The organism is Microbulbifer sp. CnH-101-G (assembly GCF_052466775.1).
Genome location: NZ_CP174292.1, coordinates 1,206,032 through 1,321,374, shown reverse-complemented (window position 1 = coordinate 1,321,374; position 115,343 = coordinate 1,206,032). Strand labels below are relative to the sequence as shown.

Genomic DNA, 115,343 nt, shown 5'->3' with positions numbered 1-115,343 from the left:
AATTTTTTAAATTATTTTTGACTTTCTCTGCCGCGCACATACTTCAAAATCAAGTGTACAGCCTCTTCAACGGTGTCCACGATATGGAATAAATCGAGATCACCTGAATCAATACAACCTTTTTCCAGCACTGTATCCACTAACCAATTGTACAACCCACCCCAATAGCGCTCCCCAACCAGCACTATAGGAAATCGCCTTACTTTTTGTGTTTGCACAAGCGTTAAGGCCTCAAACAATTCATCCAGAGTGCCGTAGCCTCCAGCTAGGCCAACAAAACCGGCGGCATGCTTAACAAACATAAATTTCCGCACAAAGAAATAACGAAAGTTCAAACTAATATCCTGATACGGATTGGCTGCCTGCTCAAAAGGGAGTTCAATATTTAATCCAATTGAGGGGCCAGACTGCCCAAAAGCCCCTCGATTACACGCCTCCATAAGGCCTGGGCCACCACCGGTGATTACCGGTATCCCCTCGGCAGCCAAAAGCCCTCCAAGCTTTACTCCCTGCTGGTATTCCAAACTATCCTCTGTGAAACGCGCGCCACCAAAAACCGTTACAGCCCCTTTTAGTGCAATTAGACGCTCAATCCCATCAACTAATTCCGACTGTATACGCAGAACCCTCCAAGCCTCGGGCATCTTTGCATCAAGCATTATTGTTCTCCCTTGTTCTCTCGTGCTGTCAGCTCTTTCAACTACTCTTTTTTTCACTCACTGTTTTCTTAATCAATGTAGCAGCTTGAATCGAGGCAAGGAGCGGGTTTGCGCAAACCTAAAATCTGTATATAATCCCAGCAACTGTATAAAAATACAGAAACTCTAGGTAAATCTATGACCAATCTCACCGCACGTCAGACTCAAGTATTAGAGCTGATCAAAACCTACCTGGATGACACAGGCTACCCCCCCACCCGCGCAGAAATTGCCCAGGAACTGGGCTTTCGCTCACCCAATGCCGCAGAGGAACACCTCAAAGCATTGGCGAGAAAAGGGGCCATTGAGATGGTCGCCGGCGCCTCCAGGGGCATTCGAATTCCAGATCACCAATCCGGTCTTCCCATCATAGGACGTGTCGCTGCAGGCAACCCTATTCTGGCCACAGAGCATATAGAGGATTATTGCGACCTGCCCGCCAGCTTCTTTCACCCGCCGGCAGATTATTTGCTCAGGGTGCATGGCATGAGTATGCGCAACGCAGGTATTCTCGATGGGGACCTGCTGGCCGTGCAGAAAACCGAGCAAGTCAGAAATGGGCAGATTGTGGTTGCCCGGATTGATGATGAAGTAACTGTTAAACGCTTCCGCCGCAAAGGCAATCAGGCAACTGTGCAACTACTACCCGAAAACGAAGACTTTGAGACTATCCAGGTGGATATGCGGGATAAGAACTTTGTAATTGAAGGACTCGCGGTGGGCGTGATTCGCCAAACCCCTTAAGAATAAACAGTTTACCAATGTCCATATACAACAACAGCGGCTTTAAGCCGCTGTTGAAACACTTTTACCTGCTCACCTTACCATAGATTAGATCAATGAATCGTATGGTTAACCGGCATTGATTCTTCCTCTTCGAAGTAACCAGGCTCCAGGTCGTCAAGATTCTGCACGGCTTCTATGCCCGCTTCCAGCATTGCCCGAGCCACTGCTACTTTGTGCTTTCGTAAAAATTGGAGACTCTCGGCTGAGAAACGAATACTCACCAGAGGGTCCTCCTCGTGACCGGCGCGGCGCAGAGCCACATCGCCATTGGCCAACTCGATAATTTCAAAAGTTTCGGAGGACATTAGCTTTCCCTTCACTGCACATCAGTTTGCGCCCAGTGTACCACAGGCAATTTAGAAGTTTCAGTGGGTGCAAACAGATAGACAGAAAGGGAGCGAGGAGTCTCAGCACTCCTCAAGATTGGTACGCTGCCTGCGTACCAACTCACTTAATGCAGCGTGCCATTTGAGCAGCACTTCGAAGGAAAGATCAACAGCCACAGGGCCCGCGACATTGTGCGCTGGTATCAGATTGCCGCCCTGCCCCTTATCTTCCGCAAGCGGAGGTAGCCGCAAGAGTTGATGCCATGCGCGTAAAAACTCGCTCAGCCAACTCCCCGGCTCTGAGACCAACAACTGCAATTCCCTTACTTCAAGGCTGGCTTTCCCCTGGCTGTGCAGGCTATCCACAATAACCTGCAGGGACTCAGGCTCAAACCCCAGTTGCAATTGATGGGAAAGCTCAGCTAGGAAGGCCCGGTAAGCTTTCCACAATTGCAACAGGGCGCCTTCCTCAAGAGCCATTCGCTGAATAGCAGAGTCAAAACTACTGGTGGCAAGCAGTTGGCTCTTGCGTAGCGCGGATGTAACCAGGCCAGTGTAGGGATTGCTCATTTATTTTTTTGCCGCCACTTTCTTCGCTGCAGGCTTTTTCTTCGCTGCAGTAGACTTACTTGCCGCCTCAACCTTCCAGGCGCCATCCCTATAGAAAGCCTTCCAACCCGTCGCCTTTCCATCCTCCTCGGACTGGACATATTGCTCTTGGGTCTTGCGACTAAAGCGAACCACGGTATCCCGTCCCTGATCATCCTGTGCAGGTGCAGAGAACAAGAAACTGTACTTGGGATCGATCTCACTTTGGTGAGGTAGCAACTCTTTGACCAGCGGTGCGCGGGTCTCACGGTTTTTTGGGAACTGACTGGCAGCCAGGAATAACCCGGAGGCACCATCACGGAGAATGTAATGGTCTTCAACCTTCTGGCATGCCAACTCAGGCATGGGCACCGGATCCATCTTCGGTGGTGCCGGCTGGCCATTTTTCAGCAACTTACGGGTGTTCTTGCAAGCTTCATTAGTACAGCCAAAATATTTACCAAAGCGGCCAGACTTCAGCTGCATATCGCTCCCGCATTTATCACACTCAATAATCGGGCCGTCATAACCCTTGATTTTGAACGTGCCCTGCTCCACCTCGTATCCATTACAGTCCGGATTGTTACCACAGATATGCAGTTTGCGATGCTCATCGAGCAGATAGCTATCCATCGCCGTGCCGCACTTGGGACAACGGCGCTTCTCCCGCAGCTGACGGGTTTCTGCATCCTCATCCTTATCTGCGTCTATCGCCTCATCACCGGAAACCAGATTCATTGTATTGGTGCAACGCTCCTTAGGAGGCAGCGCATAACCGGAGCAACCCAGGAAAACACCGGTAGAACCCGTACGAATCTGCATATGGCGACCGCACTTACTGCATTCAATATCGGTATCCGTCGGCGTGTTGCGACGCATACCCGCATCGCTGGACTGAGCCTTTTCCAGTCGCGAAGAGAAGTCCTGATAAAACTCATCAAGCAGCTGCTTCCAACCTTTATCGCCGTCGGCGACCGCATCCAGGGATTCCTCCAGGTTTGCGGTAAAACCGTAGTCCATCAGGTTTTTAAAACTTTCACTGAGACGGTCGGTGACAATATCACCCATTTTTTCCGCATAAAAACGGCGGTTCTCTAGCCGCACATAGCCACGATCCTGAATGGTAGAAATGATCGAGGCATAGGTCGAGGGTCGGCCAATACCGCGCTTCTCCAGCTCTTTTACCAGGGCAGCCTCACTAAAGCGAGCTGGCGGTTTCGTGAAGTGCTGTTTCGGGTCTAGCTGCTCTAGTGAGAGCTTTTCACCCACCTTCACATCAGGCAGTACTAGATCCTCATCTTTTTTACCTGCCGGAGGCGCGACCTTGAGAAAGCCATCAAAGCGAATCACCCGGCCGCGAGCACGCAACTCAAATTCACCAGCGCTCACCACAATAGAGGTTGAAGTGTATTTCGCCGGGGTCATTTGACAGGCAACAAACTGCTGCCAAATCAAGTTGTAAAGCCGCTCTGCATCGCGCTCCATACCGGAAAGCATATTAGGGGCGACACGGACATCGGAGGGGCGTATTGCCTCGTGCGCTTCTTGCGCCCCCTCTTTGCTGCTATAGCTATTGGGATTTTCCGGTAAATACTTATCGCCGAAATTCTCACCGATATATTGCCGGGCCGACTCAACCGCCTCTTTGCTCAAATTGGTCGAATCGGTACGCATGTATGTGATATGACCAGCTTCGTAGAGGCGCTGTGCAAGGGTCATGGTTTTCTTAACACTAAAGCCAAGGCGATTGCTTGCCGCCTGCTGTAGCGTCGAAGTAATAAAAGGGGCACCTGGCTTGGAGCTCGTAGGCTTGTCATCACGAGCACTGACAACAAAATCACTGCCCTGCAACAATTTAACCGCGCTTTTCGCGTCGACTTCATTGGTGGGGCGGAAAGCTTCTCCAGCCTGCTTTTTAACTTCAAGGCGGAGCTTGTTCGCTTTGTTTGTGGCGGTATCGGCGAAGAGCGTCCAGTACTCTTCCGGGATAAAGGCGCGAATTTCACGCTCGCGCTCAACCACCAATCGCACGGCCACCGATTGCACCCGACCGGCGGAAAGGCCGCGGGCAACCTTTTCCCACAACAGCGGGGACACCATATAGCCCACAATGCGATCGAGAAAACGGCGGGCCTGCTGAGCATGAACCCGATTAATATTCAGGCGGCCGGGGTCCTTGAAAGCCTCCTGAATTGCGGACTTGGTAATCTCATTAAAAACTACCCGGCGATAACGCTCATCATTACCACCGATCGCTTCGCGCAAATGCCAGGCGATGGCCTCTCCCTCGCGGTCCAAGTCCGTTGCCAGGTAAATGTGATCGGCATTCTCGGCAAGCTTCTGCAGCTCGCTGACCACCTTCTCTTTACCCGGTAGAATTTCATAGTGAGCCTGCCAGCCATTATCTGGGTCAATCCCCATGCGCTTGATCAGTTGCTCACGATTTTTCTTACGCTTGTAGACCTCTTTCGCCTCAGGGGAAAGTTTACGGGTCTCAGCCGCACGTCTTGCCCGCTCTTTTGCATCAACGGGCTGTTTGTTGCCGCCACCAGTTGGCAAATCGCGAATATGACCGACGCTGGACTTAACCACAAAGTCCTTGCCGAGATATTTATTGATAGTTTTCGCTTTGGCCGGCGATTCGACGATGACCAGTGATTTACCCATAAGCCTTTGATTTCAAATGAAAAATTTACTGCTATCCGAAGCATTTCAGACCCGTAGTTCGGGCCCGCGCTGCGCGAATATATAAGCTCCACTAGGGGCGGGGTCAAGGGAAGCTGACAATTTTTGCTGTCGATTCGCCAAATTTCACCACCCAAAAGGAGCAAAATTGTGACATTTTTCCCTATTTGGGCAGCCCTCTAAAACGCCTGCCACCCTAGTCCTCAGGGAGCTTGATCGGATTGGTCCTGCGCACTGCTTCCTCTATTAATGGTGCGTACTCCGCCAAACTGTCAGACAGCTGTGAAAAAGCCTTTACCCCACCGTTCTCTTGCCATTGCACCCCCAATCCGACATCGGTCGCGATAATCGCACAGCAATCTGACGGCAAACTATCCACTAACTGATGTAAGTACTGCCATGCCGCCTGGGGCGCCTTATCGCTATTACTCCAATCCCAATTGCCGGCAAAGTTCATCTCATGATTGATGCGCTGGCGCTGCAGCGCCCAGCCAACCTGCAGGCGCTTTCGATCATTCCATCGGTAGCAATATACCGCTGCGGTCCCCTCTCCCAGTGCCGCAGGTAAGGTCTGGATTTGCACGGTAATACCCGCCTTAGCTGCACGCCCTCGCAAATCCGCCAAGCGGCTATCGCGCTGATTGGGCTTCAGCCACATCACAGGCCCTAGTACCAGGGCAATAGCAAAGCCAATAATAATTACCGGTAGCCACTCGGACATGTCGGTTCCTTACGATGATGAAAAAGCGGCCTATTCTGCGACGCCCTATATGATCCATGTCAAACAGTTTTTTTTACGGTAGACTGAAAATGGCTGTCGCAGGAGGCCCCTCAGGGCAAAAATAAAAGACAGGAGTTAATGGAATATGGCGAAATATCAACGAATTTTGGTGGGGTTGGACCTCTCGGAAGAGTCGTCACAGGTTATAGAGAAAGCAGCGACTCTCGCTGAAGCTTTCAACGCTGAAATCAGCTTAATGCATGCGATTGAACCCCTGACATTTGCCTACGGTGGAGATATCCCCATGGATTTGTCGGAGGTGCAAGACCAGCTGCAAAGACAAGCCAAGGAACAACTGCACAAAGCGGCCCTACCGCTGAATATCCCTGCTGAGCGTCAGCATGTTATTTTGGGGCAGCCATCCACCGAGATACACCGCTTAGCCAAAGATCTCGACATAGACCTTATCGTAATAGGTAGCCACGGGCGCCACGGGCTGGCGTTGCTTCTCGGCTCAACATCTAATGGCGTTCTTCACGGCGCCAAGTGCGATGTTTTAGCCGTAAGAGTTTATGTAGAGGAAGAGTGAGCACCTCTCCTTTACAGCACGAGAGGTGGTGCCAAGCACCACCTCTTCCAAATACACAAACCTTATTCATCGCCCCCTTCCAACTCCGACCAACGATCGAAAGCCGTCTCTAATTGGGCCTGCTTCTCTGCAAGTGCATTCAATCGGCTCTGCACTTCGACTTGCTCCTGCTGATAAAAAGCAGGATCGGCCACCTCGGCCTCAATAGTGCCAATTTCCTCTTCAAGCTGCTCAATCAAAGCCGGCAGGCTGTCCAGTTCACGCTGCAATTTATAGCTGAGCTTCTTTTTCTTAGTCTGCGACTTTTCCGCTTCAGCCGGCTTGGGTTTTACCTTAGCCTCAGGAACCTCTTTCTCCTTCACCTCCTGCTCGAAACGGCCTCCTTGGCGAATGAAGTCGGCATAACCACCGACATACTCACGGATGCGACCATCCCCCTCAAAAGCCAGACACGAATCCACAACATTGTCGAGAAAAGCGCGATCGTGGCTGACTAATATCACAGTGCCACTGAACTCCAACAGCAATTGTTCAAGCAGCTCCAGGGTTTCCACATCCAAGTCATTAGTCGGTTCATCGAGCACCAAAATATTGGCTGGTTGACTGAACAATTTTGCCAGGAGAGCTCTGTTGCGCTCACCTCCACTCAAGGCACCGACCTTAGTGCGCGCTTTCAAACCGCTAAAGAGAAAGTCCGACAGATAAGACATAATATGACGGCTTTTACCGCCAATAGTGACCGAATCGCGCCCCTCGGCAACATTGTCCAGCACGGTGAGCTCAGGATTAAGCTGGTCTCTACGCTGGTCAAAGTAGGCGACCTGCTGTTTGGTGCCCAAACGGACATTCCCGGACTGCGGCTGGAGATCTCCAAGCAGCACTCGGATCAGTGTGCTTTTGCCGACACCATTGGGGCCAATCAACCCCACCTTGTCACCGCGCATCAAGGTAAATGAGAGGTTGCGAATTAAGGGGGCCTCATTGGAGTAGGCAAAGGTAACATTGCTCAGCTCGGCCACCAGCTTACCGGACACTTCACCACTATCGAGGGACATCCGGGCAATACCCTGCTGCGTACGGCGCGCTTCCCGCTGGCGCCTAAGTCCTTGTAAAGCACGCACACGCCCCTCGTTACGGGTGCGTCTTGCCTTGATCCCCTGGCGAATCCAGGCCTCCTCCTGGGCTAACTTTTTATCGAATAACGCCTCATTTCTGGCCTCTTCTTCTAAAAGTTTTTCCTTTTCCTCCTGGTATCGCTCAAATTCGCAGCGAAAAACACGCAGATACCCCCGATCCAGATCCCACACTGTGCGGGACAAGCGCTGTGCCAAAGCACGGTCGTGACTGACGAATAGTAAGGCACCTCTAAAAGTATCGAGGAAACCCTCCAGCCACTCCACTGCGGCAATATCCAAGTGGTTGGTGGGCTCATCGAGAATAAGTAGGTCTGGCTCTGTAACCAATGCCCGGGCAAGGGCTGCGCGGCGCTGCCAACCACCAGAGAGATCGGCCACCAATTCATCCGGATTCAATCCGAGACGATCGAGTACACTATCGACTCTGGGCAAGAGTTCCCAGCCGTGCTCTGCTTCAATTTTGCTCTGCAGCTCAGCCGTAGGGGTTTGCCGATAGCCGGCCAACACCCTTCCTATAGGCCCCAACCCCTCAGCCACATAGCAGTAGACAGTGTCGAGACAGTCGGCAGGCAGCTCCTGCTCAAGAGTTGCCATAACCATCCCACTAGCGCGAACGATCTCCCCTGCATCGGGGTCCACCTGCCCGGCAATCAGGCGCAATAGGCTGGACTTACCCTCCCCATTGCGCCCCACAAGACAAATACGATCACCCCGCTCAATTTTTGCACTGGCATTATCAGCAAGAATTTGGGCCCCGTAACGCAGACTGACCCCATCCAATAGAAGCAACATAATTAGGCACTACAATTAACAGACCCGGTTAACATTCTCGCTAGAAAGATGAATGAAACGAAAATTGCCGCTTCGGGTCCTGTGAAAAATTCGCTATTTTACGCTTTTTTGCCAAGCCGTCTCATAAACTTGCGCGAACAGACTCAATATCGGGGTTACTGTCATGTCAGTTAGCACAAGGGGACTCCCCCAGTTATTCGCTCCCCTGCTAATCTGGGCCTGCCTCGGCGCCCAGGCAGCACCACTGGAACCCGCAAAAGAATTGACTCAACAAGAAGAGTCGTCTTCTGAGACATCCAGCCAGCGTCAGCTGTTACAACAAGCAAGGCTTGCCATCAAACACGGCAACAAGAAGCAGCTAGAGCGGTTGAAAGCCAAATTAACCTATTACCCCTTGGCCCCTTACCTGGACTACTGGGCAATTAGCAGAAAATTGCGCCAATTACCGGTTAAAGAGATTGACCTTTTTCTTGTAGAGAATCAGGGAACTGCTATCGGCGACTGGATGCGCATTAGGATACTTAGAGAGCTTGGGCAACAGCGCCAATTCAAAACCTACCTGAAATACTACCAACCTGAAAAACACCGCCGCGCGGCACTTCGCTGTTATTACGCCGACGCTCTGTTTCGCCATGGAAGCAAGGAAAAAGCCGATCAAGTTACCACCGAACTCTGGCTCGTCGGCCACTCCCAGGCTGAAGAGTGCGACCCTGTATTCGCACACTGGATGCGAAATGGTGGTCTCACTCAGGAGAAAACCTGGGCCCGCCACCTGCTCGCACTGAAGGAGGGCAATCTGGAGCTAGCTTCTTATATCGCCAGGAAAATGGACGAGCCCTATGTGCAGAGAGCTACTGTGCTGAGGGAAGTGCATAGATCCCCCAAAAGCCTTCTCAACTACTCTCGCTTTCTACAGGCGCCCAATCAAAATAGGGAAATTATCCTGCATGGACTGCATCGCCTAGCTCGAAAAGACGCCGCAATCGCCGAGGAAGCATGGCAGCGCTATAGTGCAAGCCTCCTCTTTAGCGATGATGAACAGGTGGATATGCTTCGCCACTTGGCACGTCAATTTGCTCGGCAAGACAATATCCAGGGACTATTGCAGCTAACTAAGAATCACACCATTGATGATGGCTATTCCATTGAGTGGCTGGCACGACAGTCTTTGCGCGAACTTGATTGGGAGCGGGTTGCCTTCTGGATAGACCGCCTACCTGCTGAACGACAGCAGCGTGACCGCTGGCTCTATTGGAAAGCCCGCTCACTGGAAGAAGTCTACGGTAAAGCTCAATCTGGAGCCGCCTCCCTACTGTATCGGAAAGCTGCGCGCGAGCGCAGTTATTACGGTTTTCTTGCCGCCGATGCCCTCGGGCAAAACTACAGCTTTGTGGACCGGCCCGCTCCAATCACACCAGTGCAAGTGCAGCAGATGGCCCAGCGTGCCGATTTGCAAAGAGCTCGTGAGCTTCAGGCTATTGGTGAGTTATTCCACGCCCGTCGGGAATGGAGCTACGCCACTCGGGAGATGGACCACGGGGAACTTTTAGCTGCAGGAAAAGTAGCCAGTGCTTGGGGGTGGTATCACAAATCCATACAGTCGGTTCTTGCGGCGGACTACCTGGATGACCTGGAGCTCCGCTTTCCCCTGGCCTTTGCCGATATAGTAACAAGCGTAAGTGAGCAGATCGGACGGCAGAGCGCCCCCTTAGAGCCCTATATGATTTTTGCCGTCGCCCGTCAGGAAAGCCACTTCAGCCACGATGCCAAATCACGGTCTGGCGCATTGGGCCTGATGCAATTGCTCCCCTCCACCGCCCGTGCAACAGCGAAACGCGCCGGAGTTCGCTATCGACGCAGCTGGGATCTTCTCAGCCCCAAAACCAACATTGCCCTGGGCAGTTTTTATCTGAGCACTCTGTTAAATCGCTTCGATAACAACCGCTTCCTCGCCGCAGCGGCTTACAACGCGGGGCCAACACGGGTCGCAAAGTGGTTAAAAGAGACCCGTCAACAGCTTCCACACGACGTCTGGATAGAGACCATTCCCTATAGTGAAACCAGAAATTATGTGCAAAATGTACTCGCGTATACGGTAATTTATGCCTATCGAAGTGGCACCAAGCTACAGCTACTTAGGGCAAATGAAGCAAGCAATAAGCTTTAGGAATCTTTTGTGAAGCTTGAAGATTCCTTGTGCAGCCTTTATGTGGCTCGTTTTTGCGGAAAATGAGATTCATTCTGAAGCCCTTTTAAGGGGAGGGCTTCAGAATGAAAAGAGATTTCTTAATAATTCAGAGGTCCCTATTTATAGGTGCCTATTCAGCTGATCCGTTTTGCCAGCCATGCTCGCAGTTGTGATTGCTCGAAAGGCCAGGCACAAGTGTCTTCAGGATCACCCAAGCCTACTACCGGAATCAGTAAGCTAAAGCGCTCGAACAAGCTATCATCATCGGCAATATCCACCTCCCGCAAGCGCAACCCAAACTGTTCTAGCAAGGGCCATATTTCCAACTTGGCTTTCTCGCACAGGCTACATCCAAGGGTGGTATACAACAGCAATTCACGGGGGGCGCTCATTAAAATACCCCCAAAGTATTTAACCAAAAGTAACCAGCAGCACCCGCGATTAACAAAACAGCTAGCCCCATCGCTTTCATGGAAATGCTGGGCTTGGGCTCCCCTTCCAAAGACTCCACCATATTTGGCGCTTCCTCCCGCTGTTCACCAATGGGCACCGCAAAGGAACGTTGAGTGACATCTTCAGCAGCGATTTCGCCTGAAGCAAGCCGGGAGGATTTCATTAAATGTGAAGAGATTGCCGGACGCACTGCAGTGCGATCGAGGTCATCGGCAGGGCCCACAACGGAAAAGCTCAACGAATCAAACCGCAACTCATCCCCCCGCCGCACACGACTCTCCGTAATTCGCCGACCATTGACGAAAGTACCATTGGCCGAGCCGAGATCAATCACGAACAGCAATCCCTCTCGCACTTCCATCCGCGCATGACGGCGCGAGAGATGCGAAAGTGAAAAAGTGATATCACACTCCTCAGAGCGCCCCACCACTGCCCCACCTTTAACAGGAAATACTTTTCCAGCTATAGCCTTGTGATTTGCCCGCAATGCCCAGGCTACATTTTTAGCCTTGCTTGAACTGAGCTTCGTCACCTTGGGGTCGACAATTTGCAGTGTTCGGGACCCAATTGTTATCCGATCATTCAGTTTTAAATGGCAGGCTGAAGCGACTGACTTACCGTTAACTAGTACTTGAGAACCACCGGAAACATTTCCCAGAGTCAACTGATCCCCTTTAATCGCAATCTTCAAATGCAACTTCGCTATAGAGTCATCTGGTAAACATAGGTCGCATCCTTGATCGCGCCCCACCGTCACACCAGGGGCCACCAGCCAAACACTTTGGCCCGAATCGTTTACATCACAAAGTTTGAGCATCGGTCGCGCTCCTCGCCCTAAGGAGATTGAATATGGGGCATCCTAAATAAGGTGGGAGTCCCAATTAACTGTATAACCTGAAAAAATTTGCAGATTGAAGGATCGAGCCGAGTTTAACACGGGCAATATCATTAGCGTGTGATTGGGTTTGCAGCTTACAATGGCGCAAAGGTCTAATATCCAGCTCAGGCAAGGATGACCTATTCAGCTGCCGCAGGTGTCGTTGGGTAAAGTACACTTGCAGCACGACAGGGAAAAGACGGGCTTTTGCCGAAGCGGCTATCACCGTCAGTTACGATAAGAAACCATAACAGGTAGTTGCACGCCAGTGAGTGAAGCCAAAGTACGCGAAGTATCGCGGCACAGCGAAGCAGTTCAACGCACCCCAAGTGCTACACGTAGCGCTGGCGCCACTCATCCCGGTTACCGGCGTGAGCAGAACGAAGATGCCTATTGGGCCGATGAAGCAGAGGGCATTTGGGTTGTCGCCGATGGTTTGGGCGGCCACCACGCCGGAGAGATTGCCAGCCAGACTGTTGTCGAGGAAATTCAACAGTGCGCCGCAACCGACCGCCATTATGAACGGGCCTTACAAAAAGCCCATGCCCTACTGCTCGGCGATGAACACAGCACTGCCAATATGGGATCCACCGCGGTGGTGCTTGCCGAGGAAGGGGATTACTATCACATCTATTGGGTTGGAGATAGCCGGGCTTATCTGTGGACACCTGGCGATAAAAACGGGGAGTTCAGTCAACTAACCAGTGACCACTCCTATGTTCAAATGCTGATGGATTCTGGCGCCATCAACTCCGAAGAAGCCGCAAGTCACCCCAATCGCCACGTTATTACCCGATGTATTGGCGGTAGCACCAACCCAAAGCTCGAAGTTGATCGAGTTTCCTATCGTTGGAGCGCCGGACAGAAAATTCTACTTTGCAGCGATGGCCTCAGTTCTGAAGTCCCCAATGAGAAAATAAGCCGGATCATTTCAGAAAATACCAATATTCACCAAGCAGTCGAACTTCTCATCAACGCAGCCCTCGACGCCGGCGGCAAAGACAATATCACCATTCAAATCATCGAAGCTCCAGCCATTGCCTCTCCCCCAAGCATTTCGAAGCAATCTCCCGATAGCATCACGCAAAACGGAAATATCGACACAAGCCGCAATAACAGAAGGTGGCGCCCGCTACTGATTTTGCTTGCCGCTTGCGGGGCTGTTGCCGCACTGGCAGGCGGACTGTCCCAGCTGCTTTAACAGGGCGATAGCACATCATGGAACTCGTCAAGAGTGGCAACTCCTCGCTGCAAATCCCCGGTTATCGTATTCTCCGAAAAATAAACCAGGGTGGCATGTCCACGGTATACCTGGCCATTCAGCGCAGCGTGGGTCGTCAAGTGGCCCTCAAGGTTATGTCGCCGGTTCTCAATGCCGATCCAATCTTTAGCGAGCGATTCCAGCGAGAAGCCAATATTGTCGGGCAACTCTCACACCCCAATATTGTCGGCATCCACGATATTGGACGCTACCGCAGCCTGAACTATATCGCCATGGACTATATGTCTGGCGGATCGGTTGCGGAGAGACTCGCCAAAGGACCCCTGGAGCCACTGGAAGCTCTGAACGTGGTGCGACAAATTGCCATGGCCCTGGATCACTCCCACAGCAAGGGGTATGTACACAGGGATTTGAAACCGGAAAATATACTTTTTCGGGAAGACGGTTCCGCCGTATTGAGTGATTTTGGTGTGGCTCGCGCAGTGGCACATACCACGAGAATGACCAATAGCGGCATGGTTGTGGGGACACCCCACTATATGAGCCCCGAACAGGCCAGGGGTAACGCCATTGATGGTCGCGCAGACCTCTACAGCCTTGGCGTGGTTTTTTATGAAATGCTAACCGGCGTCGTACCCTACCAGGCCGAGGAAGCAGTGGCTATTGCTATCAAACACTTGACCGATCCCATACCAAAACTGTCTGCGCGGCACGCGCTGTACCAGTCGATTATTGACCGCGCCCTAGCCAAAGATCCGTCAAAACGATTTCAACGGGGCCTGGAGGTTGCCGATGCGGCCGATCAGCTGGTTGCCACCTTGGCAGGTAAACCAAGCCAGCAAATCAGCCAGTTAAACAACACCTCTATCGGTGTATCCAGCCTGGCACGAGCACTTTTCCTTACTCTTTTCAGCAGCCTCCGCGAACGCTTTATCAAGACCTGGCAACTTAGACAGGGCAACCCCCAGCAACTTGGGCCTGCGCGTAAAGATCAGGATACCCTTATACGCCTAAGGCAATTGGTCAGTGAGCCGGTAAAACACAAACGTCCATGGGCTTTAAGTGCTATCACCGCCATTACTCTAATTTTAGGCTGGAGTGTTTTTAGTGTATTGGACAACAAGGCACCCCAGCAGGGCAGCATCACATTAACGGATGACGCTAACATCCTTATCCCCGATTCTATTACCAGCACCGATAAGCTAGGTAAACAACAAACCAATATGGCAGGTGCAGTCTCAGAAAAACTGCCAGAACATGCACAAAAACTAACCAGCCCTAAGACTATCTCTCAAGGGGGTCCTCTCAAACTGCCTCAATCAAGTCAGTCTGTTCAATTACCGGTATCAACCGATTTAACGACTCAAATCTCTGCCGACACTTCCGAGAAACCGCCAGAAGCACCAAGCACTACACCAACATTTGCCTTTACAGTAGCGCCCGAGCCTGAGGATGCGCGCATACGCATAATGAATATTGCCCCCCGCTATCAGCCTGGCATTCAACTGGAGCCAGGGCAATACGATGTGGAAGTCAGCAAGCCTGGTTATAACCATTATCGGCGCTGGATTAGCATTGGAGATCAGGATCTCCAGCTTTCAGTAAAACTGCAAAAGGCCTACTTTGCCGGGAAGAAAATACGCTCAACGCTCTCCTCTGGCGGCCGGGGGCCACAAATGATCGTGGTGGATTCGGGGGAATTTACCATGGGCAGTGATAAGCACAGCAGCAGCCGCCCGGCACACCCGGTAAATATTCCCAAACCTTTTGCCATTTCAACCCGCGAAATTACTTTTGAAGAATATGATCGCTTTGCCCTGGCCACAGATGCCAAGCAACCCAGCGATGCCGGTTGGGGCCGTGGAGAAAGGCCGGCCATCAATATCTCTTGGCAGGATGCTCAAGGCTATGTTCAGTGGCTTTCAAAGGAGACGGGTAGAAAGTATCGCCTACCCAGTGAAGCTGAGTGGGAATATGCAGCTCGCGCTGGGACAAACCACTCTTTTTGGTGGAAAAGTAGCGATGCAAGAGGAAAAGCCAATTGCAGGCGCGGATGCGATAGCCAATTTAACAGCCTTTTCTCTATTAAAACCGGGCCGGTTGCAAACTACCAAGCCAACCCATTTGGCTTGTACGATACCGCGGGCAATGTCGCTGAGTGGGTACAGGACTGCTATCAACCCGGCTACGATAAAAACCGCAACACACCCTCCCCCGTGAACATCAAAAACTGTCAGTTACGCAGTGTTCGCGGCGGCTCAATGCGGGACCCCTCAAATAGAATCGGAGCGGAATATCGCAAGGGTCTCGATGAAAATAGCCGCACCAAGGATGTGGGGATGCGCGTTGTAATGGAACTTGATTGATGCTTGATCAAGTTAAAAAACTGAGAATCTCTCCAAGACACTGCCGTCAACTTTTCACGACCAGAGTCAAAGCATTCAAGTAGTGGCAAACTGCAATGGATATTTCAATCTGGGGCAATAGAGATCAGTAGCCACGACACATCCTTGTGCCACATTATTCCACTACTCCAATAATTCCCTAGGCTAGCAACTGCTTCTAGTTACTTTTACTTTCGCTGTATTTCCCAAACATTATGGATCTTGGGATTGCGCTGAAAATCCTTATCCAGTAACTGCAATGGCTGCACAGCAAAGGCTTCAGTAACTGCCGTATCCATTTTAAAGCTGCGCAAATTATTGGAAAAAATCAAAGTGCCCTGCGGAGCCAATAGCGCCATGCACTGGCTGATCAGATTGGCGTGATCGCGCTGGATATCCAGCACCCCTCGCATTTTGGCCGAGTTGGAAAAGCTCGGGGGATCGAGGAAGATCAGGTCGTAATGCCCTTTACGATTTTGCTGGGCCGATGCCAGCCACTGCAGGCAATCCGCCTCTATCAATTGATGCTTATAGGGGTCCATACTGTTTGCACGGAAGTTTCGCGCGGCCCAGGATTGATAGGTTCTGGACATATCCACACTGGTACTCTGCACACAGCCACCCAGAGCCGCTTGCACGGTGGCAGTCGCGGTATAGCAAAATAGGTTGAGAAACTTTTTCCCCGAGGACATTTCACGCAGGTACTTTCTCACCGGGCGGTGGTCCAGGAACAGCCCAGTATCCAGGTAACGCCACAAATCCACTTCCAACTCAGCGCCGTACTCCTGTACTTGTAGGCTAGCCCCTGCATCAGCCTGCTTTTGATACTGACTGGCGCCCTTCTGCCCGCTTTTATGGCTGTGGCGACGGCGCTCCTTGATACTAATTTTCCCCCTGGGCAACTCCAAAACAAATTGCACAGCCCGCATCAAATCTCTTAATCGGTTTCGCGCCTTGTTTTCATCAATACTGGCCGGTGGCCGGTACTCTTGCAGATGTGCATACAGGTCCCCATCCTGGGTTCGATATAAGTCCACCGCAGCGGCATATTCAGGCAGGTCAGCATCGTAAAGCCTAAAACAATCAATACCATTTCTGGAGGCCCACTTACCCGTGGTGCGTAAATTCTTACGCAGGCGGTTGGCCACCATTTCGGCTTCCGGGGAAAGCTTACGCTCCTTTTGCGCGGTTTCGCTTTGCTCATTTTGTTCGCGCACTTGAAACAGCAGTAATTGGCTTGGAATTGTGCCGTTATATAGCTGGTAGTGCTTGTGGGAGCGCAGGCCAGTGGAATAGCCTAGCTCAGGATTACCGGTAAAAATTCCCACCAACCAACCGGGGAATTCTGCCTTCAGCTGCCGCCCCAACTCCGCGTAAGTTTCCCGCAGAGCCTCTTGCTCTCCAAGGCGCTCACCATAGGGTGGGTTGGTCAATACCAGGCCAACATTGACCTCTCTGTGACTCGGAACCTTGAATGTCGCAACCGGCCGACAACTCACCCTCACCTGCCGCTCCAATCCCGCCCTGGCGATATTACCTTCGGCGGCAAATAGCACCCTGGCATCAGCATCGTAACCGCGAATTTCTGGTAGAGGCTTTTCCAAACCCGCGGCGCGGCGCTGCAAAGCTTCCTCTCGCAGCTCATTCCAAATATCGCTCTGGTGGTTGAGCCAGCGCTCGAAACCAAAGCTTTCGCGGAATAGACCCGGGGCGATATCTGCAGCCATCATGGCCGCCTCAATCAAAATAGTGCCTGAGCCACACATGGGATCCAAAAGGGCCCCGTCCTCCTCCGCAATCTGCGACCAGCGGGTACGCATCAATAGGGCCGCCGCCAGGTTTTCCTTCAGCGGGGCAGCACCGATATGTGTTCTATAACCCCGCTTGTGAAGGCTTTCCCCACTCAGATCTATGGCAATATCCAGCTTATCCCGCTGCAGTCGCAGGGCAACGGTTAAGTCTGGATTGTGCTTATCGATGCTGGGCCTCGCCCCGGTTTTTTCCCGCAAGCGATCAACGATGGCATCTTTTGTCTTTTGTGCGCCAAACTGGCTGTTTCGGATCTCTCGATTGGTCCCCGAAAACTGCAACCAAAGTTTCCCCGAGGGGCCAATATGCTGCTCCCAAGGTTGTGCCGCCACAGCCCGATAGAGATCTTCAGCTCCGCTAATACGCACTTGATCAAGCTGCAGTAGGATTCGGTTGGCCAGACGGCTCCAGAGGCAACAGCGATAGGCCAGCTTCAAAGAACCGGCAAAATGCACTGCCGCGGGCTGCTCTCGAAGGACCCTGGCACCCAGGGACTCCAGCTCTCCGACAAGTAGATTCTCCAATCCTTTCGGGCAGGTCGCGGTGAACTTAAATTCTTCTATATGTGAGTCGGTCAAAACTTTTTCTCGATAACCCCACAATAAGTGGGTATATACAACGCCTGTTGGCGTGAATTAGATTTTCAAACGGCCTGAGAGGGATACCTGAAAGGCAGCAACTTCCTCGGCGAGCCAGACTTTCTGGCGCGATTATCCCACTTTGTAACGGCTGAGCCTATGGCACATGGGGATCGTTATGGTGTCTACCGGGTCACCCCCACTTCTCACTGGCATTTTGCAAATACCCAAGGCGCCACATCCAGCTTTTTCCGATTGTGGCCCCTCCACCATATTCTTGCAGTGTGGGAAGCGAATGGCGGCGCTCAACTGCCCGCGGAAAAGATTCGCTAAGCTTTAATTGTCGATGCAACAAAACCGCAATAAGCATCCAACGGGCCGCGCCGCAGTCCGTAAATCTACAAGCAGAGGTGCCGTATAGATGAAACGCCAAAAACGCAATCACGCCGACAGGGCTTTCTATAAAGGATATTTGGCAGCCCTGAACAATAAGTCTATTGATAGCTGTCCCTTTGTCGAAAATGACCCACACCAGGAATGGGTTAACGGCTGGCGTGAAGGGCGGGAAGACTACTGGAATGGCTTTGACAGGACTACCAAGGCGCAAAAATTGGAAATTTATGGCGCCGTTTCTACCGATATCCAATACCCAGACGGCTGGAGCACCATTTAGTCAGCGGGAAGGTGCAGGCAAGCCTGCACCTTTCGTCAGCTCATCAGAAACAATAAGCGCCAAGCCATTGGCAAACCATCCTGATCGGCGAGCACACTTCACAGCCATTAGGCGGGATGGTCAATATCCAGCTTACTCACCAGTTGAACGGCGTCGCTCCATCGCAATGGCTTCCACTGCCTCACGCACTAATTGGGGCCCGCGGTAGATAAAACCGGTATAGATCTGAACAGCCGTTGCCCCAGCACGAATTTTTTCTGCGGCACTGTCGCCATCGAAGATACCGCCCACGCCGATAATCGGGAGCTGATTATCCAAAGCTTTTGACAACTGCGCAATCACCTCCGTAGAGCGTTGTTGTAAGGGCTTTCCACTGAGCCCACCCTCTTCACTGCCGTGGGGTAGATTGGCCACAGATGATTTATCGATCGTGGTGTTCGTGGCGATAACCCCATCGATGCTGTATTCGCACAGCGCCTCCGCAATCTGCGCTATGGCATCCCCTTCCATATCAGGAGCAATTTTCACCGCAACTGGCACATAGCGATCACTCTTTTGAGCCAGCTCCGCTTGCTTGTCCTTGATGCTACCCAGCAGCCTGTTGAGACTCTCACCAAATTGCAGGTCCCGCAGCCCCTTGGTATTCGGCGATGAAACATTCGCGGTGATGTAATCGGCGTAGGGATACACTTTTTCCATGCAGAGACGGTAATCATCAGCCGCCTTTTCCACCGGGGTATCGAAATTCTTGCCGACATTGATACCCAAAACACCCTTGTAACGGCGGTGTTTCACTCTATCGATCAAGTAATCAACCCCAAGGTTATTGAACCCCATACGGTTGATAATGGCACCCGCTTCCTCTACACGAAACAGTCGAGGAAGTGGGTTACCTGGCTGCGGGCGAGGAGTCACAGTACCCACCTCGACAAATCCAAAGCCAAGTGCACCCAGGCCATTAAATGCCTGGGCATTCTTATCCAGCCCCGCGGCCAGACCAACCGGATTCGGTAGGGTCAGCCCCATCAGCTCTACCGGGTCATGCGCCACTGATTGCTTGAAAAAAGACATCAAACCGAGGCGCTCAGCGGCACCTATTGCATCCAGAGAGAGGTGGTGGGCCCGCTCGGGATCGAGCGCAAACAGAGCTTTACGCAGAGTTGAATACATACCTTTCCTTACGTGGGGACTGGACCCGTTCGCCCGGAGCAAACGAACGGGAGTAGAGTTTCATTACCGCCCGTGATCTCTGAAAGTTGGAGAACCTCCAGTGATTTCACGGGCTTACACCGGCCTATTCCGCCAAGGTTTCGCGATCGGCCGTTGCGTGGGCGAGGTACATCAACTCGCGCAACGCTACTGTAAACATCGCAAAATCACCGACGGCAGCAGCCTTCAGCTCGGCAATCATATTGTGCCAACGCTGAATAGCTGGCGCCATAATAGCGCCCCAGCGAGACATTGCACTATCTACATCCAAATTCTCAGCACTGGCGAGACGCAGGATATGGACGGCCAGGGTAGCGAGCTGACTGTCCAGGTCATCCATACTGGTCTCGCGAGCCTGGGCCTGCCAGAAACTATCCACTGGCAGATCCACAATTAGGTTGCCAAACCAGTGCAAATTCAGCTCATCGGAGAGGCTGAAGTAGACTTTAGCCACTTCCTCCACCGGCCGGTCACTGGCATAGGCTGATTCAGAAATACCCAGAGCCGAGTAGAGATAGGTCGGCGACGCAGACAGCAGGGCGATCTCTTCCGGCAAACCAGCCTCTAGCAGTTTCTGGTAGCGCTGCTCCCACTCCCCCAATGGATCGCCACTGAGGACTTTGGGCAGAGCCTTGATCACTCTCTGCACCTGCGATTGGAACAGGGCACAATTCTGAGCTGGCTCCAAATCACTGCGGCGATTGCGCAGGAACCAGCGGGCTGCGCGGCGAACCCGGCCGATCATAGAGTTGAGCAGTTCGGTCTGCAGCTCTGCGGGCACTTTGTAATCCAGCTCGGCCAGTTGTTGCTGGAACTCCACCATCTTGTACACATCGCGGGCACTGATATAGGCTGCAGCGACATCGTTAACATCCGCTCCGGTAGCCGTGCTGATGCGGTTGTAAAAAGTAATCCCCATACTGTTGACCATTTCGTTGGCCACCTGAGTGGAAACGATCTGGCGCAACAGAGGATGCTCGTACACCTGCTCCTTGTAGCGCTCCACTAATGCTGCCGGGAAGGCGGATTCGGCCGCTTCGCGCACACGAGGGTTATCGGTAATCTCCGCCTCCTGTAGCTCCTCTTTCAGCTTCACTTTCACGTAGGAAATCAAAACGGAAAGTTCCGGCCGGGTCAGGGTCTGCCCCTTGTGTACCCGATCAGAAATCTGCTCATTATCGGGAATAAACTCAAGGGCCCTCTTTAATCGGCCATCTTCTTCCAGGGTATTAATTGTGCGGCGGTACTCATCGAGACGCTTGGAGACTTGGTACTCCGCCACGCTCAATGCACGGGTCTGGTCGTAGTTATTATGCAGCACCAGCTCGCTCACCGAATCGGTCATACCGTGCAGCAGCTGGTTACGCTGCTTCTCGGTGAGATCGCCATTCGCCACCACTTTATCGAGGAGAATCTTGATATTCACCTCATGGTCGGAACAGTCCACACCCGCTGCGTTATCGATAAAGTCTGTGTTACAACGGCCACCGTTAAGGGCATACTCAATTCGCCCACGCTGGGTCATACCCAGGTTGCCACCCTCACCAAAAACTTTAGCGCGCAACTCCGCGCCGTTAACGCGCAGGTGGTCGTTGGATTTGTCGCCCACTTCACTGTCGGTTTCCGTCCCGGCCTTAACATAAGTACCGATACCACCATTCCAAATCAAATCCACCGGCGCACGCAACAGGGCACTGATCAACTCATTGGGCGTCAGTCGGTCTTCCTTGATATCGAAGGCTTTCTTCATCTCCGCAGTGATACTGATCGCTTTCACTCTGCGTTCGAAGACACCGCCACCCTTTGATATTAAGGTGTGATCGTAATCCCTCCAGCTGGAACGAGGCAGCCCAAACAAACGCTTGCGTTCTTCGAAACTGCTTGCCGCATCGGGACTCGGATCGATAAAAATATGCATATGGTTGAATGCAGCTTTCAGCTGGATATGTTCAGACAACAGCATACCGTTACCAAACACATCTCCGCCCATATCGCCGATACCAATTACAGAGAAGTCCTCTTTCTGAACATCCACTCCCATCTCACGGAAGTGCCTCTGTACAGAAACCCAGGCTCCACGAGCGGTAATACCCATTTTCTTGTGGTCGTAACCCTGACTACCACCTGAGGCAAAGGCATCCCCCAGCCAAAAGCCGTAATCCGCGGCAATACCATTGGCGATATCGGAAAACGTCGCCGTTCCCTTGTCCGCAGCAACCACCAGGTAGGGATCGTCCTCATCCCGACGCACTACCTGCTCGGGCGCGACAATCTCACCGTTCTTCAGGTTGTCCGTGACATCCAGCAAGCCGCGGATAAAGGTTTTGTAGCAGGCGATACCCTCTTCCAGCATGGCCTCGCGGCTGCCATCTGCAGGGGGGCGGCGTACAACAAAACCGCCCTTGGCACCACTGGGGACAATCACCGCATTTTTTACCGCCTGGGCTTTTACCAAACCCAAGACCTCTGTGCGGAAGTCCTCCCGGCGATCCGACCAGCGCAGGCCACCGCGGGCTACCTTGCTACCACGCAGGTGTACACCTTCCACCCTTGGGGAGTAGACAAAAATTTCAAATTCCGGACGCGGCTCGGGAATACCGGGAATATCCCGAGGGCTGAACTTGATGGAGATATAGTCCTTGGGCTGACCATCGGCTCCGGTTTGGAAAAAGTTGGTTCTCAAGGTGGCGAGGATCAACTCAAGATAACGGCGCAATACCAGATCTTCGTTGAGGTTCTCAACGGCATCGAGACCATCGTGAATTTTGGCAATCAACCGTTCCACGCGGGTTTGCTCTTGCTTACCACTACTCAAACGTGGATCAAACAATGCGCGGAACAGAGCCACTAAATTGCGCGTGATTTCCACTTGGCTAGCCAAGGTTGCGGCAATATAGCTCTGGCTTGCACTGGACTTTGTCTGCTTGAGATAGCGCGCATAGGCGCGCAGCATAGAGACTTCGCGCCAGTTCAAGCGCGCAGCCAATACCAGGCGGTTAAAGGCATCGCTCTCAGCGGTATGGCTCCAGATTGCAGCAAACGCATCCTGGAAAAGGCCACGGGATGCCTGCGCATCGATTTTCGTTGGCAGACCAAATTCCAGGTGGAATTCATGCATCCAGACATCGGTGCTGCCGGAAGGGCGAATGGTATAAGGGAATTCTCCGATTACCCGCAGACCGAGGTTTTCCAATACGGGAATAACATCAGAGAGGGTCAGACCACTGCCCCAGTTAAATACCTTGAAGCGCAAACTGCCCTGAGCGGCTCCAGACGGCTGGTAAAAGCTCATCGCCACCCGGTTGTTTTCGTTGAGATCCTGGATCGCGGCCACATCCTGCACGGCGATGCGCGGCTCAAAATCCTCCCGATAACCTGCAGGGAAGGCGCGGCCAAAAATTCGGAAAAGTCGGTTACCCTCTTCCTCTCCGCTACTTTCAACTAAGGATCTTTGAAAAACATCTTCCCAGGAGCGGGTAATATCCACAATCTGCGCCTCCAGCAGCGCTACGTCTATATCGACAGGCTCATCGGGCGAGATGCGGAAAACAAAGTGCACGCGCGCGAGGATGGATTCAGAAAAATAGGTGGTGAAATCAGACTCTTTGGCCTTGATCGCCTTCGAGATATGAGCACAAATCAATTCGCGTACGCTACTGCTGAACTGGTCCCTTGGAACATACACAGTGGCTGTAACAAATTTTCCAAAAAGGTCTCTGCGCATAAACAGGCGAACATGGGCGCGCTCATTCAGGCTGAGTACCCCCATCACAACATCAAAGAGCTCCCGGGTGCTGCTCTGAAACAGTTCATCGCGGGGAAAGGTATCCAGAATACGGCGCAGCGCCTTACCATCGTGCCCATAACCAGAGAGACCACTGTACTCAATAATTGAGGCCATCTTGCGTCGAATAATAGGGATCTTGGCTGGACTCTCTGTGTAAACTGGTGAGGTATAGAGCCCCATAAAAGCGGACTCACCAATCACCTCGCCCTCGGCGTTATAGCGCTTGATCATGACATAATCTGAGTAGGCGCTGCGATGTACGCGGGATTTCACCGAGGACTTGGCAAAAGTCAGATAGTTGGGCCCCTGGTAAAAGCGCTGCTTGCCTTCACTAAAAGCCGTTTCGGGCATAGGCGCTGCTGCTTCTTCCAGCTTCTTGAAAATACCCAAGCGGCGATCTTCCACCTCACTGAGAATTTTCTTGTCGCCTACCTGACTGAACTCATACTCCCGGTAGCCGAGAAAGGTAAAGTTGCCGTCCCGCATCCACTGTAAAAACGCGCAGGCCTCAAGGAGATTGGTATCGTCCTCAGATACTCCGGCTTTCAGCTGCCCTTCCATACCGCCACAAGTCTCGAGCATGGGCGCGTAATCATCAACCACCAACTCCACATCGCCGAGAACATCTTTCAGGGCCGCAGTGAGCTCTGAGGCAAACTTCGCCGAAGTGTCATGGTTGACCTCAATATAAATGAGGGCCTCACTGACTAACTTCGCCCCCTTGGCAGGCTTGTGATCTTTAGCCGTAATATGTTCAAAAGTCAGGTTAGGAATTTCATCCCTGGGTGGCAGCAGGCGTTTTAATTTCCCACCAGCACTGCGCTCGAGTTGCAACACGGTACTCTTAATGGAATGGATAACCGTATTTTTCTGGTTGACCTCCATACGCACCGAGTCCACCAGGAAGGGCATATCCCGTACCAGTAGCCCTATTACCGTATGCGAGCATTCCCAGCCATCGTCTTCCAGGCGCGGATTGAAGATGCGCACCTTGGGCAGGCCATCAGAACGTTGCTGAATAAAGTTCCACCAGGTGTAGATACAACCGTAGATATCTACCAGACGTCGGCCCTGCAGGTCTTCCAGTGGATACTGGTGCAGAAACTGCTGCGCAAAAGCCACCACCGGCTCTGCATCAGATGACAACTTATCGCGAATCAGTTCACAAATCTGTGCCACTAACTCTTCACGGCTGTCGGTAATCACCGTCGCCATATTCACGGGGAACCTCCCAATCTCATTTTTGCCACATCGAATCCTATGACTGTAGATCCGAAAAGATCGTCATCTCATCCCTGAAGTGCTGCAGGGGCGAGTCCAAAAAATTAAACTTTCAATTAACCTTGTGAGTGGCACCAACGCCACCTTAAGAATGTCGCCTAAAAAGTGGGCGGGTGTTCGGTGGTTGCCTCTTCTACTGGTGCCGCTAAAATCAACAGGCCCCATCGCTTTGGCGGCGACTATATATAAAAGATGGTAGATAGCCACCCGGACTAATTGGGCGGGCACATTTACAGAAGAAGAGACGCTATGGAAGCAAACCGGAATATCAGAGATCACATCATCGCATTGGGCGACTGGCTGGAAGAGCAAATCATCGGCCAGGAGACGCTGGTTAATCGTATTCTGATCGCTCTGCTTGCCGATGGACACCTGCTCGTTGAGGGGGCTCCAGGCCTGGCCAAAACCAAGGCGATCAAAACACTGGGCGAAGCTATTGAGGGTGACTTCCATCGAGTTCAATTCACGCCAGACCTGCTGCCGGCCGATATTACCGGTACCGACATTTACCGGCCGGAAACCGGAGAGTTCCATTTTCAACCGGGACCAGTCTTTCACAACCTGATCCTGGCGGATGAGATAAACCGCGCGCCCGCCAAAGTGCAATCGGCACTGTTGGAGGCTATGGCCGAGCGGCAAATTAGTGTGGGTCGAAAAACCTATCCGCTGCCGCAATTATTTTTAGTGATGGCCACTCAAAACCCCATTGAGCAAGAGGGGACTTATCCTCTGCCTGAGGCTCAGTTGGATAGGTTCCTCATGCAGGTGAATCTTGCCTATCCCGATGCCGAGGCGGAAGCAAAAATCCTGCGCCTGGCCAGATCCGAGGCCACCCTTGGCGAAAATCGCCCTACCGAAATTATCAGCCAGGAAACCATTTTTCAGGCCCGTAACCAGATTCTGGGAATGCAGATGGTCGAGGCCGTGGAAACCTATACTGTCCAACTTGTCATTGCTACGCGCGAGCCGGCGAAGTATGACAGCGAGCTGGCATCATGGCTAGATTTTGGTGCAAGTCCAAGGGCAACAATTGCACTCGACCGCTGTGCCCGCGCACGCGCTTGGCTAGCAGGCCGCGATTTTGTGACCCCAGATGATGTCATGGATGTGGCCCCGGATATTTTACGCCATCGCCTGCTACTCAGTTTTGAAGCCGAAGCCGCTGGCATTACTACAGACCAGGTTATTCAACGCCTGCTTCAACAGGTGCCGGCTATCTGATGCACACCGCAACACCGCCATCAGAACTGGACCTGCGCGGCGCCTATCCGGAAGTCAACTCACTGGTGCAAATGCGCTATGTTGCGCGCCAGTTACAGCTCTTTAAACCTCGCCTGGTGCGCAGCGACCAGGCTGGTAACCTCCTTACTCGCTACCGTGGGCGCGGGATGAATTTCGAAGAAGTACGGGATTACCAAGCCGGCGATGACGTGCGCTCAATCGACTGGCGTGTAACTGCGCGCACTGGTACAACCCATACCAAGTTGTATCAGGAGGAGCGGGAGAGGCCCATTGTTATTCTGCTCGATTTGCGCTCACCGATGTTTTTCGGCAGCCACCGCGCTTTCAAGTCTGTCGCAGCGAGCGGCATCGCCGCCGCACTGGGCTGGGCTGGGCTGCAACACAGCGACCGCATCGGTGCCCTGCTCTTTTCCGATAACGACATAGACACTGTGCGCCCTAAGCGCAGCCATCACGCCGTATTAGCGATGATTCACAGCGCAGTGGACAGGGCATCCAAATTACAGAGCCCTATCGCTGAGAATGGCAGTCAATCCATGCAGACTCTGCTGGAGGAGGCCCGCCGTATCGCCCGCCCCGGCAGTGCACTTTTTCTTATTAGTGATTGCCATGACCTGAATCAGCAATGCTCCCAGTCTTTGTATTTGCTGTCGAGGCACGCGGATTTACAGGTACTGCGAATAACCGATCCACTGGAACAGCATTTGCCCGATCAGTCCCTGACAATTTCGGATGGCCGACAACGCACATTTTTAAACGCAGGCAACCGCCCCCTGCGTGAGCATTTTGCAGAAAAGCAGGCCCAGGCCCGCGCCGATGTTGAACAATTATGCCGGCGACATCGACTTCCGCTGTTGGATTTTGACAATACAAAGCCCCTTGTCGGGGAATTAATGTCTTTTTACGGTTCACGCCAGCAAAACGGTTGGCATAAAAATAAAAGGCAGTAACCGTGAGCGATAGGGAACACACTGAGTTTTCACCTGGTAGGTTTTATTTAACTGGAGCGATTGGCGCCACCAACCCAATAACTTCAGTGGAGGGGCAACCATGCTGAGAAAACAGCAGCAACTGCAACCCCCCTCACCCGAGGCCCAAGATTTACTGGCCCAACTACACGACATTCAGGAACCGGCTCCTGTAAGCTGGTGGCCACCCGCGCCTGGCTGGTGGCTACTCGCTTTATTGATACTTCTCTCTTTGCTTGGAATTACCCTGTGGATCAGACATCGGCGCAAGCAGGCCGAGCGCAACCGCTACAAAATTGAGGCCGTTGCTTTATTAAATGCGGTGGATGTAAGCCGGCCTGAAGCGACTGGGGAGATCAACGAAATTCTGAAACGCGTTGCTGTAACCACTTTTAGCAGAGCGCACTGTGGCAATCTCATCGGTAGCGCATGGTTGGGCTTTTTAGAGAACAGCGCCTCCCTGAAATGTCCTGACGAGGCACGGGAGGCCTTGCTCGAACAACTTTATCGCGGCTCTTCCAAGCCCGAGAACAGTGAGGCTTTTCGCCAATATGCTATTCAGTGGGTCCTGCAGCACCAATTAACGGCGCAAGACTCCGAGCCACAAGTGAGTAAGGAGCATGCCGGTGTTTGAGTTTGCCTGGCCATGGGTTTTCCTACTGGTTCCTTTGCCACTGCTCGCGCGGTGGCTACTGCCCCGCTCAAAGCCTTTAAGCAGCGCCTTGAAAGTACCCTTCTACTCTGAACTCTCTCAGCGCGGCGGTGGAGAGCAAAGCAACTACCTCAATTTAATGTTGCTCGCCCTGATTTGGTTACTGCTGATCTGTGCCGCCGCGAGGCCTCGCTGGTATGGAGAACCAATTTCCCAAGCCAGTAGCGCAAGGGATCTATTGGTTGCGGTAGATATATCCGGCAGCATGGAGACTCCCGACATGCTTCTGGGCGGGCGCCCAGCGATGCGTATTAATGCAGTCAAACAGGTGGTAGGGGACTTTGTAGAGCGGCGCCAGGGCGATCGCCTGGGCCTGGTACTCTTCGGCACCCGGGCCTATCTTCAGGCGCCACTGACCTACGACCGGGAAACTGTAGGGACCCTATTGCGCGAAGCCCAAATCGGATTCGCCGGCCAGGGTACCGCCATAGGGGATGCTATCGGCCTATCTGTTAAGCGCCTGACCCAGCGTCCAGCCGAACAGCGCGTGCTAATTCTGCTTACCGACGGCGCCAATACTGCCGGCGAAGTGTCCCCACTAAAGGCCGCCGAGCTGGCACAGCAAGCAGGCATCACCGTCTACACCATCGGTGTGGGTGCTGAAGAGATGGTTCAACCGGGTTTATTGGGCAGCCGCTATGGCAGCCGAAGAATTAACCCCTCCAGGGATCTCGACAGCAAAACCCTGCAGGCAATTGCCGATATAACTGGCGGCCGCTATTTCCGCGCCCATAATCCCCAGGAACTGGCAGAAATCTATTCGGAATTGGATGAGCTGGAACCTGTGGAACAGGAAGCAGAAAGCTACCGCCCACTGAAGTCCCTATTTGTATGGCCACTTGGAGTAGCCCTACTCCTATCTGTCATCTGGGCAGTGGCCCCTCTCACCACTAATTTCAGATATTCCGGCAACGGCAATAAACAAGCTACTACCAACGGAGGCCAGGCACAGTGAGCACACCTGAGCTACTCCAATCGTTTCATTTTCTCCGCCCCTACTGGCTATGGCTATTAATCCCCGCAGCACTCATTTGCTGGGGCCTCGGCAAAATCGTTCTGAACAATGCCCAACTGCAAAAGGTGATTGATGCAGATTTGTTACCGCACCTGTTAATGCGCGGCGGCGCCAAGCGCCCCTGGTTATTCGGGCTAATCTTTGCATTACTCGCCACCATGATTATCGCTATGGCGGGGCCCTCTTGGAGAAAGCTGCCCACTCCGGTCTACAGCAACCAGGACGCCTTGGTGATTTTACTGGACCTGTCTCCCTCCATGATGGCGACAGATCTCTCTCCCAATCGTCTCACCCGCGCCAGGTTAAAAATTCTGGATATTCTTCGTGAGCGCAAAGACGGACTGACCGCACTGGTCGCCTATGCCGGCGAAGCCCATGTGGTCACACCACTAACAGAAGATACCGCCACCATCGCCAACTTGGTACCGGCATTATCGCCTGCGATTATGCCGGTACCCGGCAGCAACATTGAAATGGCTGTACAGACCGGTATTCGCCTGCTCAAGGATGGCTCTGCTGGGCGCGGGCAACTGCTCGCAGTCACTGACGGCATTGAGCCTGCGGCCGCAGATATCGTCGCCAAATCCCTGGCCGAGGCTGGAGTTGAGCTCAACATTCTCGCAGTCGGCAGTGGCGAGGGGAGCCCAATCCCCCGTGGCAATAGTGGCGGCTTCGTCACAGATAGTAATGGCGCAATTGTGATTTCCAATTTTGACCCACGGGAACTGCGCAAACTGGCTAGAGACAGCGGCGGCCGTTACGCCAAGATTACCGTCAACGACGCCGACATAGAGCACCTGCTTCCGCAAAGCGAAACCCCCGAGCAAGCCGAGCTGACCGAGCGAGAATTTGACCAATGGCGCGACGAAGGTCCCCTATTGATCCTCCTTCTCTTACCGTTTGCCGCCTTTCTGTTTCGTCGTGGCGCTCTCGCCTGCACCCTACCCCTCGCCCTAACCTTGGGACTGCCGAGTGAAAGCCAGGCTTTAGAGTGGAAGGATCTTTGGCAACGCAAAGATCAGCAGGGTCAGGAATTACTCAATAAAGGGGAGTCCGCCGAAGCCGCAGAGACTTTTCGCAACCCAGAATGGCGCGGCACGGCAAATTATCGCGCCGGTGATTATGCTGCTGCCCAGCAGGACTTTGCCCAGTCAAATGATGCCCAGGGCCTATACAACCTGGGTAACAGCCTAGTGCAGCAGGGCGACTATGAGCGCGCCATTAAGGCCTATGACCAGGCTCTGGCTCAAGCACCTCAATTCGCCGATGCACAACACAACCGAGAAATTGCCGAGAAACTCAAGGAACTTCAAGAGCGCCAGCAACAACAAAATCAACAGCAATCCGGTGATCAACAAGAACAACAAGACAAGCAGGATCAGCAACAGGAGCAGCAGGCCGGCAACCAACAGCAAAATCAACAGGATCAGCAGCAGGAGAACCAGCAACCCTCCTCCGGCGAACCCCAGCCCTCCGAGCAACAATCCGGCCAGGAGCAGGATCAATCAGCCCAACAGCAGCCTGCAGATGCTGAGCAACAGCAAAATGAACAGGAGCAGCAGTATCAGCAAGCCCAACAGGGCGAAAAAGAGCAAAAAGAACAGCAAGGGGAGTCCCAACCAGCTGGAGCCGAGGAGCGCCAATTGGACCCAGAAACCCAGCAAGCCCTGGACCAATGGCTTCGCCAAATTCCCGATGACCCCGCCGGCTTAATGCGGGAAAAATTCAAATACGAAAGCCTGCAGAGGCGGCGAGCCTATCGCAGTGGCGAGTGGGAACCCCCTGAAAACGGCGCTACCCAAAGGTGGTAGATAGATACCCACAATGCAAAACATGATCTCTGTTTTTAGATGTGACCAAACTTCAGGAAGGCTTATGGATAGCTTTTTTAAGGACCATAAATTATCTCGTCCACTAGATCTTTCAGGACTTCACTGCCTGCTATTTTTACTGGCTCTCTTTTGCCTGCCCGCCAGCGGCTGGGCCAGTGATCTCAATGCCAGTGTGGATCGCAATAAAATTGGTATCGATGAAACCCTGAATTTGCGCGTGCGCTACTCCGGTGATGAGAATGGCGGCCAGCCCGACTTCGAATTACTGGAGCAGGATTTTGACATCCTCTCTCGTCAACAGTCCAACCAGTACCGGGTCATCAATGGTCGTGCAGAGAGCTTTGTCGAATGGACGCTCACGCTGGCACCAAAGCGGGAAGGAGAGTTATTTATTCCTTCATTGCACTATAAAGGGCAAGTTTCAGATGCAATCCCCATAAAAGTCAGCGAGGCCGGCAGTGCCCCCAATGGCGCTGATCGCAAGGCTTTTCTGGAGATCGAATTAGATAAAGACAAGGTCTACGTACAAGAGCAGCTACTAGTTAAAGTACGCCTGTACACAACTATCGGCCTGCACGATATCGCCACCGAGCCATTACAGGTGGCCGGTGCCCATGTAGAAAAGGTTGATGAGCAACGCTATGAGCGCAAGCTCGATGGCGTAAGTCACGCCGTATACGAACTGACTTATGCCATCTTTCCCGATAGCTCTGGCCAGCTCTCTATTCCCGCATTGACTTATGTCGCCGTTGCCGGGCGAAGAGACCCCTTCTCGCTGTTCAATCGCAACAGCCAAAGGCTGCGCCTGCGCTCCCAGGCAAAAACCATCGAGGTTCTTCCCAAGCCTGATAGCTACAGCGGTGCCCACTGGCTGCCTGCCGCAAGCCTGGGAATCGTGCAAAGCTGGAGCCAAGACCCGGATACCTTTACCGTAGGCGAGCCTATTACTCGGATTCTTACCATACGGGCTGAAGGCCTGCGCGCGGCCCAACTACCACCTCTCCCCAAGTTGGACATCGAAGGCCTTAAAACCTACCCCGACCAACCACAACAGGAAGATCAGGTAGGCCCTAATGGCGTCACCGGCAGCCGCATAGAGACCACCGCAATCGTCGCCACCCAGCCCGGCAATTATCAGCTACCCGCGGTCACACTCACTTGGTGGGATACAAAAAGCCAAAAACAGCGCGCCACCCAACTTCCCGCTTTCCGCTTTAAGGTCAGCGGCACTGCTGCAGCCGCACCACAAACGCAAGAACCGGGAAATCTGCCCACCCTTGTACCCGGCACTAAAACCCTGGAGGAACAGGATCATTTCTGGCGCAACCTGGCTATCGCCGCCCTTGCCTCCCATCTACTGTGGGTTTTCTACTTCTACCGGTATCGCCAACAGCGTCCAAAGAAACCTGCAATTGAGGCAACGTCAGCAAAGAAGATGCACCAAGAGGCGAGATTAAAGAAAGCGATTGATAGTGAAGACCCCAGACACATTCAACAAGCCTTACTCGACTGGCTACAGCAACGCTGGCCCCATGTAAGCGGAAATAACTTAACTGAGATTGCACACCAGCTTGGCTTTGAGGAGCTGAAAGAAATTCAGTCGCTGCTCAGTGCCGCCATCTATCAAGAACCTGTAAAGTCGTTAAATGTAGTGAAGATAAAAGTTCTGATTGATAGGTTGATGAGCCGAGACAGAGGCATAGAAGAAGCTTCGGAGGTGGGAGAGTTACCGAAACTGTTTACCTGATGCTTACTTGATGTGCACTAGCTCAGATTTGACGAGGCAGTTACTCATTTTTTGCTACTATCCTACCTATTGGGTCAGACCTGAGCTACCAAATTTATACACCCTAACAAACTGGCATGGCCATACTCCCCATAGAAAAGCGGACCCAAAAAGTCTATTCTGCTTTCCTATATGGATATATGGCCAATTTCGTAATTGTTTCGTTAAGACAATCTCAATTAACGGCCTCAGCCCACTGCCGTTATCGGGCCCGATTCAAAGCTGACTCAATCACTGAAAGAGTCTCGGCTGCCGCTTTATCCCAAGAGAACTCCCCAGCCCTTCTCAGTGCGTAGAATTGCAATTCTGAAACTCTTTCAAGGTCTTGAGTCAAAACTGCAAGTGCATGGGCAATTTCTGCTGTCGAATCAGGGTTGACCGTAACTGCCGCATCCCCGGCAACTTCAGCCATAGCCCCTCGGTTTGCTGTCAATACCGGTGTTCCCTGGCTATAAGCTTCGACAATTGGCAGACCAAATCCCTCGTAGAGCGAAGGAATCAGTAATGCTCTCGCCTCCCGGTAGAGCTTAGGCAATTGGTCATCAGTTATATAGCCAAGAATCTCAACACTCCCCTCTAAATTCAATTCCTGGACTTTTCCCTTCAATTCCGGCATACCCCAGCCCTTACCACCACAAATTTTCAGAGGGAGTGGATCAATAACTCTTTTTCGATATAAGGAATATGCTTCGAGCAAGCGCTTGAGATTCTTACGAGGCTCAACTGTACCCACAAAAAGAAAATACTCGCCTGGAGGGCCAGGCACTTCAGAAACCTCTAAAAAAGGGGCCTCATAAATAGTGACAACCTTTTCAGCACAGGTAGGAAATGACTGCCTCAATTCATTTGCCGTTGCTTCTGAAACAGCAATAACTGAATCAGCCGACTTAACGCCCTGAGGCATCAGCAGCCTCTCAAGCTGTAGGCCCAAACGCGACATAGTCTTAGGGAAACGCTGCCATACCAAGTCGTGTATTGTTAACACCTTCGATACCGACCGCCCAATGCAAAGAGGCAGATGATGGCGTGGAGACCAAAACAGATCTACTTCATCCTTCCAGGCCCACAGGGGAAAAGCCGTCTGCGCAAAGAAAGTACTGAGACTTCCCTTTTGAATATTTGCCGATCGTACTGTCACATTAGGAAGCGACTCAAAATCAACCAGCAGAGGTTGGTGGCTGTAAAGGTACCAATGATGTTCGCTACTCAGCATTCGCTCCAAAACTGCACGGGTATAACGACCGATACCTGTAGTGGGAATCGAAAGTGGCCGAGCATCCACTGCTATTTTGGCCATTAATCTACCAGCCCCCTCTCCATGAGAACCTCTCGGTAGAGTTGATGATGAGCTTCAGCCATTTTGTCAGCAGTAAATAACCTCTCGTAACGACAACGACCAGCGCGCCCCATTTCCTCTGCCTTCACAGAATCGGACCATAAATTTTCCATTGCCTCTCGAAGTGCAATAGGGTCGGCTGGGCGCACAACATAGCCCGTTTCTCCATCTTGGTTGACAAAACTGGTTCCGGTGCCAATTTCGCAGGAAATGAGGGGTTTACTATTCATCAATCCCTCAATCAGGGTTACGCCGAAAGCCTCCGAACGTAAATGAGAGGGGAAAACTACTGCTCGGCATAATTCCATCAGCGCAACCTTCTCTTCATCGCTGACAAAACCGGCAAAATGTACGTTGGTTGCCCCCAGTTGAGCAGCCAAAGATTTCAAACGACTGGCCTCAGGCCCATTGCCAGCTATAACAACACGATAAGGTTGATTTGCAGCGGCTCGAACCAAGTACTCGAGCCCTTTATAATACCTGAGGACACCCACAAACAGCATAAAGCCCCGGCCAAATTGCATCTCGAGGCCTTCCATTGTCTTATCCGAAGGTTCAGGATACCCATGCTCGGATACCCCAAGGGGAATCACCTTCACTTTATCCCTGTAAGCGGCAAGAACAGGACTGCTTTCCAGATAGTTATGTGAAGTCGCTATAATGCGATCCGCACGGGCCAGGAACCTATGCATGAGAGGTCGATAGAGGGCACCTAACAACCTCTGCCTAACGATATCTGAATGATAAGTCACGATCAATGGGCGTGACCGACCGGCCAGAAAATATGACAAGTCACCGAATGGCCACGGAAAATGAAAATGCAATAGCTTTGCTTTAGTTTGATACAAAGCCCCCAATAAACCTGGACCTATGCAACATGAAGCGATCGAGAACCAACGCTTCTTTGCAATTACGGGCAAATGATCATTCAACTTCAGACTGCGGGGGGAATCAGCCAGAGTGAGAACACCACACTTTTCTGTTTTTCGTGCGATTTCTAAAATTACCTGCTCAACCCCTCCTTGTGACTCAGGATAAAAGGTTCGATAACAGTGGAGAACTTCAAGCTCAGAATTCAAAGGAGACTCACTTAACGGAAGGGGTACGGGCCTGCCGATAACCTATTGTTTTATAACACATTAAGGTATAATAACCGCCCCAGTAACCCCGGTGTCAATGTGAGAATATTATTCTGTACCATGCAATTCGGGCCCGGGTATAACCAGGGAACCGAAAAATACATTCGCAACCTCGCTCAAGATCTAAGTAAGCGCGGTTGTGATGTCATAGTTGCGGGCGGCGATCCTGAAGGGATACTAACCGATTCCACACTTATTGACGAAGACGGAATTCGCCTAATAAAGCTCCCAACTTTTGGTTGGGGAACCACCGAGGGTGATTCGATTGAAAATTATCAGGCTTTACTTTCTGGGCTGAAACCCGATGTCGTCCATATGGTTAATCCAGCCCATATAGGCATTAATTTACTGGAAGCAGCCCAGAACCTAAACATTCCTTACTTCATCTCAATCACTGACTTCTGGTGGCTCTGCCCCAAGCATACATTGACTCTTAGATCCGGCGATTTTTGCTCAGGATTTGCTGACTATGAAACCTGCTTCCGCTGCATTGCAGAAACACACCCTAACAAGTTAGTAAAAACCGTCTCTCAGCTTCCAGTTACCAGAAATTATATTGCTAAAATTTTACACTTAAAGAACACCACATTCGCAACAGCGCCAGAAAGCAAGAACCGTAAGCAAATCCTGGCCTCAGCTCTAAATAAAGCAAGAAAGGTAATTTGCCTCTCAAAAACAAGCCTGAGACGGATAAAAGAGTACTACTCACTCATTAATTGCCACTATATTCCTGCAGGCCTTTCAGATACTTGGTTTGAAACAGTACCTCACCGACAGACGAACACTCCCCCCTTCGTAGTTGGGTTTCTTGGCGCTATTGCACCACACAAAGGCCTCCATACCCTTACCCATGCATTAAATGACCTTGGTGATTCAAAAGTCAAACTTAAAGTCGCAGGAAGAATATCCGATCACAGATATGCCAAACAGTGCCTAAGCTCCTATAAAATTACTGAATATACCGGTGAGCTTAGCGAATCACAGAGCAAAGAATTTCTAGACTCTTTAGACTTGCTAGTAATACCCAGCAACTCACCAGAAAATCAACCCCAAGTGCTGCTTGAAGCTGCCGCGAGGAAAAAGCCTGTTCTAGCCTCTAATACTCCAGGTTGTGCCGAGCTACTTTCCCCAACCTCCGTTTTCCCTGTTAATGATGCGAACAAATTGAAAGAGTTGCTATATATAGCAAGAAAAGACATATCGAAAATAGGTTGCCCCACTTTGGGGTTATCCTCCAAAGCAGTTTCTGACAAAATTTTATCCGAATACCAAAAAGTGTTTTAACCCCGTGATTTTTCTACAAAAACATCATAGAGACATCGTCTTCTACAAGGCGCTATGTAATTTACGATCTGAAGCCTCCAAAACCTATTTGAGCTTCCTCTGGTGGATCATAGAACCCATTTTTTCGATGGCGATCTATTACTTTATATTTGCCGTTGTATTTCAAAGAGGAACAGATGACTTTGTCCCCTTTCTTCTAGTGGGACTGGTAGTTTGGCAGTGGTTTGCCCAATGCGTCAGCCACTGCTCAGCTGCTATTACCCAAAATCATGCACTAATCAGCCAAGTCAATTTCCCCAAAGTAGTACTCCCATCTATTAATATCGTCATGGACACCTTCAAGTTCAGTATTGTGTTTATACTACTGCTAATTGGGTTATGGATAATGGGGTATCCACCCACATGGAGCTACATCTACCTTCCATTAATCCTTGCAATACAGTTCCTCCTGAACTATGCCTGCGGCCTGATCGCTAGTGCGCTCATTCCATTTGTACCAGATCTCTCTAACCTGATTCCCCATTTACTACGACTCGGCATGTATGGCTCAGGCATCCTCTATACCGTCAGCTCGTTACCACAAAACGCTCAAGATATTCTCGCTTACAATCCAATGATCTGGATCATTGAGAGCTACCGCGACATATTGATGTATAACCAAATACCTAACGTATCTAGTCTGGCAATTTACACCTGTGCAGTTATATCGCTTTATGCCTTAGCTAGATTAATAATGAAAAAGCTAAATCCCGTATTCGCAAGAGCACTGATGCAACGATGAGTGAAAGCAAGAAGGCAGCCATTAGCCTGAAGAATGTACGGGTGACCTATCGCTCAGGCATCCCCTTTACCCGAGCAACCAGTGTTTACAGCCCACTGAAAGATATTAGTTTTGAGCTTTATGAGGGGGATTCGCTTGGAGTTCTTGGTCGCAACGGTGCAGGGAAAAGCACTCTACTTCGTCTGCTGAACGGTATCATCAAGCCTGATGGAGGGAAGGTGACCAACCACGGACATAGAACGGCGCTACTCTCTTTAACTGTCGGCTATGATCAAAATCTTTCTGGTCGCCAAAATGCGGTTATTAGCGGTATGATGATGGGTCTAGAAAAGGCTTATATTGTCAGCAAGCTTGATGAAATCAATGAATTTGCCGAGCTTAGAGAATTTTTTGACCAGCCGGTTAAAAACTACTCTACCGGTATGAAGCAGCGTCTCGGAATGGCCGTTGCGATTCATTTAAAAACTGACGTCTTATTAATTGATGAAATTCTAGCTGTGGGAGATTCAAAGTTTAGGAAAAAGTCAGAAGCAGTAATGAGGGAAAAAATTACCTCAGGAGACACTGTGGTTCTGGTTTCTCACTCTGCAGAAACTGTTAAGCGGCTTTGCAATAAGGCCGTATGGATTGAAAATGGTGTTGTGGCCCAATACGGGGATAGCAAAGATGTAGTAACCTGCTATGAAGAGTCACAGAAATAATGCGCGTTCTTATATACGAGCCAATGCCAGATATTCAGCGCGCAGATACAATCTGCGCAGTCGCACGTAAAGAGTCCGAACTTGGAAATGATATTTTATTATTAGTTGAAGAAGAGGTGCAGCTTCTTACCAGGAACCACATAAGTCAACCTCACAGCGTAAACTGCACAAACATAATAAAAGCAAAGATTGCAACAAGCGAATTTAACTTTACCGCCCTACCTAGAAATAAAGCTCTAGCAAAGCAATTTTCAGCAAACCCTCAAAAAGCGCTTAATGATATAAAACACTATCGATCACACTGCTTTCAAAAGGTGATAGAGAGCTTTAAACCAGAAAAGATAATAATCTGGAATGGCCTACCCCATTATCAACAAGATTTTATAGATCTTGCTCGCAGAATAAATCCAAATCAAAAATTTTCCTTCATGGAAGCTGGCTGGTTTCCGCAATCGGGAACTTACTATGAAGATCCCCTCGGAGTAAATGCACAAAGCTCGATCTCTATCACAAAGCCAAGAAGCATTAGCTCGGAAGAGCGGCAAAATATAAAACAGTGGAAACTGAAATACAGGGGGAAATTTGAGGATAATAATATATCTGATAATGGGTATGTATTTATCCCTCTCCAATTAGAGACGGACACAAACATTACAAAATTCTCTCCATTTCGCACCATGAAAAGCTTTCTTGAGTGGGCAGAATCACACGTGGACTCCAATATAGATGTTATTGCACGTCAGCACCCTCTTGATCACAGAGCCACTGCAAACCTCCTCCCTAGAAACAGTCGAATAAAACTGGACAATAAAACTCCATTACACCAGTTGATAGCAAAATCCAATTGCATTATAGGAATTAATAGTACAGTCTTATTGGAATCGTTGATATACGAGAAGCCCATTTATGCAATAGGTCACGGAGTTTTTTCGGGTAGCGATGCCATTTACAAAATGAACCTACAGGAAATAGTGCCCACCCATCATGAACACTCTATTGAAAAACAGGAAGAACTTCTGCAACTCCTCCTCAATAAACAAAATAAACTCTCCATATCTAAAAATTTTTATTTAAAAAGCTTAATATCGCTTACTAAAAATTATAGGTATTCAGGTTATTCGCTATTAGGTATTGTTTCTTCTATTTTTAAGATAATACTAAAAAGCAAACTAAACAAGATCTTACTCAAAAGGTGATTTTCACTTTCCAAGCATAAGCATAAGATTTATCCTAGATTGCCAACATAAGTGGCACACGCTTACCCACCAGAAACTCCAGTAGGCTAAAGCAATTTAACACCTTCCTTGGTCGAGCATTTATGCGAAAACCTGCATCATTAATACGGCTTTTGGGCACCTTGCCAATTTCCACGCCCTTCGGGAAGAAGCATTTCAATATTTTCGTTCAGTCCACGCCCCCAGGAGCGGTATGGCTTCGCAAAATATACTTTACACAATAACTTCTACACGATCGACGGAGGACCCACTAACTCACTGCCATTATCGAATGGTTATGATTTTACAGATGGCTTGATACGGCTTCAAAATCTGCTTGATTGCCCAGCTCACTACTTTCTTGCTCTTATTTGGGGCTCTGAGAGCGAATAAAAATTTGGGAGCCTGTTCGACCAGTGTAACTAGACAACCATCTTGACTATAAACCGTATCACTCTCCCTGTGAACGATCTCAGGGTTTTCATTAACAATCGCTGGTCTTTGATCAATATCTTTGTGCTCTGGGATAAGCTTTATGTCTGCCTCTGAACTTACCCTTTACGATAAGGTTTACCCTTACTTGGTAGACTCGGCACCCAGTTAAATCGACTGATCCAGCGATAAATCGGTGAACAGCTAACCACTTTTACACACCACCCGAGCCGTATTCACCCAGCGATTTATTCAGGGCTTGCGATTTAGCTGACGGTCAATTTATGCCTGCATGGCAAAGCCGGGCTTGGCGTGCTTAAGAGCTCCGTACAACTGCTGCAACACCTGATAGGTAACACTCTCAGTACAGCAAGGGCTGCAACAATAAAGCTCGCGTGAGATACTTGGCTTGACTCTTGGTAGTAGCTAACTAGCCTAAAGCCAGCTGGCGACCTTTGCTTTCGCAAAATATGCTGGACATTATGGGAATCCCGGAAGAGCCCTTTTTTATCAAAATAAAAAATCACTTCAAATATCTATATTAATATCCTTTAGGGGATTAATTGCTGGGCACCAAACCCACAAGAAATCAACGCTATCACTGAAAAGGCAGTCCTAGCGTATGCTTTCCATGAGCCGGCTAAGACATTAGAGTAATAACGATATGGTTTAGAAACTTCTGATAGAGCTATTTCCCGGCAACTTAGCCACCAAAATAACTTTATGGTTGCTTTCACACCCTTGCTGCAAAGATATATAAATGAATTATCACAAACTGAACTCGACCTGACAAAGCACCTTCTGAAAATTGGTTATTGTCAGGTCAAGCTAGGCCTAACTCAACCTATAACTCGAAGTTGTGAACCACAGAAGAGTTACTTTTATTCTATCTCCTTCTATTTATCAAAAAAACACTCAATTATTAACCATTCGTAACTTTTGACTCACCCTTCCACAGATGATTACTATATCTCTAAATAACTGGTAGGGATTTTCTGCCAATTTAAGAAAATTTCTTTTTAAAAAAATTGGTTCTAGCTCATATTTATAAGTTCGAATTGGGGTTTTATGAGACCTAGGTAAAGGCCTGCATCCGACAAAAATTTTATCGAGCAGCTTGAAAACATCTGCATCACTTCTAATTAAGTGCTCACATAAGCAGTAATTCATAAAAGCAATATATTTATTGAATTCAGTCAATGTCAATTCACTTTCAAAGCTACCGCTCAATAGATCGCCCAACATTGCTGGCATTTCTATATCATAAGTAAACCCCTTATTGGAATAAAAAGCCCCACCTATGGTGATAGGCTTCTTCCCTAAAAAGCAAGCCTCCAAGCCCGATTGAGAACAAAGAGTGATTGTAGTGATGGAGTTAGAAATCAGCTGTGAAAGATTGCTATTCTCTGTTAGAAATACTCTTTCCGCCTTCTTAGGATCTAGCTCTTTCAAATACTCGCTCAACGCTTCAAGCGTCGTTGCTGACCGGCTCTCCGTCTTATTTCTCTCCCATGGGTGTACCTTAACGACAAGATTAAAATCCGTTTTTTCAACCACTTCTTTAATAACTTTTTTGTACAACTCCACACTTGACACAAGCTCTCTACTTGAATCAATAAGGGAGTAGTCATTTACCACCTGACAGGTTAGCAACAAATAGCTATCAAAAGGAGGGGGAGACTTTTCTTTCGGTTGTTTTACATTTTTATTATAAACACCCACTGAGGAAAGGTAATCACAAGTCTTTGGCCACCTATCCTGATCGACCTCAGGACAAAAGGCAACAGACACAAACCTCAAATCCGAATTATTTGCAATTGGCTCGTACTTATTCTCCAGGTAAAAATGCCTCCCCGTAAAGAATCCTTCAGCCAAAAGCGGCTCAACTGAATTAAACCTACACAAATAAAGTAACGCCTTAGCTGCAATAGAAGAACCAGAAAATATTATTGCATATTTAAAAGAATTTTCTGACAGTTCTTCACTCCAGGCATCCAGCCAAAACAGTGCCGCTCGATAAGCCGCAAGCAAATCCTCCAAATGCCTGGAAGAGAAATAATCGAAGGCCTCTCTCCCACTTCTAAAATTGAAATTACTTAACCCTCTATAAATAAGACAACTCAACAGTTCAGCACGAACTATTTCAAATACCGATACTCCGCAATATTTAAATTCAAACAGTTCCTCAAAACCATTTTTTTCCTGCAAAAATCCAGCATATTTGATTAACTTTTCTGATGAAGTGTATACATCTAAAGTACAGTTACGCAATTCATCATGCCTAACATAACTCTTATATCGAATATTCTTTGATTCTAAGAATTTAAATAAACTTAAAAAATTTTTTTTGTGTATATGAACCTTATCGGAAATAAGAATTTCTGGCCTCATTTCTGTGCAATCCTCAAGTACAGTCTCTCATATTGACTAACTATATCCTGCCAATCAGGCACATCCGTAAAATTAATAGTCTTCCCCTCTTCAGTAAAGTAACTATTGATTTGGGAAGCCATCTCATCAAAATCTTCCTTTAGGAAAAAACCGTTCAACCTCTTCTCTGCATCAATAAGATCAACAGCCATCCCCACCCGGGTAGAAAAAATCGGCGTATGAGCATAGATAGCTTCTGGCAGATTTGCAGGCCCCCCCTCAAAATTAGAGAGCATTAATAGCCCGTCCAACTCAGCATAAATTTGCGGCATCAGACAATAAGGAAGATATGAATAACATAAAACCTCAAAGCCCTGAGCTTGCAAAAGCTGGGCATCTTTTAAACGACCAGCCCCTACAAGTACAAAACTATATAATTCTGGGGACAATCGTTTAGCCAGCTCATACAGTCGGTATTCTCCTTTAACCATCCTCCCATAACGCTTCGATATAACACCAAGAGTGTATTTTCTCTCCGAACCTAGTCGCTTCTCATTCCTTATGACACGATCAAATAAAGATTTATTTACACCGTGTGGAATAACTACCGCCTTGGAAATACCATATTCTTTATTCAATATATTCTTCTGCTGGGAATTTAAGCAGACCACAAATGAACATTTTCTATACGCCTGGATAAAACTATTTGCATCCAACCATGAGTCTTCATCCTTCAAATCATGATGAACAGTACATATTGAATTTTCCGGAATATTTTCTGCTAGATTTGGTCTATGGAAGTGGTATACATCAGCATTTGAGTCTGGCTCGATAGTGACAATATGTCTAAAACCATCTGACTTTAAAGTATCAAAATACCCCAATATTGCGTCAAATATAGCGCTATGCATGTCACTTGACATGACATGGTTAACTGTAATTTTTTTCTCCATTAACTTTACTCTACGCACAAAGCCCTAACCAATTATAAGTAATATTTATTTCCTGAAAAAAATTGCGTGAGTTGCAGGAGTGTAAAATACTTACTGAATACCTCGTCATACTTGGCCAATTACCTCTTTATAAAGCCCAATCGCTAGCTAAGCCATCCTAACTTAGATCTGCATGTTTCATAAAAATTATGATCAATAGGGTGAATTAGGGTAAGGCGATGGGGTTTTTTGTGTATTCGTATTACATCATTAGGTCTAGTTATTATTTGATCATACCCATCACACGTCACATGTGGATTCGCAGCATTATGCTCACCGACAATAATTTTAAACTCACTACTACCTTCAACAACAATTGGTCGGCTGCTGAGAGTATGTGGATTTAGTGGCACCACAACAATAGCATCCAATTTAGGATGCATAATCGGACCACCTCCTGAAAGTGCATAAGCGGTGGAACCTGTAGGCGTAGAAATAATTAAGCCATCAGAACGCTGGGTATAAACAAATTGCCCATCAATATAAAGATCAAATTCGATCATCCTAATAAATTCACCGGGATGAAGTACGACATCGTTCAACGCTGAACCTTTTCCTATCGGCTTACCATTACGAGCCACAGACATATCCAGCAGGAAGCGGCTCTCGGCCATATATTTACCGGCCAGCACTTCGCCTACTTTTCGCTCAACCTCATCCGGGGTGATATCAGTTAGGAAGCCTAGGCGACCACGATTAATGCCAAGCAAGGGCACGCTGAATTTGGCCAAGGCACGGGCGGCAGCGAGTAGGCTACCATCACCACCGACGACAATGACTAAATCACAGAGCTCACCTAGCTTTTCTTTTGAAGAAACCCGCGCGTTGGGGGCGGACACTGCCGCAGCGGTCTCTTTCTCCAGTACGATGGTATAACCTTCCCGCTCGAGAAATACCATAAGGCGTTTGAGCGAAAGCACAGCACTATCACTTTCAGTGCGGCCGATCAGGCCGATATTTTGAAATTCCGACACCGCTCCCTCTCAGGTGCCCGAACCAGGGCCTTGCGATTGATGCTTTGCCCGTCAGACGCCTAATTTCGTTTTCCACGTCGACGGGAAAAGCTTCCCAAAATGTGACAGGCAATTATGCCTTAGCTGGGGGCTGGAGTCGAACAAGGACCCCCGGTCAAGGAAAGCCACCGGCAAAAAAGGTTGTTTTTTAATCTAGCTATCAAGCTGCAATCCACGTCGCCCCTGCAGTCCGCCAGAATGGAGCGCCAGGATCTTAGTACCGCATTCGAAATGGCCAGCATTAGCTTTTAGGTGGATCGCAAACAACAGCTTGGCGGTATAAATAGGATCTAGAGGGATACCGGATTGACGCTCGAAAGCCTGCTGAAATGCCTCCAATTGACTAGGGTACTTACCATAGCCGCCACAATGGTACTCGCTCATTAAATCGACACCCTTCGCGACGGCTCGGTCACACCTGTAAGCTTCGCTTGCTACTAGTGCCGCGAGCCAGCGCTGTGCGTCACGGCGTATAGACCCGCCCGCCTTCAAAACCTCAACGCCGCACACAGGAAAGCTACTTACAGCTGCTCCCAGCCCCCCAAGAGTTAGGCCTGTACCGCAAGCCACCCAAAGTTGATCAAACCTAATTGGCTTAGTAGCTTCGATAATCTTCCCCAATAAGAAAACCCCTCTCGCACCAGCAAAGTTTGCCCCACCTTCTGGCAAATAGAGGCAATTATGTAGCTCAACCCCTAAATGATTGAGAAATTCCTGTTGATTACGCTGCCTATATAGTTCTCGGGTCACAAACTTGAATCCCACGCCCAGGCGCTCTGCATCTTGCAGCATGGCACTCAGCTCTGGCGGGCGCTCACCGCGGATAATGCCAATGGTACGGAAGCCAAAGCGAGCCCCCACAGCAGCAGTGGCATGTAAGTGATTTGACCAGGCCCCGCCACAGGTAATTAGAGTTTCGACCCCCTGCTCTCTCGCCTCGATTAGGTTGTAAAGGAGTTTGTAGGCTTTATTACCTGAAATAAGCGGGTCTAGCAGGTCATCGCGACGGATCCAAACCTCAACTCCAGGGAATAGATCACTGTGGACTTTCTGGTAGGGAATGTCGCAAGCGGCTTCGGTGAAGTAATTCAGATCGAGATTAGTTAAATAGTGAGGAATAGAGCTCATCTTTCTGGTTTTTGCAGTAACAATAACCCCCAGAACTGATCGTCACTTGGGTGAAGCCAGGGGTCCAAAGAGGGCTACATTGATCGAGAGGTACATCGATCACTTCGAGGCTTCCCAGCTGAAACTTGCACCCTGCTAACCTGCATTGCCTAGATTGAGGGAGTCCTTACGCTGAAGGCAAAAGCTTCACCAAGTCGGCGATCCAAATTTTGTTACAAGTGATAATTCACAAGTTGAGTCAGCTCTAGCTAGCCTCTATCCCAGTGATGATCTGCAACCTTTATTAAGAACCAAAACAATAAGCTTGTATATTTCTGGGGGCACCAGGAAGCACTCAGATCCAGCAGGCCTTCCGCCATCTGCTTTTTTCTCAATCAGACCACAACCGGGCCCCCCTCCCGTATGCCGATCTTACAGATACGAAAAAGGCCCCATCTTTCGAGGGGGCCTTTTTCGTATCTGGCGGACCGGACGGGACTCGAACCCGCGACCTCCGGCGTGACAGGCCGGCATTCTAACCAACTGAACTACCGGTCCTCGGTAGTCAACTTCCACTTAAGGAAGTTGGTGGGTGGTACAGGGGTCGAACCTGTGACCTACGGCTTGTAAGGCCGTCGCTCTCCCAACTGAGCTAACCACCCGATGCTCATCTTCTTTAAGGGCCTTGCCCCTTGAGCGAGGCGCATATTACTGGAATAAAATTTCCTGTCAACAATTTTCGCGCCAAGACCCACTATTATTCATCGGGCATGTTTTCCGTAGGTACAGACACCGGCTTCATCTCCCCTTCCCCGACACTTGCCTCCTGCAACAGCTTGCCCTGTCGATAGTCTGGGTCTATTAAATGACCTGCTATCCGTACAGGAACCTCTTTAGGAATCAACTGCTCTTTCGGGCGCGCCAAGTCCTGCTCGTTGTAATTACATACCCCGGCTGGGAAGATGCGACGTAAATCGTCGAGGCGGCCCGAAATCTCTTCCGTATGGGAGCCGTATACGCCCTTTGCCAAGGCCCGCTCAACTGGCTGAAGCGCGCACTTAAAAATGTCATCCGTCACAGGTGCCCCGGACACCTGCCTTGAAGTACTGTGTGCCGGGTACTCCCTCATACACTTACCCTTGGGTTGGCCATTCCAGTCGCCATTCCAAACATCCGCCCCCGATGCCAGCACATTACCTTCGCTGTCAAAGCAGCGGTCGTTAGCATCTTCTGGTCGGTTATCTACAACACCACTGGCAGGGTCATTGATGATGTTTTGCATCCAGCGGTCAACGAGGTCTAAAGCGTCATCCAGAGGGTTGTAGTCTTTGTGGCTCATCCAGATCAACTGATTATCCGCATGGCCCCGAGCTCTTCGAATACGCTCACGAGCAGTGAAAGAAGCGGAGCTATGATGCATATCCGGCTCTTCATCCAGATAATGGCGCATGTCTACAATTGGGATTTCCACATCCCCAAGGAAAACGTGACCCGACCTATAAATACCATTGATCGCCTCCATACTCGCGCGACTGCGCTTTGCAGGCTTTTCCAAAGTTCCCATATTGAGATTTTGCTCGCTCCAAACGGAAAGCTTCACAGGGAACAACCCACCATTTAAAAACCATAGCTTTTCTTGTGACTGATTCTGCTGGGCCTTCCAGCCACCTATGGCGGCATTGATTTTCAAGAAGGTGTCGATGCTGATTTCACTATCGACCAACGCTTTCAGCCCATACTGAACCCCCTCATTATCCCAGGTGGAATTTGCATAGCCATTTTCACCAGCTCCGTAAAACTGGCGGAGGTTTTCCCAGTGGGTCCAATGCACCCTCTCCGGTAAATCCCCAGCAAAACTTTTGAAGAAATGCACAAAATTTGGATTGTTTACTAATGGCACCAAACCACGCCAACCATCAACACACTCAGTGGCGCCACTTGGCCGCCCCCTATAGCGACTATCAAACAAACCTGCTGCCATTGTTATCAGCTTGAAGCGACTATCTGCCTCAGGGTTGGCTGCTAGCCCCTGAATGCGCTGACGTTCCTCAACATCCTTCCAGCGGGGGTTGTCGGCATCCAAAACATCAAAGAAATACTCAAGCGGCTCACAGTCAAAGGCATAAATTGTCTGGGTCACCATATCTGGATAGGAATAGAGTGGAATTGCTGCATCCAGTAACCCTGGTGCATTTTGCGCGAATAGATATTGCTGTATGGCTCCTCCAGAACCACCGATGCCCACTGTATACATTGGCTCGCCATAAAGTGCCTGGAACTGTTTCTTGAGGCGCCGTGCCGTATCTTCAGCCAACCATAAATTGTAGTGATTTCTAGTTTGATTCGCTGTCGAGTAAACGATGGCATAGCCACGGGCCAATTGATCCATGCGCCGTGTAGTCACATCCCCTTTGCTCAGATTGCCTTGGCGCCAGCCAATACCAACTCCACCGCGAAATTGATAGATCAGGCGGCGGTTCCAGTTACTGGCATTCGGTTTTTCTGCTGTTTCTCCCTCTCCACGCAAAGCAGCAATGGCGTAAAAGTGCCGGTTGATCGTGCCCGTTTCCACTCGAACGATAAAATCTACCTGGCGACCATTCACTGTCACCTTGTCAATATCGTTGCGCGCCTCATGTAGATAGTAAAAACTTCCATCGGTTGTACTGCGATAGAAGTAAGTGACCTCCGTGGCATGACTACAGTCCCGACTATAACCAATCACCTCTTTGGTTTTCTTCCCATCAGCATCTAAAGCAAAAACCGCCACTCCTTCCTTAACCTGGTTATCCACTAATGGCTGCCTATCCGTAATGGCATTGCGACCACAGAAGAATGGGTATTTTGAAGGGCCCGTAAATAGGGTTTCCACAGGCCCGACCTCACCGATTGAGATAGGGAAAGGGAAATACTCTGGTGGGCGCGACATCATTCTTGGATGAGGACCTGCATAGGCAGGCGCGGGAGAATATTCGAGGGCTCCAGCTGGCACTCCCAGCACCGGAGCATCCACCTTGCCATGCACCTTTGGTAGTTTTGCATATGCGATCCAAGCAGCTACTCCTAGCACTCCGACCAACACCAAGAAAAATACAGAGAGAAACCAAGCTCCCCTTGTCGACATAAACGCCTCCGCAGCTGCCAACTTCTATAACTGGTACAGGATGAGTATATGAAGGGATAAGGAGATCAACCGATTCTTGGCGCAGGGAAGGACTTATAGGAAGTAAGTATCAGAAGAGACGGATCGAATGATCTGACAAATCCGATAGAAAAAAGGGAGGCCGTTTAAGCCTCCCTTTCTGGTATGGACAAGCTGAGAGGACCCTTAGTCCTTGGCGATAATACCCTTTTCCTGCAGAGTGGAAATAATCACCGCCACCTCTTGCTCCAGGGTCATTTCTGCCGTATTCAGGCGCAACTCTGGGGAAACTGGTGCTTCATAGGGGTCATCAATACCAGTAAAGCCTTTAATCTCACCAGCTCGGGCCTTTTTATAGAGGCCTTTGGGATCGCGGGATTCCGCCTCTTCTAAGGGGCAGTCTACAAACACCTCCAAATAGGGCAGACTGCCATCCTCGTGCATCTTTCTGACCAAATCGCGATCCTCGCGATATGGACTGATAAAGCTGCTCAGCACTACAACCCCGGTATCCGCAAACAGCTTGGAGATCTCACCGACACGACGGATATTTTCTTGGCGATCTTCAGCGGAGAAGCCCAGATTGGAGTTGATCCCTAAGCGTATATTATCGCCATCCAAGCGGTAGCTCAGAACTCCACGTGCAGCCAAGGCTTTCTCAACAGCTACCGCCACAGTGCTCTTGCCGGAACCAGACAAACCAGTGAACCAGAGAGTCACCCCTTTATGGCCAAGAATGCTAGCCCTGTTGTCACGAGTTACATCGCCATCATGCCAATGTACATTGGTTGCCTTGCGTTCAACTGTTGTCGTCACCGATCACTCCAAGATTTCAGATTCAATTCCTATACACCCCCGCTTGGGAAGAAGCACATGAGCACCACCCACCCCTGGAAGCCTGGGCGCCAATTATCAAGCATTTGAGCCGTATGCGTAAAGGTCCTGCTTATAGCATATTTAGCAGACATGGCCATAAAGAAACATAAGAAAGATTAGAAAAACCTCCGCCCCATTAAATGAATAGGGGGTAAAAATCACGAAACCCAATCAAAAGGTAAAACTTTTCTCCCACTAGATACGGCGAACCCGCCGTCGCCCTTTACAAACTGTGTCAACGAGTATTTCCACAGTCACTCAAGGAGGAGGTAACCGGTATATGGTATTACTAGCTCTAAAGACGACCTTGCTGCGATTTGAGTATTAACCAACGTACCTTTACCGAAGGTACTCACCTACGATTCCAAAAACGCTCGCCAGGTATGAAAAGCTTTATTAGGGCATCGATTTTTTTGAGAAAAAAGAATACTGGAAGGTGTTATTATTTCCACAGCTTCACCCACAGTAAAATAATATAAACTTGAAAGAATGAGCTGAAGCAGAAATTAGCGATATTTTTCCATTAAAAACAACACGCTAAATTAAGCGATATACAAACATGTTTCTTGAATACTTTTCATCTACAGTCAACATAACCCCATGAAAAACCCTACAGGAGGATCACAACATTACGTAAAACCTTATCTCTTATTAGAATTCACCTTAACTCCCTCAGATATATCAAATTAGTAGAGCTTTTAAGTAATATCTCGCAAGCTGCAAACCAAAGGAATAAGCAAACCTTCAATTTCTTTCTGCTTTTTCAGCAACCAGCCAATTGAAAACTACGCCCCACAACACCAAGAAAATTCCTCCATGACTTTTCACTTTTACTGGTCACTTTTTGCTTTTTTTAGCGATTACCACATTATTTAGTCACTTCTAGCTAGGCATTAAAGGCAGTACCCCCAATCAATTAAGCAACTCAGTTTTGGCTTAAACAATGGGAGTCACACTTGGAGCACTAGAGCTTTTATTAGAAATAATATTCAGTATGGTTTATATCGCCTGTGCGAACGAAGTCAACTTCCCCTTGATGAAGCTTGTGAGATCCGCATTGCATACTTGCAAGCAAATATTCTACGAACCAGGGTAGCTATAAGTTGATTCTGTCCACTAACTAATAGAATACACATCTCCACAGCAAAAAGAGATCAACCCACCCATTGATCGAGTACTTGAAGTCCTCTCGTGGGGTGCACTAAAAGAATTATGAGAAATTGTCGCGCAAGCAAGCCAAGTGGCAAACCTGCTGAGGATACATCTATTGATATCACAGCTTTACAAACTGCATAATTTTTTCACAGAGAAAGAGTCGCCACGCTCGAATACCCTACACCAAATTTTCTATCTAGGCACGACTCACCTAATTGCGATATTTACCGTGGTTAGCATCGGCTTCCAGATAGGCATTAGGCGCAAAGCTTCTTGGCAAATGGCCACCTCTTTAGCGTAGTCATTTTCTACGGCAACTCTAATTATCGCGAATCTTGACTACTCAAAAGAAGGTTCACTATTTATTGACCGAAATCCAATAGCGAAGCTATACGAATGGCTATAAAATAAACAGGCCAGCCCCTTAAAGCCTCCCTAGCTTAAGGTTATAAAGTAGTCTTCTAGAGCCCCCAGGTCCCCAACCAGACCCCCAACTCCACTCATAACTAATTTACTGCAACCTTACTACAACTTCATAGCAGGCAAGGGGCTCTTATTCTGAGCTACTTAAAGTTCGCAAAGTAAACTCTAGCTAAAATACATTTCAATATAGATAACGATACATTCGCCATGCTAACCTCTGACCTCTAAAAGGCATATAGTAGCCCTACTTTTTGTAAGGCTTAGCTAGAAGAAGGAGGCAGATAGCCGATGGCAAAAAGTGTTCTGGATAGGTTCAAAATTCGCAAAGGGAAGGTTTTTGAGGCGCCACTAGAGGGGGCCTTTGGTCGCTTGGTTACACCTTTTGAAGAATTTATTCATCGCCAAAGTAGTAGTGGTATCTTATTAATGCTCTCTGCATTGGTAGCACTGATTGTTGCCAACTCCCCCTTACAGGATGCTTACAAGCACCTGCTGCACGTACCAATTAGCATCGGCTCCGGTGACTGGGAGCTTTCTCTTTCATTACACCACTGGATTAATGATGGCTTAATGGCCATTTTCTTTTTCTTAGTAGGGCTTGAACTTAAGCGTGAATTTCTAGTTGGAGAGCTTTCCGATCTACGCCAAGCGGTCTTACCATTAATGGCAGCTATTGGTGGCATGGTGGTTCCAGCTCTTATTTATAATTCTCTCAATAGCGGCAGCGCAGCGGCATCTGGGTGGGGCATTCCCATGGCTACCGATATCGCCTTCGCAGTAGGCTGCATAGCACTTCTAGGAAACCGTGTACCCAGAGCAGTTGTAACCTTCCTGGTAGCCCTGGCCATTGTTGATGACCTGGGTGCAATCCTTGTGATTGCAATCTGGTATACCGAGCAAGTGAACACTACTGCTCTGATCGCATCCGGCTTTCTAGTTGTAACCATGGGTTTACTCAATGCTGCCGGAATTCGTCGCTCTTCAGCCTATGTTTTTATAGGCATTTTACTCTGGTATGGACTTTACAAGGCAGGCATCCACGCAACGCTAGCCGGTGTCATTACCGCCATGGCATTGCCCGCTAAGCCAAAGTATGACCCAGTAGCATTCAGCACCTTTGTAAAAGATATTATCCGCAGCTTCGACCGCTATTTTCGCCCCGGGGACAAAATCATTGCTAACGATGCCCTCCATGCAAGAGTAATGGCCCTGGGTAACGGTGTAAACCTGGCTCAGTCCCCCCTGCAACGTATGGAAACTCGATTACATATCCCTGTGGGCTTTATAGTAATCCCTATCTTCGCACTCGCAAATGCGGGCATCCCTTTTGATAGCTTTAGCAGTTCAACGGCTGTGCTCAACCCAGTAACCCTTGGAGTTATTGGCGGCTTGGTTGTCGGTAAGCTAATTGGCATTGTCGGGGCCACCTGGATTGGCTGGAAACTTGGCTGGGGCAAACTCCCAAAGGCCGCAAACTTTCAGCACATCATTGGTGTAGCACTGCTCGCGGGCATCGGTTTTACAATGTCGATTTTTATTGCTGAACTGGCATTTAGTAGCCAATACGAGCTTCTGATCCAGGCTAAAGCCGGTATTTTGTTAGCCTCTGTAATCTCAGGAGTCGCAGGTTTCTTGATTCTGCGCAGCGCCCCAGCATCGGTTGACAGTGAAGATGAGCTCCAAGATGTAGCGGGAAGGGAAAGTTCAGATAACTTTCTGCCGCCTCACTCTGCCCGCTAGCACAAGTAGATTAATGGGAAACAGTCCATTACCGATCTAAATTTCGTAATAGCAGTCGAACAACTATATTCGATAGTTAATCGACTGCTAATAAATACCTGCAATAATTCCTTATGTAGACTCACTTTGTAGTGAGTCTACTAAACCCGGACACCAATTTAAGTGGTAAAGTTGCCATCAAAGATAGAAGTGTTCAATGAGTAGACGAAGTCAACCTTTCCTCCCAAATTAAACTAGATGCTGCCCGCCTAGCAGTAGTTCACACTATAGCCTCCAAGACTATTTTCAATAACTTGTCTACGTAAAACCCATCCCGATCAAATTCTCACCAGAGTGACATCACAATGAGCGTAATTTACGATACTGTTGGCTGTAGAGCCGATAAGGGAGCTTATGCCTTTTTTGGAATGCGTCCCCAGCACAATTAAATCGACATTTCTTTTTACAGCTTCCTTACAAATAACTTCATAAGGTTTACCCACCTTAAGGGCGCGATTCTTTTTAGCGATACCGAAGGATGAAGTAATCTCCTCAAACTTAGGAATAGCATCCTCTTTAAGTTCCCGTTGATAATCCTTAGGGAGAAAGCTATAAGGAAGCACATTCAATACTATTAAGTTACTTTCATGCTGCTTAGAGAGATCTACTGCCTTTGAAAGCACAAAGCGGCCCTCCTGGGAAGCCTCTATAGCGCAAAGAATTGTTTTATACATCTACTCTCCCCATGATAATGACAATTAATAATTAATAAAATCGACCAACAAACAAACCAAAAACTTTATCCGCAAGATTGATTGCTACGCAAACAACCCCTACCCTGCATCCAACCTATAACTAAAATAAATGATAATTTTTATTAACACTCATACTCTAAGTTTATGCTCACCTTAGAGAAGTATTTCACAGCTCTCGCCGTAGGTAAGTGAATTCTTAGGCATAGGTATTAGATTGCCCCATATTTTATGGATCGTTAGTAGATACTAGCGCTCCCCGGCATCTACAAGCGCCTGATAAATACGATCAGGATAATCGCCAATTATTCCATCTACCCCCAATGATATACTGCGCTCGATATGGTCCGCATCGTTCACCGTCCAAAGGTCAACATCCACACCTTTTTTCTGAAAAAAACGCACGTAAGGCTTGGTTGTTATACTATATGGCAGTTGCGCGACATCAAATTGCGGTTTGAAAGCCCAACCAAAACCCGAACTCCAGGCAAGGCTTGCCTCCACAAGCTCACCTATGGTTGCACTGGTCCTGACCTCACCCCCGCTAATTTCTCGAAAGTGTCTCATTGCTTTGCTATGCTGGCTCGCAACAGTCACTCTCTGCTCCATCCTGTAGTCTAAAATAACCTGCCAAAGCACTTCTGAGAGCCTTTTGTCGTTAGGCTTGATTTCCACATTGAAGACCCCATCAGGGTATCGCTCAAACAGTTCATTCAGCGTCAACAAAGTAAGCCCCTGATTTCTGAAAGGGTAGGTATTACCTTTATCCAGGGTAAACTCATGCCCAGCATCTAGGGTCTTAATTTCACCCAGAGTCAAATCATTAATTTTATCGGGTACTCCAACATTGTCTTTGAGATCTGCATCATGATTTATGATGATGTAATGGTCTTTCGACAAATGTACATCCAGCTCCAGAATATCCGCCCCTTGCTCTAATGCCTTATCGAAAGCCAGCGCTGTACTTTGAGGGTATTCGCCAGATGCACCCCTGTGCGCAAGAATCTCAACAGCAAATGTCTGACTGCAAAGCCCGAAACCGAGAGCAAGACAAATAATTATCCTTATAGATTCTTTCATTTAAATAATCCCCAGTAATTTTTAGATATCAATATACCCCTAACCGACTTCCATACAGCCTCTTTGGAATATTAAAAATGCACCTATAACTGCAGCCCAGCACTTCTCGCAAACATTCAAATATATTTCATTTATATTCTTGAATGAAATACACAAGCGCCATTACAAATCATGCCAACCCGGCAAAGGCTAAACTAGGCCAATTCGAGCCGAATCCGTCATAACTTATTGAAAATAGGACTTTACCAGTTTTGATAAAGATACTTAAAAAAATAAAAAGCCAAGGGCAAACCCCATATTCCATATTAATGATCGTATCATCAAACACAAGACCCAATTTCTCAATCTGGCAGCAGAACTCGGCAATATATCCAAAGCTTGCAAACTGCCTGGAGTATCGCGAGACACTTTCTACAGTTACAGGAAAGCTGTTCTAAGTGGCGATGTGTCCTTTGTTGATGGGTATTCTTCAGAGTATTGTTTACGTATGGTTTTGGTTGACTTACTTGATATTGTCATAGGACATCTCTGCTATGTAGTTTATCTCTTGAGAGAGTATCCGTCGTTAGTAGCTAGGATCACTAGCCACTCTTTCAACACTACGCCCCGCGACATAATCACCGAGGCCCTTTTTTACTATTTCCATTAGATTGAGGATCTGGCCCTCCCCCTAGGTTCGTTGCCGTCCACCCCAGCCAATGAAAGACGATCAGCCCCACGAACGTGAGCATTGTTACTGGCCGCCAGTTTCTTTGTAGCCATGACTCTCCCCCAGCTTCTACAGTGGTTACCTGGGCAGCCGCTCTCAGCTCCTCCAGGTCCATTGAGATAAACTTTGAATCTACCTGCGCCTCTAGGCGGTTGGCCTCTGTCTTATCCGGGAATGCCTTGTCTATGACCTTGCCGAGTAAGCTGGATATAGCTGAAATCACCAATAGTTCCACACCGTAGGGGGCGCACGCTCGCCAGGAATTGAATCAGGGTCATCCAAATGGATAAACCGCTTTTTGATCGGCCTCTTCTGCTTCACCCCTATACCGGTGAATCCCTCTTCTAAGGCAATTTTTATAAGCTTATGCGCCCCCCACTCAAAGCCACAGAAACATCAAGAGCCTGCCCGGTGGTATGAGTCATGGTTGCATTTAATCGAGCGTTATGAGCTGGACAGCGGTAACCGGAGTTAATAATCAGCGGTTTGTCATAGCGCTCTCTAACTTAGATTAAGCGCCTGAGCGTTTCATATTTAAAATGATTTTTGCCACAACAACGACAGGCCAATTCCAACTCTTTGAAATAATCATTCTGGAACATGGTGTTTCGGTGTTTAAATGTTTAAGAGATAAGAAAGCCAAGCGTGGGGTAAGATTTATTTTGACTAGGGGTACTTGACTATTGCATTATGCGCCTAACTTGAATTCTGACACTTTTTTTCTGCTGTTAACAGAGCAATTACTTCTTGACACTCTCCACACAATGAAGAGCACGGTTTTAGCTGTACTACCGTATAAGTTATACCAGCGTCTACTTTTTAATTAGACAACTCTTTTGCATTTATTTAAGGATATCTTTTGAACAAATTAATTCTTGCCTCTGTCATCCTCTTTTCTGCATCCAACACAATGGCGACGGAAAATAACTTTTACCTTAGATCTTCTTATGGAAAGGTAGACACGAATGTTTCTTCATATGAAGCTTCAGCAAATATAGGTGTAGACCTTTCCACCCCTAAAGGCTGGACCGTAGCTTTAGGTTACCGTCTTAACCGCTTCTTCGCTTTTGAAGCTGGGTATGCAGATCTGGGAGATGCTGATGGCAGCGACAATTTCATTGCAGACGAGTCATATGACTTAGATTCTGGTCCTTACACCTCCCACCGTGAAACAAGCAAGGATATAACCCTCAGCATCAAATCAAAAATGCTGGGTATATTATTTACCACAGATGTAACCAAAGATTTTTATGCTGGTGTACGCACAGGGTTCCACTCGTGGGATGCAGATTTGAAACATAAAAATACTTTCAACATGCAACAAACCTGGGCTGATTACAATGGAAATGTATTAGACATTAAGAATACTAACTTTAAAGGCTCCGGCAAAGACAGCACAAAAGATAGTGATTTTTACTATGGAATTTCCGCAGGATGGAACTATAACAATTGGAGCCTTAGCTTAGAGCACACTATTTTTAACATGGACAAAAAGAAACCCAGCCTTTCTTCCCTTGCCCTGACCTACAATTTTTAAAGAGATTTTTCAGCAGTCGAACCGGCTGTTGATTTTCCCTGTGGTTGCTTGCCAATCTATCGGGCGACGCCCTCGCTCACTCAGGCACAAAAAAACCGGCTCAGTGGCCGGTTTTATTCTGCAAAGCGGAAAAACCGCATGCTGGGAAATCTATACCTACTCAGGACAAAGCTGTCAACAGGCCTTTTTAAATCGACTGCGGTACTCTTGCACCAACTCAGACACCGACCCCAAAGCTCTTCCTGGCAATGGATCCAAACGCCGCTGTAGGCGCTTCCAAATTTTCACTCACTCCTCATCCCAATGCTTTTTGTCACACCCTAATATTTTACGTGCATGGCCCAGATCTATTGACCGCCCATTCACATCCCGCAACGTACTCGCACTAATACAGAATAACGCCAGCTGGCTAACCTTATCCCTCGGGTGCGGCTCCTCCCACTTGTCGAATTCAGACATCAGATACTGCAACAGCGCCGCCCGCTCTTTAAATCTTTATGCCGGTGACACATACGCAGCCATGCCCCAACAATGCCCCAGCAGATCGCTTTGTCTCAGTTTTGCAATCACGTCGAATGATTCCCTGCTCACAGGAATCCATAACTCGGTTACCGCTCACCTTACTCACAATCGTTTCAACACCACTCACCCGAGGCGCATCAATTCGGCCGAACACTTGATTTGCCTTTCCCTATACCTCATCACGAATTAAAACTTTACGGCCCCGCCGGGTGTTTGAGGTGACGGTACTCCTATTGCCCATTGCCTCATAATCAAACGCTGAAGCAGAGCCATCAAAGACATCATGCCAAGCCTGTCTCGTTGAATCGAATCTCATGCCCGCAAGACTGTAAACACTAACCTCAACAGGCCCGACTGGGCCCTATCACGCGACCAACTGAAAACTTTTGGCTTGGTGCTCGGGGCTTATCAGCTGGTATCTCTCAATATCTCACCGATTGGACGGTCTCTCGCTCGCTGGAGGGGCATTATGGGAGCAAACCTCTCCCGCCTCACCCAATTGCACCACACAGCCAGCTGGGCATACCCTGACAGCCTGATTATAAAATCCTCTGATCAGCTGCCTATCATCGGGAGGCGAGTTCCACGCCTGGATACGGGGCGGGTTACTGGCAAAAAAGTAAGTTTTTTCGAGGTTATCTTTGACTTCTACACTCCTGAGTCAGACAAAAAAGCCCATTAATATGGGCTTTGTATACCAAAAATCAGAACAATATTTTCTTTGCCATCTCAACTTCTATAACACCGCGAGAAACACAATTTAAAGTAAGATTTTTAGCCAGCTCTCCCGGTAGATACTCTCCCTGAATGTTTGAGCGAACAATCACTGCTCTATCATCGACCACCACATTAAAAGCCACCTCTGTCTTGGTGTGATTGTCATCCAAATAATCTACCCCTTTAGCCGTACCACAATGGGCCTGACTCGGCGAAAGCTTCCAATTTCTCAAGGAAGTAGAGATATAACCCGCCTCTAAATCAGCAGATAAAATTTGAAATCCGTCTCTCAATAAGGCCTGTCTCGCCTTACTCAAGACTTCCTGCTTACTAGAGAAGTGCTCTATAGCGAAATACTCGCTAATTATCACTGGCGTATCATTCTTTACAGCACAACCCTCTAAGCCAGGTAACAGTAGAACTCCTACCACCAAACCTCTTAGTTTTTTCATTCTTATCCTCCGTGATAAGTACACTTCGAGCATATCAAGGGTATTAACCTCGAAAAATTAACTTATGGATAACAACCCAAATATTACCTTTCGGAAACTGTAATCGTTAACCAAGGATAGGGCGCCCAAGTGAACACCGCTAAGCCGTTCAGACTATTGGCCCCACGCCACGCCGAAGCGCTGACACACTGAGCCTGCGGCCTCTTCAATCGTGAGACCACCCAAGCTATGCAGTTCTCTGTGATCAACGTCAATAACTTGCAGGCAGAGTGGTTTTACAAATTCCAACTCCGCCCCACAATTCTAGCCATTCACTTTCGCAACAACTGGGAGAAAATCACATGACCGGAGCATCAGTAGGGAAAGTGGAAGCTCTGAAGCAGATTCTCGACGCTAACCGAATCCCCTATATATGCCGCAAAGATGGCTCGCCCGCTCTTACCTGGGAAATCGTCAATCAAGCCACCTTAGCCCGCGGAACGTCAAAGCTAAGCCCAGCCAGCAGCAACCTGCCCGAAGGCTTTATCCTGGGAGCAGCGAAATGATGGGTAGAAGACGCAACCCTGAAAACGCATGGATGCCGCCGCATGTAGCCTGCTACAAGAATGGCTATCGATTTCGCAAGCATGGCGAACCAACCAAGCATATTATCGGCCCCGACGCGTCCCAGGCTGAAGTCTGGGTTGCCTATGAGAAATACCTAGCCGGTCTAGTGCAAAAGACCTTTACCTTCGCGGATTTAGTAGAGCTCTACTTCGCCTCCCCTCAGTACACCAAACATATAAAACCGCAGACTCAAAAAGACTACTACCGCTACAGCCAACGAGTTCTCGCTGTATTTGGGGAAATGGAACCAGACAATATCACCTCCCCACTAGTGCAAATGTTTATGGATGCGCGCGGCGCTGAGCACCCCACCTCAGCCAATAGAGAGCGAACCTTTCTAGGCATTGTGATGATATGGGGCAAAGCCAGAGCCTTTGTGAAGATCGAAGACCCCACAGCGGTAGTGAAAACAATTAAAGTAAAGCTCGGCGGGCGCTACGTGGAAGACTGGGTATACCAAGCCTTCTGGCAGTGGCTGGGTGACCACGGCCATGTGATGCACCAGTGCGCTATGGAAATTAGCTATCTGTGTGCCGCCAGGCAACAGGATGTACTCGCCCTCACCCGTTCAGATATCCAAGAAGACGGCCTACTTATTGTGCAAGCCAACACAAGCAAAGCTCAGTTAAAGCTTTGGAGCTCAGCACTCAAAGAAGCCGTTGACCTCGCAGTAGCCACTAACACCGAAGCACAAATCCAAACCATATCGTCCGCAGCCGCGTTGGCCGTGCCTACACCCGTACTGGGTTCAATGCCATCTGGCAAAGGGAACAGCGAGCAGCACTAGCTGCTGGGGTAATTAAACAGCGCTTTCATGATTCGAAGATCAAAGTAGCAAATGACTTTAAAGGGGATGCTTAATAATTTACTGAGCATAAGGCGTGATCTATGACTGAGAAGCATAACTGCATGTAGATCGGGTGATGCACCTGCGCACAGCCAAAACTACCCAGGCAGACTGTGCTAACAGGTTGCAACCCCTCTCTTAGGCTTTTTTAAGGCCTTCCAAATCAACCAAATATTACGGATAGCCTATTTAGAAGGCTCATTATTAGCTGATAGTAAACAATATATCATTATTAATATACTTGAACTAAGGAGCCTGCAAAAAACTTGGAACAATACTCTGCCCAAAATGATAATCACCCTGACCATCACTTTCTTCACCAGCACCCCAACAGCTAACACTACCGCTATCAATTACACAAGCATGAGTCATTCCAAGGGTTAGTGAAGAAATATTGTTAAGGTTTTGAGGCACTATTCCCTGCCCAAAGTGGGGCCAATTATTTGTATCACTTGAACCAGCCCCCCAGCAAATCAATTCACCATTCTCTAAGGCACAGCTATTATAAAAGTAACCAATTTCGAATAGATCTGGAAGAATCACAGTATCTGGCACTTTATTCTGTCCATAGCCATCAGCCGTTCCCCAGCATCTCAAACCCATGCTTCCAGCTGCACAGGTTATTAATCTACCAGCTCCAAAACTGGTAACTGATGATAAAACACTAGGCGTATCGCTTTGCTTCCAATGATTTGATCCCCAACATTGCAATCCTGCCTCATCAAGCGCACAGGTATGAAAGAAACCAGCTGAAATATCAGTAACTACGCCTAAACTATCGGGAACTCGACTTTGGCCAACATCTGCACCAAAACCATCAGTATTTGACCCCCAACATTTTACTTGCCCATTAGAAAGTACGCAGGAATGCTCATATCCTGCAACTAGCTTCGAAACATTGTTAATCCCTTCAGGCGGAGATGCCTCTCCACTAAAATTACGCCCCCAACATGAAATGCCATTCTCATCTACCGCACAGGTATGGTATTCGCCAGCGGCTAAATGTGTAACGTCACCGAGACCATCAGGAACTGTAGCTTGTCCGACATCATTCAACCCCCAACAATAAACCGACTCTTGCTCTAATGCGCAGGTATGAAAAGCACCAGCATCTACAGTGGATGCCTCCCCGCTAAATGATTGCTCAACAGTAACTTCTATATCAAATACTGGACTATCAAAACTTCCATTATTAAAAGTCACTTCAATCTTATAAGTACCGGCATCTTTATAGCCGGGCCCTAATATAAGATCTATTTTCCCACTATCTGACTGTACAATTGCCCCAAATTCGGGAACCGTTGATGATGTAACTGATACTAGACTTCCAATTTCAGCCGAAAGAACCTCATGAGTAGTTTCTGTACCTTCGGATACAATTATTTCTTCAGGAAAAGTTATTTCAGGTGTAAAAGCAGCCTGAGTTACAACTATTTCAAATATGACTTTCTGCTTCCTGAACCCATCGTTTAATTCAAAATCAACAGTATAGACTCCAGCTGAGCCAAATTTTGGAGCCAACTCAATGACCAGGTCATTGGACTCACCAATAAATATATTTGCAAAATCAGGGGCAACCAAGTTGTCTATATGGACTTCATTTGCACCAATTCGATTGACAGGTATTCTCGAGACTTCACTGCCAGCTTCCTCAATTGAAAAATCATTCAGGTCATCAATCATCCCTCTAGAGCTACTATTCACCACCCGAACTGAAAAGGAAGTATTTGTAATAGCTTCACCGTCAGATATGTCAATACTTAAATGGTATTCTCCCTCATCACCGGCTTCTGCTGCAAAGGTCAATGATAGCTTTCCGTTATTATTATCACTTGCAGAAATGAACTGAGGCAGATTTTCAATATTGAAAGATAAAGAGTCACCATCTGGGTCTTCAGCAGATACTTGAAGGGTCAGATTGACACCAACTTCCAAGGTGAAATCTTGAATCCGATTTGACACTACTGGAACTCGGTTTTCCTTATTAGCCGCTTCGTTGCTTGATGGGCCTCTCTTACTTGACCCTCCATCCTTACATGCTTGCAGGGCAAAACAAAAAATCAACAATAAAAGGGGAAAATAATGATTTGAGAACTTCACGCTATAATATCTTTGTATTAAAAATTTTGTTGCACACCATGTGTGTACAATACTTAGTTAGACTTTATTACCCTCCAAAAATTGCCACCGCACTTTCAACATCTAAGATTTAAAGCACTAGCGGTAATTTCGGAAATTCAAGAGAACAATAGTCTATGAGAATAGCGACTTCCCTTCGCCAACCTCAAAAGCAAGACTTTATTAGTCTCTAAATATTAAAGGAGCAAACTTTCTGTCCTCACCACACTTATATGGATAGGCAGATAGAAAAATGAAAAACCCCCACATCAAGCGATGCTCCTCCCCCTGAAAAACAAAAAATACTAATTCATTTGTTTATATGAGGGCCCCTTTAAAAAAGCTCCTACACTACCACTGATAGGCCAGCTTTACTGTCGCACCGGTAGTATTATCATCATAATACGGCCCATCATATGAGCTAGCACCTGCATGAATAGCAGCGCCAAGGACAAAAGAAGATTCAGAAAACCCTGAAAAGTAATAGTTGTAGAGCAATGCAAGACCATGATAGCGCACCGCATCATCACCAGCATAATCAACTTCAACAAGCCCCAGGAAAGCACCTAAAGAATGACTATCGGAAGATACAAGGCGCTCCCAACCTAAGCCGTACCCCGTAACCGAACCAGCCTCCTCCGAGAAACCCTTCCAACCCAAAGAGCCGAAGTACTTATCTTTACCGCGGTTAATCGAGTACTTTGCTCCTAGCCCAGCATGATCCACACCCACGCCTACTGACAAATTTGTGTCACCTGCCGCAAATGTGAGCGCAGAAAAACTCAAGAAAAATACGCACAACAAATACTTCACTATTCCAGATCCCAACCACTAAAAAATTCGGAACAAATATATTGTCTAAAGTCAAAATTTAAAATACTACTCTTTATGAATTCTTGAAGACTCATTAAGCCTTCTTGAATACTCAGTGAAAGATAACTCATGATTTTTCAGCTCTTCACAATAATCAAACTCAAGTTCAAATTTTTTGGCATGAGGAATCGCAATGAAATGTGCAATATTCCAGTCCCCCATATTTTTTTCTAAATAATATTCTTTTAGCTCATTCACACTGCCATTAATCTTTCTAAGTGCTTCCCTTGACAAATTAAACGCCCCATCAACAGATCTTAACTCTCCAGTCCACACAGAGATAAAGGAAGAATTTTCAACATGCATAGCAAGAGCATGGATTTCGCTCGAAACATCTGGAGCTTCGCAATACAACAATTTTGCAATCTCAGAATATATTTCTTTATCTTTCATTCAGGGTTCCATCGCAGAAAATTTAATCAGACTAGACTGCCACACCAAATATTGGCGGCATTTTCTCTTTATAAAGCCCTCATTACAACCAAGCGCGAAGATGTTCTAGGGAAGTTTGTCAGACACAAAGATACTGGATAAATATCCAATCGAGGGAGCCGAAAAAATCGATTGTGGTAAAAATTACCCCCTCGAATTACCCCTCAAGAGCCCAAAACGAAAAAACCCCGCACTAGGCGAGGTTTTAAGTCCTTGATAAACAAGGAAGAATCTGGGGTGGCCGACGGGGATCGAACCCGCGACCTCAGGAGCCACAATCCTGTGCTCTACCAACTGAGCTACGGCCACCATAACAGTGATATACTTCAGCACCTTGTGGCAGTACTGATTGCCGGATATCTCTTGCAACCAATCTGGCTTCAGACTAAGTCCTTTTTGCCAAACCAGCACCATCTTGTGTAGATGGCACGCCCGGCAGGACTCGAACCTGCGACCATCCGCTTAGAAGGCGGATGCTCTATCCAGCTGAGCTACGGGCGCAAGGTGAACCCGGAAAATTGGTCGGGGCAGAGGGATTCGAACCCCCGACATCCTGCTCCCAAAGCAGGCGCGCTACCAGACTGCGCTATGCCCCGTTTTTCCAATCATTCGCACCTCTTTGACTCTGTTAACCGCCCCGTAGGTGGTTGTGTAAGTCGCTGTAGCTGCGAAGTGCGTGCATAGTAATGATACCCCCGGCCCATGTCAACGCTTCTAAGCTATTATTTTTAAAGAAGTTTATCCTTTTGCCTATCTGGGCCCAGAAGTGGCGAAATTATTTCCAACCTGTGCGAAAATGGCGCACTTCGCGAATCCGACTGGATAAAAAGTAAGCGTTTTTAAAAATCGCCTGCTTCCGCCCTTCTATATACAGTAGGTGCTGGAGCAGACTCCGGTCTATTAGCCATCGATTTTTTATTGTTAGAGATAGCATCTATGTCTGCACTGGTTCTGGACGGCAAGGCCCTGGCACAGAAAACTGAAGAAGAACTCTCGGCTCGAGTAGCCGTACTAAAAGAGAAGAGCGGTGGGCAAACGCCAATCCTGGCGACCATCCTGGTGGGTGATGACCCCGCTTCAGCTACCTATGTAAAGATGAAGGGAAATGCTTGCCGCCGTATCGGCATGGATTCCATGCAGGTGGAACTGCCCTCCTCCACCACCACTGAGGAGTTACTCGCCAAGATTGAGGCGCTCAACGCCAACCCCAACGTCCACGGTATTCTACTTCAGCACCCGGTGCCGGCACAGATCGATGAGCGTGCCTGTTTCGACGCGATTAGCCTGGAGAAAGATGTAGACGGCGTGACCTGCCTGGGCTTTGGGCGTATGGCCATGGGTGAAGAGGCCTATGGCTGCGCGACCCCCAAAGGCATTATGCGTCTACTAGAAGCCTACAATATCGAAATGGAAGGCAAGCACGCCGTGGTCGTGGGCCGCAGCCCTATTCTGGGCAAGCCGATGGCTGCCATGTTGTTGAATGCCAATGCCACCGTAACCATCTGCCACTCCCGTACCCAGGACCTGGCCGAACATATCCGCCGCGCCGATATCGTAGTGGGCGCCGTGGGCAAACCGGAGTTTATCAAGGCCGAGTGGATTAAAGATGGCGCAGTGGTTGTCGATGCCGGCTACCATCCCGGTGGTGTGGGCGATATCGAACTGGGTCCGCTAACTGAGCGCGTTGCCGCCTACACCCCGGTGCCCGGCGGTGTTGGCCCCATGACCATCAATACCCTGATCTACCAATCTGTCGATTCCGGTGAACGCAAGATTGGCTAGTTCTATACGATTGGATAAGGCGGTCAGCCAGGTGACTGACCTCTCCCGCTCCGATGTGAAGCGCGCTGCCAAGGCGGAGCGTATCAGTGTAAACGGCGAGATAGTCACCGATCCGGCCGCCAAGGTACAGGCTAGCGATGAACTGTACCTGGACGGCGAGCCCCTGCACGAGCCGGGGCCACGCTACATTATGTTGAACAAACCCCTGGGCTATGTAAGCGCGACCAAAGATGGCGAGCACCCTACGGTGCTGGACCTGATTGACGAGCCCAACAAAGCCAAGCTGCATATTGCCGGGCGCCTGGATATCGATACCACCGGGCTGGTACTACTTACCGATGATGGCCAGTGGTCACATAAAGTGACCTCGCCGAACCACCACTGTGAGAAAACCTATTACGCTCTACTGGCGGAGAAAATTGAGGAAGATGCGGTCGCAAAGTTTGCCAAAGGCATCTGGCTCAATAATGAAAAGAAAAGAACCAAGCCGGCCAAGCTTGAGATTCTCTACGCTAACGAGGTGCGCATCACTATCGGTGAGGGCCGCTACCACCAGGTCAAGCGTATGTTTGCCGCCCTGGGCAACCGGGTAATCGAACTGCACCGGGAGAGGATCGGCAATATCTTCCTGGATGAAGAGCTCCAGGAAGGCGAATACCGGCTGTTAACTTCTGAAGAAATCGCTTCGGTAGAATAAAGACTATGTCCTCGCTTCTCCTCCAGGAAATCTCACAGGTACCGAGTGAAACCCTGTGGATCGCCGATGAAAACAGCAAGCCCTTGCTACAGCCGGGTTTCCACTTCGAAGGCGATTTCCTTACCAACCGCTGGGATATTGCCGAGCTGGCCCAGGGTAAGGTTGGGCGCAGCTTCTATAACGACTTTCACTTTGAAGAGCTGGATCGCCGCTATCGCCGCATCGTTTATTCAGTTTCTAAAGAGAAGGCCGTCGTTCACCATATCATCAACCAGGCCCCCCGACTCCTCGGAGAGGGTGGCGAACTGGTATTACTGGGTGAAAAGCAGAGCGGCATTAAAAGCTATGCACTGAAAGTTGCGGAGCGCCTGGATAGCGGTAAGCACCTACAAAAATGCGGTAATGATTATTGCAGCATTAACCGAGTGGAGCATCCTCAGGGCGGAAAGCTCATCGCCGAGGAGGATTACCCGCAGCTGCGCAGTCTGCCAGAGTTAGGCGGCCTCTACAGTAAGCCCGGTCTGTTCGGCTGGAACAAGATTGATAAGGGCAGCGCCCTGCTGGCCCAGCAACTCACCACCGAGCTGCCCAAGGAAAACGCCCAGGTAGTGGACCTCGGCTGTGGCTACGGCTACCTCAGCACACGGCTGGCTTCACTGGGGAGCTTCCACTTTACCGCCACCGATAATAATGCCGCCGCACTGCTCGCCTGTAAGAAAAACTTTCAGACTCTGGGGGTAAAAGGGGTAGTACTGCCCTCGGATGCCGGGGATGAGCTGGAAAGCGGTGCTGCCGATCTGGTGCTGTGCAACCCACCCTTCCATCAGGGATTCCAGGTGGAGGGCGATCTCACCGATCGTTTTCTGCAACAAAGCGCACGGTTATTAAAAATAACCGGTACGGCGCTCTTTGTGGTGAATGAGTTTATTCCGCTGGGAAAAAAGGGGCCGCGCTACTTCTCTGAGGTGCAGTTGATCACCAAAGAGAAGGGCTTCTGTGTGTATCGGCTGCGCCCTTAGGGCGCAGTTTGCCGACGTCAAATTAAGGCGAGCAGTCGCCAGGACAAGAAATCATGCTTGCAGACTAACGCTATCTGCTAATTTTGCAGAATTAGCAGAATCAATAGTCGCGCAAATTAAACAGGTTCATAGAGAGAGTGTGCTCCTCCAACTCCTCCAGTTGCCGCAAGCGCTCGAAAGCCTCACGCGCTGAAGGTGTCTCCGCTCCCTGAGCCAGATCCCGGTATTGATCGGCCAGGTAGATCTCAATATCCATTGCCAGTTTGGCAATGTCGTCTAGATTATCGATATCGATACTACGCAGACGCTGCAGGAATTCCTTCTCGCGCCCTTCTGGGGCAAATTGCACCCAGGTATGCAGGGCGCCAGGGGGTAGATCGGCATGGAAGTTCTCCAGCGAGTGCTTCATGGAGTCCTCACGTCGTCGAAGCTGATCTAGGAGCAGCTCAACCCGCTTGTTAGTGGCAAGCTGCTCATACTCTTGGTATTGCAGCGCCAATTTGGCATGAAAATCCCTTCCTTCCTGAATAACTTCCTCAACTGTTTTGTACCGCATTAACGAGCCCTGGAGTAATAAGTCGCTAATGTCAGTATAGACAGAGTGTAAGAAAGGGCGCCAACAAGACCCCACAAAAAAACGACAATGGCATTTTTCTCTCTATCTAGTTTGCGGTTTGGGCAAGCCAGTCAGGAAACTCAACGCAAAATTCGGTGATGGGTATAGAGACGACAGCTGGGGCTACTGGGATTGATTTTGCCTGGAGCGCGGGCATTCAGTTCCGACAGGGAAAGTGTCTTTCTACTCACCGCCAGGATATGGTTTTCATATTGGGGCATATAGGCCATCCAGGCGCCACGTAGGCGATTACGCAAAGTTTTTTGACGCCAGGCACTGCCTCGAAGCTCCTGGAGGTCGCCAAAATTGCTGACTAAAACACCATCCTTGTGTAGGAGGCGCATTAAGCTGGTACACCATTCTTGATTTGCGGGTACGGCACGCTGTGCCACCCCCTGGAAGTGACCAAACAAATCATCGATCACCAGATCAAACGGCTCACTGGAGGGGTTTTCCAGGTAATCTACTACATACTCTTTGGCATCGGCATGCACCAGCTCAACATCCTTAACACCGAAGAAGCGGCGAGCCACCTGTAGGTGAACCGGGTCCAAGTCCACACCAACAATACGCTCTGCTGAGGTATAGGCTTGCAGCAGGCGAATCAAGGCACCGCCCCCCACCCCCAACAGCAATACCGAATTCAGACGCTTCTCTGGAAGAAAGAAGGCAGGCAACATAAGCAGCTCCCACAGGGAGCCCTTAAGGGGATCGCGGGGATTCCACTGGGAATGAAATACCCCGTTACTGTACAAGCGAACACTGGCGCCGTGGTTGCGCACCTCGTAGCAGGTGTCTCCCACCTGCTTCTGCCACAACAGCGCCATTAGCTTTTCGGCAGGTCAGTAGATTTCAATAGAACCTGGGCAAAGCCCTGTAACCCGGTAAGGTCTTCCTGAGTGAAGCGGGCAACGGTGGGGCTATCGATATCCAGTACTCCGAGGCAGCGACCGTTATTATCGTAGAGAGGAATAACCACTTCAGAAGCAGAAACCGCATCGCAAGCGATATGGCCGGGGAACTGATGCACATCTTCCACTAGCTGGGATTCACCAGTGGATACCGCTGTCCCACAAACCCCGGCACCCACGGGAATCCGAGTACAGGCGGGCTTGCCCTGAAAAGGCCCCAGACGCAGCTCATCCTCATGCAAAAAGTAGAAACCCGCCCAGTTAATATCTTCCAGTTCCATAAACAGTAAGGCGCTGGCATTGGCAGTATTGGCCAGCCAATCATTCTCCGCCGATAGCAGGCCTTCGAGTTGACTATTGAGCGATGTGTAGAATTTATTTAACGACATTGGCCGGGGCGCCCCCTCACAATCAGTGGCTGTAAAACGCATTTGCCAGATACAGCAAACCCGCGAAATACCTGGCACGGTGTGCACCAAGTGGCAGGTATTTTGCGGTCTTTACAGCAGGAATCAACCGGTGAAGGTAAATTACTGGTAGGGGTCCAACACTTCCTTTTCCGTAGACTCCTTTTGATACTGGTCCGCATCTATAGTGGGGCGTGACCACTCATCACTCTCACCCTGCCCTTCTCCCGAACGGATTGCAGGCGGGGCCGTAGTAACATCGGAGGCCATCAGAGCGGAGCGTTTTTGCTCGAATCGCTTTTCCACAACCGGTTTGGGCGGCATGGACGGGTTCGACTCCCGGCGGATACGATTGGCCATGGTGGACAAATTCGGCCGTCGACGCTCTGCGAGCTTCACGGCTTCAAGCTCGCTGTTAAGTCGATTGACCTCCGCCTGCAAATCCCCCATCTGCGCCTGCAGCTCGGTAATCTGGGTCAGCACACCTTTAACTTTGCGGCTTTCCTTCTCATATAAAACAGCGGCGCCGCCAAAGGCCAAAGCAAAAATGACCAAAATGGAAAACTGACGCATAGAGATCTCCAGGAACTTCCCTTGTTATTTTTAAAGGGCATTTTTACCGTAAATTTCCTGCATCTTCCGAGATGTTGCGCATAAAAAACAAGCTTTAAAGCTGACTGAAGCTATTGCATGGGCCACTGGGCGATAAAACTGTAAAGAAATTTATCGATTAGCGACAAAGGCAATCTTTCCTAAAGACTATGGAAGGGTTTCCAACAATGCACCTAAGTTGGCAGCCTCCTGGTCCACAAAAGAAGTTGTTGTCGAGAGAGCCGGGATCAAATATTGATCCGCGTATTGGCAGCCAATCATTTCGATAGGTTTTTGCCCTAGTTTTTCTGCCAAATCGGGGCAGTGGGCCTTGCCAGTGCGAAGAGAGTCGAGCAATAAGTCATAACCGGGGCGCCAACACTGCAGCTCAGGAAAACTTCTTCTCAATGCAGCAGCGATCCGCAAGCCTTCATAATCCAGGTCCCCCCAGAAAAAAACTGGCAATGGACTCGAGTCATCGCCATACCACCATTGGAGAAACTGCTGCCGAGACGCTTTATCGGCCCCATTAAATGTACTAAAGCGAGCAATGCCAGGATTGCGAATCCGCTCTGCGCCGCCCTGATAACCCTCGCTAAACACCAGGGCCGTGCAGTTGGGCTGCAATTCCGCCAGGCTGATAAAAGTATCCTGATTCTCTATAAAAATCACCTGCGTAAACTGTTCCGGCAGGTAGGCGTGAAGTAACAGTTGGCGCTCGCGAATTTTTCGGCTCAGTTCCGGGAACAAGTTACGCACCAGGGACTGGCGACTATGTAATTCAAGGTACTTGGAATCGCCTTTAAAGCAGCGCGCGGCCAACTGGCGCCAGGAGATTTGCTCAGCAAATATTAACTCCCGGCCTACTGAGGCCCAACAAGAGACCAACTCTTCAACGGAGTCGAATCCCGGCTGGAGTTCCAACCCCTCTATGGGAAAAGCAGCGGGGTTCTCAAAACGGTCGACATAGGGTTCCAGTAAACTGGTCCAGGCGGACTGGCGCAAATTGGGGGATGGGCGATCGAGCCAAAGGCGCAGCTGTTCTTCACTGGCATCCCTAAAGATCAGCTGGGCACCCTGCCACTCTGCGACACCCGGTCGCCGTTTAGGGTTCGGCTTTACCGCAAAGCATTGATACTCATTGGCAAAGTGCTGGAGCTCACTCCACAGTTCCTGCTCATCCTGGGCGGGGTCCCTGAGCGGCTCAAGTACTTCCTGCCAGCGTTTACTGCCAGCGCGCAAATCCAACCTGAAACTGATGCGAGCTTCCTTGCCACGCTGCAGCTGGCTATCCCGTCGGTCCAAAATAAAATTCAGGATACCGATTAACAGCGGGTTTTCCTCTACCCAATAGGGCAATGCCTTTTCCATCGGTTGCCTCCCAGCCAATGGAGGGGTTTCCCCCGAAAAATGCCTGCTCAGTTCAATCTACTTCTACCAGGTCCATAAAATCCAGCGATGCCTGTTGGCGAATCGTGCGGCGGTGGTTGGCCCAGAGTTCGGCGATACGCTCTTGGTTGCACACCTTGCGATCCACATACACCCGCGTATTCAGCTGGCCGATGGGCTTGGCACTGGGGCACTTGCTGAACACAAACTGATTGGAGATCAGATCCATAAAAGGCCCGGATTTACTGCTGGGCATAATAAACAGCAGTTGTAGTCCCAGTGTTTCAGTCAAGTAACGAATCACTTCTTTAGAGCGGGACTCATCCATTTTGGAGAAGGCCTCATCCACCAGCACCATCTGCAAGTGGCTGCCGCTTTCACCAAAGCGGAAGGCTGAAGTGACCGCTGCGGAGCGGATAATATAAGCCGGTGTTTCCAGCTGGCCGCCAGAGCCGGTGCCGTATTGGCTGAGCGCAATCGGCTCCTTGCCCTCCGGTTCCTTATAGATCTCATAGCTGCGGTAGTTGCGATAGTCGCTGATTCGATCCAGCTCGCGCCGCGCCACCTGCTCGTCTTCACTCAGCAGCATACTCAACAGGCGATCCCGCACCTTGCGGTGCTTGGGTGCCAAGTCCGTGTCGAACAGGCTCTGCTCTTCACCCAGATTCGGCAGTTCAATTACCGCCTTAAAGAAGCTCCAGTATTCCTTAAATTCCGCCACCCACTGGTAGTCGAAACGGAAGCGCTCGCGATCGGCGCCAAAACGGTGGTGCTCCAGCTCTTTGTTCAGATCATCCAGCACGCGCTTACCGTCGTTGATGGACTGGTAAATAGCGTGGCACAAGTGAGTGACAAAAGTAGTGTTGAAGGATTTTTTCAATCCCAGCAGTTGATCGTGACGCTCCACCAGCAGATTATTCTTCAGGCGGTTACGCAGGGTTTCCACCTGATTGCCGAGGCCACTGATCAACTTGAACAGGTTGTCTTTATGGCCACCGCTCAGGTCTGGCTCAAACACCAGGGTATCAACGCTGGCACAAGTGGCGTTGTACTCCATCACCGCGCGATCCAGCTGGCGACTATATTTTTCCAACTGCCCTTGCCAGCTTCCAATATCCGCTGAGAAATCGAAGTTATCGGCGGCGCGCTCCACCTGCTCGTCGGCAGTAACCAGCACCTGCTCGGCATCGAAAGCCGGATCGATGGCGGTAATACGCCTTACCATCTCCTCGCTTTCACTAGCGGCATCGTCCAGGGACTCCAGCTCACCAGACAAGGCATACAAAAGTTTTTCGTTGCTTTTTAACTTGGTTTCCAGGGAGCCAGTTTGACGCTGGAGATCAGACAACTGCTTCTGCTGGTTTTTAAGCTGGGCTTTTAGTTCGTCGACTTGCTGCTCGAACTGCTCGAAATCCTTTAGATCCAGGTTTTCCAAAGCACGCTCGGCACTGCGCCATTCGCGCTGGGCTGTCAGTGCGGAATCCACTATGGACAACAGCTTAATATTCGCCAACCCACGCACCGCGTTGGTGACACGGCGGTAAAGCTGGTGGCGCTCGTTGACGTGAGCGGCTTCTTCCAGCAACTGCTCCATAGCGCGCTGCTGTGCGGCCAATGCGCGAGCGCGGGCGCCCTGGCCGAATACCAGCTCCGCATCATCCATATCGCAGCGCCACATGCTGTAGTTGCCACTGGCCATTCCGTCGGCGGTCAGGCCTCGACGGGTACCGCGCAGCTCGTGTTCATCCTCTACCTGTACCACAGCACCGTAGGAAGCGCGCAAATAGTGCTCAGCAGTTTTATGGGTGAACTCCATCAATTCGAGAATGGAGCTGGACGGTGTCTCCAGACGCTCAGCATCACGGCGGGCTTTATCCCCCTGAATCACCCGGGCACGGTTGTTACGACCCGGCAGGCTGCGCACGATGCGAATCGCGCGGGCCTCGTGTTCCGGCTCCACAATAATCGAGAAGCGCGCGCCGCCCAGATAGCCTTCAATCGCCATCTGCCAGCGCTCATCCAACACTTCCACGTAATCACAAAGAACGCGGGGTTCCGCCTGCGGGCACTGCTCACGAATAGCGGCCAGGGCCGCTTCCACCGATTGAGGGTAGCGAACGCGGTTGGCCTGAAGGTGCTGGATACGGCTTTCCTGGGTGCGCAGCTGCTTTTGCAGTTGCTGCACTTTTTGCTCCCAGCTGGAGGCCTGTTGGGCAATCTGTTCTTTGGGAGAAACCTCATCACTGGCGCCGGCTTTGCCACTGCTATCCAGCAGATCGAAGAGGCGGTTCTGTAGGGCCTCACTGCTGGCAGCACGCTCGCGCAGGGGCTCCAATGCGGCCAAGTCAATCCAGTCCTTGCCCAACAGCTTGTGCAGATCCGGCAAGTCTTCCTCGCGGGCTACCTGCTTGATCGCCTGCACCAGTGCTTTATCGGAGAAGGCGGGAATTTCCAGCTCGGCGGAGGTGGAGTTGAGCAGGTTTAATAATTCTTCGGCGGCCTCGCGGTTCTCACGCCAGCTGGCCTCTTCAGCAGACATGGGGGTGTGCTGCTGGGACAGAAGGCTCAGGGCATTATTAATACGCTGCTCCAACTCGTCCTTATTGCGCAGCGCATCGATGCCCAGGCGCTGAGCCTGGAGTTCAACGAGCTGGCCATTAAGTTGCTCGACGCGCTCGGAAGCGATGCGCACTTCACGCTCATTGTTTTCCAGATCGGTACGGAGTTTTTTCTGGTCGTTCTTGCCGCTCAGATAACTTTTTTGTACCCGCTGCTGACGGTGGCGCGCGCATAAATATTCCTGCACCCGCAACTGCAACCACTGATCCCGGTAGAGCTCTACCGACTGGGCAATGGCCTCCAGCGAGCTGACTCGCTCCACAATCTGGCGGGCTTCCTGCTCCATACTGTGAATGGTTTTCATCAGCTCGGAGACGGAGCGGATGGCATCACCCAGATCGCGTTTTTCCAACACTTCCTGGGCGACAAAATCGTTGATGCTCTTTACGGGCTTGTAGGCCATAAAGTTGGCAAAGGTGCGCGCGGCGTGCATGGCCTCACGATCGGAGACTGCATCGCGCCGTCCGCGCAGGGCGCCGTAAAGGCGGCGCAGGTAGGCCTTTTTCTTATCGTACTGCTCGACTTTTTCGAACTGTTTGCTCAGGACCTGGTTGAATTTATCCAGGGGCAGCAGGTGTTTGCCATCGGTGTAATCCCGGACAAAATCCCCCATCACCAACTGCTCGCCGGGGAATACGAAAAAGCGCAAATCACTTTGGCGCGCCTGGGCGGGTTTGCTGCTGTTATCCAGGTGCGCGCGGATGCCCATCACTGCGGTAAAGGGCTCTGCACCGTCTTCACCACTGGTGGGGTGGAAAATACCGGCGATATAACAGTCGGTGGGCTCCACACGAGCGTAGCTGCCGTCGTCACAACCCAGTACATAGGAAGCTAGCGTCCGCACCTGCTTTCCACCGCGCCCGCGCTGGGTGGTTTCATCCTGCCCCGGGTTAAAGGTAAATAGGGTGTCGTGGGCGGCGGTCATCAATGTCTGGATAGCATCGGCTGCCGTGGTTTTACCGGAACCGTTGCCACCGGAAAACAGGTTGATCGGGCCGAAATCATATTCCAACTGCGGGATATTGCCCCAGTTAATCAGGATCAGTTTTTTTAGGAACATAGTCTTTTCAAAAACACAGTCTTTTCGCAGGCGGGAACCCGACAACCTTTTGCAAGGCTCCTGGGCGCAGTTCACACAGCCCCAGGTGGTCGAATATTTCTCGATTTTTTGGCCGGCAGTCCCGGCCATTTTTATTAAACCCTAAGAGGCCGCTTCGCTCTCAAACAGGCTGTGGTCTTCAACTTCTGGGGTTATACGCTCGGAGGGTTTTTCTTCCTCAGCAGCATCATACTTCTCTTCGCTGGAAGTCGATGGAATGTCATTGTCGATCAACTGGCGCAGTACCGATTCGCTGACAAAGTGCGCGATCGTCGGGCGCACTCGCAGCCAGACTTCCGCACTGGTCTCCACTTCTTCGCTGCTGAACTGCACCAAACGTAGCTGACGCAATTTCTTTAGCAGGTTTTTGCGCTCGGCGTGTTTATCCGGCAGGGACATTCTCAGCAAATTTCGCATGCCCAACTCCAGGGCTTCCAGAGACAGCGCGGCACAACCGCTCTCATCCACCTGCCCTTCCCGCAGCGCTTTGTCGTACTCCACTCGCAGAGCGAGAATCGCGGCCACTTCCTGCTGGCTAAGGCGCGCGCGGAAACCGCCGTGGTGCGGTTCTTCCTGATCGGGAAGACCGGGCACCTCAGCACCGGGCGGATACACGCGGATAAACTGAAAACGGCTGTCGTGCTGCAATCGCAACCCCAAGGGTGCCAACCACTCGCGCACCAACTGCTCACAGCGCTGGAAGCGATCGTAAAGAGTGGTTTCAATTACACTTTCATCCCGGCAGATCACACCGTAATCCAATAGGCGCACCATCAGCTCGGAGAATTCACTGCGATTCAGGCGACATTGCGCCAGAGCCTCTTCCAAAGCCTGTTCAATCACTGTTTTTCAGCTCCAGGATATATTCGTCAAACTCGGTGAAATAATCATTGCTGGCGATTTCACCGGTAAATTTCACCTGCAACTCGGCGGCGCCGCTCTGGTTCACCGCCGCCGCTTCGATCACATGACTCATAGCGAGCAGATCACGCGCATCGCGCAATGGCAGGTTGCGGCTGTTGATCTGGCGGCCGGTGCCGAGGGCATCACTCAAGTAATCGCGCAGGTTACTGTTGTTAAAGTTAAACGCCTGGTCGAGCATTTGCTGTAGCTCGATCTCGCGGCGGTTTTCTTCACCGATGGGGGTTTCATCTTCGACCCGGGTATTGACCGGCTGGCGGCGATTGCGCTGCCACAGCTGGGTTTGCTTGGGGTCAAACAGGCGCAGCTGAAAACCGCCCAGCTCTTCACCCAGCTGCTCGAGAATTTGTGTTTTTTGCTGGCTCTCACCGAGGCGCTGGCACAGGTCGGCAAACTCGCCCTCGGCCTGGCTGTGTAGGTAACTCAGCTGGCGAATAATGATATCGGCGCGCTTGGTAAAGCCCTGTAGGGCGCGGCGCAGTGCGGGCAGTTTCACCTCGCAGGCGCGGCGCATGCGGTCCTCGATAGTATCGAGCATCAACCACAATAAAGACTGCCCCTGCTCCACCAATTCCGGCAAAAATTGACGCAGACGCTTTTCCCACTCCGCCTTCTGCATATCCTCTTTGCGACGAATACGCTCAATCACCCGGTTGATGGCATCGCGGTGCTTTTCCACACTGTCCGCAGACAAACGGATAGCCAGATCCGGCTGGAAACGGCTCTCCATAAAGGAGAAAAACTCATCGGTAGCCTGCTGCACCAGTAACTGGGCTTCCACCTCGCGCACCATTTCCCGCTTGCGCTCTTCCAGCTCGGCGATCATATCGGTGAAATCCGCCACGATACGCTCGGAATATTCCCAGGCATCGATCAAGTCGTGGATTTCACCTCGGCTGGCAAAGGCTTCCAAGGCATTTAAGGTGTTGCGGGTATTGCGGTGGCGGGTGCGCACACGGGTGCCATTCACTTCCACTAACGGCTGAGTGAAAAGCCGGCCCCGGCGGCTAAACGGATAAGTGGCGGTGAGCGTGGCGCTGTCCACTTGCTTCTCCAGCCAACCGAATTCCACCAGGCTGTTCAGTACCCAAACGGCCTGATCGCGCAGGTTGCGGAAGCGGCCTTCGGGGTCCTGCACGCCGTCCTCGCTATCGAGCTGCGGAGCGCGGGTCAGGGCCTCGGCAAAAATTTCCAGGATCTGCTCGCGCAGCAAAGACTCACCGTAATCAGCCTTGGCGGTGTACAGACGCTCATACAATAGACGCAAGCACTCAACCACCTGCTCGCGGTATTTACCGGTCAGCGGGCGGAAGAAGTGCTGGTAGGAATCGACGAAGAACAACGACTATAGGCCCGCTTATTCTTCTTCCGGCTTTTGATTGAAGACGCAGTACTTGGTGTAGTCACGCCCATCATCCAAAGTCCATTGGCCCTTGGGTACTTTATCCATTTTTTCACACCAGGCGTCGGAACCACGTTTGGGCTCACAGGCGGTCAGTGCGACAAGGGCTACAGCGGAACTGATTAAAACGAGTACTTTTCTCATGGTTCGCTTCTACAAATGAAATTCGAATGGCTTTTTCTCCCCAGCTGCGACCAGCCAGGGAGAAATCAGTGAGCGTAGTTTAAGGATGTCGTTTAGGGGTTAGAGGCGCCCTACTCGCGGCGCCACTTAGTGCCCTCGCGGCTATCCTCAAGTACCACACCTTTGGATTTTAACTCTTCGCGAATCTCATCGGCGCGGGCAAAGTCACGGTTTTTCTTGCTCTGCACACGCTCTTCAATCAGCGCTTCAATTTCCTCTGCGGAAATAGCTTCTTCGCCACCGCGGGCCTGCTTGAACCAAGTTTCCGGGTCTTGCTGCAAAATGCCAAGCATTTCACCGGCCGCCAGCAACAAACCTTTCAGGCGCGCTTTATCGGCGTCTTCGGCCTTGTTCAAATCGCGGGCGATCTGGTGCAGTTCGCTAATGGCGATGGGAGTATTTAGATCATCTTCCAGCGCTTTAAGAAAAGCGGTGCCGGCCAAATCTGCCGCTTGCGCCTCAACCACTTCGGTTTCACGCAGGGCACCGTAGAGGGTATCCAGGGTGCGCCAAGCCTGGTCCAGCAGGTCAGCACTGAAATTCAGTTCTGAACGGTAGTGGGCAGATAGCAATGCGAAGCGCAGTACTTCGCCAGGGTAAAGTGCCAACAGGTCTTTGACCATGCGGAAGTTACCCAGGGATTTGGACATCTTCTCGCCGTCGATATTCACGTAGCCGTTGTGCATCCAGTAGCGCACAAAATCCACGCCATTGGCGCAGCAGCTTTGGGCTCGCTCATTTTCGTGGTGGGGGAAAGTCAGGTCGCGACCGCCACCGTGAATATCGATGGTGTCACCCAGGTGCTTCTTGATCATGGCCGAGCACTCCAGGTGCCAACCAGGACGGCCACGGCCCCAGGGACTGTCCCAACCTGGCTCTTCTTCTGAGGAGGGCTTCCACAATACGAAGTCACCGGCATATTTTTTGTAAGGTGCAACTTCCACCCGCGCACCGGCGAGCATATCGTCGAGGGAGCGTTTGGACAGCTGACCGTATTCCTGCATGGACTCCACCGCGAATAGCACATGGCCCTCGGCGGCGTAGGCGTGACCCTTCTCCAGCAGGCTTTCGATCATCGCGATCATTTCCGGCAAGTGCTGGGTAGCGTAGGGGACGATATCCGGCTCCAGGTTATTGAGCGCGGCCATATCCTCATAGTAAGCCTGGGCATAGCGCGCCGACAGCACGCCGATTTCCTCGCCGTTATCCCGCGCGGTCTTCATGATTTTGTCGTCAATATCGGTGATATTGCGCGCGTAAATCACATCGCTGAAATTTCTTTTTAGTACCCGGTACAGGGTATCGAACACCACTACAGGGCGGGCATTGCCGATATGCACGCGGTTGTACACAGTGGGGCCACACACGTACATGCGCACCTGATCTTCCACCAGTGGTACGAAAGGTTCTTTCTTGCCGGAAAACGTGTTGTAGACCTGTAGAGACATCTCTTCTCTCAAACTCTTTTGCTGACTGGGCTGGGCCTATCATTGGCCCAGCCTCCAAACACTGCCCTCAGACAGTGACCTGTTTTGTTATTTGCTTTGCTCTTTCGCCCAGCTATCGCGCAGGCCAATGGTGCGGTTAAACACCGGCGCTTCTGCGCTGCCGTATTTGCTGTCGCGACAGAAGTAGCCGTTGCGCTCGAACTGGTAACCCTGCTCCGGCTCCGCTTTGGCCAGGCCGATTTCCGCCTTACAGCCTTTTAGGATTTGCAGGTTGTCCGGGTTTACACAGTCAAGGAAGTTCTTACCGCCGGCATCCGGCGCCGCATCGTTGAAGAGGCGATCGTAGAGACGCACTTCGCAATCGACATTCTTATCCGCAGAAACCCAGTGAATAACACCCTTCGGCTTAACGCCGTCGGCTGGGTCTTTGCCCAGGGTATCCAGATCAACCGAGCAGATCACTTCTACAATTTCGCCGGCATCGTTCTTCACCACTTCTTCGGCAAAAATGACATAGGCATTGCGCAAGCGAACTTTTTTACCCAGCACCAGGCGTTTGTACTTCTTGTTGGCCTCTTCGCGGAAATCCTCTTTCTCAATATAGAGAGTGCGGCCAAACGGAAGTTCACGGGCCGGCAGGTCATCGCGCACCGGGTGGCCCGGTGCTGACAACAGTTCTTCCTGACCTTCCGGGTAATTTTTCAGGGTGATCTTCAAAGGCTCCATCACGCACATAGCGCGCGGTGCATTTTTATCCAGGTCGTCTCGAATGCTGTATTCCAGCATGCCCACATCGACGACGGAGTCGGAACGGGTGACACCGATCATCTCGCAGAAGTTGCGAATGGAGGCCGGAGTAAAGCCGCGACGGCGCATACCGGACAGGGTCGGCATGCGGGGATCATCCCAGCCGTCTACATGGCCTTCGTCAACCAACTGCTTGAGCTTGCGCTTGGACACCACGGTGTAGTTGAGGTGCAGGCGGGCAAATTCGTACTGACGCGGGCGCGAGGGCACCGGCAGATTCTCGATCAACCAGTCGTACAGTGGCTTGTGATCTTCGAATTCCAGGGTACAGATAGAGTGGCTGATACCCTCAATTGCATCACACTGGCCGTGGGCAAAATCGTAGCTGGGATAAATGCACCACTTATCACCGGTCTGGTGGTGAGCCATTTTTTTGATGCGGTAAATAATCGGGTCGCGCAGATTGATATTGGGCGCAGCCATATCGATCTTGGCGCGCAGGCTGCACTGGCCCTCTTCCATTTCACCGTTGCGCATCTTCTCGAACAGCGCCAGGTTTTCCTCGACGGAGCGATCCCGGTAAGGGCTGTTCTTACCCGGCTCTTTCAGCGTGCCGCGGTAGTGACGAGCTTCTTCTGCGGACAGATCGCACACGTAGGCCTTGCCATCTTTAATCAGGTGCAGTGCCCATTCGTACAATTGATCAAAATTATCCGAGGAATATTTGGCCTCGCCATTCCACTCAAAACCGAGCCAGGAGACGTCGCGCTTAATCGCCTCGACAAACTCTTCCTCTTCCTTAGCCGGGTTGGTGTCATCAAAACGTAAATTACAGGTGCCGCCAAACTCCTGAGCCAAACCAAAGTTCAGGCAGATGGATTTGGCGTGTCCAATATGTAGATATCCATTCGGCTCCGGTGGAAAGCGGGTTGCCACCTGGGATACCCGGCCCTCTGCCAGGTCTTCGCGAATTAGGTTCTGTAAAAAGTGAGCGGGCTTGCTCTCGGATGTCATAGGATTCTCTTATTTACAGCTGTGCGAACATAAACGGCGAATTATACCCTAGTTGAGCCACAGAATATCCTATTTAGCTGAGCGTCAGGCGATGATTTTTACTGTTGGCGCACACTTTTTAGGCAATCCATTATGATATCGTGACTCGGCGTTTTACAGCTCCTGACGAAAAGGTATCATGCCGGCCGAAATCAACCCTCATAGGACATTTTATGATCACCTTGCACACTACCCACGGAGATATTGCTATCGAACTGGATTTCGACAAGGCCCCAAAGACTGCAGCCAACTTCCTGCAGTATTGCCGTGACGATTTTTACACTGGGACCATTTTCCACCGGGTGATCGACAACTTCATGATTCAGGGCGGCGGTATGACCCCCGATATGGAGCAGAAAGAAACCCGTGAGTCCATTGAAAACGAAGCGGATAACGGCCTGAAGAATGACACCGGCACCCTGGCCATGGCCCGCACCATGGACCCACACTCCGCCAGCTCCCAGTTCTTTATCAATGTAAAGGACAACGACTTCCTGAACTTCCGCAGCAAGGACACCCAGGGCTGGGGTTACTGCGTGTTTGGTAAAGTGGCCAACGGTATGGACGTGGTCAACAAGATCAAGAGCGTAAAAACCGGCAGCAAGGGCTTCCACCAGGACGTACCTCTGGAAACCATCGAAATCACCGGCATCAGCATTTCTGACGACTACGCAGATAAGTAATTTTTCGAGCCCATTTAGGCTTTAAGGCGGGGACATTGTCTATTTATTTTATTTCCGATCTGCATCTCGATGAGAGCCGTCCAGAGATTACCCAGGCTTTCTTTGATTTCCTGCGCGGCCCTGCCGCCGGTGCCGAGGCACTATATATTCTCGGCGACTTCTTCGAGGCCTGGATTGGCGATGACGACGATGCCCCCCTGATCAATGAAGTGGTACGGGAGTTGAGCCACTACAGTGGCACCGGGGTGGAACTGTATCTGATGCACGGCAACCGCGATTTCCTGCTCGGTGCGGATTTTGCCCAGCGCACAGGGGCAGTATTGCTGCAGGACCCAACCACCCTCACTCTGGCAGGCCAGCAAGTCTTACTGATGCACGGCGACAGCCTGTGTACCCGCGATGAGGAGTACATGGCTTTCCGTCGCCAGGCGCGGGACCCCAACTGGCAGCAGGGGTTGCTAGCCAAGCCTTTGGAAGAGCGCCGCGCTATCGCCGCACAGATTCGTGCCGCGTCCAAAGCCATGAACAGCCGCAAAGCGGAAGACATCATGGATGTTACCCCTGAGGAAGTGGAAAAAGTGATGCTTGAATACAACGCGAACACTCTGATCCACGGCCACACCCACAGGCCGGGTCGCCACCCCTTCTCCATTGATGATGCCCCTGCGGAGCGCATTGTACTGGGAGACTGGGATCGCAATGCCTGGTGCCTGAAAGCAAACGGCGAAACATTGGAACTGATGCACTGGCCAATCGGCTGAGCCCAAACCACCACCCCATCGCTACGCCCGCTAGTGGTAGAGTCTTTGCTCGAGCTTCACAGCTTCCGCCAGTAGGCGCAGGCTGTGTCGCAAGCGCTCTGCCCCACCAAACTTGAAGCCCTTGCCTTGCAAATAGGCACAGTCCATTACCGCTGGCGGCTCTTCCCGAGGCTCTGGGGGCAGAGGGCTACGCGTTCCTAACATGGACTGCAAAATCTCAGCCACTTCCCGATAACTCACCAGGCGATCGCTGCAATTTACTGCCCGGCCCCGGGCATCCTCCTCAGATAGCACCAACTCTACCGCTCGGGCTACATCTTCTCCATGTACCTCCGTGGCAACTCTGGTCTGGGTATAGGGCTCCCCACTGACCACCGCACGGGCAATGTCATACCACTTGCTGCGCTCCAGAGGATTTACCACGCCATAGACTCCGGTGAGGCGCAGGGAAACCGCGTGCCATTGGCGCTGCTGAGCCCAGGCACAGACCATCGCCTCCACCGCCGATTTATAAGCCCCATAAAATGTATCGGGCCGCACCGCCTGATGCTCGTACAAACTGCCGCGCAAACACCCCGTCGCGTACACTGCCCTACTGGAAATAAAAACAAATTTATCCACGGCAGCAGAGTGAGCCACCTGCATCAACAGCAGCGTGCTGTTTAAATTGGAATCGAGATACCTGGAGAGGTTTTCCCCCTCCCCACCTCGATAGCGACCGGGCAAATGGTCATAGGCGCAGTGCACTATCGCATTAAGCCCCCTCACAAATTTGGATAAAACACTGCGATCTGCCATATCGCCAGCAACCCACTCAAAGTTACTGCCCGCAGCAAAGGGAAATAAGCCCGACTTGCGCCCCGAACGGGACATTGCCCGCACCTTGTAACCATGATCGAGAAAGTAGCGAACAATAAATTGCCCGACATAACCACTAGCGCCAGTGATACCGATATTCACAGGACACCACCCGAGGATTGGCGCTGCTCACGGGCAAGCTGCTCGATTCTCAAACTGATATCGCGCCCCTGGTTGACAGCCCACCACAACTCGATCAGCGGTCTGAGCTGTTCCGCTTTCCCATGGTCCTTTTGCCAAGGCTTTTCGTATTGATAGTGAATCACATGAATACTGCTCCACAGCCACAATTGAGGTAAGTTCAGATACAGATACTGCAAAGCATTGTAGATATAAGGTATACCGTGCCAGCGGGGGAAAAACGCCTGTAAAAAAGTTTGGTCGGTGCGACGCCAAAATACGCCGGGTCGATCCAGCAATTTCAGCATTTTTTCATAAGTACCCTCACAGGGTACGGCAGTAAACAAGCCGGAATTCATCCGTCCAAAGCCACCCAAGTCTTCATAGAGGTTAGGTGCAGCACAAAACTCGGGGTAATCCATCAGGTGATCAATATTGCGAAGCACTAAAACATCTGCGTCGAGAAAAACGAGTTTGTTATATTCCTCCAAACGCCAAAGAGCCAGCTTGCAGAAATTATTCAATGGAACATGAAACCTAGGCTTATTCCCTTTATCGAAAGGCGCACGCCGATGTAACCTCTCGCGCTCATGACGCTGAATAAATGCTTCGGAAAAATCCGGCAGGCTGACCTCCCGCACCAAGCATCCAGAAGATTCCAGCCGCTCTGTATTAACGCAATCGGCGACCACCATTGTAACTAGAGGATAGATACTTCCCACCCTCTCCAATGAGCGTTTTAGAGCGACTGCACCAGTCACATACTCTGGGCTATTAATGAGGGTGACAAAGGCACAATGAGACATGGCGACAACTGCACACTACTTGATACTCATTAGGGGGGACGCACTGCCAAATGCTCAGAAAAAACCTATGGGATGGATCATAGAGGGGGCATTTTCTCTTGCGAGCCATGGATCGCGCGAAGACGCCATCGATCCATAATACACTCCACCTGTTTTAGACTGAAACAGTTCACATTATAGATAAAGCTCGCCCGAAGCTGGCCCCCATAAGCCGCTATTGAAAGATAAATTCCGTAGGGGGTTAAACGTGTGGGCAGTGGAGTCGTATGTATTTTCAATTTCTCGCCAACTTCCACCCAGTCTGAAGTTTCACCGGTATATACAGCACTAAAGCCTTCATGATGCTCTTCGGTCTGAAGAAAACTAACCAGGAAACAACTGGAGGCATTAAGGTTATGGCCGATGCTGCCATGAGGACCGATGGAGTCTGCAGCATAAGCCGTGCGCACTGCACGTTTGATCTCTTGCGACAGCCGGGTGAGCTTTTCCGGCCAGGATTCATTCCTGCAAACGGAAAGGTTTCCATAACGAAACATGGGCCCCAGAATATACCGGTGTTCTCGCTTTAGACGCAGTGACAGGCTGGTATTCATCCAAAAGTCATGGTGAAGAAATTCGCATAGAGTTTGTTGGTAAGCGGCACACAAGTAGGCAAACAGGCTGACCTTTGCATCGCCGGCATTGGCCTGGATTTCTTCGAACTCTCTGCCCTCAATATTGAGGGTCGCCTCCTTACAAATGATTGAAACAATTTCTTGATGCGAGGCCTGCCAAACAGCCTCATGCTGTAGCTCCAACTTGTTACACCAGTAATATCTGGCTTTTTGCCCACGCTCCGATTCGAGATAGGTGTCTTCAAAATTGATATAGTCAGCAAAATCCGTAGCTTCTCCCCGAGGCCTATAAGGCTTCCCAGCTTCCATGGTCAGGTAAGCAGTCAGGGATTCTGCCCACAACAATGAAAGACTAATGCCATCGGTAATAATGTGGTGACACTTGGTCAAGAAAATATATTCATCTTCGCCGGTCCGAAAAAGACTGAGACCAAGTAGTTGATCCGAATTTAAATCCATGGGCGAACTACTGAACTGACGCAGAAAACTGGTTATATGCGCCTCGCTCATATGACGAATATCCATATAGTCCAGCTCGATATCGTCAAAGCTTCGAACCGCCGGCTCATCATGATAGCGGCAACGAAAAATAGGATAGGAATTTACAACCAACGGAATGGCCCGCTCAAACAACTCGACATCCACATCGCCCTTGATGCGCATGGCACGGGTAATCAGGTCAGCCAATACCTTGCGGTGATTCAAGTTGTAAATGCTCTGTTCAGTAATTGACAGAGGCACATGGGTGGAGCAATCCCAGCCTGGCATGGGGAGCGCCTATTGCCGGCTACGAGCTAGTGGGCCCAATCAAATTCTGTGCCCTACCCAATACCTGGCGCAGGTGTGGCGCCTCAGCACTATCCTCAGTATCTATACCAATACCTTCACCAAGAGAACTTTCCTGATTTTTTCGTGCACACCAGTAGGAACGACACGGGATCAGGTCGGGATTACAGCGGTGCGCATATTTTCCGGCAACTTCAGAGATTTCCTCCATCAGCCCCTGAGCCAGGAAGGTTGGTTTCAAGCCCAAGTTACACAGGCTGTCATTCTCCACAAATAACTCGTTCTCTGCGGCCTCGTTGCGGGGGTTATCGACAAATGCCACCTTGGCTCCGCTGGCATCAGCAATCATCTTGGCGAGATCGCGCACCCGGTGGGTTTCGGTCATCTGGTTCATAATGCGCACACGCTCGCCCGCTGCGGGAGGGGAATCGATCGCCAGTTGGATACAGCGTACCGTATCGGAGATATGGATAAATGCGCGGGTCTGCCCACCAGTGCCATGAACCGTCAACTCATGACCAGTAGCAGCCTGCATAAGGAAACGGTTCAGTACAGTGCCGTAATCACCGTCGTAGTCAAAACGATTGATTAAACGCTCATCCAGGGAGGTTTCTGCAGTTTGAGTTCCCCAAACGATCCCCTGGTGTAAATCCGTAACTCGCACACCATCGTTTTTGTTGTAGTAGGCAAAGAGCAGCTGATCCTGGGACTTGGTCAGGTGATAAATACTGCCTGGGTTGGTCGGATAGAGAATCTGCTGGGAAACCCTCTGTCCGTTTTCCAGGGGTATTTCCACATCCAGGTAGCCCTCTGGAATCTTCATTCCCGCAGAGCCGTAACCGTAAACCCCCATAGTACCGAGATGGACGACATGCGTATCGACACCCGCATCCACCACGGCAGCGAGAAGATTATTGGTGGCATTGATATTGTTGGAAACCGTGTAACGCTTGTGACGCGAGGATTTCATGGAGTATGGCGCAGCGCGCTGCTCGGCAAAATGCACAATCGCAGCAGGCCTGGTCTCTGCAATCAACTCCACAAGGGGATCGTAATCACAGGCAAGATCCAGCCTATGCAGGCCAATGTTGAGCCCGGTCATTTCCCACCAGCATTGAATACGCTGCCCAATACTCTCGATAGGCGTCAGGGGTTCCACCCCCAATTCCTCATCGATAAGGCGTCGTGAAAAATTATCCACGATAGTGACAGCGTAACCCTGCCTCGATAAATACAGTGCCGTAGGCCAGCCACAGAATCCGTCACCACCCAATACCAAAATGCGGGCATTACCGTTTTGCCGCATATTTGCCTCCCCAGAGAAAATTCGCGCCAAATACCGAAAGCTATGAATAAATAATATACAAGACCACTGACCAGGCGACTGCTGGCTATAGACCAGCTAGTGGGTGGTGTCACTGATTAGCGCCTACAATCCACCCATCATTCAGCCAAAGGGAGTACTGTGAGAAAAAAGCGCTCCCCCTTAGAATCCTAGAGAAACCCAGAGCCTTGTGCAGAAACCTGGGATTTGATGGCGCCAATCGGATTGCCAACAGGCACCAGCTTGGCGCGGATAGGGAATATAGTTCTGCAAAGAAGGTTATGCCATTCAAGCGCAAGGGCTGCCCCCCAGAAACTGCTATTTTTCGTCAAAATCCTCTTTGCATAGGCCAAATTGAACCAATCCACTACCCAACCGATTGATCACAGACACCAAGATTCTCTTGATTTACGCCTCCACCCCATTGCATGATCCTCTCTGACCTCAGGGGAGAGGAGTACGATCCAGGTGATCAACAACCTGAACAAACGGGTATTAATACTTGGCGGCTACGGCAATTTTGGCGCGCGCATCGCGCATATGTTGCGTTCTGAGCCCGATATTCAGCTGATTATTGCCGGCCGTAATAAAGCTCAAGCGGATCAATGCGCCGAAGAACTCGGTGGGCTCGCCGAAGGCTTGCGCCTGGAAAGAGACGCCATCAACCTGTCCGCGCAACTGAAAGCCCTACATTTGGATCTTTTGATTCACTGCGCAGGACCTTTCCAAAAAGAGGCTGATTACCGAGTCGCCAAAGCCTGTATCGAATCCCGCACACCTTATATCGACATCTCCGATGGCCGCCGCTTCGTGTGCGACTTCCATCGCCTATCACCTGCAGCAGAAGCTGCGGGAATAGCCATGGTGTCTGGTGCCAGCAGTCTGCCCGGCCTGAGCTCCGCCGCAATCGCCGAAATCCAGCTGGAGTTGCCGGTTATTCATTCCGTCGACATCGCTATAGCACCCGCACACCGTATAGACCGCGGCCTAGCAACCGTACGCGCCGGTGTTGAATCCCTCGGCCATAGCTTTCCACAACTACAGGGCGGCTACTGGCGTGAATCCCATGCAGGAAAAAATCTACGCCCCATCAAGCTCGCCCACCCGGTAGGTAAACGCTGGTTGTGCGATTTTGATGTGCCCGATCTGGAGCTCTTCCCGAAGTATTTCCCCGAGATGCACAGCGCCCGCTTCGCTACCGGGTTGGAGCCACTCACCCTGCAAATCGGCCTGTCCGCTTGTGCCCAATTGTCTCGCCTCCAGCTACCCGCAACTACCGCACGCATCGCCCAACTCGGCCACAAACTCAGCGAACGCTGGCCGGGAGGCACCCCACATGGTGGCATGATTGTGCGTGCCATAGGGGAAAATACCCATGGTGAAACTGCCTCACGCTGCTGGCAGGTGCTCGGCCTGAATGGCGATGGTCCCTGGATTCCAGCGGCCCCTGCGGCGGCTCTAGCTCGCAAATTTTTACGTGACGAAATGGTGGAGGCTGGGGCAAAGGCATGCTGGCAACTTCTCAGCCTGGATGAGATTCTACTTGAATTAAATGATCACTCCGTTGTTACCTCAATAGAAAGCCACTCCCGTGAGCGTATGCCCGCACTTGCTTAATAGGGCCGTTAACAGGCCCTAGCAAATACATAGGGAAAACTCCCTCATACAGCGACCCACTCAAAGCTTACCCTCTCAAAAAGGCTAGAACCGGTGTGATGGGAGGATAACAAGAATTTTCCACGATACTTAAGGGCAAAGAGTATATTGACAATTTACACTTTCAGGACTTTTAGCACTAAACTTTTCATACCATTTCACCACGAATATACCTGCGACTTAATACCTCACTGCCCTTCTACATACAAAGAACCATAAGATTCAAACTGGCCCGAGAGACCGGAATATCCCTATGGCGTTTTATGGAGAAACAACACCGTAGAAGGCTACCCAATTTTTTGGCGCTTTTGTTTCAATAACACACTTGCTTAACCAGTATGTGAAAGAAAAATTTAACTCTTCCACTAAGATAAAGAGAGTCAATCCATTAATTTACAATCGGGACAAATTTTAGGCATGTTAAGTGAGCTGGCTTGTGTTCTTGGAAATGTGAACTCTACAGAAACCAAGGCCACAGAACTGCACAGAATTTAGAAAAATTAACTTTCAGAAAAATACACCTGCAAATAACCTCTACCGTAGACCCCCATATCACAAAGCCGAGGTAGAGAAATCATTACAGATGCATATCATCTTACAAAAATAAACTGCATAACCTATAAATCATAGAGCCTTACAACTTCAACCCTATTTCAGAGCGCTATTACTAACATTTTTAGAGCCTGTTGCTGTAAAGCCTAACTTTAGAGAATCTCCAGGCTTTATTGTTGAGTTCCAGTCAAGAGGTTTAACCACATAATGACCTTCTGAGTGAGAGATGATCTTAGCCGTCCAAAATGAATCTATCTGCCCATCATAATCAAACTCTAGAGTCCATCCCGACAGGTCAGTTGACCCAGTATTTTTAATGGTGAATTCACCGTTGAATCCAGTACCCCAATCTTTAGACACACTAAATTCCACAATGGGTACTAAGCTTGAAGCACCTACAACAGTATCGCCTTCATTAGCATTACCAGTTGACTGACCTACATCACTATTGCCACCAAGGGTAATATTCGTAACGGTCTGCCCACCTGTTGCTGTAAAACCCAAATCTAATGATTTCCCAGCATTAACTGTGGAATTCCAGTCATGGGGTTTTACCATATAGTGATTCCCCGAATGAGAAACAATCTGAGCAGTCCAAAAAGAGTTTATCTGCCCATCAAAATCAAACTCTAAAACCCAATCCTCTATGTCACTTGATCCAGTATTGTTAATGGTAAAGCTTCCATTAAATCCAGTACCCCAGTCAGATGCTTTGCTAAATCCAACACTTGAACCAGATACTAAATCAACATTATCATTCTCGCTGTCGATAGCACCACCACTACCATTATCAGCCTCACCACCCTCTTCACCATTAGCATTGCCGGTATTACCAGCACCTTCATTACCACTATCTACATCGTCATCCCCAATAGTATCGCCATCAATGCCAGTATCATCCCATATTCGACCAGGTACAGCACTTTCAAAAATGCTTTTCAGGAAACTACCTGTCTCAGTAACACTTCCATCAGAATTAAAAATACTGGATGATTCCGCCTTATCGTTAATTGACCAATTAGCCCACGATATTTCATTTTCATCCATCCAGGCTAACCAGTCTCCGGTTGAATCGTAGTTAATCGAACCATTACCATCAGCATTAACTGAACCCCATTCTGTAACAAAAAGCGCTACTCCCTGGCTTAAAGCATAATCAGCCTTATCTCTTAATGATGAAAAATGGGTTCCCGCATAAAAGTGCAACGAATAAGCCACATTTTTATCATTTATCCTGTCATTCGCAGCGGCCCCAACATCTTGGGACCAAGTGGGCGACCCAACCACCACCAAGTTATCCGAGTGCTTTCTTATTTCAGAGATAACCCCTTCCGCATAGTCTTTCACAACACTCCACGAAACATAGGTTGGCTCGTTATAAATCTCAAAAATTACGTTATCATAATTGCCATAATCCATTGCCATCCTTGCAAAAAATCCTTTCGCTGCATTTACATTATTATGCGCCCCATGCGTGTGCCAATCGATAATTATATAAACTCCTCTATCTATAGCAGCTTCAACTACAGTTCTTATTTTTTCTTCATCTGAATCATACGGGTTCCCGTTATCATCAACCCCATAAGACGCCCTAAGAATTTCCACCTGAAACTCATCAACCATCCTATCAACTGTTTCAGAGTTATAATAAGTGGCCCAATTACTCCAGAAGAAACTCATCCCTTTTACTTGCATTGGCTCTCCAGTTTTGGAGCCATTAATTTTATTTCCCTCCACCTGCATTTCACCAAAATAACCAACTGGATTTGAATCGCTCGCAGCAAAGACAGAGTGTATATTACTTACTCCCGCAGAAAACCCGACGGATAGAGCTAATATAACCTGTAAACTTTTATTTTTTCGTTTGATTTTTAACATGTCGTCACTCTCACTTAAGTTATTATCTAACCGGTTTTTGAAGGGATGGAAGCACTCAAGGCATTAGGCCCATGTCACCCGAAGCCAAATAGTCAACCGGCTAACAAATTCAAAATTTAGGACAGAAATACCCTTATTGAGTTCCGGGTTAATTAGGAGCATTCATTCCACTGTATGTTTTTTTGCTTTGGGATAACTGCAGACTATTGAGCCTTCCATTTCACTAATATCGAGAAGTTTTGATATCAGTAAGTAAGCTTTACTCAATACATAACCGAATCAAGGAGGAAATGTGCAAGCCGATGACCGGGAGAGCTCATACCCAGCCTTACACACAAGGAATTACTTATATTTTGATAACAGCTGAAAATCAGCTTGGCTGAACAGATTATTTATTACCCTGCATTAAAACATAGCGCCAACGTTCACTAAGTTTTTGTAGGGTGTCTCGACTAAAGCAGTTGGCGTTATAAACAAAATTACTGTGGAGATATCCATCGTAAGCCGCCAAGGAGAGATAAATACCGTAGGGACTGATTCTGGCAGGGAGATTTATCGAACGTATTTTAATTTTTTCATTAATAGCAATCCACTCAGAGCCCGCGGCATTATATGCAGCTTGCAATCCTTCTTGATGTACTTCCGTTTGCAAGTAGTTGACTAAATAGGTACAGGGAGCTGGTAGGTTATTACCGATGATTCCATGGGGTCCTATTGAGTCCGCCACATAAACTGTACGCACGGCATATTGTATTTCCCTGGACAAACGCTGTAATTTCTCCGCCCAGTCTTCTTCACCCACCACAGCCAGATTTGCCAAGCGAAACATGGGCCCAAAAATCTGCCTATATTCTTTTTTTATCCGAAGCGACAAACTCACATTCATCCAAAACTCTTTTTGTAAGAGTTCGTACAAAGCTTGTTGAAATGCGGCACACAGATAAGCAAAGTGACTGACCCCAGCAGCTCTAGCACGCTCTTTTATATGTAAAAATTCTCTCGGCTCCAGGGTATAAGCCAAATCTTCGCAATAGAGCGAGACCATTTTTCCAACAGACGCCACCTCAACAGCGTTTCTTTGAAGGTTGAGCTTGTCCCGCCAATATTGCAGAGCTTTTTGTCCTCGCTGGGAGTGGATATAGTTATTTTCGAAATTTACATAATCGGCAAAGTCAATCGTTTCGGGCTGGGACCGGAAGCTTGCGCCATGCTCAAGATCCAGATAAGCAGTTAGAGCCAACTCTAAAAGCAGGGCCAAGCTAATGCCATCGGCAATAATATGATGACATTTTGTCAAGAGAATGTATTCGGCCTCTCCCGTGCGAATCAGACTTAATCCCAAGAGTTGATCCAACTGCATCGCTATTGGCGCATTACTGTATTGAGTTAAAAAGCTCATTATATGGGCATCACTCATGTCACAGACATCGATGATATCCAGTTCGACATCAACAAAAATGCGTCTAACGGGCTCCCTGGTGTAGCGGCAGCGAAAAATGGGGTAAGTGTTAACAGTTCTATGAACCGCCTCCCTGAACAGGTCAACTTGAAGAGGCCCTTTGATATTTATGGCGCGGGCAATCATATCCGCCAGGGCTTTTCGGTAATGTAAGTTGTAGATACTCCGCTCTGTGATTGACAGAGGCACATCTGCAGACTGTTCCCATCCCGACATGCTTCTCTCCCATGAACGCTCAATAATCTTTCTGCCAAATTTCTGCCAGGCAGCCCTCACGACGTCGTGCACCTAATATCTAAAACCTTTTAACCCTGCAGAAGAATTTCGAAATTATTCAGAGGCTCCCTTAATGAGTATTACATGTTCAAGGTGAGAATAAACAAGCGACTCACTGTGCCACTCGCCCTGCACTAATTACTCGACAATATTAATTACACGCATAAAGATTGTTTATACGCCTAAAAAAAGCTACTTGGTAAGATTCACACCTTGAGCGGCCTGTTTTGCGGCAGATCGAGGGTATATAGCAGCAAAGCCCCGCGCGATGATCTAGGTTCATTATCGGAACTCCCTGTAATGAGATTGAACCCACCCACTATGATCATCTCCACAGCCTGGCGTGCTTACGCCAGTAGAAATGGAATCAAGCGCGCGATCATTCCGGTGACCGCTCTGGTTCTGACCCCGATATTTCTAATTCTCACCATCGCAGTCGATGCTTGGTGGGTAATCGCCCTGCTGCTGAGCCTGTCTTTGGTTCTTCTGGGTATCTACGACATGCTGCAGCCCTACTGGAATGTGACGCGTAATTTTCCTGTTGCCGGCCGCATCCGTTGGATATTCCTGAATCTGCGTCCTTACTTCCGTGCCTATATGGTGGAGGGTAATGAGGAGGGCAAGCCTTTTAGCTATGAGGCACGGCGACTGGTCTACGCTCGCGCCGAAGGTTTCTCGGATATGCATCCCTTTGGCACCCAGCTGGATGTGCGTAGCGATGAATATATGTGGCTCACACATTCTATTAACCCGGCCAAAGAAGCGGATGTGAAGTCCCGCATTGAGGTGGGTTCCGGTCGTTGCGCAAAGCCCTATTCGGCAACGCTATTAAATATCTCCGCCATGAGTTTCGGCGCCCTATCCGCCCCTGCGATTGAGGCTTTGAACAAGGGCGCCGCTATCGGCGGTTTCTATCACGATACCGGAGAGGGCGGTATCAGCCCCTACCACCGTAAACACGGCGGTGACCTGGTGTGGGAATTGGGCAGTGGCTACTTTGGTGCCCGCCACGATGACGGCAGCTTCGATCCCGACCTTTTTCGAGAAGCCTGTGATGATCAGGTAAAGATGACCGAAATTAAACTGAGCCAGGGTGCTAAACCCGGCCATGGCGGCGTATTGCCCGGTGCAAAAGTCACCCAGGAAATCGCCTCCACTCGCAAAGTGAAACCGGGAGTGGATTGCGTCTCCCCACGAGCACACTCAATGTTTTCGACCCCCATTGAAATGCTCGAATTTGCCGACCAGATGCGCAACCTATCTGGGGGCAAGCCGGTGGGCATCAAACTGTGTGTAGGGCAGGTTTTTGAAGTGCTGGCCATTATGAAAGCCATGCTCGAAACGAAAAAATATCTCGATTTTATCGTGGTCGATGGCGCCGAAGGGGGCACAGGCGCTGCACCGCTGGAATTATCCAACCATGTGGGCATGCCGCTGTTGGCGGGATTGATCGTAGTACGCAATGCATTGGTAGGAACCGGCTTGCGGGACAAAGTGCGGCTGGCCGCCAGCGGTAAAATCTACTCTGCTTCAGAACTGGCTGCCTGCCTGGCGATTGGCGCTGATTGGTGCAACGCCGCACGACCTTTTATGTTTTCCATTGGCTGTATCCAGTCGCGGCGCTGCCACACCGATACCTGCCCCACGGGTGTTACCACCCAGGACCCTCAACGCCAGCGCGGTCTGGTGGTGGATGTGCAGAGTAAGCGCGCTGCGGCATTTCAGGAGAAAACTCTGGAGGCCCTTGGGGATATTATCGCCGCCGCTGGATTAACCGAACCGCGGGATCTGCAGCCCTACCACCTCTACCACCGGATCAATGGCACCGAGTCATACCCTATCGATCGAATCTGGCATTTCCTCAATGAGAAGTCCTTGATAGACGCACCCGATGAAACCCCTTACCGACACTGGTGGCAGGCCGCGAGGGCCGACTCATTTCAGCCTGCAGTTAACTTGGCTCATCACGATGATCACTCCGCCCTGCGACGCCTATAGCCCCAGCCCCTTTTACTGGAGATTTCCATGGAGACCGTTTCGGAGATTGTTGTCGATGCCCTGGTAAAAGCCGGGGCAAAACGCTGCTACGGCATCGTCGGCGATACCATCAATCACTTTACCTCCGCCGTGCGCCAGTCCAAGCTGGAATGGGTGCATGTTCGCCACGAGGAGGTAGGCGCCCTCGCCGCCGGCGGTGAGTCCTATCTGAGTGGTGAGCTGAGTGTTTGTGCCGGCACCGCCGGCCCCGGTAGCCTGCATTTTCTCAACGGTATCTTCGAGAGCCACCGCAACGGCGCACCGGTATTGCTGATTGCCTCCCGTATTGACCGTGCGGAACAGGGACTGGGATTCCCACAGGATGTCGATCAGATCAAGCTTTACGAGCAGTGCTCGGTATTCTGTGAAACCCTCTCCGACCCGGAGCAGGCTCGCCGTATTATCTGCCAAGCCGCCCAGGCCGCTCTCAACCACCGAGGCGTAGCCGTGGTTGAGATCAGTGGCGATACGTTCAAAACCAAGGTGAAAGACTCGATCCCCTGGGCAGTCCATCGCCCCCAGTGGTTAGCGCGCCCCTCTGATGAGGAACTGGATGCACTGGCGGAAAAACTCAATCAGGCGGAAAAGATTGTTATCTATGGCGGCATTGGCTGCCGCTTTGCTCACGATGCGGTAGTCAAGCTGGGGCAACATCTGTCCGCCCCAATCGTACATACCACCCGCTCCAAGGAGTTTTTAGAGTACGACAACCCCTGCAACGTGGGCATGAATGGCATTCTCGGCAACCCCGCCGGCTATCGTGCAATCCAGACCTGTGACCTGTTGCTGTGCCTGGGCAACGACTTCGCCTACACCCAGTTTTATCCAGAAAAAGCCACCATCATCCAAGTGGACATAGAGGCCTCCCACCTTGGTCGCCGCACCCCCATTCATATGGGCTTGGTAGGCGATGTCGGTGCAACCATTGAAGCCCTTTTGCCAAAACTAAAAACCCGCAGCGACAAAAAGTTTCTCCAGGACCTGCTCGGTCGCTATCAAAAAGACCTGGAGCAGTTGGAAGATCGAGGACACGAGCCCGACCCCAAACTGATCCACCCCCAATTTGTCGCTCAAACCCTGGACAAACTGGCCAGCGACGGGGCCGTATTTACTGCCGATGGCGGCTCCCCCATGGTTTGGCTGTTGCGCCACCTACGCGCCAATGGCAAACGCTCCTTTCTCACCAGCCTCTCCCACGGCACCATGGCCAATGCCTACCCTCAGGGCCTGGGCATGGCCAAAGCCGACCCCAGCCGCCAAGTGATTGCAATGTGCGGCGATGGGGGAATGACCATGCTGATGGGGGATCTATTAACTTTGGTACAAGAAAAAATCCCACTCAAACTATTGGTCTTTAACAATCACTCCCTCGGCTTTGTGGAAATGGAGCAGCGTATCGAAGGGCTGTTAGATAGCTTTACCGATTTGCAGAATCCCGACTTCAGTCGCATGGCGGAAGTCATTGGCATTCACGGCGAAAAAGTCGAGCAAGCCGATGATCTAGAGGACGCAATGAAGCGCTGGCTCGCTGCGAAAGGACCGGCCCTGCTGGACGTTACTGTAAATCGGTTAGAGCTGGTCATGCCCCCGGAGGTGACGGCGCAACAGGTCTCCTCCACCGCGCTATTTGGCCTCAAGGCCATACTCAGCGGGCGTGCCGATGAAGTGGTCGACCTGCTGAAAGACAACTTCCTGCGCTGAAACGGGTCATCCAGCTCGACCCCAGGCGCAACCCAAGCGGGAGATCCATGCACCAGCTCGGAAAACAAGTGCCCACCGGGATGCTGGCCCTACTCGCCAGCGGGGAGATCGCCAGCAACAGTGCTCCCGGCCGCGCCGCCGCGCGCCTGCAGGAGGAGCTGGCACAGCGCCGCATCGACCTGATCACCACGGTCTCCAGTGACGACGCCAGTGCCATGCTGCGCGCCAACCCAGCGATACAATGCCTGTTGCTAAATTGGGAGCTGCCGGGCAGCGGCCATTTGCCCGCGTTAAATGTGCTGGAACAGCTGAGAGCGCGCAATTTACAGCTGCCGGTATTTCTACTGGCCGATCGCGAAACCGTCAGCAATATGCCACGCCGCGCCCTGGAGCTGGCCAATGACTTTATCTGGATACTGGAGGACACCCCCACTTTTATCGGCGGGCGCATTCAAGGGGCAATAGAGCGCTATAGTCATGCGGTACTGCCGCCGATGTTTGCCGCCCTGACCCATTTTGCCCGCGTGCATGAATACTCCTGGCATACGCCCGGCCATACCGGCGGCACTGCATTCCTAAAATCCCCCGCGGGCCGCGCCTTCTACGATTTCTTTGGTGAGAACATGCTGCGCTCGGACCTGTCCATTTCCGTGACAGAGCTGGGCTCCCTGCTCGATCACACCGGGCCAATCGCCGCTGGAGAGCGCTACGCGGCCAAGGTGTTCGGTGCTGACCGTACTTACTATGTCACCAACGGCTCTTCCACCTCCAATCGCGTGATTGTGATGGCCTCTGTGACCCGCGGCCAACTGGCCCTGTGCGATCGCAACTGTCACAAGTCGGTGGAGCACGCCATCACCATGTCTGGCGCCATCCCCACTTACCTGGTGCCTCTGCGCAATCACTACGGATTGATCGGCCCGATTCCCCCGGATCAGTTGACGAAAGCGACGGTATCCCAAGCGATCCAGAACAATCCCCTGGCAAGCACCGCCGACAGCCAGCGCGCGGTGCATGCGGTTATTACCAACTCCACCTATGACGGGCTCTGTTATAACGTGCGCCGGGTGGAGGAATTGCTGGGTGAGTCCGTCGACCGGCTGCACTTTGATGAAGCTTGGTATGCCTATGCCCGCTTCAATCCCATCTATCGGGATCGCTTCGCTATGTACGACAGCGATGATGCCGAGCCCCATAATGGCCCGACCAAATTCGCCACCCAGTCCACTCACAAACTACTGGCAGCTCTATCACAGGCTTCCATGATCCATATCCGCGACGGGCGCAGCCCCATCGAACACGGCCGCTTTAACGAAGCGTTTATGTTGCACGCCTCCACCTCGCCGCTCTACTCCATCATGGCTTCGAATGATGTCAGCACCGCGATGATGGACGGCCCCGGTGGTACGGCGCTCACCGGTGAATCCATTGCCGAGGCGGTGGCTTTTCGCCAGGTGTTGGCACGGCTCAAACGGGAGTATGAAGACAAGGGGGAGTGGTTTTTTGACGGTTGGCAGCCGGATCAGGTGACAGACCCGACAAGTGGCCAGAAATACGCCTTTCACAGCGCCCCCATAGAGCTGCTCTGTAACGATGCCAGCTGCTGGCTGCTGAACCCCGGCGACTCATGGCACGGCTTCGGCGAGCTGGAAAAAAATTACTGCATGCTCGACCCCATCAAGGTCTCAATCACCACCCCAGGCATGCAGCGCAACGGCCAACTCGCACAATGGGGTATTCCAGCCGGTATTATCAGCAAGTATCTGGATAACCTCGGCATCATTGTCGAGAAGACGACCGACTTCACCATCCTGTTCCTTTTCTCCATCGGCATTACGAAAGGTAAATGGGGCACCCTGATCAATGCGCTGCTCGCTTTTAAGCGGGACTACGACGCTAACCAGCCCCTCAGTCAGTGCCTGCCCAACCTACTGGCAAAGTACCCGGGCTATACGGAGATGGGCCTACGGGACTTAGCGCAAAAAATGTTTGACCGAATGAAGGAGTTGCGCAGCACGGCAAAAATGTCCGCCGGTTTTTCCGCCCTGCCCCAGGCCGATTGCAGCCCCGTGCAGGCCTATGAAGCCCTGGTACGCGGCGAAGTGGAGTTACTCCCTCTCGATCAGTTAGCCGGGCGCACTGCGGCAACGGGGGTTATTCCCTACCCGCCCGGTATCCCTCTGTTGATGCCCGGGGAGAATTTTGGCAGTGAGGGCAGCCCCGCGCTGGAATACTTGCGGGTATTGGAATCCTTCGACCGGGAGTTTCCCGGTTTCGGCCACGATAACCATGGAGTGGAAGTACGCGAGGGGCGCTACCATATCTACGCCCTGAGCCGGGGGGCCGCGCCATAGCTCCTCATCCCGCGGAGAAAAATAAAATCGGACTGGTGCCCGCCACACTGATGGTGGCCGGCAATATGATGGGCTCCGGGGTATTTATGCTTCCGGCCAATCTGGCGGTTGTCGGCAGTATTTCCCTGGTCGGCTGGCTCATTACCATCGTTGGCGCCGTATCACTTGCACTGGTTTTTGCCCGCCTCGCCGCCCTAGACCCAGCCGCCGGGGGGCCCTATGCCTACGCGCGCCAGGCCTTCGGCGACTATATCGGCTACCAAACCAACCTGGTGTATTGGCTGGCCAATGTCATCGGTAACGTCGCACTGATTACCGCCGGGCTGGGCTACATCACCCATTTCTTCCCACCGCTCAAGGACCCATTTACCTTTGCCCTGGCCCAGGTGGCACTGATCTGGCTACTCACCTACGCGAATATCCTGGGGCCGCATATCGTCGGGCGAATACAGTCTCTCACCACCAGCCTGGTGCTGATTCCGATTCTCGGCACTGCCCTTTTTGGGTGGTTCTGGTTCGACAGCCAGACTTTCAGCGCCGGCTGGAATGTCTCCGGCAAGAGCGATACCAGCGCAATCATGACCACTTTAACTTTTACCCTGTGGGCGTTTATCGGGGTAGAGACTGCCTCCGTGTCCACTGCGGTGGTAAGGAACCCCAGTCGCAATGTACCCATCGCCACCGTAGGCGGGGTGCTGCTGGCATCGGTAGCTTATGTGCTGAGTTCTTCGGTCATTATGGGCATGCTGCCCAACAAAGAGCTGATCGCCTCTTCCGCACCCTTTGCCGATGCGGCACGCCTGGCGCTGGGCAATACTGCGGCGAATATTGTGGCCATCTGTGCGGCTATAGGATGTATCGGATCACTCGGAGGCTGGATTCTTTTGGTGGGTCAATCTGCCAAGGCCGCCGCCGATGACGGACTGTTTTCCAAGGCCTTTGCCAAAACCAACGCTAAAGGGGTGCCCTCTTTCGGCCTGGCACTGGTAGCCATTCTGATGTCCTTGCTGGTGCTCGCCACTATTTCTCCTAGCGCCAGCCAGCAGTTCGGCAAGATAGCCTCGGTAGCAGTCATCATGACATTGCTACCCTATATCTACTCGGCAATCGCTCTGCGAGTGCTCGCCTACGGCAAAATGCCACATCATCAATACATACTGTTTACCGTGATACTGCTGATTGCCGCCATCTATTGCCTGGTGGCACTGGTAGGCTCAGATGGCCAGCAAACGCGATGGTCACTGATTTTTGTCATCAGCACCGTTATTTTCTATGCGTTGATATTAAATCGCCGGCGCAGCGTCGAAGAGAAACACTTACTACCCAGTGGACCCGAACCCAAATGGGTACACTATTTTACCCTGGGGGCGACGATCACCGCACTTTGCGTATTCTTCTGGTATTCAGTTGGCCAATACACCGATTTAGAGATTCGCTTGCGCGATCCTCAGCCACTTGGGCAGACAGTTAACCACTAAATACCTGCTGGATTATTTTAATCGCTCGCTGGGTAATACCATGGGAATTTGATTCCCTATTACCCGCCACATTCAATACAAACGGTCTATTTTTATCGATAAATGCTCGTATTTTTCTGCAGCAGTCTTCCCTGGGATCAACTATCAAGTACGGCTTGTCCATTTCCCGGCAGAACCGGATGGTATAGGCAGTACCGTCGCTGTTGGGATTGTCGGTGAAAATTAAGGTCGCATCGGAGTTGCGTATATTTTCCCGCGTTCGCTCTGCCAAATCTTTGGTCGGCAGCTCAATTAACCCAAAGCCTTTCAGAAATTCCGCACGCGCCCCCTCCTCGGTCAAATAGCCTTTTGGTGCGGCGCCACCGGTAGCAATACCCAGACGTTGCCCAGCGATCAATCCGCCGGTGTCCGCTCCAGTTTGTCCGCCACTGATGATTTTTTCCGGTTTGAAGATCATGCTCAAAGAAAACCTGTGAAAACCAATAGAATTGAAAATTCCCGCTCAAAGCCCTACCTTACTCCCGCTTAGTTTGGTCAGCGCGTTTATGAATTACTACCTCGTACTCAAGACACTACACATCCTCTGCGCCATTATCGTACTCGGTACCGGCACCGGAATTGCCTGGTATACCTTGCGCGGTTGGCTGTCCGGGGATTCACAAGTAATCCAGTGGGTAAGTAAGGAAACAGTGCGGGCGGACTGGATTTTCACCGGCAGCGCCGTGCTTGGGCTGATGGGCAGTGCCATGGGTATGCTGATGATAAATCCAGCCTGGATTCAACAAACGTGGCTGCAACTAGCCGCCGGATTGACCCTCGCTGTCTTCCTACTGTGGCTACCGGTGGTCTACCTGCAATATCAGTTGCGCTCTCATGCCAACCAGGAGAATAACCACGGTACAATACGCAAAATTATGCGTACATGGTGCCTACTGGGTGCGCTGGCCTTTCCTCTAACAGTTGCGATCGTTTACCTGATGGTCTCCAAACCCTCTTTTTAGCAATATGAGTAACCTGACTGACTCACCTTAAGGTAGGCTTCCAACTTTAATTTCCACCTCTCAGGGTCTTATAACTCGCTCTCTGCCCAATATCTTTCCATTGCCGTTTAAAATCATCCAGCACAACACCTGCAACAATCTCGGCATATCCTTCGGAGTTTTTACTCAACCGATTCAAGGCTTCCCTTTTGCAGAGCGGAATGATAATGGCGGATTTCTCGCGCTTATCACACCTTAGCAAGCGGCTGCGAATATGCTCAGCCTCGCCCCCGGAACAGCTAGCATCAGTAATTACAAAGACATTGGTATCACTATCGAGATCACAGGCAATGGTGCCCCAATTGAGATCGAACTGTCTAAATACCACACCGCGAAAGCGCCCCTCACCCACCTCACTGCCAGTAATAAAGGGCCAGGCATGGGCAAGGGTCCAAAGATAGGACTTACTCAACACATACTGCAGGTGCTGATTGCGCACTAAGCCCAACTGGCACTGCCTTTTGAAAGTCTCATCATCCAGCTTGGCTTTACTGCAAATCGCCTTGGGGATAAGCTCCCCTTTATAGCTGGTGGTTGGAATCACAACGACAAAGTCATCGGCCTCTTTCTTTTTTTCTAAAGCTCTAACAATTGTGGCCTGCAAATGCAGCACAAACTCCTCAGTCGAAATCACATCATGAGGCAAGGTCGCCCTATCCTCCCCCAGGTTCATGTATTGTGCTTCGCTTCTGTAAGCCGCAATGATCGGTTCAAACTCCGCTTTAGTGAACAATAGTTTCTCATCTAAAACCGCCTCTTCATTGATCTTTCTGGCATAGCAGTCCAGCAACATCTGGTCTGCCTGATAAATACCTTTATATTCAGAAGAGACACAGCGTAAATACTCGATATCCTGTAAGGCGAGAAAACGCTCGACGACCGGCCGACTAATGTCACGCCCAAATAATTCATACAGAACCTCTTCATCCCTGGGTAAAAAATATTCCTCAGGGCGAGATAAATTCTGCAACGGTCTTTGAGCCATTAATCCCGCCCACTTTTATCAATGCCAATAAACACCAAGCGGCATTTTCTCCGCATGATTAAACGACCCGACATACTTCATCGAATTCAAAGCGAGGATTGCGCGGGTGCAGTTTGGCATCCACGCCATATCCGAGGTTACAGAGGAAGTTGGATTTAATGTGGCTCTCTGGACAATGCTCCTGTACAAAAGACGGAGCCGAGGATTTATCGCTAAAGAATTCGTGATCCACGAGTGCGTTATCAAACCCCGACATAGGACCGCAGTCCAACCCCAGGGCCCTCGCCGCCAAAATAAAATAGCCACCCTGGATTGAACCATTGCGAAACGCTGTGGTTTCTGCCAGCTCTGGATTGTCGGCAAACCACTCCCGGGCCGGTGCGTGGGGAAACAGTTTGGGGAGGTGTTCATAAAAACGCATATCGTGCGCAATAATTGCCGTAACCGGAGCCGACAGGGTTTTCTCGACATTGCCCTCATTCAAGGCCGGTTTAAGTCGTGCCTTGCCCTCCTTGCTAACAATAAACACAACCCGCATCGGGCAACAGTTAGCGCTGGTGGGTGCCATCCTGACCAGGTCGTGCAACTTTTTCAGCAGCGGCTGCGGTACTGGTTTATCCTGCCAGTAACTATGTGTTCTGGCGTCAAAAAATAATTGGTCTTGTGCTGAGGGGGTAGTCGGCTCCATTTCTGGCATTTCCTTGTCGGTTTTCAGGTAAAAGTCTAGCTTTCAATAAGTCTGAGGAACTGCTACCGAAGTTGTTAAGACAGCAGCATCATGCCGAGGTGACAGGCGATCACAAGATAGGTAACGATACTGCGCGTACGAAAGTATTGCTCCCGGCCCGGCAAATTGGGATTCAAACGGGCCTCCATCCAAGCCACAAATGCGAAACCAATTGCGAGGATGGGCAAGCCCCAAGGGCTTTGATACAAAAGCAATCCAACCCAGCCGGCCAATGCGATTAGATTACTGAGAAACACCAGCGCCATCCGATGCGGATGACCGGGGCGATTAAGAGCCCCACCCCACCAGACACCACATAAAAAACTGAGTATCACCGCGCTATAAGCGGTAAAAAATAAGCGGGCATCAATGCCCAACAAGGAGACCTCGGTTATCTGTAGCAACAACCCGATAACAAAAGGACAAAGTCCCAAATAAGCCAGGATGTCAAACAGACGGGTATCCACCACCGGCTGCTGATAGCCGCTACTATCCATGCTGTGTAATATTCCATACAGTAAGGGAAAGGAATTTCCGACATCGAAACAACAAGTCTAGCGGCGCGGGGAGGTCAGTATGGAAGAGGAGAGCAAAATTGACGTCAAACAGGCCTTGCGGGTATTTGATCGGGCCACCCGAGAGGGACAAAAGGAAGCCGATGGCTGGCATTACCAAGGGCTGACAGTAAGCACCGACTTTGATGGCTATACCGTCTTCATCAACTCAGATAAAGTGAAGCTCACCGTATTTTTTCACAATAAGTTTTCTGTGGACTACGGGAGCGACAGGGATCTGCAGGACTTTAACCGCTTACTGGCCAGTCTGGACCAGAGCTGAAGCTGGGCTATATAAAGCGCACCTTAAACTTTGCCAGGTACGCCGCTGTGAAAACGAAACTCGCCATCGCCACTCAGCACAAGCTCCTTCTCGAGCTGTAATAAAGCCTGCACCCGAGGCTCTATATCCTCATTGGCAGCTTTTTGTGCAAGGTGCAGATAATCGCGGAAGTGGCGGGCTTCTGACTTCAGAAGTGAGAGATAAAATTTCTGCAGCTCTTCGTCCAGGTGTGGCGCAATACGAGCAAAACGCTCACAGGAGCGCGCCTCAATGATGGCCCCACAAATCAGAGTATCCACGAGGCGCCCAGGCTCCGCAGAGCGCACCTCTGCACGCAGCCCGGCGGCGTAGCGGGAGGCACTGACGTGGGGATAGGCAATGCCGCGCTTTTCCATAATTGCCAACACCTGCTCAAAGTGGCGTAGCTCCTCGCGGGCCAGACGCGACATCTTGTGCAGCAGCTCAAAATCCCCCAAATAGCGGAACATCAGGTTGAGTGCCGTACCCGCCGCTTTTTTCTCACAGTTGGCGTGATCCACCAGCATCATCTCCGGCTCGGCTAGTGCCGCCTCAATCCAGGCATCCGGGGTGGCGCACAACAGGAATTCATGAATCGCGGACAAATCGGGAACTAGAGCACTCATGGGATCGGTATTCATCTGGCATCAATCATTTGGCGCGGGATTATAGCGACACAGCGGCAGAAAGGCAGGTCCCGAAGCATAATCAACCACTTAAGCCCTAGATGTGACCCACCGAACACTATCATCCTGCGCCATGCCACCACTGGCCAACGCGGCCCTGCCAAGCAGGGCCCTCAGGATTAAACCATTTGAATAGAAATTTGGTAACGGTTTATTAAGTGCATTAAAATAACAACCTTTTAGATAGTGGAACTCGGCAATGAGAGACCATCGGGCATTGGCACTCAGCATCCCCCCCCTGCTGGAACAGGTCCACAGCCGCGCCGCAGAGTTGCGCGACGCTCTTGAACAGCTACAGACTGCCGGTAAGCCCTGGCAGCACTATCTGCTGCAGCCACCTTTTGCCTTGGAAGCTGCCCAATCCTTGCAAGAAAGCTTTGAGCGCCCCTTCTCCCTCGCTGGTGCTCTCTATTCCCAACTGGATTACGCCGAACCTCTAGGTACTGGTGGCGATGCCCGCGTAACCCTACAAATTCCCGGTTTACTGGCAGTCCCGCAAAAGACTCTGTCCCTGGCCAAACAGCTCAACAGCACCAAGGAGGCCTTTGCCAATGCCATCGCCGAATACCGTGCAGCCCTGGCTGAGCGGCCAATGGCAGAGCGAGACCGCAACGTACGCGAGGTAATGGCGCAAGCGGGATATCCACGCGCGCACCTGCGTCAGTGCTACCGCCTGGTTTTACTCTGTGATGAGCATCCCGACGCCATCACCCTCTCCTGGATAAAAGCGCGCAAGTCTATTCGTAAAGTAACGACGCAATGGTGTGAGAAAAAGCTGGTCCAGATGGACCCGACCGGCGCGGACCCCGGTATTCAGTACCAACGGCAACTGCTCGCCGGCTTGCACAAAAGCCAGCAGGATGATTTGCGCCAGGTGCAGGTACAGAGCCGCCCCAATCTGCAGGTCGCGGAAATATTTTTTGCGCAAGGAACAGGCGAGGAAGACCAATACCGTCAGGTGGGCTATTCCTCCATGCCGGTACTGGTGGCCGCCAACGAAGCTGGGCAGCTACCGGAATTTACCCGGATCGACCATCAACCCAGTGCGAGCCGGCGCCGGCAGAGGCGGGATCTGGCCATCGCCAATGAGCCTTTCCTGCCAGCCCTGCGGGTATTTCTGCGGCAGCAGCGCTGAGGGTGACCATCGGGCGAGGATCACTGTAGGCGCTTTTCGAGCCAGGTCAGAGATTCCTCGAGGTGATGGCGGCACTCACCCTTGAGCTCGTCGTGAGCCCCCTCCAAGGCGCTCAAATCCTCGCATTCCATATAGTCCAGCAGCTCGCGGTCGGCATCGAGGCGCTGCTGAAAGACTTCCTTGGTCTTGTCGTCGGCCATCAATGGCCCAAGCATCTGCAGAAGCTGCTCACCCGCTTTCAGGTCAGGGTCCGGTTCCGAGGGCAAGCCGCCCTCTGCGCGAATCGCTCGCTCCACACGCTGCGCAAGCGACTGCCGCTTGGAAGCGATAGCGCACAGAAAATCGGCTGCAGCCTGATCTTCGAGTTGTTCGGCCGCAGCTCGGTAGTCATCCTCGCTGCGGGTAAGCGCCATAAACAGGTCATTCAATGCGGCTTGGGTTTCTGTGCGAATGAGTGTCATTGCCCTCTCTCTTTTTCACTGAGGAGTTCTTCAGAATTGCGTGGCACCAGCACCTCTAGCGCCCTGGGAATAACCGAGAACGTGGCCGGGGTATTGGTAACCGGCTCTCCATCTGCGTGGATCTCCAGGCGCGGCTTGGTTTCCACTTCTATATGTTGTGCACTGGCGTTAAAGATTCTCTTGGCCAAGTGGTGTTTGCCACCGCGCACTAACAGCGCCATACCCAGCAGCTCCATCAGGCCGCGTGGGCGCAGACAGTACAGATCGAGCCTGGCGTCATTGATGCGCGCCTCTTCGGCCACCAGGTTCCCACCGCCATAGTAACGGCCATTACCCACCGCCAATTGGATGGACCCCATTCGATAGCGCTCATCATCCAGCGCCAACTTGACCCGGAACTTTTGCGCCCGCCTCAGGGCAACAAAGAAAGCCCTTAGATAACTCAGCACCCCCCAACGTTTTTTTATTTCGGAGTCTTGTGCCTCTGTTACTTTTACCCCAAGCCCCATATTGGCCACATTGAAAAAATAGTGGCCATTGACAACACCGAGGTCAATTGGCTGGCGGTGGTTCTCGATAATGACATCAAAGGCCTGATCAAGCTCCTCGATGCCCAGTGAGCGGGCCAGATCATTCGCAGTCCCCAACGGCAAGATAGCTAGAGGCAACTGACACTCTTTCAATACCCTGGCAGTGGAGCTGATAGTGCCATCGCCGCCGCCGACGATCACAAAGTCCAGAGCCTTATGCCGCTGTCGGATCGCATCCTCAGTTTCCTGTGGGCCCTCAGAGTGCAGGACTTCCACTTCTACTCCGTCAGCGCGCAAACGTTCTATGCCGCTGTCGATATCTGCCTCGGCGCCATTTCGACTTTTCGGGTTGACCACGAGCAATGCTCGGCGAGATTTTTTTTGAGTTGAGCTGATAGCCGGTTCTCCATTACCGGAAAAGGAGTATGAATTCTAAAGGGATAAGCTGCCCCAAGAAAATACCGACCGAGGTACGCAATGCTAAATAAGAGGCACGTAATGGTAAATAAAGAAAAGCCGTCAGTCTTTTTGCAGACCAGGGGCAATATAGCGCTGGTAATAAGCTACAGATAGAGCGTAGAAATCCTCATCAATGCGCCGGCGAACTTCCACGAGACTCACCCCCTTGGCCTGTGCGGTCGGCCGCAGCCCGAATGTGCTCAAGTCGCCAATCTGGCTGGCACCCGCCCGCAGTAACTCAAATACCCAACAGTAGGCACTCTGACTATCATCAAAACGAATCTGCTGATGACGCAGCTGCGAAAGCAACAGGGGTTCATCGATGATTTCCAGCTGACTGCGCACGGCATTGGTTAAATAGCCTTCACGCCGGGAGGCAATAATGCGGCGCTGCTCCTCGGAGTAGGCATTCCAATCGATCACCTCGTGGGCAAAGCGCTTGCAGCCACGGCAAACATCATCACCGATTCCCGTTGAGCAGACACCGATACAAGGTGTACGGACTTTTTTGTACATCAATTAACCAGATTTAGCCGATCAGGCACTGGAGGCCTGGATTAAAATTGCGCGTAGACTATTTTGTTTCGGCCACTAAGAAAAGAGGCGGGACAGCTGCTGTGAGCGCAGTAAAATTCGCCCTACGAATAGTCGAAATTCACTTAAATTATTGATTTTTCGATAAACTTAACAGCTGTAGGGCTTTGCTGTAGTATTCGCCACCCCGCCTTCAGCGGCCTCGAAAAAAAAATCCCGACAACAGTACAAAGATCGGGAATTCCACCCGCTGTTGGTGCCACCCCACACACCAAGAGGGACTTATCCGTGCTTGAAGCCTATCGTAATCACGTCGCAGAACGCGCCGAACAGGGCATCCCACCGAAGCCGCTCGACGCTGAGCAAGTAGCTGGCTTGGTTGAGCTGCTGAAAAATCCGCCAAAAGGCGAAGAGCAGGAATTAGTTGACCTGCTCACCCACCGTGTACCGCCCGGTGTTGACGAAGCCGCTTACGTAAAAGCCGGCTTCCTGTCCGCCATTATCAAGGGTGAAGCGGAGTCCCCGCTGATCGACCGCAAACACGCTGTAGAACTACTGGGCCAAATGCTTGGCGGCTATAACATCGCTACCCTGGTAGAACTGCTGGACGACAAAGATCTGGCCGAGCTGGCCGCAGAGCAGCTAAAAGGCACCCTACTGATGTTCGACGCCTTCCACGATGTGGAAGAGAAAGCCAAAGCCGGCAACGAACACGCCAAAGCCGTACTGCAATCCTGGGCCGATGCCGAGTGGTTCACCAAGCGCAACAAAGTGCCCGAGAGCATCAAGGTTGCCGTATTCAAGGTGACCGGCGAAACCAACACCGATGACCTGTCTCCGGCTCCCGATGCCTGGTCCCGCCCGGATATCCCCCTGCACGCGCTGGCCATGTACAAAATGAAGCGCGACGGCCTGGAGCCTGAAGAAGCCGGCGTTACCGGCCCGCTGAAGCAGATTGAAGAAGTGAAAGCCAAAGGCCTGCCCGTTGCTTTCGTTGGCGACGTAGTGGGTACCGGTTCCTCCCGTAAGTCCGCCACCAACTCCGTACTGTGGTATTTCGGTGAAGAAATGCCCGGCGTGCCGAACAAGAAAGGCGGTGGTATTTGTATCGGCGGTAAAGTCGCCCCGATCTTCTACAACACCATGGAAGATGCTGGCGCGCTGGTATTCGAAGCCCCCGTTGACGAACTGGGTATGGGCGACGTTATCGAGATCCGCCCCTACGACGGCAAGATCCTGGCCGAAGACGGCAAAGTCCTGTCCGAATTCGAACTGAAGTCCGAGGTACTGTTGGACGAAGTTCAGGCTGGCGGTCGTATCAACCTGATTATCGGTCGCGGCCTTACTGGCAAAGCCCGTGAATCCCTGGGCCTGGCGCCTTCCGAGCTGTTCCGCAAGCCTGAGCAGCCCGTCGATACCGGCAAGGGTTACACCCTGGCGCAGAAAATGGTTGGTAAAGCCTGTGGCGTTGAAGGTATCCGTCCGGGCACCTATTGCGAACCGAAAATGACCACTGTGGGCTCCCAGGACACCACTGGCCCCATGACCCGTGACGAACTGAAAGACCTGGCCTGCCTCGGCTTCTCCGCCGACCTGGTCATGCAGTCTTTCTGTCACACTGCGGCCTACCCCAAGCCCGTTGATATCAGCACCCAGCACACCCTGCCGGACTTCATCATGAACCGCGGCGGTGTTTCCCTGCGCCCGGCTGACGGCATCATCCACAGCTGGCTGAACCGTATGTTGCTGCCAGACACCGTAGGTACCGGTGGTGACTCCCACACCCGTTTCCCCATGGGGATCTCCTTCCCGGCAGGTTCCGGCCTGGTAGCCTTCGCCGCCGCAACCGGTGTTATGCCGCTGGATATGCCTGAGTCTGTACTGGTGCGCTTCAAAGGCGAAATGCAGCCCGGTATCACCCTGCGCGACCTGGTACACGCCATTCCGCTTTACGCCATCAAGCAAGGCTTGCTGACCGTAGAGAAAAAAGGCAAGAAGAACATCTTCTCCGGTCGCATCCTCGAGATCGAAGGCCTGGAAAACCTGACCGTAGAGCAAGCTTTCGAGCTGTCCGACGCCTCCGCCGAGCGCTCCGCTGCTGGCTGTACCATCAAGCTGTCTGAAGAGACCATGGCTGAGTACCTGCGCTCCAACATCACCCTGTTGCGCTGGATGATCGCCGAAGGTTATGGCTCCAAGCGCACCCTGGAACGCCGCGCTCGCGCTATGGAAGAGTGGCTGGCCAACCCGAAACTGATGGAAGCGGATGCCGACGCAGAGTACCTGGAAGTTATCGAGATCGATCTGGCCGATATCAAAGAGCCTATCGTTTGTGCACCGAACGACCCGGACGACGCGCGCCTGCTGTCCGACGTTGCTGGCGACAAAGTAGACGAAGTATTCATCGGCTCCTGTATGACCAACATCGGTCACTTCCGCGCTGCCGGTAAACTGTTGCAGGGACACAAAGGTGGTATCTCCACCCGCATGTGGATCGCTCCGCCCACCAAGATGGACGAGCACCAGCTGATGGAAGAGGGTTACTACAACATCTACGGCGCAGCCGGTGCTCGCACCGAAATGCCCGGATGCTCCCTCTGCATGGGTAACCAGGCGCGTGTGGCTCCGAACAGCACCGTACTGTCCACCTCTACCCGCAACTTCCCCAACCGCCTGGGCGACGGTGCCAATGTGTACCTGACCTCCGCTGAACTGGCTTCTGTGGGCGCCATCCTGGGTAAACTGCCGACCCCGGCCGAGTACCAGGAATACGCGAAGAACCTGGATTCCATGTCCAGCGAGATCTATCGCTACCTGAACTTCGACCAGATTGAAGATTTCCAGAAGTCTGCCGAGGAAGGTAAGCGCATTGCCGCCACCGAGATCCAGGAAGTTACTGTTTAAGTAACAGCCCTGCCTCAAGAGAAAGCCCCGCCATTTGGCGGGGCTTTTTTATGGCACCTCCAAAACTCTTACCAAGCAAAACAAGGTAAAGAGCTTAAACCTAAACAATGCTTTCCTTATTAACTAAATACGAAAATAGGACTGAGGAAGAAATCCGATAATTTTTTATTTACTTTACTTCTACTCTGCAGCTAAAACAGAAATATCAAAAAAATACTAGATATTAATCGCGCCAAAATTCAAGATTCTAATTAAGACCTTGACCGGACCCATTCTAATAAGTAGCTTTTCACTCTCGCCGCAAATAATCTTCAAATGAAAAAGCTACTAAGAAAATTGGCCAACCAAACAACTCCAGATACCAACTTGGAAGATCAGCCCCTCACTACCTTAAGACAACCATCCGGACTAACTCTCCCTCCAAAGATCTATTTTTGCCACGTCCCTAAATGTGCAGGATCCTCATTAGATTCCGCATTCAGAAATCAACTCTATACACCTAATAAATTAGGCCAATTCGATATCAAGCTAGAAGAGAGTAGATATGCGGCCAGCATCTTAGACACATCAATGATGTCAGTTCGAGAAACAGTGCTCGCCTACAACCTATCTATTAAGACGAATTTTTTTGGCAGCGGCCATTGCTTCTGCCGCCCCAACCTTGTAAAAAATTTCTCCCCTGAGTGGAATTTTTTTACAGCCCTAAGAGATCCTGTTGAGAGATGGATATCACTTTATACTTACAATACTTTCAAGCTGAGCAAATGGGCGAAAAATACGCTCCCACTGAACGAATACATCCAGTCTCACAAAGGCATTTCTGCTGGCCTAAGCTTCATTCATTATTTTTCAGACTTTAGCCAGGCACCTCGATCAAACCCAGCGGATTATATTGAGCAAGCCATTCGCAACTTGCAGAGGTTTTCTATCGTTGGCTCAACCGAACATCTAGACCAACTGGCACAACAGACAGAAAAAGTCTTTCAGGTTAAATTAAATTTACCTAGATTAAATGAAACCCCCAATAGTGAACTCGCCCAACAACTAAGGTCCACCCCAGAAATAATTAAAAAAATTGAACACATTTGCAGACATGACACAGAAATTTATAAAAGATTTCTAGGTGAATTTGGCCCAGTCTATTCAAAAGAATTCCACGCCATTAATTAGCCCCCTGGAGAGACCCTCACAAAAAACCACTACACATTACCCATAGATATATATCACAACAATGACTTTGTAAATCTGAGAATAAGTTAGCATTTAGGGGAAGTTTATACCGCCCTCTATTAACTTGAACCCTTCCCTCTTCCATTGATAAAAAACACACTCACCACCATCCCCAACAGGGCCAAGTGGGCATTCATCAAAAACGCTCGACTAATACCAGTCGCCAAATCTGGGGCCAGCGCAACGATTGTCGTATTCAATCCCAAACCAATTGCACCACCAATAATTTGAAACATATAGATGATGGCCGCAGCAAGGCTGGCACGGTCATACCTGAGAATTAAAATAGCTGTCGTGGTGATAGTGGGGTAAAACAAACCCATTCCAATACCCATCAACCCCATGCCTGGCGTAAAAATGAAGGGCTCAACTTGCACAGAAAGTTTAGAGAGAACCAACATACCGGCCCACATAAATAGAGCCCCAAAACAGGAAAGTAACTTGGCCCCAAACCTCTCATAAAGATGTCCTGATAGAAAAGAAGTGGCACCAAACAGTATCATCATGGGGAGTAGCGCTATACCAGACTGTATCGCAGTGAATTTCCATACCTTGCTGAGAAACTGTGGAACAAACATCAGTGCAGCTATAAATGCCACAGAGACCAATAAAGTAGCGACTCCTTCCGCGAAGAACCTCTTATTCTTGACCACATCCACAGGTATCAGAGGCTCTCCTGATGAACGATAATCCAACCAGACAAATACAGACAGGAAAAGAACAAAGCCCAAAAATAGGAGTAATGTTCGGTAGTTAACAAACCCAACATCTACAGATAAATCCAACCCTAACAACAACGCGAGTAAAGCCAATGAGAGAAATAGCAGCCCAGTTAAATCCACATGTTCGCCCGGGGCCGATGGTAAATCGCTAATGACCAACTTCCAGCAAGTGAGTATCGCCACCAGGGTTAAGGGGAGATTTAAGAAAAGTATCCAGCGCCACCCCAGGGTATCGGTTAAAACCCCACCAATAATAGGGCCAAGGGAATTTGCCACGCCACAACCAAGCATCAACAGTCCACCAGCAACACCGGCGCGTTTGCTATCTAACAAGTGATAAGTCATCCCTATCACCGAAGGCCACATCATGGCGCCACCAATACTTAACATTACGCGACATCCCATCAACATCCATATATTTAGCGAAAAACCACCTAAAAGAGAGAATACCGAAAAGAGTGTTGCGCCTATAAAAAAGGTTCGTCGCCTCCCCAACATATCAGCTAAGCGACCACAAGATATTACAGAAACACCAAAAGCCAAGGCGTAAGCATTAACCAGCCACATCGTTGTCGTAATATCGACCTGAAACGTCTTCTGAATTGAAGGGAGAGCGACAGAGAAAGCGGTATAATCATATCCAACAAGAAAAATTGAGAAAATTAACGCCGTCAAACCCAGACTTCGGGTTTCAGAAGCGGTTAATCCCTTTAGATACATTACCGTCACTCATTTCGTTGAAAAATGTGCTTAATCTATTATCTTAGTTGTTAGACTGAGGTTAACGAACCGATATAAGCCCCATCTTTCATAATAAACAAGATAAGCCTGCTCTCTCTAAAAAATTAAGTCTCATCCATATAGATAATTAATGTGTCGACTGGATTAAAGCCACTATATTTAATAATGCATTCATTATGTATTTACGGCCCTGAGATTAGAAACGTTAACCTCTCTGGCAAAATGTCAGACAATGAATTTTCTCATGAAATATTGGGCTTATTGATCTCAAGCAATAACTGCAATCCCTAATGCTACAAGTAGATCATATTGTAGTCCCACATATAAAAATTGTGCGATATCAACCACAAGCAAACTTTAAAACTTCTTATATAAATCAAATCACCCAATTAAGCTGTAGGTGTGCACACGATTCAACAGTAAGGATTGTTATAAACTTTGTATTGGCCCGCCTTCTGAGCCAATAAAATCGTCACTTAAAGTTTAAAACAAACATTAGATAATCAAACTTGATCCAATAACTATTCGTAGATAAAATGAACTGCTAAATTGAGCATAAACAAAGCAAATTTCAATGGAAAGATTCTTAACTTTACTCTCACTATATCTCCTGTTTTCCATACCAGCCAGTACCGATCAGATCTATAAATACAAAGATCAGAAGGGGAATTGGATTTTCACCGATAGAAAACCTACCAAAGATATTGAAGTAGAAACAATAAAGAAGACTTCCCCTAAGCTAACCAAGAGCAAACCAAAGATATATACCCTAACCGATGATAAGGTTAATTATATATTTGCTCAAAACCCTTATTACGCACCTATTGAAGTGCAACTTAAGATTAAGTTTTCGGAAAATGTAGATAGAGTTTTTACAACAGTTGTACCTGGCAATTCAAAATTTAAACTTTATGAAAGTAACGAAGAAATTGATAAATATTATTACACATGGGTGATGGGTTCACCGGAAACACTTGCAAAGCCCTATACTTATCGCCTACCCATTTCTTCTCTTCAAGACCACCGAATTACCCAATCCTTTAATGGTAGATTTTCCCATCACCAACGACCGAATAAATACGCAGTAGATATTGCCATGCCTATAGGCACCTACATAGGTGCGGCCAGAGAGGGAACTGTCATCTGGGTAAAAGACGACTACCATATGGGTGGAGCAAAGGAGTACTTCCTAGATAAAGCCAACTATGTATCAGTTTTACATGAGGATGGCACCTATGCTACATATGCGCATATATTACAAGGAACCGTCTTAGTAAAACCTGGAGACAAGGTGAAATCTGGAGATCGTTTAGCCAGATCTGGCTCCTCTGGCTTTTCCACAGGGCCTCATCTTCACTTTGTAATCCGAAAGAATATTGGAATGTCAACTGTATCTATACCATTCCAATTTATTGGAGAAGACGATGAGCCATTCACTCCTAAGCGGGGGATGACGGTATTTAGCCCACCTGAAGAAATTTAAATTTTATCGATAGAAGGAAAGGGATTATATGCAGCAACCCATACCTCTAGTTTGCAGCAAACATCTTTTTACAAAACGATTTTTAGGCTACTACACTCCGCCTAAATCTCCACAATGATATATATTCTCCTTTAACTTCGAAGAACAAAAGAATGCATCGCCACGGTATCGCGTTTATAGTCGTGATGAATCTAATACTGATAACATACGGCTACCAGCCAACTTTCTGGCGCAATTATCGATAATATAAAAAATTATAAGTGCTAAGCTACGCCATACCCAACTTGGCGTCAGGCTTCTCTGTAAAAACTCCAATTTTTATATTTAAAACACTCTCCCTATATCACAGCCACTAGTCTTTCATTGTTTTTGTGCTTACCTATAAGGAATAACAATATTGATGCTAGGCATGAAAATCTGCTAACTTATGATTATTTTCCTACTCCTTATATTTGGGCTAGTAACCGGCTACATATCTATCATGGCTGCAGGTGGAGGTGCACTGCTGCTAGTACCTTTGGTAGGATTTCTGGTAGGACCTCATCTCGTTGCACCTATATTGACAACTGGTAATGCTATTGCATCGCCATTTGGCATTTTTTTATTCTGGAAATACATTAATTGGAAAGTAGCACTATGGCTACTACCAGGAATTATTCCCGGAGCAATCATTGGTGCCTATGTTTACACGCAAATGCACCCATTATTGATAGAGTTCACTGTCGGTTTATTCTTGGTATCGACCGTATTTCAGTTTGGATTCGGGCGAAAGAAAAAGTCTTTCATTATGCATCTTCCATATTTCCCCATGCTGGGATTTGTCACCACGCTATTCTCCTCAATCATTGGCGCGGTTGGTCCTGTACAAAACCCCTTTTTCTTAAATTATGGACTCAACAAAGAAGAGCTGGTAGCCACGAGAGGAGTAAGCTCTTTAATGATGCACTCCACTAAGCTTGTTGCCTATTTCCATTTTGGCGCCCTCAATTCAGAACTGCTCACATATGGCATCACTATTGGTTTAGGCGTCATGGTGGGAATGCTCGTAGCAAAACATTTTTTAAAAATAATAAGCATCCAGAGATTTGATAGTTATGCCCTATCAATTATGTTTATATCTGGACTAGTTTTAATTTTTCGGGTCAGTGCACAACTCTGGGAGGCAGTGGCATAATTCCCATCTTGGCATTAGGGAAGATCCAACATGGAAAAATCAAGATATGAGATTCCAGGCCTATCCTTTTTCCTGAAATATAGTTTTACTACTACTTCAATTGCAGCATTTAGATCAGTCATTAGTTACCCCCCTTCACCTTTAAGGTATTCTTCTTTAGTGATTTCTTGACCATATAAAAGAGCATCATTAAACAATCGATTTGTATGCGGGATAGGAGCGGGGTGTTCTTTTTTTCCATAAAATTTTCTATATATGTTTTTTGTTTTTTTATCCCGCCTAAACATAACCGACTCAAAAGAATAATCAATATAAATATTCTTTAAGTTTAAATACTCGCCAGTTTTAATTGACATTGTCTTAGACCTTATAGACTCATAATACTCTTTACTTTCAGCCTCGAGTTTCCTTCTATTCGGATCATCTTCATCTAAAGAGCGCCATTTCTCATACAACTTATGCCCTTTCCCGCCTGCAATTGGAGATTTACTTGCAATCGAGTCATAAACATCTTCCCCCAGCAGGGCCTTAGCTATTTCTGGAGGCTCTTTTGCAAATATCATTTCTGGTGAATTTACCTGTATTTCCGCAATTAAGCCAGACTTCGTTTTTATTTTAGAATTTACTCCACTGTAACCTAGCAAGTCTAAGGCTCCATCTGATATTTTAACGATTGTAGCTTTTGCACGAAGCATTTCTACCACTTCTTTGATTTTATCTTGAGGAACAATAATAGTGTTTCTGGCAAGGTCTGTTATTCTGGTTGGATCGCCGCCATAATCAT

At 50.1% G+C, this 115,343-nt stretch carries 91 protein-coding genes, 5 tRNA genes and 2 pseudogenes (1 of these 98 cut by a window edge); 38 read left to right on the top strand and 60 right to left on the bottom strand.

Going from position 1 to position 115,343, the window contains the following annotated elements; genetic code table 11:
• Nucleotides 1-11: 11 nt before the first annotated feature.
• Nucleotides 12-659 carry an LOG family protein gene (locus tag ACJJID_RS05955; protein ID WP_444921897.1) on the bottom strand — a complete coding sequence of 216 codons (648 nt, stop codon included), beginning with the start codon at nucleotides 657-659 and terminating at the stop codon, nucleotides 12-14.
• A gap of 177 nt (nucleotides 660-836) precedes the next feature.
• Here ACJJID_RS05955 and lexA point away from each other — a divergent pair, with 177 nt between their 5' ends.
• Entirely contained in the window at nucleotides 837-1,442 is a 606-nt protein-coding gene (gene lexA, locus ACJJID_RS05950) for a transcriptional repressor LexA (RefSeq protein WP_444921896.1), read from the top strand.
• 92 nt (nucleotides 1,443-1,534) lie between these two features.
• On the opposite strand, the gene ACJJID_RS05945 is transcribed toward lexA, so the two are convergent.
• From ACJJID_RS05945 to ACJJID_RS05930, 4 genes are all read right to left on the bottom strand, one after another.
• Complete coding sequence (locus tag ACJJID_RS05945; RefSeq protein WP_152453256.1) at nucleotides 1,535-1,789, bottom strand: hypothetical protein; 255 nt, start codon at nucleotides 1,787-1,789, stop codon at nucleotides 1,535-1,537.
• Between the two features lie 102 nt (nucleotides 1,790-1,891).
• Nucleotides 1,892-2,380, bottom strand: a complete 489-nt coding sequence (locus ACJJID_RS05940) for a DUF6586 family protein (RefSeq protein ID WP_444921895.1) — start codon at nucleotides 2,378-2,380, stop codon at nucleotides 1,892-1,894.
• Entirely contained in the window at nucleotides 2,381-5,065 is a 2,685-nt protein-coding gene (gene topA, locus ACJJID_RS05935; protein WP_444921894.1) for a type I DNA topoisomerase, read from the bottom strand.
• A gap of 214 nt (nucleotides 5,066-5,279) precedes the next feature.
• Complete coding sequence (locus ACJJID_RS05930; RefSeq protein WP_444921893.1) at nucleotides 5,280-5,804, bottom strand: hypothetical protein; 525 nt, start codon at nucleotides 5,802-5,804, stop codon at nucleotides 5,280-5,282.
• A gap of 145 nt (nucleotides 5,805-5,949) precedes the next feature.
• On the opposite strand from ACJJID_RS05930, the gene ACJJID_RS05925 reads away from it, so the two are divergent.
• Nucleotides 5,950-6,393 (top strand): universal stress protein, encoded by a 444-nt coding sequence (locus tag ACJJID_RS05925; protein WP_444921892.1) that lies wholly within the window; start codon nucleotides 5,950-5,952, stop codon nucleotides 6,391-6,393.
• 62 nt (nucleotides 6,394-6,455) lie between these two features.
• Here the strand turns inward: ACJJID_RS05925 and abc-f are convergent, their stop codons facing one another.
• Nucleotides 6,456-8,321 (bottom strand): ribosomal protection-like ABC-F family protein, encoded by a 1,866-nt coding sequence (abc-f, locus tag ACJJID_RS05920; RefSeq protein ID WP_444921891.1) that lies wholly within the window; start codon nucleotides 8,319-8,321, stop codon nucleotides 6,456-6,458.
• 163 nt (nucleotides 8,322-8,484) lie between these two features.
• Between abc-f and ACJJID_RS05915 the strand changes: the two genes are divergently transcribed.
• Entirely contained in the window at nucleotides 8,485-10,488 is a 2,004-nt protein-coding gene (locus tag ACJJID_RS05915) for a transglycosylase SLT domain-containing protein (protein ID WP_444921890.1), read from the top strand.
• A gap of 155 nt (nucleotides 10,489-10,643) precedes the next feature.
• Here ACJJID_RS05915 and ACJJID_RS05910 read toward each other — a convergent pair whose 3' ends face one another.
• Both ACJJID_RS05910 and ACJJID_RS05905 read right to left on the bottom strand, forming a co-directional pair.
• Nucleotides 10,644-10,901, bottom strand: a complete 258-nt coding sequence (locus ACJJID_RS05910) for a glutaredoxin family protein (RefSeq protein ID WP_152453242.1) — start codon at nucleotides 10,899-10,901, stop codon at nucleotides 10,644-10,646.
• Entirely contained in the window at nucleotides 10,901-11,779 is an 879-nt protein-coding gene (locus tag ACJJID_RS05905; protein WP_152453240.1) for an FHA domain-containing protein, read from the bottom strand. Before ACJJID_RS05905 ends, ACJJID_RS05910 begins: the two co-directional genes overlap by 1 nt.
• Before the next feature lie 328 nt (nucleotides 11,780-12,107).
• Here ACJJID_RS05905 and ACJJID_RS05900 point away from each other — a divergent pair, with 328 nt between their 5' ends.
• Together ACJJID_RS05900 and ACJJID_RS05895 are read left to right on the top strand one after the other, a co-directional pair.
• Nucleotides 12,108-13,040: a PP2C family protein-serine/threonine phosphatase gene (locus ACJJID_RS05900; protein ID WP_444921889.1), complete on the top strand. Its 933-nt coding sequence runs from the start codon at nucleotides 12,108-12,110 to the stop codon at nucleotides 13,038-13,040.
• A 17-nt stretch (nucleotides 13,041-13,057) separates the two neighbouring features.
• Nucleotides 13,058-15,427: a bifunctional serine/threonine-protein kinase/formylglycine-generating enzyme family protein gene (locus ACJJID_RS05895; RefSeq protein WP_444921888.1), complete on the top strand. Its 2,370-nt coding sequence runs from the start codon at nucleotides 13,058-13,060 to the stop codon at nucleotides 15,425-15,427.
• A 206-nt stretch (nucleotides 15,428-15,633) separates the two neighbouring features.
• Here the strand turns inward: ACJJID_RS05895 and rlmKL are convergent, their stop codons facing one another.
• Nucleotides 15,634-17,832, bottom strand: coding sequence for a bifunctional 23S rRNA (guanine(2069)-N(7))-methyltransferase RlmK/23S rRNA (guanine(2445)-N(2))-methyltransferase RlmL (rlmKL, locus tag ACJJID_RS05890; RefSeq protein WP_444921887.1), 2,199 nt, complete (start codon nucleotides 17,830-17,832; stop codon nucleotides 15,634-15,636).
• Between the two features lie 421 nt (nucleotides 17,833-18,253).
• Between rlmKL and rmf the strand changes: the two genes are divergently transcribed.
• Complete coding sequence (gene rmf, locus ACJJID_RS05885) at nucleotides 18,254-18,505, top strand: ribosome modulation factor (RefSeq protein WP_152453232.1); 252 nt, start codon at nucleotides 18,254-18,256, stop codon at nucleotides 18,503-18,505.
• A 132-nt stretch (nucleotides 18,506-18,637) separates the two neighbouring features.
• On the opposite strand, the gene ACJJID_RS05880 is transcribed toward rmf, so the two are convergent.
• Together ACJJID_RS05880 and ACJJID_RS05875 are read right to left on the bottom strand one after the other, a co-directional pair.
• Nucleotides 18,638-19,675 carry a quinone-dependent dihydroorotate dehydrogenase gene (locus tag ACJJID_RS05880; RefSeq protein ID WP_444921886.1) on the bottom strand — a complete coding sequence of 346 codons (1,038 nt, stop codon included), beginning with the start codon at nucleotides 19,673-19,675 and terminating at the stop codon, nucleotides 18,638-18,640.
• Between the two features lie 124 nt (nucleotides 19,676-19,799).
• A complete protein-coding gene (locus ACJJID_RS05875; protein ID WP_444922612.1) occupies nucleotides 19,800-24,716 on the bottom strand; it encodes an NAD-glutamate dehydrogenase in 4,917 nt (1,638 codons plus the stop codon).
• Between the two features lie 315 nt (nucleotides 24,717-25,031).
• Here ACJJID_RS05875 and ACJJID_RS05870 point away from each other — a divergent pair, with 315 nt between their 5' ends.
• The 6 genes from ACJJID_RS05870 to ACJJID_RS05845 all read left to right on the top strand — a co-directional run bounded on the left by ACJJID_RS05870 (nucleotide 25,032) and on the right by ACJJID_RS05845 (nucleotide 32,298).
• On the top strand, nucleotides 25,032-26,003 hold the full coding sequence (locus ACJJID_RS05870) for an AAA family ATPase (RefSeq protein WP_444921885.1): 972 nt from the start codon (nucleotides 25,032-25,034) through the stop codon (nucleotides 26,001-26,003).
• Nucleotides 26,003-26,974: a DUF58 domain-containing protein gene (locus ACJJID_RS05865; protein ID WP_444921884.1), complete on the top strand. Its 972-nt coding sequence runs from the start codon at nucleotides 26,003-26,005 to the stop codon at nucleotides 26,972-26,974. The genes ACJJID_RS05870 and ACJJID_RS05865 overlap by 1 nt, the downstream gene beginning before the upstream one ends.
• A 100-nt stretch (nucleotides 26,975-27,074) precedes the next feature.
• The gene (locus ACJJID_RS05860) at nucleotides 27,075-27,626 is read left to right on the top strand and encodes a DUF4381 domain-containing protein (RefSeq protein WP_444921883.1); all 552 of its coding nucleotides are present in this window, start codon (nucleotides 27,075-27,077) and stop codon (nucleotides 27,624-27,626) included.
• Nucleotides 27,619-28,659, top strand: coding sequence for a vWA domain-containing protein (locus ACJJID_RS05855; RefSeq protein ID WP_444921882.1), 1,041 nt, complete (start codon nucleotides 27,619-27,621; stop codon nucleotides 28,657-28,659). The genes ACJJID_RS05860 and ACJJID_RS05855 overlap by 8 nt, the downstream gene beginning before the upstream one ends.
• On the top strand, nucleotides 28,656-30,530 hold the full coding sequence (locus ACJJID_RS05850; RefSeq protein WP_444921881.1) for a VWA domain-containing protein: 1,875 nt from the start codon (nucleotides 28,656-28,658) through the stop codon (nucleotides 30,528-30,530). Before ACJJID_RS05855 ends, ACJJID_RS05850 begins: the two co-directional genes overlap by 4 nt.
• Nucleotides 30,531-30,594: 64 nt before the next feature.
• Complete coding sequence (locus tag ACJJID_RS05845; protein WP_444921880.1) at nucleotides 30,595-32,298, top strand: BatD family protein; 1,704 nt, start codon at nucleotides 30,595-30,597, stop codon at nucleotides 32,296-32,298.
• A 241-nt stretch (nucleotides 32,299-32,539) separates the two neighbouring features.
• On the opposite strand, the gene ACJJID_RS05840 is transcribed toward ACJJID_RS05845, so the two are convergent.
• Both ACJJID_RS05840 and ACJJID_RS05835 read right to left on the bottom strand, forming a co-directional pair.
• Nucleotides 32,540-33,634, bottom strand: a complete 1,095-nt coding sequence (locus tag ACJJID_RS05840) for a glycosyltransferase family 4 protein (protein ID WP_444921879.1) — start codon at nucleotides 33,632-33,634, stop codon at nucleotides 32,540-32,542.
• The gene (locus tag ACJJID_RS05835; protein WP_444921878.1) at nucleotides 33,634-34,752 is read right to left on the bottom strand and encodes a glycosyltransferase; all 1,119 of its coding nucleotides are present in this window, start codon (nucleotides 34,750-34,752) and stop codon (nucleotides 33,634-33,636) included. Before ACJJID_RS05835 ends, ACJJID_RS05840 begins: the two co-directional genes overlap by 1 nt.
• 99 nt (nucleotides 34,753-34,851) lie before the next feature.
• Here ACJJID_RS05835 and ACJJID_RS05830 point away from each other — a divergent pair, with 99 nt between their 5' ends.
• The 4 genes from ACJJID_RS05830 to ACJJID_RS05815 are packed head-to-tail and all read left to right on the top strand — an operon-like array spanning nucleotide 34,852 to nucleotide 38,774.
• Nucleotides 34,852-36,096, top strand: a complete 1,245-nt coding sequence (locus ACJJID_RS05830) for a glycosyltransferase (RefSeq protein WP_444921877.1) — start codon at nucleotides 34,852-34,854, stop codon at nucleotides 36,094-36,096.
• Nucleotides 36,097-36,100: 4 nt separating this feature from the next.
• Entirely contained in the window at nucleotides 36,101-36,877 is a 777-nt protein-coding gene (locus ACJJID_RS05825) for an ABC transporter permease (protein ID WP_444921876.1), read from the top strand.
• On the top strand, nucleotides 36,874-37,578 hold the full coding sequence (locus ACJJID_RS05820) for an ABC transporter ATP-binding protein (protein WP_444921875.1): 705 nt from the start codon (nucleotides 36,874-36,876) through the stop codon (nucleotides 37,576-37,578). The genes ACJJID_RS05825 and ACJJID_RS05820 overlap by 4 nt, the downstream gene beginning before the upstream one ends.
• Complete coding sequence (locus tag ACJJID_RS05815) at nucleotides 37,578-38,774, top strand: capsular polysaccharide export protein, LipB/KpsS family (protein ID WP_444921874.1); 1,197 nt, start codon at nucleotides 37,578-37,580, stop codon at nucleotides 38,772-38,774. The genes ACJJID_RS05820 and ACJJID_RS05815 overlap by 1 nt, the downstream gene beginning before the upstream one ends.
• A 1,365-nt stretch (nucleotides 38,775-40,139) precedes the next feature.
• Here ACJJID_RS05815 and ACJJID_RS05810 read toward each other — a convergent pair.
• From ACJJID_RS05810 to cysC, 8 genes are all read right to left on the bottom strand, one after another.
• Nucleotides 40,140-41,615: a capsular polysaccharide export protein, LipB/KpsS family gene (locus ACJJID_RS05810; protein ID WP_444921873.1), complete on the bottom strand. Its 1,476-nt coding sequence runs from the start codon at nucleotides 41,613-41,615 to the stop codon at nucleotides 40,140-40,142.
• Complete coding sequence (locus ACJJID_RS05805) at nucleotides 41,612-42,547, bottom strand: glycosyltransferase (RefSeq protein WP_444921872.1); 936 nt, start codon at nucleotides 42,545-42,547, stop codon at nucleotides 41,612-41,614. The genes ACJJID_RS05810 and ACJJID_RS05805 overlap by 4 nt, the downstream gene beginning before the upstream one ends.
• Before the next feature lie 143 nt (nucleotides 42,548-42,690).
• Nucleotides 42,691-43,560, bottom strand: a complete 870-nt coding sequence (locus ACJJID_RS05800; protein ID WP_444921871.1) for an NAD(+) kinase — start codon at nucleotides 43,558-43,560, stop codon at nucleotides 42,691-42,693.
• Nucleotides 43,561-43,752: 192 nt separating this feature from the next.
• Nucleotides 43,753-44,727, bottom strand: coding sequence for a 1-aminocyclopropane-1-carboxylate deaminase/D-cysteine desulfhydrase (locus tag ACJJID_RS05795; RefSeq protein WP_444921870.1), 975 nt, complete (start codon nucleotides 44,725-44,727; stop codon nucleotides 43,753-43,755).
• Nucleotides 44,728-45,187: 460 nt separating this feature from the next.
• Nucleotides 45,188-45,264: transfer RNA gene (locus tag ACJJID_RS05790), tRNA-Asp, on the bottom strand.
• Nucleotides 45,265-45,292: 28 nt separating this feature from the next.
• Nucleotides 45,293-45,368: transfer RNA gene (locus ACJJID_RS05785), tRNA-Val, on the bottom strand.
• Nucleotides 45,369-45,463: 95 nt separating this feature from the next.
• Nucleotides 45,464-47,830: a DUF6351 family protein gene (locus ACJJID_RS05780; RefSeq protein WP_444921869.1), complete on the bottom strand. Its 2,367-nt coding sequence runs from the start codon at nucleotides 47,828-47,830 to the stop codon at nucleotides 45,464-45,466.
• A gap of 204 nt (nucleotides 47,831-48,034) precedes the next feature.
• Complete coding sequence (gene cysC, locus ACJJID_RS05775) at nucleotides 48,035-48,664, bottom strand: adenylyl-sulfate kinase (protein ID WP_152453187.1); 630 nt, start codon at nucleotides 48,662-48,664, stop codon at nucleotides 48,035-48,037.
• A gap of 1,926 nt (nucleotides 48,665-50,590) precedes the next feature.
• On the opposite strand from cysC, the gene nhaA reads away from it, so the two are divergent.
• Nucleotides 50,591-52,042, top strand: a complete 1,452-nt coding sequence (gene nhaA / locus ACJJID_RS05770) for a Na+/H+ antiporter NhaA (protein ID WP_444921868.1) — start codon at nucleotides 50,591-50,593, stop codon at nucleotides 52,040-52,042.
• Between the two features lie 317 nt (nucleotides 52,043-52,359).
• On the opposite strand, the gene ACJJID_RS05765 is transcribed toward nhaA, so the two are convergent.
• Together ACJJID_RS05765 and ACJJID_RS05760 are read right to left on the bottom strand one after the other, a co-directional pair.
• Nucleotides 52,360-52,755, bottom strand: coding sequence for a universal stress protein (locus ACJJID_RS05765; protein ID WP_444921867.1), 396 nt, complete (start codon nucleotides 52,753-52,755; stop codon nucleotides 52,360-52,362).
• 267 nt (nucleotides 52,756-53,022) lie between these two features.
• On the bottom strand, nucleotides 53,023-53,853 hold the full coding sequence (locus ACJJID_RS05760; protein WP_444921866.1) for a glycerophosphodiester phosphodiesterase: 831 nt from the start codon (nucleotides 53,851-53,853) through the stop codon (nucleotides 53,023-53,025).
• A gap of 295 nt (nucleotides 53,854-54,148) precedes the next feature.
• Between ACJJID_RS05760 and ACJJID_RS05755 the strand changes: the two are divergent.
• Nucleotides 54,149-54,301: pseudogene (locus tag ACJJID_RS05755) on the top strand (helix-turn-helix domain-containing protein); the annotation flags it as partial.
• 169 nt (nucleotides 54,302-54,470) lie between these two features.
• Here ACJJID_RS05755 and ACJJID_RS05750 read toward each other — a convergent pair.
• Together ACJJID_RS05750 and ACJJID_RS05745 are read right to left on the bottom strand one after the other, a co-directional pair.
• A complete protein-coding gene (locus ACJJID_RS05750) occupies nucleotides 54,471-54,785 on the bottom strand; it encodes a 3TM-type holin (RefSeq protein ID WP_444921865.1) in 315 nt (104 codons plus the stop codon).
• Between the two features lie 133 nt (nucleotides 54,786-54,918).
• Nucleotides 54,919-55,056 (bottom strand): annotated as a pseudogene (locus ACJJID_RS05745) (D-Ala-D-Ala carboxypeptidase family metallohydrolase); the annotation flags it as partial.
• Between the two features lie 365 nt (nucleotides 55,057-55,421).
• Here ACJJID_RS05745 and ACJJID_RS05740 point away from each other — a divergent pair.
• Complete coding sequence (locus ACJJID_RS05740) at nucleotides 55,422-56,099, top strand: outer membrane beta-barrel protein (RefSeq protein ID WP_444921864.1); 678 nt, start codon at nucleotides 55,422-55,424, stop codon at nucleotides 56,097-56,099.
• Nucleotides 56,100-56,387: 288 nt separating this feature from the next.
• On the opposite strand, the gene ACJJID_RS05735 is transcribed toward ACJJID_RS05740, so the two are convergent.
• A complete protein-coding gene (locus ACJJID_RS05735; RefSeq protein ID WP_444921863.1) occupies nucleotides 56,388-56,558 on the bottom strand; it encodes a hypothetical protein in 171 nt (56 codons plus the stop codon).
• 767 nt (nucleotides 56,559-57,325) lie between these two features.
• Complete coding sequence (locus tag ACJJID_RS05730; protein WP_444921862.1) at nucleotides 57,326-57,790, bottom strand: hypothetical protein; 465 nt, start codon at nucleotides 57,788-57,790, stop codon at nucleotides 57,326-57,328.
• A 341-nt stretch (nucleotides 57,791-58,131) separates the two neighbouring features.
• Between ACJJID_RS05730 and ACJJID_RS05725 the strand changes: the two genes are divergently transcribed.
• Both ACJJID_RS05725 and ACJJID_RS05720 read left to right on the top strand, forming a co-directional pair.
• Entirely contained in the window at nucleotides 58,132-58,335 is a 204-nt protein-coding gene (locus ACJJID_RS05725) for a hypothetical protein (protein ID WP_444921861.1), read from the top strand.
• Nucleotides 58,332-59,183, top strand: a complete 852-nt coding sequence (locus ACJJID_RS05720) for a hypothetical protein (protein ID WP_444921860.1) — start codon at nucleotides 58,332-58,334, stop codon at nucleotides 59,181-59,183. The genes ACJJID_RS05725 and ACJJID_RS05720 overlap by 4 nt, the downstream gene beginning before the upstream one ends.
• A gap of 306 nt (nucleotides 59,184-59,489) precedes the next feature.
• Here ACJJID_RS05720 and ACJJID_RS05715 read toward each other — a convergent pair whose 3' ends face one another.
• The 6 genes from ACJJID_RS05715 to ACJJID_RS05690 all read right to left on the bottom strand — a co-directional run bounded on the left by ACJJID_RS05715 (nucleotide 59,490) and on the right by ACJJID_RS05690 (nucleotide 63,262).
• Nucleotides 59,490-61,343: an Ig-like domain-containing protein gene (locus ACJJID_RS05715; protein WP_444921859.1), complete on the bottom strand. Its 1,854-nt coding sequence runs from the start codon at nucleotides 61,341-61,343 to the stop codon at nucleotides 59,490-59,492.
• Between the two features lie 369 nt (nucleotides 61,344-61,712).
• Nucleotides 61,713-62,174 carry a hypothetical protein gene (locus tag ACJJID_RS05710; RefSeq protein ID WP_444921858.1) on the bottom strand — a complete coding sequence of 154 codons (462 nt, stop codon included), beginning with the start codon at nucleotides 62,172-62,174 and terminating at the stop codon, nucleotides 61,713-61,715.
• A gap of 66 nt (nucleotides 62,175-62,240) precedes the next feature.
• Nucleotides 62,241-62,627, bottom strand: coding sequence for a hypothetical protein (locus ACJJID_RS05705; RefSeq protein WP_444921857.1), 387 nt, complete (start codon nucleotides 62,625-62,627; stop codon nucleotides 62,241-62,243).
• A gap of 272 nt (nucleotides 62,628-62,899) precedes the next feature.
• Nucleotides 62,900-62,975, bottom strand: a tRNA-His gene (locus tag ACJJID_RS05700).
• Nucleotides 62,976-63,090: 115 nt separating this feature from the next.
• Nucleotides 63,091-63,167, bottom strand: a tRNA-Arg gene (locus ACJJID_RS05695).
• Between the two features lie 18 nt (nucleotides 63,168-63,185).
• Nucleotides 63,186-63,262 (bottom strand) — tRNA-Pro (locus tag ACJJID_RS05690).
• Between the two features lie 340 nt (nucleotides 63,263-63,602).
• Between ACJJID_RS05690 and folD the strand changes: the two genes are divergently transcribed.
• The 3 genes from folD to ACJJID_RS05675 are packed head-to-tail and all read left to right on the top strand — an operon-like array spanning nucleotide 63,603 to nucleotide 66,164.
• A complete protein-coding gene (gene folD, locus ACJJID_RS05685) occupies nucleotides 63,603-64,448 on the top strand; it encodes a bifunctional methylenetetrahydrofolate dehydrogenase/methenyltetrahydrofolate cyclohydrolase FolD (RefSeq protein ID WP_152453122.1) in 846 nt (281 codons plus the stop codon).
• Nucleotides 64,441-65,145 carry a 16S rRNA pseudouridine(516) synthase RsuA gene (gene rsuA, locus ACJJID_RS05680; RefSeq protein ID WP_444921856.1) on the top strand — a complete coding sequence of 235 codons (705 nt, stop codon included), beginning with the start codon at nucleotides 64,441-64,443 and terminating at the stop codon, nucleotides 65,143-65,145. Before folD ends, rsuA begins: the two co-directional genes overlap by 8 nt.
• Nucleotides 65,146-65,150: 5 nt before the next feature.
• Nucleotides 65,151-66,164, top strand: coding sequence for a methyltransferase (locus ACJJID_RS05675; RefSeq protein ID WP_444921855.1), 1,014 nt, complete (start codon nucleotides 65,151-65,153; stop codon nucleotides 66,162-66,164).
• 100 nt (nucleotides 66,165-66,264) lie between these two features.
• Here the strand turns inward: ACJJID_RS05675 and ACJJID_RS05670 are convergent, their stop codons facing one another.
• The 11 genes from ACJJID_RS05670 to ACJJID_RS05620 form a co-directional block, all read right to left on the bottom strand.
• On the bottom strand, nucleotides 66,265-66,720 hold the full coding sequence (locus tag ACJJID_RS05670; RefSeq protein ID WP_444921854.1) for a hypothetical protein: 456 nt from the start codon (nucleotides 66,718-66,720) through the stop codon (nucleotides 66,265-66,267).
• A 140-nt stretch (nucleotides 66,721-66,860) separates the two neighbouring features.
• Nucleotides 66,861-67,607, bottom strand: a complete 747-nt coding sequence (locus tag ACJJID_RS05665; RefSeq protein ID WP_444921853.1) for a methyltransferase domain-containing protein — start codon at nucleotides 67,605-67,607, stop codon at nucleotides 66,861-66,863.
• Nucleotides 67,607-68,080: a GAF domain-containing protein gene (locus tag ACJJID_RS05660; protein ID WP_444921852.1), complete on the bottom strand. Its 474-nt coding sequence runs from the start codon at nucleotides 68,078-68,080 to the stop codon at nucleotides 67,607-67,609. Before ACJJID_RS05660 ends, ACJJID_RS05665 begins: the two co-directional genes overlap by 1 nt.
• 141 nt (nucleotides 68,081-68,221) lie before the next feature.
• Nucleotides 68,222-68,671: a hypothetical protein gene (locus ACJJID_RS05655; RefSeq protein WP_444921851.1), complete on the bottom strand. Its 450-nt coding sequence runs from the start codon at nucleotides 68,669-68,671 to the stop codon at nucleotides 68,222-68,224.
• 186 nt (nucleotides 68,672-68,857) lie between these two features.
• Complete coding sequence (locus tag ACJJID_RS05650) at nucleotides 68,858-70,060, bottom strand: Wadjet anti-phage system protein JetD domain-containing protein (protein ID WP_444921850.1); 1,203 nt, start codon at nucleotides 70,058-70,060, stop codon at nucleotides 68,858-68,860.
• Nucleotides 70,061-70,112: 52 nt separating this feature from the next.
• On the bottom strand, nucleotides 70,113-73,757 hold the full coding sequence (locus ACJJID_RS05645) for an ATP-binding protein (protein WP_444921849.1): 3,645 nt from the start codon (nucleotides 73,755-73,757) through the stop codon (nucleotides 70,113-70,115).
• Nucleotides 73,758-73,898: 141 nt separating this feature from the next.
• Nucleotides 73,899-74,639, bottom strand: coding sequence for a DUF4194 domain-containing protein (locus tag ACJJID_RS05640; protein ID WP_444921848.1), 741 nt, complete (start codon nucleotides 74,637-74,639; stop codon nucleotides 73,899-73,901).
• Nucleotides 74,632-76,059 carry a Wadjet anti-phage system protein JetA family protein gene (locus tag ACJJID_RS05635; protein ID WP_444921847.1) on the bottom strand — a complete coding sequence of 476 codons (1,428 nt, stop codon included), beginning with the start codon at nucleotides 76,057-76,059 and terminating at the stop codon, nucleotides 74,632-74,634. The genes ACJJID_RS05640 and ACJJID_RS05635 overlap by 8 nt, the downstream gene beginning before the upstream one ends.
• 15 nt (nucleotides 76,060-76,074) lie before the next feature.
• The gene (locus ACJJID_RS05630) at nucleotides 76,075-76,263 is read right to left on the bottom strand and encodes a DUF3012 domain-containing protein (protein WP_444921846.1); all 189 of its coding nucleotides are present in this window, start codon (nucleotides 76,261-76,263) and stop codon (nucleotides 76,075-76,077) included.
• Between the two features lie 110 nt (nucleotides 76,264-76,373).
• Complete coding sequence (gene cysS / locus ACJJID_RS05625; RefSeq protein WP_444921845.1) at nucleotides 76,374-77,750, bottom strand: cysteine--tRNA ligase; 1,377 nt, start codon at nucleotides 77,748-77,750, stop codon at nucleotides 76,374-76,376.
• Between the two features lie 87 nt (nucleotides 77,751-77,837).
• The gene (locus tag ACJJID_RS05620) at nucleotides 77,838-79,511 is read right to left on the bottom strand and encodes a glutamine--tRNA ligase/YqeY domain fusion protein (RefSeq protein ID WP_444921844.1); all 1,674 of its coding nucleotides are present in this window, start codon (nucleotides 79,509-79,511) and stop codon (nucleotides 77,838-77,840) included.
• Nucleotides 79,512-79,723: 212 nt separating this feature from the next.
• On the opposite strand from ACJJID_RS05620, the gene ACJJID_RS05615 reads away from it, so the two are divergent.
• Together ACJJID_RS05615 and ACJJID_RS05610 are read left to right on the top strand one after the other, a co-directional pair.
• Nucleotides 79,724-80,233, top strand: coding sequence for a peptidylprolyl isomerase (locus tag ACJJID_RS05615; protein WP_152453099.1), 510 nt, complete (start codon nucleotides 79,724-79,726; stop codon nucleotides 80,231-80,233).
• Nucleotides 80,234-80,268: 35 nt separating this feature from the next.
• Nucleotides 80,269-80,994: a UDP-2,3-diacylglucosamine diphosphatase gene (locus tag ACJJID_RS05610; RefSeq protein ID WP_444921843.1), complete on the top strand. Its 726-nt coding sequence runs from the start codon at nucleotides 80,269-80,271 to the stop codon at nucleotides 80,992-80,994.
• Between the two features lie 30 nt (nucleotides 80,995-81,024).
• Here the strand turns inward: ACJJID_RS05610 and ACJJID_RS05605 are convergent, their stop codons facing one another.
• From ACJJID_RS05605 to ACJJID_RS05590, 4 genes are all read right to left on the bottom strand, one after another.
• A complete protein-coding gene (locus ACJJID_RS05605) occupies nucleotides 81,025-81,954 on the bottom strand; it encodes an NAD-dependent epimerase/dehydratase family protein (protein WP_444921842.1) in 930 nt (309 codons plus the stop codon).
• Complete coding sequence (locus ACJJID_RS05600) at nucleotides 81,951-82,778, bottom strand: glycosyltransferase (protein WP_444921841.1); 828 nt, start codon at nucleotides 82,776-82,778, stop codon at nucleotides 81,951-81,953. The genes ACJJID_RS05605 and ACJJID_RS05600 overlap by 4 nt, the downstream gene beginning before the upstream one ends.
• 77 nt (nucleotides 82,779-82,855) lie before the next feature.
• On the bottom strand, nucleotides 82,856-84,160 hold the full coding sequence (locus ACJJID_RS05595; protein WP_444921840.1) for a condensation domain-containing protein: 1,305 nt from the start codon (nucleotides 84,158-84,160) through the stop codon (nucleotides 82,856-82,858).
• Nucleotides 84,161-84,179: 19 nt separating this feature from the next.
• Entirely contained in the window at nucleotides 84,180-85,484 is a 1,305-nt protein-coding gene (locus ACJJID_RS05590; RefSeq protein ID WP_444921839.1) for an NAD-dependent epimerase/dehydratase family protein, read from the bottom strand.
• Nucleotides 85,485-85,970: 486 nt separating this feature from the next.
• Here ACJJID_RS05590 and ACJJID_RS05585 point away from each other — a divergent pair, with 486 nt between their 5' ends.
• Complete coding sequence (locus ACJJID_RS05585; RefSeq protein ID WP_444921838.1) at nucleotides 85,971-87,119, top strand: saccharopine dehydrogenase NADP-binding domain-containing protein; 1,149 nt, start codon at nucleotides 85,971-85,973, stop codon at nucleotides 87,117-87,119.
• A gap of 687 nt (nucleotides 87,120-87,806) precedes the next feature.
• On the opposite strand, the gene ACJJID_RS05580 is transcribed toward ACJJID_RS05585, so the two are convergent.
• Complete coding sequence (locus ACJJID_RS05580; protein WP_444921837.1) at nucleotides 87,807-89,588, bottom strand: cellulase family glycosylhydrolase; 1,782 nt, start codon at nucleotides 89,586-89,588, stop codon at nucleotides 87,807-87,809.
• 388 nt (nucleotides 89,589-89,976) lie between these two features.
• Nucleotides 89,977-91,263: a condensation domain-containing protein gene (locus ACJJID_RS05575; protein WP_444921836.1), complete on the bottom strand. Its 1,287-nt coding sequence runs from the start codon at nucleotides 91,261-91,263 to the stop codon at nucleotides 89,977-89,979.
• A 360-nt stretch (nucleotides 91,264-91,623) separates the two neighbouring features.
• Here ACJJID_RS05575 and ACJJID_RS05570 point away from each other — a divergent pair, with 360 nt between their 5' ends.
• From ACJJID_RS05570 to adiC, 4 genes are read left to right on the top strand one after another with little or no spacing between them, the layout of a single operon-like run.
• Complete coding sequence (locus ACJJID_RS05570) at nucleotides 91,624-93,321, top strand: FMN-binding glutamate synthase family protein (protein WP_444921835.1); 1,698 nt, start codon at nucleotides 91,624-91,626, stop codon at nucleotides 93,319-93,321.
• Between the two features lie 27 nt (nucleotides 93,322-93,348).
• A complete protein-coding gene (locus tag ACJJID_RS05565) occupies nucleotides 93,349-95,061 on the top strand; it encodes a thiamine pyrophosphate-dependent enzyme (protein WP_444921834.1) in 1,713 nt (570 codons plus the stop codon).
• A 47-nt stretch (nucleotides 95,062-95,108) separates the two neighbouring features.
• Nucleotides 95,109-97,415, top strand: coding sequence for an Orn/Lys/Arg decarboxylase N-terminal domain-containing protein (locus ACJJID_RS05560; protein WP_444921833.1), 2,307 nt, complete (start codon nucleotides 95,109-95,111; stop codon nucleotides 97,413-97,415).
• A complete protein-coding gene (gene adiC, locus ACJJID_RS05555; protein WP_444922611.1) occupies nucleotides 97,412-98,893 on the top strand; it encodes an arginine/agmatine antiporter in 1,482 nt (493 codons plus the stop codon). Before ACJJID_RS05560 ends, adiC begins: the two co-directional genes overlap by 4 nt.
• Here the strand turns inward: adiC and ACJJID_RS05550 are convergent.
• Nucleotides 98,883-99,350, bottom strand: a complete 468-nt coding sequence (locus ACJJID_RS05550; RefSeq protein ID WP_444921832.1) for a YpsA SLOG family protein — start codon at nucleotides 99,348-99,350, stop codon at nucleotides 98,883-98,885. The two genes, adiC and ACJJID_RS05550, sit on opposite strands and share 11 nt — an antisense overlap.
• A gap of 88 nt (nucleotides 99,351-99,438) precedes the next feature.
• Between ACJJID_RS05550 and ACJJID_RS05545 the strand changes: the two genes are divergently transcribed.
• On the top strand, nucleotides 99,439-99,894 hold the full coding sequence (locus tag ACJJID_RS05545) for a DUF2269 family protein (RefSeq protein ID WP_444921831.1): 456 nt from the start codon (nucleotides 99,439-99,441) through the stop codon (nucleotides 99,892-99,894).
• 46 nt (nucleotides 99,895-99,940) lie between these two features.
• Here the strand turns inward: ACJJID_RS05545 and ACJJID_RS05540 are convergent, their stop codons facing one another.
• The 3 genes from ACJJID_RS05540 to ACJJID_RS05530 all read right to left on the bottom strand — a co-directional run bounded on the left by ACJJID_RS05540 (nucleotide 99,941) and on the right by ACJJID_RS05530 (nucleotide 102,142).
• A complete protein-coding gene (locus tag ACJJID_RS05540) occupies nucleotides 99,941-100,918 on the bottom strand; it encodes a hypothetical protein (protein WP_444921830.1) in 978 nt (325 codons plus the stop codon).
• Between the two features lie 58 nt (nucleotides 100,919-100,976).
• Entirely contained in the window at nucleotides 100,977-101,606 is a 630-nt protein-coding gene (locus ACJJID_RS05535) for a malonic semialdehyde reductase (RefSeq protein ID WP_444921829.1), read from the bottom strand.
• 74 nt (nucleotides 101,607-101,680) lie between these two features.
• The gene (locus ACJJID_RS05530) at nucleotides 101,681-102,142 is read right to left on the bottom strand and encodes a DUF3429 domain-containing protein (RefSeq protein WP_152453077.1); all 462 of its coding nucleotides are present in this window, start codon (nucleotides 102,140-102,142) and stop codon (nucleotides 101,681-101,683) included.
• 79 nt (nucleotides 102,143-102,221) lie between these two features.
• Between ACJJID_RS05530 and ACJJID_RS05525 the strand changes: the two genes are divergently transcribed.
• Nucleotides 102,222-102,482 (top strand): DUF3081 family protein, encoded by a 261-nt coding sequence (locus tag ACJJID_RS05525; RefSeq protein ID WP_152453075.1) that lies wholly within the window; start codon nucleotides 102,222-102,224, stop codon nucleotides 102,480-102,482.
• 23 nt (nucleotides 102,483-102,505) lie between these two features.
• On the opposite strand, the gene ACJJID_RS05520 is transcribed toward ACJJID_RS05525, so the two are convergent.
• On the bottom strand, nucleotides 102,506-103,141 hold the full coding sequence (locus ACJJID_RS05520) for a tRNA-(ms[2]io[6]A)-hydroxylase (RefSeq protein ID WP_253868952.1): 636 nt from the start codon (nucleotides 103,139-103,141) through the stop codon (nucleotides 102,506-102,508).
• Between the two features lie 244 nt (nucleotides 103,142-103,385).
• Between ACJJID_RS05520 and ACJJID_RS05515 the strand changes: the two genes are divergently transcribed.
• The gene (locus ACJJID_RS05515; RefSeq protein WP_444921828.1) at nucleotides 103,386-104,321 is read left to right on the top strand and encodes a hypothetical protein; all 936 of its coding nucleotides are present in this window, start codon (nucleotides 103,386-103,388) and stop codon (nucleotides 104,319-104,321) included.
• 20 nt (nucleotides 104,322-104,341) lie between these two features.
• On the opposite strand, the gene ACJJID_RS05510 is transcribed toward ACJJID_RS05515, so the two are convergent.
• The 3 genes from ACJJID_RS05510 to ACJJID_RS05500 all read right to left on the bottom strand — a co-directional run bounded on the left by ACJJID_RS05510 (nucleotide 104,342) and on the right by ACJJID_RS05500 (nucleotide 106,287).
• Nucleotides 104,342-104,782: a hypothetical protein gene (locus ACJJID_RS05510; RefSeq protein ID WP_444921827.1), complete on the bottom strand. Its 441-nt coding sequence runs from the start codon at nucleotides 104,780-104,782 to the stop codon at nucleotides 104,342-104,344.
• Nucleotides 104,779-105,708: a lipid kinase gene (locus tag ACJJID_RS05505; RefSeq protein ID WP_444922610.1), complete on the bottom strand. Its 930-nt coding sequence runs from the start codon at nucleotides 105,706-105,708 to the stop codon at nucleotides 104,779-104,781. Before ACJJID_RS05505 ends, ACJJID_RS05510 begins: the two co-directional genes overlap by 4 nt.
• A gap of 123 nt (nucleotides 105,709-105,831) precedes the next feature.
• The gene (locus ACJJID_RS05500; RefSeq protein WP_444921826.1) at nucleotides 105,832-106,287 is read right to left on the bottom strand and encodes a DUF1289 domain-containing protein; all 456 of its coding nucleotides are present in this window, start codon (nucleotides 106,285-106,287) and stop codon (nucleotides 105,832-105,834) included.
• A gap of 306 nt (nucleotides 106,288-106,593) precedes the next feature.
• On the opposite strand from ACJJID_RS05500, the gene acnB reads away from it, so the two are divergent.
• Complete coding sequence (gene acnB / locus ACJJID_RS05495; protein ID WP_172975350.1) at nucleotides 106,594-109,209, top strand: bifunctional aconitate hydratase 2/2-methylisocitrate dehydratase; 2,616 nt, start codon at nucleotides 106,594-106,596, stop codon at nucleotides 109,207-109,209.
• 315 nt (nucleotides 109,210-109,524) lie between these two features.
• On the top strand, nucleotides 109,525-110,379 hold the full coding sequence (locus ACJJID_RS05490; RefSeq protein ID WP_444921825.1) for a sulfotransferase family 2 domain-containing protein: 855 nt from the start codon (nucleotides 109,525-109,527) through the stop codon (nucleotides 110,377-110,379).
• Nucleotides 110,380-110,498: 119 nt separating this feature from the next.
• Here ACJJID_RS05490 and ACJJID_RS05485 read toward each other — a convergent pair whose 3' ends face one another.
• Entirely contained in the window at nucleotides 110,499-111,881 is a 1,383-nt protein-coding gene (locus ACJJID_RS05485) for an MFS transporter (RefSeq protein ID WP_444921824.1), read from the bottom strand.
• A 595-nt stretch (nucleotides 111,882-112,476) separates the two neighbouring features.
• Here ACJJID_RS05485 and ACJJID_RS05480 point away from each other — a divergent pair.
• Together ACJJID_RS05480 and ACJJID_RS05475 are read left to right on the top strand one after the other, a co-directional pair.
• Nucleotides 112,477-113,385, top strand: coding sequence for a M23 family metallopeptidase (locus ACJJID_RS05480; RefSeq protein WP_444921823.1), 909 nt, complete (start codon nucleotides 112,477-112,479; stop codon nucleotides 113,383-113,385).
• Nucleotides 113,386-113,812: 427 nt separating this feature from the next.
• On the top strand, nucleotides 113,813-114,559 hold the full coding sequence (locus ACJJID_RS05475; RefSeq protein ID WP_444921822.1) for a sulfite exporter TauE/SafE family protein: 747 nt from the start codon (nucleotides 113,813-113,815) through the stop codon (nucleotides 114,557-114,559).
• Between the two features lie 125 nt (nucleotides 114,560-114,684).
• Here ACJJID_RS05475 and ACJJID_RS05470 read toward each other — a convergent pair whose 3' ends face one another.
• A protein-coding gene (locus ACJJID_RS05470) for a hypothetical protein (protein WP_444921821.1) crosses the window boundary here: on the bottom strand, nucleotides 114,685-115,343 show its 3' portion. It continues 652 nt past the right edge of the window; only the last 659 of its 1,311 coding nucleotides appear in the window; its start codon lies off the right edge, out of view; it ends in the stop codon at nucleotides 114,685-114,687.

Excerpts from the sequence above, each read along its gene's own strand:
- ACJJID_RS05905 (WP_152453240.1), bottom strand. The coding sequence starts at position 11,779 with ATGCTCAAACTTTGTGATGTAAACGATTCGGGCCAAAGTGTTTGGCTG.
- ACJJID_RS05650 (WP_444921850.1), bottom strand. The coding sequence starts at position 70,060 with ATGGAAAAGGCATTGCCCTATTGGGTAGAGGAAAACCCGCTGTTAATC.
- ACJJID_RS05875 (WP_444922612.1), bottom strand. The coding sequence starts at position 24,716 with ATGGCGACGGTGATTACCGACAGCCGTGAAGAGTTAGTGGCACAGATT.
- ACJJID_RS05815 (WP_444921874.1), top strand. The coding sequence starts at position 37,578 with ATGCGCGTTCTTATATACGAGCCAATGCCAGATATTCAGCGCGCAGAT.
- ACJJID_RS05930 (WP_444921893.1), bottom strand. The coding sequence starts at position 5,804 with ATGTCCGAGTGGCTACCGGTAATTATTATTGGCTTTGCTATTGCCCTG.
- ACJJID_RS05910 (WP_152453242.1), bottom strand. The coding sequence starts at position 10,901 with ATGAGCGCCCCCCGTGAATTGCTGTTGTATACCACCCTTGGATGTAGC.
- ACJJID_RS05520 (WP_253868952.1), bottom strand. The coding sequence starts at position 103,141 with ATGAATACCGATCCCATGAGTGCTCTAGTTCCCGATTTGTCCGCGATT.
- ACJJID_RS05510 (WP_444921827.1), bottom strand. The coding sequence starts at position 104,782 with ATGACACTCATTCGCACAGAAACCCAAGCCGCATTGAATGACCTGTTT.
- ACJJID_RS05515 (WP_444921828.1), top strand. The coding sequence starts at position 103,386 with ATGAGAGACCATCGGGCATTGGCACTCAGCATCCCCCCCCTGCTGGAA.
- ACJJID_RS05760 (WP_444921866.1), bottom strand. The coding sequence starts at position 53,853 with ATGAAAGAATCTATAAGGATAATTATTTGTCTTGCTCTCGGTTTCGGG.
- ACJJID_RS05870 (WP_444921885.1), top strand. The coding sequence starts at position 25,032 with ATGGAAGCAAACCGGAATATCAGAGATCACATCATCGCATTGGGCGAC.
- ACJJID_RS05615 (WP_152453099.1), top strand. The coding sequence starts at position 79,724 with ATGATCACCTTGCACACTACCCACGGAGATATTGCTATCGAACTGGAT.
- ACJJID_RS05805 (WP_444921872.1), bottom strand. The coding sequence starts at position 42,547 with ATGGAGAAAAAAATTACAGTTAACCATGTCATGTCAAGTGACATGCAT.
- ACJJID_RS05735 (WP_444921863.1), bottom strand. The coding sequence starts at position 56,558 with ATGTCTGAATTCGACAAGTGGGAGGAGCCGCACCCGAGGGATAAGGTT.
- folD (WP_152453122.1), top strand. The coding sequence starts at position 63,603 with ATGTCTGCACTGGTTCTGGACGGCAAGGCCCTGGCACAGAAAACTGAA.
- ACJJID_RS05705 (WP_444921857.1), bottom strand. The coding sequence starts at position 62,627 with ATGAAAGATAAAGAAATATATTCTGAGATTGCAAAATTGTTGTATTGC.
- ACJJID_RS05660 (WP_444921852.1), bottom strand. The coding sequence starts at position 68,080 with ATGTCGTTAAATAAATTCTACACATCGCTCAATAGTCAACTCGAAGGC.
- ACJJID_RS05880 (WP_444921886.1), bottom strand. The coding sequence starts at position 19,675 with ATGTATTCAACTCTGCGTAAAGCTCTGTTTGCGCTCGATCCCGAGCGG.
- ACJJID_RS05725 (WP_444921861.1), top strand. The coding sequence starts at position 58,132 with ATGACCGGAGCATCAGTAGGGAAAGTGGAAGCTCTGAAGCAGATTCTC.
- ACJJID_RS05545 (WP_444921831.1), top strand. The coding sequence starts at position 99,439 with ATGAATTACTACCTCGTACTCAAGACACTACACATCCTCTGCGCCATT.
- ACJJID_RS05765 (WP_444921867.1), bottom strand. The coding sequence starts at position 52,755 with ATGTATAAAACAATTCTTTGCGCTATAGAGGCTTCCCAGGAGGGCCGC.
- ACJJID_RS05955 (WP_444921897.1), bottom strand. The coding sequence starts at position 659 with ATGCTTGATGCAAAGATGCCCGAGGCTTGGAGGGTTCTGCGTATACAG.
- ACJJID_RS05730 (WP_444921862.1), bottom strand. The coding sequence starts at position 57,790 with ATGAAAAAACTAAGAGGTTTGGTGGTAGGAGTTCTACTGTTACCTGGC.
- ACJJID_RS05590 (WP_444921839.1), bottom strand. The coding sequence starts at position 85,484 with ATGCGGCAAAACGGTAATGCCCGCATTTTGGTATTGGGTGGTGACGGA.
- ACJJID_RS05670 (WP_444921854.1), bottom strand. The coding sequence starts at position 66,720 with ATGCGGTACAAAACAGTTGAGGAAGTTATTCAGGAAGGAAGGGATTTT.
- ACJJID_RS05940 (WP_444921895.1), bottom strand. The coding sequence starts at position 2,380 with ATGAGCAATCCCTACACTGGCCTGGTTACATCCGCGCTACGCAAGAGC.
- cysS (WP_444921845.1), bottom strand. The coding sequence starts at position 77,750 with ATGTCTCTACAGGTCTACAACACGTTTTCCGGCAAGAAAGAACCTTTC.
- ACJJID_RS05645 (WP_444921849.1), bottom strand. The coding sequence starts at position 73,757 with ATGTTCCTAAAAAAACTGATCCTGATTAACTGGGGCAATATCCCGCAG.
- ACJJID_RS05845 (WP_444921880.1), top strand. The coding sequence starts at position 30,595 with ATGGATAGCTTTTTTAAGGACCATAAATTATCTCGTCCACTAGATCTT.
- ACJJID_RS05535 (WP_444921829.1), bottom strand. The coding sequence starts at position 101,606 with ATGGAGCCGACTACCCCCTCAGCACAAGACCAATTATTTTTTGACGCC.
- ACJJID_RS05925 (WP_444921892.1), top strand. The coding sequence starts at position 5,950 with ATGGCGAAATATCAACGAATTTTGGTGGGGTTGGACCTCTCGGAAGAG.
- ACJJID_RS05810 (WP_444921873.1), bottom strand. The coding sequence starts at position 41,615 with ATGAGGCCAGAAATTCTTATTTCCGATAAGGTTCATATACACAAAAAA.
- ACJJID_RS05570 (WP_444921835.1), top strand. The coding sequence starts at position 91,624 with ATGAGATTGAACCCACCCACTATGATCATCTCCACAGCCTGGCGTGCT.
- ACJJID_RS05500 (WP_444921826.1), bottom strand. The coding sequence starts at position 106,287 with ATGTACAAAAAAGTCCGTACACCTTGTATCGGTGTCTGCTCAACGGGA.
- ACJJID_RS05560 (WP_444921833.1), top strand. The coding sequence starts at position 95,109 with ATGCACCAGCTCGGAAAACAAGTGCCCACCGGGATGCTGGCCCTACTC.
- ACJJID_RS05580 (WP_444921837.1), bottom strand. The coding sequence starts at position 89,588 with ATGTTAAAAATCAAACGAAAAAATAAAAGTTTACAGGTTATATTAGCT.
- ACJJID_RS05665 (WP_444921853.1), bottom strand. The coding sequence starts at position 67,607 with ATGGCGCTGTTGTGGCAGAAGCAGGTGGGAGACACCTGCTACGAGGTG.
- ACJJID_RS05630 (WP_444921846.1), bottom strand. The coding sequence starts at position 76,263 with ATGAGAAAAGTACTCGTTTTAATCAGTTCCGCTGTAGCCCTTGTCGCA.
- ACJJID_RS05620 (WP_444921844.1), bottom strand. The coding sequence starts at position 79,511 with ATGACATCCGAGAGCAAGCCCGCTCACTTTTTACAGAACCTAATTCGC.
- ACJJID_RS05820 (WP_444921875.1), top strand. The coding sequence starts at position 36,874 with ATGAGTGAAAGCAAGAAGGCAGCCATTAGCCTGAAGAATGTACGGGTG.
- ACJJID_RS05865 (WP_444921884.1), top strand. The coding sequence starts at position 26,003 with ATGCACACCGCAACACCGCCATCAGAACTGGACCTGCGCGGCGCCTAT.
- ACJJID_RS05915 (WP_444921890.1), top strand. The coding sequence starts at position 8,485 with ATGTCAGTTAGCACAAGGGGACTCCCCCAGTTATTCGCTCCCCTGCTA.
- ACJJID_RS05780 (WP_444921869.1), bottom strand. The coding sequence starts at position 47,830 with ATGTCGACAAGGGGAGCTTGGTTTCTCTCTGTATTTTTCTTGGTGTTG.
- rmf (WP_152453232.1), top strand. The coding sequence starts at position 18,254 with ATGAAACGCCAAAAACGCAATCACGCCGACAGGGCTTTCTATAAAGGA.
- ACJJID_RS05860 (WP_444921883.1), top strand. The coding sequence starts at position 27,075 with ATGCTGAGAAAACAGCAGCAACTGCAACCCCCCTCACCCGAGGCCCAA.
- ACJJID_RS05595 (WP_444921840.1), bottom strand. The coding sequence starts at position 84,160 with ATGCCAGGCTGGGATTGCTCCACCCATGTGCCTCTGTCAATTACTGAA.
- ACJJID_RS05795 (WP_444921870.1), bottom strand. The coding sequence starts at position 44,727 with ATGAGCTCTATTCCTCACTATTTAACTAATCTCGATCTGAATTACTTC.
- ACJJID_RS05655 (WP_444921851.1), bottom strand. The coding sequence starts at position 68,671 with ATGCGTCAGTTTTCCATTTTGGTCATTTTTGCTTTGGCCTTTGGCGGC.
- ACJJID_RS05945 (WP_152453256.1), bottom strand. The coding sequence starts at position 1,789 with ATGTCCTCCGAAACTTTTGAAATTATCGAGTTGGCCAATGGCGATGTG.
- ACJJID_RS05530 (WP_152453077.1), bottom strand. The coding sequence starts at position 102,142 with ATGGATAGTAGCGGCTATCAGCAGCCGGTGGTGGATACCCGTCTGTTT.
- ACJJID_RS05540 (WP_444921830.1), bottom strand. The coding sequence starts at position 100,918 with ATGGCTCAAAGACCGTTGCAGAATTTATCTCGCCCTGAGGAATATTTT.
- abc-f (WP_444921891.1), bottom strand. The coding sequence starts at position 8,321 with ATGTTGCTTCTATTGGATGGGGTCAGTCTGCGTTACGGGGCCCAAATT.
- ACJJID_RS05840 (WP_444921879.1), bottom strand. The coding sequence starts at position 33,634 with ATGGCCAAAATAGCAGTGGATGCTCGGCCACTTTCGATTCCCACTACA.
- lexA (WP_444921896.1), top strand. The coding sequence starts at position 837 with ATGACCAATCTCACCGCACGTCAGACTCAAGTATTAGAGCTGATCAAA.
- ACJJID_RS05575 (WP_444921836.1), bottom strand. The coding sequence starts at position 91,263 with ATGTCGGGATGGGAACAGTCTGCAGATGTGCCTCTGTCAATCACAGAG.
- ACJJID_RS05525 (WP_152453075.1), top strand. The coding sequence starts at position 102,222 with ATGGAAGAGGAGAGCAAAATTGACGTCAAACAGGCCTTGCGGGTATTT.
- ACJJID_RS05550 (WP_444921832.1), bottom strand. The coding sequence starts at position 99,350 with ATGATCTTCAAACCGGAAAAAATCATCAGTGGCGGACAAACTGGAGCG.
- ACJJID_RS05565 (WP_444921834.1), top strand. The coding sequence starts at position 93,349 with ATGGAGACCGTTTCGGAGATTGTTGTCGATGCCCTGGTAAAAGCCGGG.
- ACJJID_RS05490 (WP_444921825.1), top strand. The coding sequence starts at position 109,525 with ATGAAAAAGCTACTAAGAAAATTGGCCAACCAAACAACTCCAGATACC.
- ACJJID_RS05475 (WP_444921822.1), top strand. The coding sequence starts at position 113,813 with ATGATTATTTTCCTACTCCTTATATTTGGGCTAGTAACCGGCTACATA.
- ACJJID_RS05485 (WP_444921824.1), bottom strand. The coding sequence starts at position 111,881 with ATGTATCTAAAGGGATTAACCGCTTCTGAAACCCGAAGTCTGGGTTTG.
- nhaA (WP_444921868.1), top strand. The coding sequence starts at position 50,591 with ATGGCAAAAAGTGTTCTGGATAGGTTCAAAATTCGCAAAGGGAAGGTT.
- ACJJID_RS05675 (WP_444921855.1), top strand. The coding sequence starts at position 65,151 with ATGTCCTCGCTTCTCCTCCAGGAAATCTCACAGGTACCGAGTGAAACC.
- ACJJID_RS05480 (WP_444921823.1), top strand. The coding sequence starts at position 112,477 with ATGGAAAGATTCTTAACTTTACTCTCACTATATCTCCTGTTTTCCATA.
- ACJJID_RS05720 (WP_444921860.1), top strand. The coding sequence starts at position 58,332 with ATGATGGGTAGAAGACGCAACCCTGAAAACGCATGGATGCCGCCGCAT.
- topA (WP_444921894.1), bottom strand. The coding sequence starts at position 5,065 with ATGGGTAAATCACTGGTCATCGTCGAATCGCCGGCCAAAGCGAAAACT.
- ACJJID_RS05600 (WP_444921841.1), bottom strand. The coding sequence starts at position 82,778 with ATGTCTCATTGTGCCTTTGTCACCCTCATTAATAGCCCAGAGTATGTG.
- ACJJID_RS05895 (WP_444921888.1), top strand. The coding sequence starts at position 13,058 with ATGGAACTCGTCAAGAGTGGCAACTCCTCGCTGCAAATCCCCGGTTAT.